At 58.5% G+C, this 99,062-nt stretch carries 106 protein-coding genes and 1 tRNA gene (1 of these 107 cut by a window edge); 70 read left to right on the forward strand and 37 right to left on the reverse strand.

Going from position 1 to position 99,062, the window contains the following annotated elements; all coding sequences use genetic code 11:
- The 5 genes from ACR0I7_RS13735 to ACR0I7_RS13755 form a co-directional block, all read right to left on the reverse strand.
- Window positions 1-153 carry the beginning of a flagellin gene (locus tag ACR0I7_RS13735; RefSeq protein ID WP_480511937.1) on the reverse strand. It extends 855 nt beyond the left edge of the window, so only the first 153 of its 1,008 coding nucleotides appear in the window; its start codon is at window positions 151-153; its stop codon lies beyond the left edge, outside the window.
- A gap of 2 nt (window positions 154-155) precedes the next feature.
- Window positions 156-1,607, reverse strand: a complete 1,452-nt coding sequence (flgK, locus tag ACR0I7_RS13740) for a flagellar hook-associated protein FlgK (protein WP_480511938.1) — start codon at window positions 1,605-1,607, stop codon at window positions 156-158.
- A gap of 33 nt (window positions 1,608-1,640) precedes the next feature.
- Window positions 1,641-2,936, reverse strand: coding sequence for a flagellar hook protein FlgE (locus ACR0I7_RS13745; RefSeq protein WP_480511940.1), 1,296 nt, complete (start codon window positions 2,934-2,936; stop codon window positions 1,641-1,643).
- A gap of 99 nt (window positions 2,937-3,035) precedes the next feature.
- Entirely contained in the window at window positions 3,036-3,872 is an 837-nt protein-coding gene (locus tag ACR0I7_RS13750; RefSeq protein WP_480511942.1) for a flagellar motor protein MotB, read from the reverse strand.
- A 96-nt stretch (window positions 3,873-3,968) separates the two neighbouring features.
- Entirely contained in the window at window positions 3,969-5,288 is a 1,320-nt protein-coding gene (locus tag ACR0I7_RS13755; protein WP_480512133.1) for a FliI/YscN family ATPase, read from the reverse strand.
- A gap of 105 nt (window positions 5,289-5,393) precedes the next feature.
- Between ACR0I7_RS13755 and ACR0I7_RS13760 the strand changes: the two genes are divergently transcribed.
- Genes ACR0I7_RS13760 through ACR0I7_RS13800 form a run of 9 tightly spaced genes read left to right on the forward strand, consistent with a single transcriptional unit; the run spans window position 5,394 to window position 9,973 of the window.
- On the forward strand, window positions 5,394-5,783 hold the full coding sequence (locus tag ACR0I7_RS13760; RefSeq protein WP_480512135.1) for a FlgB family protein: 390 nt from the start codon (window positions 5,394-5,396) through the stop codon (window positions 5,781-5,783).
- Between the two features lie 14 nt (window positions 5,784-5,797).
- On the forward strand, window positions 5,798-6,184 hold the full coding sequence (gene flgC / locus ACR0I7_RS13765; RefSeq protein WP_480511944.1) for a flagellar basal body rod protein FlgC: 387 nt from the start codon (window positions 5,798-5,800) through the stop codon (window positions 6,182-6,184).
- A 12-nt stretch (window positions 6,185-6,196) separates the two neighbouring features.
- Window positions 6,197-6,487, forward strand: a complete 291-nt coding sequence (gene fliE, locus ACR0I7_RS13770; RefSeq protein ID WP_480511946.1) for a flagellar hook-basal body complex protein FliE — start codon at window positions 6,197-6,199, stop codon at window positions 6,485-6,487.
- 3 nt (window positions 6,488-6,490) lie between these two features.
- The gene (locus ACR0I7_RS13775; protein WP_480511948.1) at window positions 6,491-6,763 is read left to right on the forward strand and encodes a flagellar biosynthetic protein FliQ; all 273 of its coding nucleotides are present in this window, start codon (window positions 6,491-6,493) and stop codon (window positions 6,761-6,763) included.
- Window positions 6,763-7,473 carry a flagellar hook-basal body complex protein gene (locus tag ACR0I7_RS13780; protein ID WP_480511950.1) on the forward strand — a complete coding sequence of 237 codons (711 nt, stop codon included), beginning with the start codon at window positions 6,763-6,765 and terminating at the stop codon, window positions 7,471-7,473. The genes ACR0I7_RS13775 and ACR0I7_RS13780 overlap by 1 nt, the downstream gene beginning before the upstream one ends.
- Window positions 7,474-7,497: 24 nt before the next feature.
- On the forward strand, window positions 7,498-8,283 hold the full coding sequence (flgG, locus tag ACR0I7_RS13785; RefSeq protein WP_480511952.1) for a flagellar basal-body rod protein FlgG: 786 nt from the start codon (window positions 7,498-7,500) through the stop codon (window positions 8,281-8,283).
- Entirely contained in the window at window positions 8,283-8,699 is a 417-nt protein-coding gene (flgA, locus tag ACR0I7_RS13790; RefSeq protein WP_480511953.1) for a flagellar basal body P-ring formation chaperone FlgA, read from the forward strand. The genes flgG and flgA overlap by 1 nt, the downstream gene beginning before the upstream one ends.
- A 2-nt stretch (window positions 8,700-8,701) precedes the next feature.
- Complete coding sequence (gene flgH, locus ACR0I7_RS13795) at window positions 8,702-9,430, forward strand: flagellar basal body L-ring protein FlgH (RefSeq protein WP_480511955.1); 729 nt, start codon at window positions 8,702-8,704, stop codon at window positions 9,428-9,430.
- A gap of 9 nt (window positions 9,431-9,439) precedes the next feature.
- Window positions 9,440-9,973 (forward strand): flagellar basal body-associated FliL family protein, encoded by a 534-nt coding sequence (locus tag ACR0I7_RS13800; RefSeq protein WP_480511957.1) that lies wholly within the window; start codon window positions 9,440-9,442, stop codon window positions 9,971-9,973.
- 18 nt (window positions 9,974-9,991) lie between these two features.
- On the opposite strand, the gene ACR0I7_RS13805 is transcribed toward ACR0I7_RS13800, so the two are convergent.
- The 7 genes from ACR0I7_RS13805 to ACR0I7_RS13835 all read right to left on the reverse strand — a co-directional run bounded on the left by ACR0I7_RS13805 (window position 9,992) and on the right by ACR0I7_RS13835 (window position 16,884).
- Entirely contained in the window at window positions 9,992-10,366 is a 375-nt protein-coding gene (locus tag ACR0I7_RS13805; RefSeq protein ID WP_480511959.1) for a hypothetical protein, read from the reverse strand.
- Window positions 10,363-11,448: a flagellar type III secretion system protein FlhB gene (flhB, locus tag ACR0I7_RS13810; RefSeq protein ID WP_480511961.1), complete on the reverse strand. Its 1,086-nt coding sequence runs from the start codon at window positions 11,446-11,448 to the stop codon at window positions 10,363-10,365. Before flhB ends, ACR0I7_RS13805 begins: the two co-directional genes overlap by 4 nt.
- The gene (locus tag ACR0I7_RS13815; protein ID WP_480511963.1) at window positions 11,445-12,218 is read right to left on the reverse strand and encodes a flagellar biosynthetic protein FliR; all 774 of its coding nucleotides are present in this window, start codon (window positions 12,216-12,218) and stop codon (window positions 11,445-11,447) included. Before ACR0I7_RS13815 ends, flhB begins: the two co-directional genes overlap by 4 nt.
- A complete protein-coding gene (flhA, locus tag ACR0I7_RS13820; protein ID WP_480511965.1) occupies window positions 12,215-14,302 on the reverse strand; it encodes a flagellar biosynthesis protein FlhA in 2,088 nt (695 codons plus the stop codon). Before flhA ends, ACR0I7_RS13815 begins: the two co-directional genes overlap by 4 nt.
- A gap of 9 nt (window positions 14,303-14,311) precedes the next feature.
- Complete coding sequence (locus ACR0I7_RS13825; protein WP_480511967.1) at window positions 14,312-15,007, reverse strand: transglycosylase SLT domain-containing protein; 696 nt, start codon at window positions 15,005-15,007, stop codon at window positions 14,312-14,314.
- Between the two features lie 73 nt (window positions 15,008-15,080).
- Entirely contained in the window at window positions 15,081-15,509 is a 429-nt protein-coding gene (locus ACR0I7_RS13830) for an Lrp/AsnC family transcriptional regulator (RefSeq protein ID WP_480511969.1), read from the reverse strand.
- 55 nt (window positions 15,510-15,564) lie between these two features.
- A complete protein-coding gene (locus ACR0I7_RS13835) occupies window positions 15,565-16,884 on the reverse strand; it encodes an MFS transporter (RefSeq protein ID WP_480511971.1) in 1,320 nt (439 codons plus the stop codon).
- A gap of 152 nt (window positions 16,885-17,036) precedes the next feature.
- Between ACR0I7_RS13835 and ACR0I7_RS13840 the strand changes: the two genes are divergently transcribed.
- The 7 genes from ACR0I7_RS13840 to ACR0I7_RS13870 all read left to right on the forward strand — a co-directional run bounded on the left by ACR0I7_RS13840 (window position 17,037) and on the right by ACR0I7_RS13870 (window position 21,817).
- Window positions 17,037-17,651, forward strand: coding sequence for a ribonuclease D (locus ACR0I7_RS13840; protein ID WP_480511973.1), 615 nt, complete (start codon window positions 17,037-17,039; stop codon window positions 17,649-17,651).
- Window positions 17,648-18,616, forward strand: a complete 969-nt coding sequence (locus ACR0I7_RS13845) for a KpsF/GutQ family sugar-phosphate isomerase (RefSeq protein WP_480511974.1) — start codon at window positions 17,648-17,650, stop codon at window positions 18,614-18,616. The genes ACR0I7_RS13840 and ACR0I7_RS13845 overlap by 4 nt, the downstream gene beginning before the upstream one ends.
- Window positions 18,617-18,628: 12 nt before the next feature.
- A complete protein-coding gene (gene lptC, locus ACR0I7_RS13850; RefSeq protein ID WP_480511976.1) occupies window positions 18,629-19,228 on the forward strand; it encodes an LPS export ABC transporter periplasmic protein LptC in 600 nt (199 codons plus the stop codon).
- 42 nt (window positions 19,229-19,270) lie between these two features.
- A complete protein-coding gene (locus tag ACR0I7_RS13855; RefSeq protein ID WP_480511978.1) occupies window positions 19,271-19,723 on the forward strand; it encodes an LptA/OstA family protein in 453 nt (150 codons plus the stop codon).
- Window positions 19,723-20,481 (forward strand): LPS export ABC transporter ATP-binding protein, encoded by a 759-nt coding sequence (gene lptB / locus ACR0I7_RS13860; protein ID WP_480511980.1) that lies wholly within the window; start codon window positions 19,723-19,725, stop codon window positions 20,479-20,481. Before ACR0I7_RS13855 ends, lptB begins: the two co-directional genes overlap by 1 nt.
- 250 nt (window positions 20,482-20,731) lie before the next feature.
- Window positions 20,732-21,295: a ribosome hibernation-promoting factor, HPF/YfiA family gene (hpf, locus tag ACR0I7_RS13865; RefSeq protein WP_480511982.1), complete on the forward strand. Its 564-nt coding sequence runs from the start codon at window positions 20,732-20,734 to the stop codon at window positions 21,293-21,295.
- 57 nt (window positions 21,296-21,352) lie between these two features.
- Window positions 21,353-21,817 (forward strand): PTS sugar transporter subunit IIA, encoded by a 465-nt coding sequence (locus tag ACR0I7_RS13870; RefSeq protein WP_480511984.1) that lies wholly within the window; start codon window positions 21,353-21,355, stop codon window positions 21,815-21,817.
- 64 nt (window positions 21,818-21,881) lie between these two features.
- On the opposite strand, the gene dalA is transcribed toward ACR0I7_RS13870, so the two are convergent.
- Window positions 21,882-22,397, reverse strand: coding sequence for a divisome-associated lipoprotein DalA (gene dalA, locus ACR0I7_RS13875; protein WP_480511986.1), 516 nt, complete (start codon window positions 22,395-22,397; stop codon window positions 21,882-21,884).
- 169 nt (window positions 22,398-22,566) lie between these two features.
- Between dalA and ACR0I7_RS13880 the strand changes: the two genes are divergently transcribed.
- Entirely contained in the window at window positions 22,567-23,166 is a 600-nt protein-coding gene (locus ACR0I7_RS13880; protein WP_480511988.1) for a L,D-transpeptidase, read from the forward strand.
- A 139-nt stretch (window positions 23,167-23,305) separates the two neighbouring features.
- Window positions 23,306-23,488: a hypothetical protein gene (locus ACR0I7_RS13885; RefSeq protein WP_120631809.1), complete on the forward strand. Its 183-nt coding sequence runs from the start codon at window positions 23,306-23,308 to the stop codon at window positions 23,486-23,488.
- A gap of 73 nt (window positions 23,489-23,561) precedes the next feature.
- Here ACR0I7_RS13885 and hemH read toward each other — a convergent pair whose 3' ends face one another.
- Both hemH and ACR0I7_RS13895 read right to left on the reverse strand, forming a co-directional pair.
- Window positions 23,562-24,611, reverse strand: a complete 1,050-nt coding sequence (gene hemH / locus ACR0I7_RS13890; protein ID WP_480511990.1) for a ferrochelatase — start codon at window positions 24,609-24,611, stop codon at window positions 23,562-23,564.
- Between the two features lie 54 nt (window positions 24,612-24,665).
- Window positions 24,666-25,496, reverse strand: a complete 831-nt coding sequence (locus ACR0I7_RS13895; RefSeq protein WP_480511992.1) for a methyltransferase domain-containing protein — start codon at window positions 25,494-25,496, stop codon at window positions 24,666-24,668.
- 46 nt (window positions 25,497-25,542) lie between these two features.
- Between ACR0I7_RS13895 and ACR0I7_RS13900 the strand changes: the two genes are divergently transcribed.
- The 4 genes from ACR0I7_RS13900 to ACR0I7_RS13915 are packed head-to-tail and all read left to right on the forward strand — an operon-like array spanning window position 25,543 to window position 27,820.
- Complete coding sequence (locus ACR0I7_RS13900; RefSeq protein ID WP_480511994.1) at window positions 25,543-26,241, forward strand: double zinc ribbon domain-containing protein; 699 nt, start codon at window positions 25,543-25,545, stop codon at window positions 26,239-26,241.
- A 36-nt stretch (window positions 26,242-26,277) separates the two neighbouring features.
- On the forward strand, window positions 26,278-26,535 hold the full coding sequence (gene grxC, locus ACR0I7_RS13905; protein ID WP_480511996.1) for a glutaredoxin 3: 258 nt from the start codon (window positions 26,278-26,280) through the stop codon (window positions 26,533-26,535).
- Window positions 26,535-27,365: a carbon-nitrogen hydrolase family protein gene (locus tag ACR0I7_RS13910; RefSeq protein ID WP_480511998.1), complete on the forward strand. Its 831-nt coding sequence runs from the start codon at window positions 26,535-26,537 to the stop codon at window positions 27,363-27,365. Before grxC ends, ACR0I7_RS13910 begins: the two co-directional genes overlap by 1 nt.
- 14 nt (window positions 27,366-27,379) lie before the next feature.
- Window positions 27,380-27,820, forward strand: a complete 441-nt coding sequence (locus ACR0I7_RS13915) for a MarR family winged helix-turn-helix transcriptional regulator (protein ID WP_480512000.1) — start codon at window positions 27,380-27,382, stop codon at window positions 27,818-27,820.
- Window positions 27,821-27,920: 100 nt separating this feature from the next.
- On the opposite strand, the gene ACR0I7_RS13920 is transcribed toward ACR0I7_RS13915, so the two are convergent.
- Both ACR0I7_RS13920 and ubiG read right to left on the reverse strand, forming a co-directional pair.
- Window positions 27,921-28,511: a hypothetical protein gene (locus ACR0I7_RS13920; RefSeq protein WP_480512002.1), complete on the reverse strand. Its 591-nt coding sequence runs from the start codon at window positions 28,509-28,511 to the stop codon at window positions 27,921-27,923.
- A gap of 10 nt (window positions 28,512-28,521) precedes the next feature.
- Window positions 28,522-29,268, reverse strand: a complete 747-nt coding sequence (gene ubiG, locus ACR0I7_RS13925) for a bifunctional 2-polyprenyl-6-hydroxyphenol methylase/3-demethylubiquinol 3-O-methyltransferase UbiG (protein ID WP_480512004.1) — start codon at window positions 29,266-29,268, stop codon at window positions 28,522-28,524.
- 48 nt (window positions 29,269-29,316) lie between these two features.
- Between ubiG and pip the strand changes: the two genes are divergently transcribed.
- The 6 genes from pip to infB all read left to right on the forward strand — a co-directional run bounded on the left by pip (window position 29,317) and on the right by infB (window position 36,626).
- Window positions 29,317-30,294, forward strand: coding sequence for a prolyl aminopeptidase (pip, locus tag ACR0I7_RS13930; protein WP_480512006.1), 978 nt, complete (start codon window positions 29,317-29,319; stop codon window positions 30,292-30,294).
- On the forward strand, window positions 30,291-31,112 hold the full coding sequence (locus ACR0I7_RS13935) for an ABC transporter substrate-binding protein (RefSeq protein WP_480512008.1): 822 nt from the start codon (window positions 30,291-30,293) through the stop codon (window positions 31,110-31,112). Before pip ends, ACR0I7_RS13935 begins: the two co-directional genes overlap by 4 nt.
- A 181-nt stretch (window positions 31,113-31,293) precedes the next feature.
- Window positions 31,294-31,884, forward strand: a complete 591-nt coding sequence (gene rimP / locus ACR0I7_RS13940) for a ribosome maturation factor RimP (RefSeq protein WP_480512010.1) — start codon at window positions 31,294-31,296, stop codon at window positions 31,882-31,884.
- Window positions 31,884-33,497 carry a transcription termination factor NusA gene (gene nusA / locus ACR0I7_RS13945; protein ID WP_480512012.1) on the forward strand — a complete coding sequence of 538 codons (1,614 nt, stop codon included), beginning with the start codon at window positions 31,884-31,886 and terminating at the stop codon, window positions 33,495-33,497. Before rimP ends, nusA begins: the two co-directional genes overlap by 1 nt.
- A 22-nt stretch (window positions 33,498-33,519) precedes the next feature.
- Window positions 33,520-34,143, forward strand: a complete 624-nt coding sequence (locus ACR0I7_RS13950; RefSeq protein ID WP_480512013.1) for an RNA-binding protein — start codon at window positions 33,520-33,522, stop codon at window positions 34,141-34,143.
- 8 nt (window positions 34,144-34,151) lie between these two features.
- Complete coding sequence (gene infB, locus ACR0I7_RS13955; RefSeq protein WP_480512015.1) at window positions 34,152-36,626, forward strand: translation initiation factor IF-2; 2,475 nt, start codon at window positions 34,152-34,154, stop codon at window positions 36,624-36,626.
- 66 nt (window positions 36,627-36,692) lie between these two features.
- On the opposite strand, the gene ACR0I7_RS13960 is transcribed toward infB, so the two are convergent.
- From ACR0I7_RS13960 to ACR0I7_RS13975, 4 genes are all read right to left on the reverse strand, one after another.
- Window positions 36,693-37,514: an alpha/beta hydrolase gene (locus tag ACR0I7_RS13960; protein ID WP_480512017.1), complete on the reverse strand. Its 822-nt coding sequence runs from the start codon at window positions 37,512-37,514 to the stop codon at window positions 36,693-36,695.
- 46 nt (window positions 37,515-37,560) lie between these two features.
- Window positions 37,561-38,589: an L-threonine 3-dehydrogenase gene (gene tdh / locus ACR0I7_RS13965; RefSeq protein ID WP_480512136.1), complete on the reverse strand. Its 1,029-nt coding sequence runs from the start codon at window positions 38,587-38,589 to the stop codon at window positions 37,561-37,563.
- Between the two features lie 14 nt (window positions 38,590-38,603).
- Window positions 38,604-39,788 (reverse strand): glycine C-acetyltransferase, encoded by a 1,185-nt coding sequence (locus ACR0I7_RS13970; protein WP_480512019.1) that lies wholly within the window; start codon window positions 39,786-39,788, stop codon window positions 38,604-38,606.
- A 110-nt stretch (window positions 39,789-39,898) separates the two neighbouring features.
- On the reverse strand, window positions 39,899-40,465 hold the full coding sequence (locus ACR0I7_RS13975; protein ID WP_480512021.1) for a helix-turn-helix domain-containing protein: 567 nt from the start codon (window positions 40,463-40,465) through the stop codon (window positions 39,899-39,901).
- A 117-nt stretch (window positions 40,466-40,582) separates the two neighbouring features.
- Here ACR0I7_RS13975 and ACR0I7_RS13980 point away from each other — a divergent pair, with 117 nt between their 5' ends.
- Window positions 40,583-41,758 carry an acetyl-CoA C-acyltransferase family protein gene (locus ACR0I7_RS13980; RefSeq protein WP_480512022.1) on the forward strand — a complete coding sequence of 392 codons (1,176 nt, stop codon included), beginning with the start codon at window positions 40,583-40,585 and terminating at the stop codon, window positions 41,756-41,758.
- Window positions 41,759-41,818: 60 nt separating this feature from the next.
- On the opposite strand, the gene ubiB is transcribed toward ACR0I7_RS13980, so the two are convergent.
- Window positions 41,819-43,348 (reverse strand): 2-polyprenylphenol 6-hydroxylase, encoded by a 1,530-nt coding sequence (gene ubiB, locus ACR0I7_RS13985; protein WP_480512024.1) that lies wholly within the window; start codon window positions 43,346-43,348, stop codon window positions 41,819-41,821.
- Between the two features lie 3 nt (window positions 43,349-43,351).
- The gene (gene ubiE, locus ACR0I7_RS13990) at window positions 43,352-44,104 is read right to left on the reverse strand and encodes a bifunctional demethylmenaquinone methyltransferase/2-methoxy-6-polyprenyl-1,4-benzoquinol methylase UbiE (RefSeq protein ID WP_480512026.1); all 753 of its coding nucleotides are present in this window, start codon (window positions 44,102-44,104) and stop codon (window positions 43,352-43,354) included.
- 159 nt (window positions 44,105-44,263) lie between these two features.
- Between ubiE and ACR0I7_RS13995 the strand changes: the two genes are divergently transcribed.
- The 7 genes from ACR0I7_RS13995 (at window position 44,264) to recF (ending at window position 51,517) form a co-directional block, all read left to right on the forward strand.
- Window positions 44,264-44,950 (forward strand): hypothetical protein, encoded by a 687-nt coding sequence (locus tag ACR0I7_RS13995; RefSeq protein ID WP_480512028.1) that lies wholly within the window; start codon window positions 44,264-44,266, stop codon window positions 44,948-44,950.
- On the forward strand, window positions 44,908-45,759 hold the full coding sequence (mutM, locus tag ACR0I7_RS14000; RefSeq protein ID WP_480512030.1) for a bifunctional DNA-formamidopyrimidine glycosylase/DNA-(apurinic or apyrimidinic site) lyase: 852 nt from the start codon (window positions 44,908-44,910) through the stop codon (window positions 45,757-45,759). Before ACR0I7_RS13995 ends, mutM begins: the two co-directional genes overlap by 43 nt.
- Window positions 45,760-45,825: 66 nt before the next feature.
- Entirely contained in the window at window positions 45,826-46,602 is a 777-nt protein-coding gene (locus ACR0I7_RS14005; protein ID WP_480512032.1) for an enoyl-CoA hydratase, read from the forward strand.
- A 223-nt stretch (window positions 46,603-46,825) separates the two neighbouring features.
- On the forward strand, window positions 46,826-47,089 hold the full coding sequence (gene rpsT / locus ACR0I7_RS14010) for a 30S ribosomal protein S20 (RefSeq protein ID WP_480512034.1): 264 nt from the start codon (window positions 46,826-46,828) through the stop codon (window positions 47,087-47,089).
- A gap of 542 nt (window positions 47,090-47,631) precedes the next feature.
- Window positions 47,632-49,029, forward strand: coding sequence for a chromosomal replication initiator protein DnaA (gene dnaA, locus ACR0I7_RS14015; protein WP_480512036.1), 1,398 nt, complete (start codon window positions 47,632-47,634; stop codon window positions 49,027-49,029).
- A 229-nt stretch (window positions 49,030-49,258) separates the two neighbouring features.
- A complete protein-coding gene (gene dnaN / locus ACR0I7_RS14020; protein ID WP_480512038.1) occupies window positions 49,259-50,380 on the forward strand; it encodes a DNA polymerase III subunit beta in 1,122 nt (373 codons plus the stop codon).
- A 39-nt stretch (window positions 50,381-50,419) separates the two neighbouring features.
- Window positions 50,420-51,517, forward strand: a complete 1,098-nt coding sequence (recF, locus tag ACR0I7_RS14025; protein WP_480512039.1) for a DNA replication/repair protein RecF — start codon at window positions 50,420-50,422, stop codon at window positions 51,515-51,517.
- Here recF and ACR0I7_RS14030 read toward each other — a convergent pair.
- Window positions 51,514-52,080, reverse strand: coding sequence for a carboxymuconolactone decarboxylase family protein (locus ACR0I7_RS14030; protein ID WP_480512041.1), 567 nt, complete (start codon window positions 52,078-52,080; stop codon window positions 51,514-51,516). The two genes, recF and ACR0I7_RS14030, sit on opposite strands and share 4 nt — an antisense overlap.
- A 99-nt stretch (window positions 52,081-52,179) precedes the next feature.
- Here ACR0I7_RS14030 and ACR0I7_RS14035 point away from each other — a divergent pair, with 99 nt between their 5' ends.
- Both ACR0I7_RS14035 and gyrB read left to right on the forward strand, forming a co-directional pair.
- Window positions 52,180-52,752 carry a TetR/AcrR family transcriptional regulator gene (locus tag ACR0I7_RS14035; protein WP_480512043.1) on the forward strand — a complete coding sequence of 191 codons (573 nt, stop codon included), beginning with the start codon at window positions 52,180-52,182 and terminating at the stop codon, window positions 52,750-52,752.
- Between the two features lie 102 nt (window positions 52,753-52,854).
- The gene (gene gyrB, locus ACR0I7_RS14040; RefSeq protein ID WP_480512044.1) at window positions 52,855-55,272 is read left to right on the forward strand and encodes a DNA topoisomerase (ATP-hydrolyzing) subunit B; all 2,418 of its coding nucleotides are present in this window, start codon (window positions 52,855-52,857) and stop codon (window positions 55,270-55,272) included.
- Window positions 55,273-55,413: 141 nt separating this feature from the next.
- Here the strand turns inward: gyrB and ACR0I7_RS14045 are convergent, their stop codons facing one another.
- Genes ACR0I7_RS14045 through ACR0I7_RS14055 form a run of 3 tightly spaced genes read right to left on the reverse strand, consistent with a single transcriptional unit; the run spans window position 55,414 to window position 58,204 of the window.
- Window positions 55,414-56,091 carry a GntR family transcriptional regulator gene (locus ACR0I7_RS14045; RefSeq protein ID WP_480512046.1) on the reverse strand — a complete coding sequence of 226 codons (678 nt, stop codon included), beginning with the start codon at window positions 56,089-56,091 and terminating at the stop codon, window positions 55,414-55,416.
- Window positions 56,088-57,119, reverse strand: coding sequence for a Gfo/Idh/MocA family protein (locus ACR0I7_RS14050; RefSeq protein WP_480512048.1), 1,032 nt, complete (start codon window positions 57,117-57,119; stop codon window positions 56,088-56,090). Before ACR0I7_RS14050 ends, ACR0I7_RS14045 begins: the two co-directional genes overlap by 4 nt.
- Window positions 57,116-58,204, reverse strand: a complete 1,089-nt coding sequence (locus tag ACR0I7_RS14055; RefSeq protein ID WP_480512050.1) for an isocitrate/isopropylmalate dehydrogenase family protein — start codon at window positions 58,202-58,204, stop codon at window positions 57,116-57,118. The genes ACR0I7_RS14050 and ACR0I7_RS14055 overlap by 4 nt, the downstream gene beginning before the upstream one ends.
- 136 nt (window positions 58,205-58,340) lie before the next feature.
- On the opposite strand from ACR0I7_RS14055, the gene ACR0I7_RS14060 reads away from it, so the two are divergent.
- From ACR0I7_RS14060 to otnC, 7 genes are read left to right on the forward strand one after another with little or no spacing between them, the layout of a single operon-like run.
- Window positions 58,341-59,348 carry a Bug family tripartite tricarboxylate transporter substrate binding protein gene (locus ACR0I7_RS14060; RefSeq protein WP_480512052.1) on the forward strand — a complete coding sequence of 336 codons (1,008 nt, stop codon included), beginning with the start codon at window positions 58,341-58,343 and terminating at the stop codon, window positions 59,346-59,348.
- A 59-nt stretch (window positions 59,349-59,407) separates the two neighbouring features.
- On the forward strand, window positions 59,408-60,157 hold the full coding sequence (locus ACR0I7_RS14065; RefSeq protein ID WP_480512054.1) for a hypothetical protein: 750 nt from the start codon (window positions 59,408-59,410) through the stop codon (window positions 60,155-60,157).
- A 4-nt stretch (window positions 60,158-60,161) separates the two neighbouring features.
- Window positions 60,162-61,673, forward strand: a complete 1,512-nt coding sequence (locus tag ACR0I7_RS14070; RefSeq protein ID WP_480512056.1) for a tripartite tricarboxylate transporter permease — start codon at window positions 60,162-60,164, stop codon at window positions 61,671-61,673.
- Window positions 61,673-61,960, forward strand: a complete 288-nt coding sequence (locus ACR0I7_RS14075) for a putative quinol monooxygenase (RefSeq protein WP_480512058.1) — start codon at window positions 61,673-61,675, stop codon at window positions 61,958-61,960. Before ACR0I7_RS14070 ends, ACR0I7_RS14075 begins: the two co-directional genes overlap by 1 nt.
- A complete protein-coding gene (locus ACR0I7_RS14080; protein WP_480512060.1) occupies window positions 61,957-62,754 on the forward strand; it encodes an N-acyl homoserine lactonase family protein in 798 nt (265 codons plus the stop codon). Before ACR0I7_RS14075 ends, ACR0I7_RS14080 begins: the two co-directional genes overlap by 4 nt.
- Window positions 62,751-64,028 carry a 3-oxo-tetronate kinase gene (gene otnK, locus ACR0I7_RS14085; RefSeq protein ID WP_480512062.1) on the forward strand — a complete coding sequence of 426 codons (1,278 nt, stop codon included), beginning with the start codon at window positions 62,751-62,753 and terminating at the stop codon, window positions 64,026-64,028. The genes ACR0I7_RS14080 and otnK overlap by 4 nt, the downstream gene beginning before the upstream one ends.
- The gene (otnC, locus tag ACR0I7_RS14090) at window positions 64,025-64,666 is read left to right on the forward strand and encodes a 3-oxo-tetronate 4-phosphate decarboxylase (RefSeq protein ID WP_480512064.1); all 642 of its coding nucleotides are present in this window, start codon (window positions 64,025-64,027) and stop codon (window positions 64,664-64,666) included. The genes otnK and otnC overlap by 4 nt, the downstream gene beginning before the upstream one ends.
- Before the next feature lie 111 nt (window positions 64,667-64,777).
- Here otnC and ACR0I7_RS14095 read toward each other — a convergent pair.
- Window positions 64,778-64,867, reverse strand: a tRNA-Ser gene (locus ACR0I7_RS14095).
- 342 nt (window positions 64,868-65,209) lie between these two features.
- Between ACR0I7_RS14095 and ACR0I7_RS14100 the strand changes: the two genes are divergently transcribed.
- Entirely contained in the window at window positions 65,210-66,148 is a 939-nt protein-coding gene (locus tag ACR0I7_RS14100) for a FecR family protein (protein ID WP_480512066.1), read from the forward strand.
- A gap of 48 nt (window positions 66,149-66,196) precedes the next feature.
- Window positions 66,197-68,428, forward strand: a complete 2,232-nt coding sequence (locus tag ACR0I7_RS14105) for a CHASE2 domain-containing protein (protein ID WP_480512068.1) — start codon at window positions 66,197-66,199, stop codon at window positions 68,426-68,428.
- 234 nt (window positions 68,429-68,662) lie between these two features.
- On the opposite strand, the gene hemC is transcribed toward ACR0I7_RS14105, so the two are convergent.
- Window positions 68,663-69,622, reverse strand: coding sequence for a hydroxymethylbilane synthase (hemC, locus tag ACR0I7_RS14110; RefSeq protein ID WP_480512070.1), 960 nt, complete (start codon window positions 69,620-69,622; stop codon window positions 68,663-68,665).
- A 107-nt stretch (window positions 69,623-69,729) separates the two neighbouring features.
- Here hemC and hemE point away from each other — a divergent pair, with 107 nt between their 5' ends.
- Window positions 69,730-70,764, forward strand: coding sequence for a uroporphyrinogen decarboxylase (gene hemE, locus ACR0I7_RS14115; protein WP_480512072.1), 1,035 nt, complete (start codon window positions 69,730-69,732; stop codon window positions 70,762-70,764).
- An 18-nt stretch (window positions 70,765-70,782) separates the two neighbouring features.
- On the opposite strand, the gene ACR0I7_RS14120 is transcribed toward hemE, so the two are convergent.
- Window positions 70,783-71,877, reverse strand: coding sequence for a CaiB/BaiF CoA transferase family protein (locus ACR0I7_RS14120; protein WP_480512074.1), 1,095 nt, complete (start codon window positions 71,875-71,877; stop codon window positions 70,783-70,785).
- Window positions 71,878-72,015: 138 nt separating this feature from the next.
- Between ACR0I7_RS14120 and ACR0I7_RS14125 the strand changes: the two genes are divergently transcribed.
- Window positions 72,016-73,305 (forward strand): TAXI family TRAP transporter solute-binding subunit, encoded by a 1,290-nt coding sequence (locus tag ACR0I7_RS14125; protein ID WP_480512076.1) that lies wholly within the window; start codon window positions 72,016-72,018, stop codon window positions 73,303-73,305.
- Here ACR0I7_RS14125 and ACR0I7_RS14130 read toward each other — a convergent pair.
- Window positions 73,289-74,269, reverse strand: a complete 981-nt coding sequence (locus ACR0I7_RS14130) for a DMT family transporter (protein ID WP_480512078.1) — start codon at window positions 74,267-74,269, stop codon at window positions 73,289-73,291. The two genes, ACR0I7_RS14125 and ACR0I7_RS14130, sit on opposite strands and share 17 nt — an antisense overlap.
- A 153-nt stretch (window positions 74,270-74,422) precedes the next feature.
- On the opposite strand from ACR0I7_RS14130, the gene ACR0I7_RS14135 reads away from it, so the two are divergent.
- From ACR0I7_RS14135 to uvrC, 7 genes are all read left to right on the forward strand, one after another.
- On the forward strand, window positions 74,423-74,941 hold the full coding sequence (locus tag ACR0I7_RS14135) for an SRPBCC family protein (RefSeq protein ID WP_480512080.1): 519 nt from the start codon (window positions 74,423-74,425) through the stop codon (window positions 74,939-74,941).
- Between the two features lie 78 nt (window positions 74,942-75,019).
- Window positions 75,020-75,949, forward strand: a complete 930-nt coding sequence (locus ACR0I7_RS14140) for an ABC transporter ATP-binding protein (protein WP_480512082.1) — start codon at window positions 75,020-75,022, stop codon at window positions 75,947-75,949.
- A complete protein-coding gene (locus tag ACR0I7_RS14145) occupies window positions 75,946-76,707 on the forward strand; it encodes an ABC transporter permease (RefSeq protein WP_480512084.1) in 762 nt (253 codons plus the stop codon). The genes ACR0I7_RS14140 and ACR0I7_RS14145 overlap by 4 nt, the downstream gene beginning before the upstream one ends.
- A 117-nt stretch (window positions 76,708-76,824) precedes the next feature.
- Window positions 76,825-77,622 carry a S49 family peptidase gene (locus ACR0I7_RS14150; protein WP_480512086.1) on the forward strand — a complete coding sequence of 266 codons (798 nt, stop codon included), beginning with the start codon at window positions 76,825-76,827 and terminating at the stop codon, window positions 77,620-77,622.
- A 168-nt stretch (window positions 77,623-77,790) separates the two neighbouring features.
- Window positions 77,791-78,753: a calcium/sodium antiporter gene (locus ACR0I7_RS14155; RefSeq protein ID WP_480512088.1), complete on the forward strand. Its 963-nt coding sequence runs from the start codon at window positions 77,791-77,793 to the stop codon at window positions 78,751-78,753.
- Between the two features lie 22 nt (window positions 78,754-78,775).
- Window positions 78,776-79,555, forward strand: a complete 780-nt coding sequence (locus ACR0I7_RS14160) for an SDR family oxidoreductase (protein WP_480512090.1) — start codon at window positions 78,776-78,778, stop codon at window positions 79,553-79,555.
- A 290-nt stretch (window positions 79,556-79,845) separates the two neighbouring features.
- Window positions 79,846-81,720, forward strand: coding sequence for an excinuclease ABC subunit UvrC (gene uvrC, locus ACR0I7_RS14165; protein ID WP_480512092.1), 1,875 nt, complete (start codon window positions 79,846-79,848; stop codon window positions 81,718-81,720).
- On the opposite strand, the gene ACR0I7_RS14170 is transcribed toward uvrC, so the two are convergent.
- Both ACR0I7_RS14170 and ACR0I7_RS14175 read right to left on the reverse strand, forming a co-directional pair.
- On the reverse strand, window positions 81,717-82,607 hold the full coding sequence (locus ACR0I7_RS14170; RefSeq protein WP_480512094.1) for a DMT family transporter: 891 nt from the start codon (window positions 82,605-82,607) through the stop codon (window positions 81,717-81,719). The two genes, uvrC and ACR0I7_RS14170, sit on opposite strands and share 4 nt — an antisense overlap.
- 50 nt (window positions 82,608-82,657) lie before the next feature.
- Entirely contained in the window at window positions 82,658-82,813 is a 156-nt protein-coding gene (locus ACR0I7_RS14175; protein WP_480512095.1) for a hypothetical protein, read from the reverse strand.
- Between ACR0I7_RS14175 and pgsA the strand changes: the two genes are divergently transcribed.
- The 3 genes from pgsA to ACR0I7_RS14190 are packed head-to-tail and all read left to right on the forward strand — an operon-like array spanning window position 82,812 to window position 84,176.
- Window positions 82,812-83,480 (forward strand): CDP-diacylglycerol--glycerol-3-phosphate 3-phosphatidyltransferase, encoded by a 669-nt coding sequence (gene pgsA, locus ACR0I7_RS14180; protein WP_480512097.1) that lies wholly within the window; start codon window positions 82,812-82,814, stop codon window positions 83,478-83,480. The two genes, ACR0I7_RS14175 and pgsA, sit on opposite strands and share 2 nt — an antisense overlap.
- A 2-nt stretch (window positions 83,481-83,482) precedes the next feature.
- Window positions 83,483-83,728: a molybdopterin converting factor subunit 1 gene (gene moaD / locus ACR0I7_RS14185; protein ID WP_480512099.1), complete on the forward strand. Its 246-nt coding sequence runs from the start codon at window positions 83,483-83,485 to the stop codon at window positions 83,726-83,728.
- A gap of 4 nt (window positions 83,729-83,732) precedes the next feature.
- Window positions 83,733-84,176 carry a molybdenum cofactor biosynthesis protein MoaE gene (locus ACR0I7_RS14190; RefSeq protein WP_480512101.1) on the forward strand — a complete coding sequence of 148 codons (444 nt, stop codon included), beginning with the start codon at window positions 83,733-83,735 and terminating at the stop codon, window positions 84,174-84,176.
- Window positions 84,177-84,180: 4 nt separating this feature from the next.
- Here the strand turns inward: ACR0I7_RS14190 and ACR0I7_RS14195 are convergent, their stop codons facing one another.
- From ACR0I7_RS14195 to ubiA, 3 genes are all read right to left on the reverse strand, one after another.
- Entirely contained in the window at window positions 84,181-84,501 is a 321-nt protein-coding gene (locus ACR0I7_RS14195; protein WP_480512103.1) for a hypothetical protein, read from the reverse strand.
- A 1-nt stretch (window position 84,502) separates the two neighbouring features.
- Window positions 84,503-86,434, reverse strand: coding sequence for an OmpA family protein (locus ACR0I7_RS14200; RefSeq protein WP_480512104.1), 1,932 nt, complete (start codon window positions 86,432-86,434; stop codon window positions 84,503-84,505).
- Between the two features lie 65 nt (window positions 86,435-86,499).
- A complete protein-coding gene (gene ubiA, locus ACR0I7_RS14205) occupies window positions 86,500-87,462 on the reverse strand; it encodes a 4-hydroxybenzoate octaprenyltransferase (protein WP_480512106.1) in 963 nt (320 codons plus the stop codon).
- Window positions 87,463-87,474: 12 nt separating this feature from the next.
- On the opposite strand from ubiA, the gene ACR0I7_RS14210 reads away from it, so the two are divergent.
- The 10 genes from ACR0I7_RS14210 (at window position 87,475) to ACR0I7_RS14255 (ending at window position 97,201) form a co-directional block, all read left to right on the forward strand.
- Window positions 87,475-88,200, forward strand: coding sequence for a 16S rRNA (uracil(1498)-N(3))-methyltransferase (locus ACR0I7_RS14210; protein ID WP_480512108.1), 726 nt, complete (start codon window positions 87,475-87,477; stop codon window positions 88,198-88,200).
- On the forward strand, window positions 88,197-89,042 hold the full coding sequence (locus ACR0I7_RS14215; protein WP_480512110.1) for a GNAT family N-acetyltransferase: 846 nt from the start codon (window positions 88,197-88,199) through the stop codon (window positions 89,040-89,042). The genes ACR0I7_RS14210 and ACR0I7_RS14215 overlap by 4 nt, the downstream gene beginning before the upstream one ends.
- Window positions 89,039-89,566: a hypothetical protein gene (locus ACR0I7_RS14220; protein ID WP_480512112.1), complete on the forward strand. Its 528-nt coding sequence runs from the start codon at window positions 89,039-89,041 to the stop codon at window positions 89,564-89,566. Before ACR0I7_RS14215 ends, ACR0I7_RS14220 begins: the two co-directional genes overlap by 4 nt.
- A 64-nt stretch (window positions 89,567-89,630) precedes the next feature.
- Window positions 89,631-91,001 carry a glutamate--cysteine ligase gene (locus ACR0I7_RS14225; protein WP_480512114.1) on the forward strand — a complete coding sequence of 457 codons (1,371 nt, stop codon included), beginning with the start codon at window positions 89,631-89,633 and terminating at the stop codon, window positions 90,999-91,001.
- A gap of 70 nt (window positions 91,002-91,071) precedes the next feature.
- Window positions 91,072-92,145 (forward strand): phenylalanine--tRNA ligase subunit alpha, encoded by a 1,074-nt coding sequence (gene pheS / locus ACR0I7_RS14230; protein WP_480512116.1) that lies wholly within the window; start codon window positions 91,072-91,074, stop codon window positions 92,143-92,145.
- Complete coding sequence (locus ACR0I7_RS14235; RefSeq protein WP_480512119.1) at window positions 92,142-92,633, forward strand: hypothetical protein; 492 nt, start codon at window positions 92,142-92,144, stop codon at window positions 92,631-92,633. The genes pheS and ACR0I7_RS14235 overlap by 4 nt, the downstream gene beginning before the upstream one ends.
- 303 nt (window positions 92,634-92,936) lie before the next feature.
- Window positions 92,937-93,731: a CE1 family esterase gene (locus ACR0I7_RS14240; protein ID WP_480512121.1), complete on the forward strand. Its 795-nt coding sequence runs from the start codon at window positions 92,937-92,939 to the stop codon at window positions 93,729-93,731.
- A gap of 61 nt (window positions 93,732-93,792) precedes the next feature.
- Complete coding sequence (locus tag ACR0I7_RS14245; RefSeq protein ID WP_480512123.1) at window positions 93,793-94,200, forward strand: cupin domain-containing protein; 408 nt, start codon at window positions 93,793-93,795, stop codon at window positions 94,198-94,200.
- An 86-nt stretch (window positions 94,201-94,286) separates the two neighbouring features.
- Window positions 94,287-96,683, forward strand: coding sequence for a phenylalanine--tRNA ligase subunit beta (gene pheT / locus ACR0I7_RS14250; protein WP_480512125.1), 2,397 nt, complete (start codon window positions 94,287-94,289; stop codon window positions 96,681-96,683).
- A 71-nt stretch (window positions 96,684-96,754) separates the two neighbouring features.
- Window positions 96,755-97,201: a YtoQ family protein gene (locus tag ACR0I7_RS14255; protein WP_480512127.1), complete on the forward strand. Its 447-nt coding sequence runs from the start codon at window positions 96,755-96,757 to the stop codon at window positions 97,199-97,201.
- 70 nt (window positions 97,202-97,271) lie between these two features.
- Here ACR0I7_RS14255 and ACR0I7_RS14260 read toward each other — a convergent pair whose 3' ends face one another.
- Window positions 97,272-97,970: a glutathione S-transferase family protein gene (locus tag ACR0I7_RS14260; RefSeq protein ID WP_480512137.1), complete on the reverse strand. Its 699-nt coding sequence runs from the start codon at window positions 97,968-97,970 to the stop codon at window positions 97,272-97,274.
- 259 nt (window positions 97,971-98,229) lie between these two features.
- Between ACR0I7_RS14260 and ACR0I7_RS14265 the strand changes: the two genes are divergently transcribed.
- A complete protein-coding gene (locus ACR0I7_RS14265) occupies window positions 98,230-98,991 on the forward strand; it encodes a mechanosensitive ion channel family protein (protein WP_480512129.1) in 762 nt (253 codons plus the stop codon).
- Window positions 98,992-99,062 lie beyond the last annotated feature (71 nt).

Consider the following 99,062-nt stretch of genomic DNA (forward strand, 5'->3'; position numbering starts at 1 on the left):
ATAGGAGTAATCCCCGCCAAGGCGGCCCGAGACATCCTGTACCTTGCCGGTGGACATCTCATAAGAAAGTGTCTCGATCTGGGTTTTGATTTCCGTGCTGCGGGCCCGCAATGTCAGGCCACGCGCCAGATCACCGATTGCATTCAATGTCATTGTTAGATCCTCAGCAGTGTTTCCATCAGCTCATCCACGACGGAAAGGATCCGCGCGTTTGCCGCGTAGATTTGCTCGATCTGCATCATCCGCTGCAACTCGGTGTCGCTGTCCACGCCTTGTTCGGCGACCAGTTTCTCCATCTCGAGCTGGGCACTTGCGGCGAAGACGCGGCGTTCTTCGGCCACATGTGCATCGGCCCCCACCTTTGACTGCAGCGCCTCAGTGATTTCGGCGGCGCGCAGATTGCCGGTTCCGAATATGGTGCCCGAGAGCGGTCGGGCATCGGCCAGAACCGCACCAAATGCCCGAAGCTGTGTAGCGTCCCCGGGCGCGCCCGGTGTCGCGGCACCAAGCCCCGCGCGCAGTCGCCAGCTGTCGCCGCCCGCATCGGGGTCGACAGCTGTGTTCACACTGATGCGTGAGGCAAGACCAGCAGGGGCCGTCGCGTCAAACCGATTGCCGGCATCCGTAAAGAGCCCCGGATCGGTTGCCATAGCCGTGGGATCAAGACCGGGCGTTTCGAACCGTTCGATGAGATCGCGGGCAACAGCATCCAGATTTACCTGTGCTTCGACCGAGAGTTCGTCGCGGATTTCGAACTGAGCCATCAGCGCTCCGCCGCGAATTTGCGCCGTATCGCCCTGCGTCGTCACCGGGTTTCCGTTGACCTGCAGACCGGACAATAACCCATTCGCAACCGTCATATGAGGTTTGGTGTCGCCCGTGGTCGAAAAGGTAAACTCGGCGGCCGTCCCTTCGAGCAGGATCAGCCCGCCATCCGAATAGAGCGAGATGCGATCATTTTCGCGGGCGACTGCGTTGACCGGGACCAGTTCATTCACCTGATCTATCAGTATTTGCCGTTGATCGAGCAATGCCCCAATATCACCGCCAGAATTCCGTATCGCAGGTATCCGGGCATTCAGCGCCTCGATATCTTTCAGGGTCTGATTCAGCGTTTTGACCTGCCTGCCGATTGTCCGATCAGCGTCAGATCGTATCTGGCGCAAACCCTCAGAGGCCGTGTTCAGCTGGGTGGCCAAATCGCGCCCGGCGCGCGCTGCCTGATCAAGGCGTTCGGCCGATTCCGGCAGGCTGGCAGCCGTAATCAGGCTCCCGTCAAAGGCGGCCAGCTGCGCCGAGATGGAAGTGGGGTCATCCGGAGTGCCGACCAGTCTTTCAAACCCGGTGTGAAACGTCGCAACCGTAGAGTTCAGCGCCAGTTCAGCGTCAGTGGCGCGTCGGTTCGCAATCAGGACAGGATCCTGATGCCGGGTAACGCCAGCGACGCGCACCCCGTTGCCTGATATCTGGCTGGTCGACAGCTCAAGCGATCTGCGTGCGTAACCGGGCGTCAGCGCATTTGCGATGTTCCCGGATACAACCGCTGCGCCACGACTGGCGGCGCTCAATCCACCCAGCGCGTTGTTAAATGCTGTTGACATGCTCATGACGCGATCCCCTCTCTCTCATCAAGCGCTGGATTAGCGTTTGATATTTGTTGTTTCCTGCAGCATTTCATCCACCGTCTGGATCACCTTGGCGCTTGAGGAATAGGCGCGCTGCGTCTGGATCATCGATGTCAGTTCGGTCGCGACGTCCGTTGTGGATTCCTCGCGCGCGAAGGAAATCAGGTCGCCGGTCGGCCCTTCGCCCGCGTTCCACAGAAAAAATGTGCCGCTATCGCGTGAGGGGGCGTAGGTTTGGCTGTCTAGCGCGGTCAAGCCGTTTGGATTAGGAACATCCGCCAGTGGGATCTGAAACATCCGACGGCTGACGCCGGTGTCATAAAACGCATAGACATATCCGCTTTCATCAACCTGGATGCTTGTCATCGTTCCGACGGCGGATCCGTCACGGGTGATTGAGACCGGCGCAAATGTGTCGGACAGCTGCGTGATCCCGTTTGCATCACCGATTTGGCCAATGTTGATTTCCATCGGCCCGCCCGCAACGTTGACAACCACACTGCCGGTGGCCGGATCATATGCACCACCCGACACGGCTGCTACACTGGCCAGCGTTCCGCCGGCCGTCCGGCTGTCCGTGAAGGTAAGGGTGTATTCCCCAACCACGGCGCCGCCCGAGGCCGAGTCACGCAAAATCATTGTCCATTCATTGCTGCTGCCGGTCGCCGGAACCGTTGGCACCAGTTCGATATCTAGGCTTTCTGATTTGCCGAGGTTGTCGAAGTATTCAACAGACAGGGGCTGCGAATCGCCCGGTGCCCCGGCGTCGGTGGCTGTGGCGGGCAGGTTCATACGCAGGTTCATTTCTGTTGTCGGCGCTCCGGACAGCTGATTGATGCTGAGCTGTACGGGTTGCAATGCAGCAGGGGTGTCGCGGGGGACGCTGGGGATCGATCCGTCGGCCGCAGCCGGCCAACCCAGAAGCACCAGACCCGATTCGGTGACAAGATACCCCTCGGAATTGGCGCGAAATGATCCTGTGGTGGTCAGCAGCATTTCTGTCGAGCCCGACCCGATTTGCGAACTGGGCATGACCGGCAACATCCCGCGTCCACGTACGGCCAGATCGGTCGAGTTGTTCGTTGTCACCAGCGATCCGCGCTGATCAATCAGCCGCTGACTGGTGGTCCTGACGCCGCCGGCGGAATAAGCTCCGCCCTGGCCCGACGTGACCATCGAATGAAAATCCGTCTCGACCCGCTTATACCCAAAGGTCGACGAGTTGGCGATGTTATCGGAGATTGTCGCCAACCTGTTGGCATTTGCCTTCAGCGCAGCCACACCGGCATTCAACGAAGAGGAAATTGTCATCAGCACGCCCTTCTGTTGCGTAGTTCGTTGCAGCAACAGCTAACGTGCAGGCCCTTAACAGCGGGCTAACATCTAAAATGCGTTCTATCCAATCAGACGCTATTGACGCAGAAAGATGACCTCGATCCGGTTGTTTCGGACCGCCATGGGATTGTCCGTGGACAGTTTGCGGTCTGCATGCCCGGCGATGCGCTCGAGTCGCTGCCCTTCAACCCCCTTCATCTGCAACAGCCTGCGCGCCGCATGTGCGCGGGACGTGGACAGATCCCAGGAGGGATTGCGGGCCTGCACGATGGGCGATGCACGAACATGCCCGTCAACGGCAATCGCGTTGGTCACGAGGTCCGATGAGCGGGCCACCAGCCCTGCAAGCGCCATCATGACTGCGGTTGGCTTGTCGCTTCCTGTCTTGAACAGCGGTTGATCTTCTGTGTCGAACAACTCGACCACCAAACCCTCATCGGTGACACGCGTGACAATATGTTTGAGAACCTCGTCCGAGACCATGCTTTCGCCCGTTCGTCCGAGCAGATGTGCCTCGAGCGATGAAAAATCTTCGAACGCACCTTTGCCGCGCCCGAGCGAATCGACGCCTGTCGACCCACGCGCCTGCCGCGCCTTGGTTGGAGTGCGGTCGCTTGCACCCAGCCCATCCGACACCCGGGTTTCTTCGGTCAGCATATTGGTGCCGCCAAAAGCACCATCGCCCCCTCCGGAAACCGGGTTCATCGGGATTGTCGGCGAGAAGTAATCCGCCAACCCCTTGCGTTGTTTTTCCGTCGTTGCATTCAGCAGCCACATCAACATGAAGAACGCCATCATGGCCGTGACAAAGTCGGCATATGCGACCTTCCACGCGCCGCCGTGGTGACCATCACCACCTGACACACGCTTCTTCTTGATGATGATTGGCGCCGCATTGGATTGCGCACCCATCTCCACCACCTTTTCTCACCCGTCTAAAAGGGGTAGCAGCGCAGGTCTTAAAGCGGGCTTAACACTTAAAACTGTTATGAAATCCGTTGTCACCGATCAGCGGGGCAAACCGGCTGAGGCCCGGCGGAGGATCAGCGACAGCCGGTTAAAGCTGTCTTCGATTCCGGTTGCATCAGTTCTGGCAAAGAAACTGTCCAGCTCGGCGTGAACCCGCACTGCCTGATCCAGCACCGGGTCTGAGCCTTCGGCATAAAGGCCTGCCTTGATCATGACCTCGGATTGCTCATAGCTGCCGACCAGTTTCCGCGTCTCGGAAATCAATTGATTCTCGTCTTCTGTGGCGGCGCCCGGCAGGCTGCGGGATACGGATCGGCTGAGGTCGATGGCGGGATAGCGTCCGCGTTCCGCAATGTCGCGGCTGAGAACGACGTGACCATCCAGAACGCCGCGCAGAATATCGGCAACCGGCTCATCCATATCCGATCCGGCGACCAGCACGCTGAAGACGGCGGTAATGTCACCCTGGTCGGCCCGCCCCGGCCCCGCCCGTTCGCAAAGATTGGCAATAAGGGGTGTCACCGACGGAGGAAACCCGCGCAGCGAGAGCGATTCGCCCATAGCTACGGCGATTTCACGATGTGCTTCGGCAAATCGCGTGACTGAATCTGCGAGGAACAGAACATTCAGCCCCTGATCGCGCAGAAACTCGGCAACAGACATTGCCGACCAAGCGCAGCGCCGACGCGCCAGCGCGGATTGGTCCGACGTTGCCGCGACAACGACGGTACGCTTCATTGCATCCGGACCCAGGGCCGTTTGCACAAACTCGTTCACCTCGCGCCCACGTTCGCCAATCAGGGCCACGACAACCGCGTCAGCCTGCATTGAACGGGCGAGCGTGGCCAGAAGGCTCGATTTTCCGACACCGGATCCGGCGAACAGCCCGACGCGCTGGCCTTGAACAATCGGCAGCAGCGTGTTGAGAATGGCCAGCCCGGTTGCCATGCGCGCGCCCAAAGGCTTGCGGGCCACGGCGGGCGGTGGTGCCTGCATAATGTCGCGGGGCGCTTCTCCGGCCAAAAGTGGTTTGCCGTCGAGTGGCTTGCCAAAAGGATCGATGATTCGGCCCAGCCAGTGCATCCCTGGCGCAAATGCGGGCGATTGCTCAAGATAAATCCGGTCGCCAAGGCTGACCCCGTCGGGCGCCGCCGCTGGCAGCATATGAGTGTGACCGGACCCCACGTGCAGCACCTCACCGGCAAGATCGGGTCCCGTGCGGCGTTCGAGCGTCAGGTGATCCCCGATCCGCGCCTGTTCCGTCAGGCCGCTCACCTCAATCACTCCGTCTGCGACACCCATGACAAGGCCGATATGCCGAATGGCCGACTGCCGGTCGAATTCGTGTTTCAGAAGCATCGGCTCAAGAACGGGCATGATGGGACTCCTCGATAGTTTCTGAAAACGGTTTTTAAAGGAATCGGGGTTAAGCCTTGATTGAAATTGATCGAGGGAGAAGCCCCGATGTTCTCTGACCTGAACGTCTTTAAGACAGCGTACGCAATGGCAACCCACGCCGGACAACGGCAGGCTGTTATTTCGCGCAACATGGCCAATGCTGATACGCCCGGATACCAGCCGCGCGATATTGAGGCCTTTCAAACAGTTTTCGAAAACGCGGATCGTCAGACGACAATGGCGGCAACCCGAGCGGGTCACCTGCATGGGAGCGCGACCTCTGGACACAGCTGGGCCGAGCATAATGCAAATGCGTCCTCTGACCCGAATGGCAACGGTGTGTCGCTGGAGGAAGAAATGCTGAAAGCAGTTGAGGTCAAACGACAGCATGACCGCGCGCTGGCCATCTACCGGTCGTCGATCGGCATTCTGCGCACCAGTCTTGGCCGCGCCTGAGCGAGGGGAGCGATATGAGCGATTTTTCTCACTCCCTCAGTGCCTCGGCCAGTGCGCTGCGTGCGCAGGCGGCCAGATTGCGGCATGTATCCGAAAACATCTCGAACGCGGACACGCCCGGCTATCGGCGCAAGACAGTGCCGTTCGAAACGATCGAGCAGGATGGCCGGCAGATGGTGCAGACCGGTCGGGTCAAGCTGGACCGGCGCGAGCTGAGCCGCATCTACGATCCCAGTCATCCAATGGCGGATGATACGGGTCATTTTCGCGGATCGAATGTCGACCTGATGATCGAGATCGCTGACGCGCGCGAGGCGCAGCGCAGCTATGAGGCAAACCTCAAAATGTTCGACCAGACGCGACAGATGTCGTCGTCTCTCATGGAATTGTTACGCAAATAAAGGAACGCCAGAATGGATGTCCAATCAATAAACGCCGCCCAGAGCTATGCTTTTGCACGCCCGGCAACGCAAGCCGATCCCGATCACGGCGGCGCGGCACAGGGGTTGCGCGCAACCTTTCAGGATTTTGCCGCGACGCTGAAGCACAGCGAACAGATGGCCGGGGCCTCGATGGTGGGTCAGGCAGATCCGCACGCGCTGGTACAGGCTCTGGCGCAGACCGAGCTTGCCGTCGAAACGGCCGTAATCGTACGCAACAAGGTGGTCGAGGCCTATCAGGAAATCCTGCGGATGCCGGTCTGAGCGATGCTGAGCGAAGGTCTGTTCTATGACATCGTGCGCCAGGCCTTGTGGGTCGCGGTTATCACCTCGGTTCCGATCCTGGCGGTTGCACTGGTTTCAGGGTTGGTTGTGGGTCTGTTTCAGGCGCTAACCTCGGTGCAGGAGATGACGCTGACCTTCGTTCCCAAGCTGATCGCAATTGTGATCGTGTTCTGGATTTCCATGGGCTTCATGACCCAGACCCTGGTTACGTTTTTTACCTCAACAATCGTTCCGCTTATTGCAGGAGGGCGCTGATGGATACCGCTTACGTCACCTTGTCCCGTCAATCCGGTCTTATCAATGAGATGCGGTTGGTGGCCAACAATATCGCCAATGCGAATACGACAGGCTATCGGCAGCAGGGTTTGGTGTTTTCCGAATTTGTGCAGCACATGGCCGATAATCCGTCTCTGTCCATGAGCCGGGCCGAGGCGCGCAATACATCGTTCCAGCAGGGCTTGTTGACCGAAACCGGCGGGCAGTTTGACTTTGCGATCGAAGGTGATGGTTTTTTTATGATCGAAACGCCCGACGGCAACCGTCTGTCGCGCGCAGGCAGCTTCTCCCCTAACGCCGAAGGGGATCTGGTGACGATGGATGGGTTTCGGGTTCTCGACAGCAATGGCGCCCCGGTTTTCATCCCTCCGGATGCAGCCTCAATTGATGTGGGCGGGGATGGTACGCTGAGCGTGAATGGCCAGTTGTTGGGTCAGATCGGTGTCTATAACGTGGCAGACCCCAAAGAGCTTGTGCGCGAGGGCGGCACATTTTTCCGCTCTGAGGGAGCGATTGACCCGGTCGAGCAACCTGTTGTTTTGCATCGTTTTCTTGAAGGGTCGAACGTCAACGCCATAGATCAGGTCACGCGACTGGTCGAGATTCAGCGCGCTTATGAGCTGGGGCAGAGTTTTTTGGAATCCGAAGATGAACGGGTGCGTGGCGCGCTTAAGGCGCTGATGCGTTGATCCGACTAGGAAGGAGTATTTGACATGCGGGCTTTGAAAATTGCGGCAACAGGTATGACGGCGCAGCAGATGCGAGTCGAGACGATCTCGAACAACCTCGCGAATATGAGTACCACGGGCTATAACGCACGGCGCGCGGAATTTGCGGATTTGCATTATCAGCAGATGTCGCGTGCCGGGACCGTGAATGCCAATGACGGGACTGTCCTGCCAACAGGTATCCAGCTTGGGCTGGGCGTCCGGCCGGCGGCTGTGACCGTGCAACTGGCGCAAGGGGCGTTGTCGGCCACTGGTAATGATCTGGACGTTGCCATCGAGGGGCGCGGATATCTTGAGGTCACCCTGCCCAGCGGGCAGTCTGGCTATACGCGCGATGGCAGCCTGAAGCGTTCAGCCGAAGGTCTCATCGTGACGTCGGACGGATATGCCGTCGCGCCTGAGATCACGATTCCTGATGACGCGCGATCCATATCGATTAATGCCTCGGGTGAGGTTTACGCCTATTTCGATGACACGGCAGAGGGGCAGTTGCTGGGCGAACTGACGCTTGCGAGTTTCTCGAATGCCAAGGGGCTGGAGGCCGTCGGCAGTAACCTGTTCAAGGAAACCGAAGCCTCCGGCGCGCCCGTCGTCGGCACGCCGGGCGAAGACGGCATGGGCACGTTGCGACAGGGGTACCTGGAGGACAGCTCGGTCGATGCCGTACGCGAACTGACTGAGCTGATCGAGGCGCAGCGCGGCTATGAAATGAACTCCAAGGTCATCTCAGCCGTCGACCAGATGATGGGCGCCACGACGCAGGTCCGATGATGCGAGTTCTGACCCTGATCATAGCCTTGTCAGGCCCCTTGTCTGCGCAGGCTGACATCGTTGTCTCGGCCCGAACCATCCGCGCCAAAGAAGTGATTGCCGCCTCGGATCTTGAGATCAAAGCGCTTGATGTCGACGGGGCAGTGTCCGATCCGGATGTTCTGATCGGACAAGAGGCTCGGGTTGCTCTGTATCCCGGTCGACCCATCCGGGCTGCGGATGTGGGGCCGCCGGCCATCATTGACCGCAATGATTTGGTGACCCTGGTCTTTGGCGGGGCGGCCTTGTCCATCAGCACCGAGGGGCGGGCTCTGGGGCGCGGTGCTGTCGGGGACCGAATCCGCGTTATGAATCTTTCCTCCCGAACCACAGTGACTGGCCGCATCCGGCTGGACGGGCAAATCGAGGTGAACTGATCATGCGTATTTTAACATCTCTCACACTGGCCGTTCTGGCCGTTTCGGCCTGTGGCCGTATGGATCATCTGGGCAAGCCTCCCAGCTTGACACCAAATACCGATTCACCTGAACACGTGGCGATGTTGTGGCCCGGATTACCCCTGCATACTCAGTCGCAGCGCGCCGTAGACGGGTCGTCACTCTGGAGTGGCGGCCAGAACTCGTTGCTGGGCGATCAGCGGGCCATGAAAAAAGGGGATATAATGACAGTGGTGATCGAGCTGGACGAAAAGGCCGAGATCACCAATGATACCAATCGGTCCCGCGCCGGGTCCGAGAGCCTTGCTGTTCCCAACTTGTTTGGCCTGCCACAGCGGGTCGGGGATCAATTGCCCGATGGTGCGTCTTTAGATGAAGCGGTGTCGATTGATTCCGCTTCTGTCAGCAAAGGCAAGGGATCGGTCAAACGCAAGGAGAAGTTGACCCTGCGGGTTGCCGCAACGGTGATCGACGTGCTGCCCAATGGTGTCCTGTCAATATCGGGTACGCAGGAACTGCGCGTGAATTTCGAACTTCGGGAATTGCTTGTCTCGGGCTATGTGCGGCCCGAAGACATCTCGCGCCAGAACGAGATCACCTATGACAAGATTGCCTCGGCGCGGGTTTCCTATGGCGGTCGCGGGCAGATCACCGACGTGCAGCAGCCCCGCTATGGGCAGCAGATTCTTGATACATTGCTGCCGTTCTGAGGTGCCGGGATGATTGGTAAACTATTGCCTGTGGGTTTGCTTGTGGCGGGTGTCGGCGCAGGCGTGGGGGTTGGAATCGTCTTGTCGTCAAAAAACGACGTCAAGCCTGATGACGAGATGGCATCAACCGATGAAAAATCCTCATATGACCAGAAAGAGGCGGGCGAAAAACAGGCAGAGGTCGAAGATAAAGAAACCGCCAAAAACGATAAGTCAGAGGCGTTTGAGTATCTGAAGATGACCAAGCATTTTATCGTCCCCGTGGTCGGAGAGGATGAAATATCTGCGCTTGTGACGATGAATGTGAGCCTGGAAACGCGCCCCGGTATATCCGATGCATTTTATGCCATCGAACCAAAGCTACGCGACAGCTTCCTTCAGGTGTTGTTTGATCATGCGAATATGGGGGGGTTCGACGGAAATTTCACCCATTCCGATAACCTTGCAGCGTTGCGCCAGGCGTTGCTGGAAGTTGCGCGACAGGATCTAGGCGATGATGTGTCGCGTGTTCTGATAATGAGTGTCGGCCGGCAGGATACCTGACGAAACTGCGGGGCTTGATCACTCCCGCAGCTTCAGGTGTTGCCGGTGCCGCAGTTCGCGCTGCTGAGTCTTTTCAAGATCGCAAACCGCCTGTTTCTTGCCGAACGCGCGTTTGAGATCCTCCATGGCGGCGATCTTTTGCGCCCGTACGCGTGCCAGTTCGATGTTGAGCTGGCGGCGGGCTGCCGACTCCCACCCGCGCCATAAAACGTCGGAGCCGGTCACCCGGTACCCTTCCGTTTGATGGCAATCCGCCCGAACCTCGGAAACCTGCGTGTCCAGCTTAGCAAGCTGGTGGAGAATGCGGGCTTCGGTATCCAATACGGGGCGCAGTTTTTGGTACTCGCGCTGAAATACGGCCTCGGTGACGGCGGACAGCTTGCTCAACTTCATCCGATTTGACCCTTTGCGCGCTTTCGCATCGCTTCGGCGAACCGAATTGCCGCCGCGACGGGACGATAGTGTTCTTCTGCAATCTCCTGCCCGATCTCGACCGTCGCATGCAGCGCGCGGGCGGTGGGCGGGTCAGAATGAAGCGGCACGCCAGCCTCGATGGCCGCCTTGCGAATTGAGGCTGCGACCTCGTCCACGCCCTTGGCCACACAGACCGGAGCGGTCCCGGAGGCGCGCGACCATTTCAGAGCCACAGCGTAATGCGTTGGATTGACAATCACGACGTCCGCCTTGGGCACATCGGCCATCATTTGATTGGTGGCGATATCCTGCGCCCGCTGGCGGCGCTGTTGCTTTACATGGGGATCCCCCTCGGCATCTTTGGTTTCGTCCTGAATTTCTTTGCGCGACATCCGGTTCTTGCGCAGGTGTTCGAAGTATTGCCAGGTGTAGTCGACGACCCCGATGGTCAATCCGATGGCGATGACGATGAACAGAAACCGCATCAGCAGGGTCATCATCGAAAGAATGGATATCCGACCGGGCGCAGCCGATGCAGAAACGATTTCGGCCAGGTTGGCGTGCAGGAACAGCGCCAGACAGATGCTGTATATCAACAGCTTGACGAAGCTTTTTGCGAATTCGAACAGACCGCCCCGCCCGAACTTGTTCTTTGCGTTGAACGGAATTGAGATTCGCGAGGCACGCGGTTTGAGCTTGCTGGGCGCAAAAACCAGCGCGCGCTGGGCCAGCAGGCTGAGCAGTACCGATGCTGCGGGTACGGCAAACAGAATTGCGATCGGTGCCAGGGCAGTCAGCAGCCCGGCAACAGGCGCCGCTGCCGGCCCGGTCGTCAGCAGGGGCGATATCTGATGGGACTGATCAATCAGAACCACAAACAACGTGCCGAGCCGTTCGGCGGCATATGGTCCTGCAGTGACCATTGCGATCAGCAACCCGGTATAGGCGGCCACCACGGATATGTCGTTGGACTTGGCAATTTCGCCTTTCTCGCGCGCCTTTTGCAGCTTTTGCGGCGTCGGTTCGAATGACTTGTCGCTGTCGTCGTCCTGACTGCTCATCGGAGGCCACCAATTGGGTTTCGCAGGAAATCGAGTAACGCGTCAGACCACACGGACAGTATTAACGGGGTTCCGGCAAAAAGCAGAAACAGGCCCGCAAAGGTGATCGCGGGGGCGCCGACAAAAGCGACCATGAGCTGCGGCATGGCGCGGTTGATGACGCCAAGCGCCAGATTATAGATCAACGATGCGATGACAAACGGCATGGCCAACGCAAAGGCCAGGCCAAAGCTCTGCGCGATTTGCATGACGCCCCAGTGCGACAGATCCGGTGCGCCCGGGACCGTGCCCGCTGGAAAAAGCGTGTAGCTGTGGATCATGAACTGCGCCACCCGGATATGCAGCCCCATCACGGTCGCCAGCGCCAACCCTGCAATGGTCAGCAGGTATCCCATGGCCGGGACGGGCTCGGCCGCCGCTCCGCCGAGGATCTGGGACAGGGACGTGGCTTGTGCGGCAATAGACCCTGCCGTCTGAAGCGCCAGAACAAAAAGCCGCAGCCCCATGCCCAGACCCAACCCGATCAGTAACTCAGTACCGATCAGAGTCACCATGCGCCAGAATTCGGGTATTGCATGTGAGGAGGGCAACGCCGGGGCCACAATCAGGGTAAATGCCACCGCGACCCCAAGTTTTACACGTACCGGGATGCTGCGTTCCCCAAAGGCCGGCAATAGGGAAACCATCGCAGAAACCCGCAAGAAAATCGCGAATACATGCCACAGACTTTCCTCCAGTTGCGGCAGTAGGTCTGGTGGGAGATTGATCATGCAGGTACCGTGCCGACCAGCGCTGGGCGGGCCTCGAGCCCGATCTCTTCGAAAGAGAGTACCGGATTGGAAATTCCCCGCGCATGCATGATTGTGCGCAGCAACCTGCGCCGTTGGGTCGATGTGACCACGGCAGGGAACATCCCGTTATCGGCAGATTGTGCAACCGTGCTGACGACACCATCGGCGAGCTTGTTGAACAGGTTTGGCGGCAGCGCGACATCTGGTCCGGCGGCCGGCGCGTCGATTTGATAGGTTGCAAATGTGTCTTCCCATTCAGGCGCCAGCTGGATCAGGGGGATCGAGCCATCTTCACGCTTCATCTCAGCGACCAGCTGAAAGCCCAGTCGCTGTCGGACAAGCTCGCAGATTGCCTCGGGCTGGGTCGCCGTCAACCTTGCTTCGGCGACGCTTTCCAGGATCAGCGCCATGTTTCGGATCGAGACCCGCTCATCCAAAAGCAGACGCAGCACCGCGTGCAGCGTGTCGATCGGCACTTTGTCGGGGATCAGTTCGTCCAGCAGTTTGCGATTGGCCTCGGCCCGCACGGGATCGCTGAGGCGGGTCATTTCCGACAGCAACTTGCGCAGAGATTTCAACGTTAGCAGGCGCGAGAAATTCTGTTTGATGATCTCAAGCAGATGGGTCGCCAGAATTTCGGGCGGTGTGACAATGGTGGCGCCGCTCATCGCGGCGGCCTCTTGATCCTTGGGCAGGATCCAGCGAGCAGGCGCGCCGTAGACCGGTTCAGTCACGTCGTTGCCATCCGGCAGCAGGTCAGGCCCGTCCTGTACCAGCGCCAGAACCAGATCGGGGTTCAGAACGCCGCGCGCCTGCTCTACGCCTTGCACGCGGATCACATAGGTGCCCATTGGCAGATCGGCGCGGTCGGTGAGGCGTATTTCCGGCAGGATGAGGCCAAAGCTTGATGCAACATAGGTGCGCATGTTTGCGATCCGCGCATCCAGCCCGGTACCGGGGTTCAGAACCATGCTGACCAGATCCGGAGCAAACTCGAGATGCACATCATCAAGGTCCAGAATGTCGCCAATGGCCTGAGATGCGGGCGTATCGGACTCGGCGGTTGGCATTTCCGCTGCTTCCTGTTCTGCCTGTTGTTTTTTGTAGACCGTGAACGCGGTGTAGCCGAGCACAGTGGCCCCAAGAATAAAGGGCAAGAACGGCAAGCCGGGAACCAGGGCAAATAGAACCATCAGAACGGCAACCGTGCTCAGCGCGGCGGGGTGTTTGCCAAGTTGCGAAAAGATTGCGTTGTCGGTTGCACCCTGTGTGCCGCCACGAGCCAGTAACAGAGCGGATGCGATCGAGATAATCACCGCTGGGATTTGCGACACCAGACCGTCGCCCACCGTTAGAATTGCATAGGTTTCAAAGGCGGCCGCGACCGGCATTCCATGGACGATGACCCCCATGATCAGGCCCATCACCAGATTGAGCAATGTGATCAGCAACCCTGCGACGGCGTCGCCTTTGACAAATTTCGATGCGCCGTCCAGCGAGCCAAAAAATGTCGTCTCTTGCTGTTCGCGCTCGCGCCGTTCCTTGGCTTGTTGATGGTCGATTGCGCCTGCGGACATATCGCTGTCAATCGCCAGCTGTTTGCCGGGCATCCCGTCCAGCGCAAACCGGGCGCCAACCTCAGCCATCCGGGCGGCACCTTTGGTGATGACCATGAAATTCACAATCAGCAGTACGCCAAACACCACCAGTCCCAGGAAAACACTGCCGCCCATGACGAATTGGGCAAAGCCCTCGATCACGTCACCGGCCGCGCTTGGCCCCGTATGACCCTGTCCGATGATCAGCTTTGTGGATGAGACATTCAGCGACAGGCGCAGCATCAGCGAGGCCAGCAGGATCGTCGGAAAGGAGGAAAAATCCAGAGGCCGCTCGATAAACAGCGTCAGGGTAAAGATCAGGATGGCAAGGGCAAATGATGCGGCAAGACCCACATCCAGAACCCAGGCTGGCATGGGCAGGATCATCATGACGATGATCGTCATCAGCGCCAGCGCCAGCAGCACCGTCGGGGAAAACAGGGTTCGCGCGTCGATACGGGGCAAAGGCAGCTCCTACTTAAAGGTGATAAAGGCGGTGGCCGTGCCGGCAGCAGGGACCAGCGATCCCAGCACGCTTTGTCGGGGTTGGCTGTCCAGCGGGATCAACGGGCGCGCTGCATCCATGAACCGGTCACGTTCAGCGCCCGCGATCTGTCTTGTATCGCCGCCCTCGATCCGGGCCAGCATAAGCTGGAAGCGTTCCGAGTATCTGTCTGCGAGTGCCTGAGTGCGCGAGTGATAGGCACCGGCTGCTGCAGGCCATGATCCAAGTTCGGCATAAAGCTGGTTCAGGAACCGCGCGGCATAGGTTGCATTTTCGGTCGGGTTGAACATGGCATCAATCGACCGGAACGCTTTGCCATGCCAACGATAGTTGATCTGAAAACAGCCGACATCAAAGCTGCGTTTGCCCGATTTGAAGATGTCGAAAACGTAAGACTTGGCCTCGATCTCTGAGTTGAACCAATATCCCTGACCTTCCAGATTGACGGTCCAGGGCCAGGGCTCCAGCGCGCCGTTTCGGGTGCGGCCGGTTTCAACCCGGGCAATCGCTCTGAGCACGTCAAGTGGCACCCCTTCGGCGCGCGCGGCCTGTCGGGCCGCACGGTCACAGATGCCATCGGCATGCGTGTCAGGCATGGCCAGAACAGCCTGCGCCGCAACGGCGGGCGCAAGCAAAACGAGGATCGATGTTTTGAAATCTGGCATTCTGCCGGTCCGGGATTCTGATCAGTTCCGGTCAAGCTAGCCAGGTTTCGGTTTACAGAGCGTTATCGCGCGCTCAGCTTCTGTCGATCCGGCGACCGAACACAACGCTGGTATTGGTGCGCAGGACGCCGGGGATTTTGGCCAGCTCATCGACGAGAATGTCCAGATCGTCGATCCGGGGCGCCTCGGCAGACAGCAACAGATCGAAGTCCCCATTGATGGACAGGCACAGCTTGACCTCGGGGTAAGCTTCGAGCCGTTGGATGATGCGCTTGGTTTCCTTTTGCTGCACCTCAAGCAGAACGATCACCTGAACCTTTGGTGTGTCTTCGGCCTGATGCAAGATCACGGAATAGCCTGCTATCACGCCCCGCTCTTCCATGCGGCTGATGCGTTCATGGACGGTGGTTCGGGCAACACCCAGAGTTGCTGCAATTAGGGTCGTAGAAGCGCGGGCATTGTGCTGCAGGGCGGCGATGATGCGACGGTCTAGCTGATCCATGAAATCTCCGGGTTGTGTGGGGCTCTGCCGGTGTAGGGCAGTTCCGGGTCGAAGCTCAAGATTTATGCGGATAGCGCGGGTGCAGATCATCGACGACGATTGGATGGGCATGTGGCAAGGCACCCGCAAGATGAGGATGATCCGGAGGAAGATCGGGATGGTCATGCGCAATCGGCGTCTCATCGTCGCGGGGCCAGAGGGACATCGCAACAAGAATGCCGGGAACCGCCAAAAGTGCCATGCTTGTCAGGCTTACGCTGGCTCCAAAACGAGTCATCAGCCAGCCCGCCAAAGGGTACAACACCAGCCAGCAGGCATGAGACAGCGTGAATTGTGCCGCGAACACCGCCGGGCGATCTTCGGCATGGGCTGAGCGGGTGAGCAGGCGACCCGAGGGTGTCAGAGTGGCGGAGTATCCGAAACCTACACAGCCCCAGATCAAGGTCAGCGTCATCAGCGACATAAGGCCGGATATCACTAGTGCGGCAGCGGAAGCCATAGCTGCTGTTGCCAGTGTTGCGCCTGCCAGCATGACCTGACGCGCGGTGATCCGGTCCAGGAGTCGCGGTAGGGCAAAGGCCGCCAGCATCGAGCCTCCGCCGAACCCTGCAAGGGCTATTGCAACGGCGCTTTCGGATAATCCCAGATCCGTGCGGACAATCACAACCGTATTTACGATTACCATCGAACTGAGCGCGGCAGCCGCCCAGCTCAGCGCCAGCAGGCCACGTAGGCGCGGGGTCCTAAGGTAGATGCGCAGTCCGCGCGTTGTGCTGTCATATATCCCCCGCTGTATGGTTGGTTTGGGTGAGGGCAAGGCGACTGATACCACCAAAACGGCTGAGGCAACAAAACCCAGGCTCGTGCCCAGAAACAGGCTGTCGAAACTGACCAGCAAAAGTAGCGCGGCGGCCAGCATAGGGCTGAGCAGGCTTTCCATATCATATGCTAAGCGCGACAGAGACAGCGCCTTGGTATAGTCTTGCTCATCGGTCAGGACATCGGGGATGGTGGCCTGAAATGCTGGAGTAAACCCAGCCGATGCGGATTGTAGGACAAAGATCAGAACATAGACCTGCCAGACCTCAGTCACAAAAGGCAGGCACAGGGCAACGACGGCGCGCACCAGATCCAGCGCCACCAGCATCCTGCGCCGGTCCAGACGCGCCGCAAACGCGGCAGCGATCGGAGCGATGGTGACATACGCGATCATCTTGATGGTCAGCGCCGTGCCCAGAACCAACCCGGCGGCGTCTCCGGCCAGATCATAGGCCAGCAGCCCCAGCGCAATTGTGGCCAGACCGGTTCCGGTAAGCGCCACGACCTGCGCCGCAAGTAGGTGGCGATAGGTGCGATTTTTCAGAATGCTCAGCATGGGTCACAACTGCATTGCGATGGCTTATTCCTATCCCTCCCGATGCGGCGCAGTCAATTTTCGCTGGTCTATCGGCGGGTTGACACCGAGAGCGTTGAGTTTAGAGGCTAAACCTCCTATCTCGGGGTCGATATCGCACAAAGGAAGTTTCTGTGGCCAATCACCTGTATAAGAACGATCTGCCGGATGGGCTGGATCTGGGCCCCATCGTTGCCATCGATTGTGAAACCATGGGGCTGAACCCCCATCGCGACCGCCTCTGCGTCATTCAGATGTCAGGTGGCGATGGCAACAGCCACATTGTTCAGGTGGAAAAGGGACAGGACGCAGCGCCAAACCTGTGCGCGATGCTGGAGAACCCGGATGTGCTGAAGCTGTTCCATTTTGGCCGCTTTGATATTGCCGCGATGTATCATGCCTTTGGCGCTCTGGCCGCCCCTGTCTATTGCACAAAGATCGCCAGCCGCCTGGTGCGCACCTATACCGACCGGCACGGGCTGAAAAACCTGTGTCAGGAGCTGATCGGCATCGATATTTCCAAACAACAACAGATGAGCGATTGGGGTGCAGAGACCCTGACTGACGCGCAGCTGGATTATGCTGCATCCGATGTTCTCTATCTGCATCGTCTGCGCGATGAGCTGAACAAACGCCTGGAACGGGAAGGCCGGACCGAGATGGCGCAGGCCTGTTTTGATTTCCTGCCGATGCGTGCGAAGCTTGACCTCGCAGGCTGGCCCGAAACGGATATTTTTGCGCACTCATGACCGACAACGAATCCTTTCTCAAAACAGCAAGGCAAGTCGTGACCGACGAGGCCCGCGCGCTGGATGTGCTGGCCGAAAGCCTTGGTGAGGATTTTGCCGAAGCCGTTCAGATGATCCTGAAGGCCCCGGGCCGGATCATCATCAGCGGTATCGGCAAATCAGGCCATATCGGTCACAAGATCGCGGCGACACTGGCCAGCACCGGGACGCCCGCATATTTTGTGCACCCGGCCGAGGCCAGCCACGGTGATCTGGGCATGGTGTCCAAAGGGGATGTGGTTCTGGCCATCTCAAACTCGGGTGAGGCGCCGGAACTGGCCAACCTGCTGGCCTTTACGCGACGGTTTGCGATCCCGCTGATTGGCCTGTCCAGCAAGCCCGAAAGCACGTTGATGAAACAGGCCGATGTGCATCTGCTGATCCCGGCGCTGGGCGAGGCTTGTGGTTTTGGTATGGTTCCGTCCATCTCGACGACGTTGACGCTGGCGATGGGCGATGCGCTGGCAATCGCGCTGATGAAGTATCGTGATTTCAAACCCGAAGATTTCAGAGCCTTTCATCCCGGCGGCAAACTGGGGGCCAGGCTCAGCACCGTGCGGGATCTGATGCATTCCGGTGACGCACTGCCTATCGTGTCTGAAGAAACCGCAATGGGCGATGCGCTGATCGAAATCAGCCAGAAGGGGTTTGGCGTTGCCGGGGTGACCGATGCTCAGGGCCATCTGTCCGGCATCATCACCGATGGCGACCTGCGGCGACATATGGACGGGTTGCTGAACCATTCCGCTGCGCATGTCATGACAGCCAGCCCTACAACTATCGCTCCAGATGCGCTGGCCGAAGAGGCGGTGGCGATCATGAACCAGCGTAAGATCACCTCGCTCTTTGTGGTTGATCCGGCTGATCCCGGCAAGGTGTTGGGCGTGTTGCACATCCATGATTGTCTGCGGGTTGGACTAGGCTGACGGGAGGCTGAGGTGGACCGCTATTCGCGCATGGTGCAGCTTTTTAAGGTTTTGCTGCCTTTGGCAGCGATCCTTTTGCTGTCCGCTGTGTTTCTGTTGTCGCGAAGTATCGAGACTAATGTTTCGGTTCCGTTTTCGCAGCAGGATATCGATGCGCGTCTCGCTGATCAGTTGGTGACCCGTCCCCATTACCGGGGCACGACCCGCAAAGGAGAGGATGTGCAGATTGACGCCTATCAGGCCGCTCAGGGCACAAACGGCGATCTCCCGACCGCGAGCGAGTTCAGAGGACGTTTTGGATTGCTGAATGGTGGGGTGATTACGCTGGACTCAAACTCGGGATCGATCAGGCCCGATCAAGGCACCGCAACCTTCGTTGGGGATGTGGTCATCACAACAACCGACGGCATGCGGGTCACAACTGATCTGCTGAACACATCGATTGACGAGATTCGCGGCGGCACGCCTGGTCAGGTCGACGGAACGGGGGCGATCGGGAATTTTACCGCCGGGCGCATGACATTCGGAACAGAAAAAAAAGACGGCCCCGTCCATATTCTTTTTACAGATGGTGTTAAGCTGGTGTATGAGCCGGAAAAAGCAGAAAGATAACCTGTGTTTGATTTTCGTGTAATTCCTTTTTTCATTGCGCTGATGTTTGGCGCGCTGTCGGCTGCAGCGCAGGAAACACAGGTTGCGTTTGGATCAGTCAAGGCCGACCCCACGCTGCCGGTCGAGGTGACTTCTGAAACGCTGAACGTGAACCAAGAGGATGGATCGGCCGAGTTCACCGGCAACGTCATCGTCGTTCAGGGCGAGATGCGGCTGACCGCTGAACGCGTACTTGTGATCTACAACGAAGATCGATCTGCGATTGAGCGAATGGAAGCCACCGAAGATGTAGTTCTCGTCAGCCCTCCCGATGCGGCGGAGGGAGACCAGGCAGAATACACTATCGACTCAGGTGTGATCGTGATGAAGGGCAATGTGCTGCTGACCCAGGGACCCAGCACGATCAGCGGCGATGAGATGGTGGCAAACCTGACATCGGGAACCGCAACCATGACCGGTCGAGTCAAAACGATCCTGCAGCCGGGTGGAAATTGATGAGCCAGCCGAAACTGTCTGTAGCCCAGGGATCATCCGGTCTGCGCATCGAAAAGCTGCGGAAATCGTACCGTAAGAAAACCGTGATCCGGGATGTGACAATGACCCTGGATCGTTCCGAGGTGGTCGCACTGCTGGGACCAAATGGCTCGGGCAAGACAACAACGTTTTATTCCGTCGCTGGTCTGGTTTTCCCCGAAGCTGGAACCGTCACGCTGGACGGACAGAATGTCACAACCCTGCCGATGTATCGCCGGGCGCGCAAGGGGATCGGATATCTTCCGCAAGAGATGTCGATCTTTCGTGGCATGAGTGTCGAAGACAACATTTCTGCGGTGCTCGACATTACGGTGAAGCATGCGCATCGGCGGAAAGAGCGGCTCGAAGAGCTGCTGTCCGATTTCTCAATTGAGCATTTGCGTCGGGCTCCGGCGCTTGCGTTGTCGGGTGGCGAGCGTCGCCGCGTTGAGATTGCGCGCTGCCTTGCCGCTGATCCAAAATACCTGCTTTTGGACGAGCCTTTTGCAGGTGTTGATCCAATCAGCGTTGGCGATATCCGGCATTTGGTGGCCGATCTCAAGAAACGCGGTATAGGTGTGTTGATCACCGATCATAACGTGCGGGAAACGCTGGAGATTGTCGACCGGGCTTATATTCTGCACGATGGTCAGGTTCTAATGTCCGGCACGCCTGATGAGGTGGTCGAAAACGAGAATGTGCGCCGGGTCTATTTGGGCGAAAATTTCCGGATTTCATAGGCTTGCGCGGAATTGCGCCGGCCACGTGGCGGAAATCGCGTATATACACACCTGTTTCGATTGACTCTTCCCTCACCTCTTGGCTCAATTAGCCTATGGCATTTCTTCGGTTCCAGGCTGGATCTCGATGTCCCTTCTTTGAGGGGTCAGATCAAAGACAACCGCAGAACATGCTGATACCCCCCACCCAATAACAACAATTTCGTCGCGTAACGTGACGTCAGAATGGGTGAATTGCGAAGGAGACCACATGCGTTACCAAATCAGCGGAAAACAGATCGACATCGGTGCGGCGCTGCAGACCCACGTGCAGACCGAACTGGGCGAGGTCGTGGGCAAATATGCTCAGCGGCCAACGGACGCCAACGTCGTCTTTTCCCGTTCAGCGCATGAATATGTATGCGAAACTACCGTACATCTGTCCACGGGCCTGACCGCTCAGGCCAAGGCCCATGCGACCGAAATCTATGCAGCGTTCGAAGGCTGCTGCGACAAGATGGAAACGCAGTTGCGTCGCTATAAGCGTCGCCTGAAAGACCACCACAAGGATCGCTCCGAGCCTGTTGAACTCTTTGGAGCCTCGTCTTATATCCTCGCCTCTGACGAATCGGACACTGCGGACGAACCCGAATCCCTTCAACCGATGATCGTGGCAGAGATGGAGACGAAGATTCCATCGCTGAGTGTTGGTGAAGCTGTTATGCAGATGGAACTTGCGGGTGCCCCGGTGCTTGTGTTCCGAAATGAGAACAAGGATGGATTGAATGTCGTGTACCGTCGCGAAGACGGGAATATAGGCTGGATCGATCCTTAACAGGCAAGGATAACAGGTGACCCCCGTGAACACGTGGGGTCGCCGTGGAGCATTATCATGGAGCTGTCGAGCATACTAAAGCCGGAAGCCGTACGTGTTTTGTCGGCCGCTTCCAGCAAGAAGCGGCTGTTTCAGGAGATTGGCGACGTTGCTGCAAGCACGCTTGGGCTTGAGGCTCAGGAAGTTGTGGACAATCTGTTGGAACGTGAAAGCCTAGGCCCGACAGGTGTAGGACACGGTGTGGCCCTTCCGCATGCACGGCTTTCAGCACTTGAGTCGGTGGCTGGCGTATTTATTATGCTGGAAAAACCCTTCGATTTCGGATCGGTGGATCGTCAACCGGTTGATTTAGCGTTTTCGCTTTTTGCACCCGAGGACGCGGGTGTGGATCATCTCAAGGCTCTTGCGCTGGTGTCGCGCACCTTGCGAGATTCATCTGTCTGCGCCAAGCTCAGAGCCAACCCTGATCCGGTCAAACTTTATGCCATTCTGACGGCCGCGCAGTCTATGCAGGCGGCTTAAGGGCGACCTAAAGAAAAAAGCCTCCGATCATCGGAGGCTTTTTGATTCTGGATATGGGCTTGGTTCAGCCACCCGCCCCCATCTCTAGGGTCCACCAGATTTTGCCGCCGCTTTCCTGATGCCAGGCAAAGCCCATCTGGGTGGCTTCGGGGTCCATGATCACAGCCCGCGGTCCCTGTTCTTGCATCCAGGCTGCGAGCGTTTCGGTCTCGGTCTCGTAGGTTTCAGAAATAGCTTCGCCCAGAAACGTCCCGAAATATCCGGCGCGTGTCGCGCGGTCGATGGGCGACGATCCGTCGGACCCAAAATGCCAGGGTCGGTTTTGACGTGACATATCCTTAGCATGAGTGGCCGCTGCGGCGTTGAGCTGAGCATTCAACTGAACCGACTGCAGTCCCGACGCCTGACGTAGCGCGTTGACCGAGTCGAGCATGCGGAATTGCAATTTATCCGGATTGCCACGGATCTTGTACACGGTAGGCAAAGGCCGCCCGTCGGCACCCAGCGCAGTGGTGCCGGTGTCGGTACATGCCGCCAGTGCGACTAAGCAAATCAGCAATAGAGAGGTAATACGCGTCATGATTGGCCTGATAATTGTTTCGACAAGGGGAATAGCCTGCCTTATCGTCCGGAGCAAATGCGCAGTGGCTAAATCCTGCGTGATTCTGCCGGTTTGATTTGCGACTGAAGCATTCTGGCAATAAAATGGACCAGATTTTTGCATTTGCCGATAAGAAGGACCGTCTGCCATGGTCAGGAAAACTATTAAATCGACAACTCGCCGCGGGTTTCTGACCGGCGCCTCTGCCGTTCTGGCGACACCTGCCATAGCTCAGTATATCCCCGGAGATCCCTTGCGGCCGGCCCCGGAGCAAGAACCAGCCGTTCGCCGCAATGTCTCGGGTTTCAGGGCGCTGGATTGGCAACCCTATTTTTCGAACACCAAGAACGGCGCAATTCTGGTCGATACGGTTTCGCGCGCTTTGCATTACTGGTCTGAAGATCAATCCACCTACAAGCTTTACCCTTCTTCGGTGCCTCTGACCGAAGATTTAACGCGTCGTGGGCGTACCAGCGTGATCCGAAAGGTTGAGGGCCCAAGCTGGGCGCCGACTCCATCGATGAAGAAACGAAATCCTGAGTGGCCGGACTACATTCCACCCGGTCCGGATAACCCATTGGGAACACACGCTTTATATCTCAGCTGGAAGTATTACCGTATCCATGGGACGCATGATACGCGCAAAATCGGTCGTCGATCGTCGAATGGCTGCATTGGCCTCTTTAATGAAGATATTGCAGAGCTGTTTTCCATTGCCAAGGTTGGCACGCAAGTGTTGCTAATTTGACGACATTTTCGCGCTCCAAGCCGCTTCCGGCTCAAGTTGCAATTGCATTCCCGCCCTTTAGCTGATTAGAAAAAACCACGAGGTAAGTCTTGGATGTGCGGTTCCGATAGTTGGAATCGCGCAAATTCTGGAGGTTAATATGAAGAAACTCGTTCTCGCTGCTGCATTGACTGCCGCTGCTTCGACCGCATTTGCAGGCAACCTGGAAGAGCCGGTTGTAGAGGCACCTGTTGTTGTAGAAGAAACTCAGGGTTCGTCGCAGGGTATCCTGCTGCCGCTGATCCTGCTGGTCGTTGTTGCTGCTGCTGTTGCTGCTGGCTAACTCGACGAGAGTTATCAAAAGAAAAGGCGGTGGATTATCCACCGCCTTTTTTTGTGTCTGATTGTCGGGCTGCCTAGTCCAGCCAGCCGCGCAAGTTATCTTCGATCGTTTTGCTCAGGGCAGTGATATGGGTGTCCTCGTCGTTCAGACAGGGGATATAGGTAAAGGTTTCACCGCCGGCCTCTTCGAAGCTCTCTTTGATCTCTTCATTAATCTCTTCAAGCGTTTCAATGCAGTCAGCGGAGAAGGCAGGGGCAATGACGGCGATGTTCTTCTTACCTTGCTGCGCCAGTTCAGCCACATGGTCAACCGTGTAGGGCTTCAGCCACTCTTCGGGGCCGAATCGGGACTGAAAGGTTGAAACAAGCTGCGCATCAGACCAGCCAAGACGCTCTTTGAGTAGTCGTGAGGTTTTGACGCATTGGCAGTGATAGGGGTCACCCTGCATCAGATAACGTTCTGGCATCCCGTGATAAGAACAGACAAGGATGTCAGGCTGGCTTTCCATGTTGGCATAGGTCGTTTCGACCGATTGCGCCAAGGCGTCGATATAAGCCGGTTCATCGAAATATGCCGGCACCGTGCGGCTGGCGGGTTGCCAGGTCTCTTCCATCAACGCGCGAAAGAACTGATCGTTAGCGGTTGCGGTGGTTGCCCCGGCATATTGGGGATAGAGCGGGAAAAACAAAATGCGGTCACATCCCTCGGCCACCATCTGGCGCACCTTGGATTTTGTGGAAGGGTTGCCGTAACGCATACAAAAATCGACAAGAACCTTATCGCCATACCGCTCGTGCAGCGCATTTTGCAGCTTGGCAGTCTGATCCTTGGTGATGGTCATCAGCGGGCTCTCGCCCTTATCGTGATTCCAGATCGATTTGTAGGCTTCACCCGAACTGAAGGGGCGTTTCGACAGAATGATCCCCTGCAGAATGGGCTGCCATTTCCAGGCGGGATAGTCGATCACCCGCTGGTCCGACAGAAACTCATTCAGGTATCGCCGCATCGGCCAATAGCTATAGTCGTCAGGCGTTCCCAGATTCGCCAGCAAGACGCCAACACGGCCCATTTTGACCTTGGGATGATCTGCATTGGCATGTGTTGGACGAGTGGCGTCGAGCATAAGAGACTTCCTGAGTTTGTGTTCGTTTCTGACATAAATGGAAATGGTGGGTCGTCAATCCGACAGTTTGCCCTCGTCTGTGCCCAATGCCTCAGCCAGCCGCATCTGGGCTGATCCAGGACGCAGAGGTTTTGGTTGGCTGTCATCGGGTGACCAGCCGGTCAGGCAGATTAGCTCGAACGTCGCCACAAGCCCGTTGTCTGGCGCGCGGAAATGAGAGGCATAAATCTGCTGTGCCCGGTCAAAGACCGAACGTCTTGTGGGATGCTTAATGCGGGCCGAAAGCGCATTGGTTTCACCCATGGCGCGAAGATCCTGCATCAAGTGCCAGATGTCGCGGTATTGCGCCGTGAGCGGTATTCTGTCAGCAACCGGCAGTGACAGGTCGGCGCGTTGCAGCAACCCGCCAAGGTCGCGCAGCTCGGCCATGGGCGCGATGCGTGGGCTCAATCCGCCCGTCACCTCGGCTTCGGCCTGTCCCAGCGCCACCCGCAGTTCCTGCAGGGTTTCGCCGCCCAGGCAGACCACCAGGGTCAACCCATCGGGTCGCAATGCCCTGCGACACTGGATCAGTTGTCCAACGGGATCGTTCGCCCAGTGCAGCGCCATGGCATGGATCACCAGATCATGCGCACCGGGTGCAAGATCGAGAACCTCGTCGTCCCCGACGATCCGGGCACCGGGCAGCACATCCCGCCAAATCTCAGGGAAAGGGCAGACAATTGCCGGTTCCGTAAAGGTCTTGTTAACCATCAAAAGGCGATCTTTGACCTCATCAATGGCGGAATGGTGCAGGAACAGGGCGTCGCATTCGACCCGTGCGCGATGCGCTGTCAGGCTTTTACGATCAAAGAGAGGGGCCGTATTGGACGCGGGCAGTTTCATAAACCGCAAGTATCGCATCTGGCAGAGAATTCAAACCGCTGCCGAGATGATCTATCCGCCACGATGTCTTGGATGCGGTGCCCTGACCGAGTCGGATTTCGGGCTGTGCGGATCGTGCTGGCGCGAGACGCCCTTTATCGGTGGGGCGGTCTGCGAAAGCTGTGGGGCGCCCGTGCCCGGGCAGGTCGACGGTTATCGGATCGAATGCGACAGTTGCATGGCGTCGCCCCCGCCGTGGCAGGATGCTCGCGCGGCATTGCTCTATGAGGGGCGGGCGCGGTCGATGGTTCTGGCCCTGAAACACGGGGATCGCCCGGAATTGGCGCGCCCAGCGGCCCAATGGATGGCGCGCGCAGGGCAAGAGCTTTTCAGACCGGGGATGCTGATTGTGCCGGTCCCTCTTCACTGGTCCCGTCTGATCAAGCGGCGTTATAACCAATCGGCGCTGCTGGCCCGGCAGTTGACTGGCGCAACCGGGTTGGAAAATTGCCCCGACTTTCTGATGCGCAAGGTGCGAACCCCGGTCCTGGATGGGAAAACCGCTGCGCAACGGGCCGATATTCTGTCAGAGGCGATCGCGGCCCATCCGAAACGCGCATCCCGGGCGGTTGGGCGCGATATTTTACTGGTTGATGATGTCATGACATCTGGCTCAACGCTTGCGGCCTGTACGCGTGCCTGTATGGCCGCGGGGGCAAATCATATTTTCGTGTTGGTACTGGCGCGCGTTGCCAAGGATGCCTAATTCGCTCAGGATTGCGCGAAACCAAGGGAACGGAATATGAAACCGGTAGAAATCTACACCTCGCCGCTTTGCGGGTTTTGTCACGCGGCAAAGCGTCTGCTCAAGCAGAAGGGTGTGACCTTCAAAGAGATCGACGTGCTGATACATCCGAAACGCAAGTCAGAAATGATCAAGCGGGCCGGGGGCAAGCGCACGGTTCCGCAGATTTTTGTGGGTGAAACGCATGTCGGCGGCTGCGACGACCTGTATGATCTGGATCGTCAGGGCAAGCTGGACGGCCTGTTGGCGGCCTGATGAAAACCGCGCTGCTGCAGATTACCTCGTCGGATGATCCGTCAGAAAACCTTGAAACGGTGCGCACCATGATGGCCGAGGCAGCCGCTCAAGGTGTGCGTTTTATTCTGACGCCTGAGGTCACGAACTGCGTTTCGACAAGCGCGACGCGGCAGCGCGCGGTTCTGCAGCACGAAGACGATGACGACACGTTGGCGGGCCTGCGTACGCAGGCCGCAGCGCTAGACGTCTGGCTGTTGATCGGCTCTCTTGCGGTGAAAACCCATGATCCGGATGGACGGTTTGCAAACCGGTCTTTCATGATCAACTCACAAGGCGACATCGTCGCTCGGTATGATAAGATTCATATGTTCGATGTGCAGGTCACGGAAGCAGAGACCTTTCGCGAATCGGCGGGCTATCGCCCGGGAACCCGCGCGGTTATTGCCGATACGGATTTCGGCAAGGTTGGCATGACAATCTGCTACGATATCCGCTTTGCGCATCTCTATGCTGCGCTGGCACAGGCGGGCGCGCGTATTCTGACGGTTCCGGCGGCGTTTTCACCGGTCACGGGTGCGGCCCATTGGGAATCACTGCTGCGCACCAGGGCCATAGAAAACGGGTGCTGGGTGATTGCACCGGCACAAACCGGCGAACACCCCAAAACGCGCGGAAAGACGCGATATACCCATGGCCACAGCATGGTTGTCGCCCCATGGGGAGAGGTGCTGATCGACGCAGGCACCGATCCGGGCATTCACTTTTTTGATCTGGATGATAGTTCTGTGACAGAGGCGCGCCGTCGCGTGCCCTCGTTGACGCACGTTCGGCCTTTCGACGGGCCCTGACACAGAACCGGATTATGACGGACGACACCAATGCCCTTGCGGTCACGCTGTTCAGCGAGATCCTGACCGCCGATCAGCTATTGCGCAACCGGCTGAGCCGGGTGCTGCCCAAGGGCATGGAAATCTCGCATTTCTCGGTTTTGAACCATCTGGTCTTTGTGGGCGATGAGCGCACCCCTGCGCAACTGGCCAACACGTTCCACGTGACCCGAGGCGCGATGACCAACACCTTGGCCAAGCTGGAATGGGCCGGATACATTCACATCCGCCCCGACTGGGACGACGCCCGCCGCAAGATGGTCGCCATCAGCCCCGCCGGTCGCCGCGCGCGCGATCAGGCGATCTCGTCTATTGCCCCGCTGATCAACCGCGTGGTCGGAGAACTGGGGCTGGAGCGCGTGCGCAGCACGCTGCCCGTGCTGCGGGATTTGCGGTTGCAGTTGGAGGGGGAGTAGGGATCAGCGGACCGTTGTCCCAAGGTGGGTCGAGGACTGGTGCGGTCGGGCGCTGGCAGACTTGATGCTCATGCAATGTACCGCGGTCTAAATGACCGCTTCATTCTAAGAGCATTCTGTCCAGAAGCTGCCGTAAATCACGCGGATCCAAAGCTGGAATATCAGCCAACCAAATTCCAGCCGAAGCCGCCGCCGCGAAAAGAAGGCAGGATTCTATTCCTTCTTTGCCCTCATATGGGCCACCATGAACAAGCCATACCAAATAATCTCCTTTTTCTTCTTCATTCGTGGCGAATATTCTTCCTACATTGTATCCTTCGTTAGAGAGTTCGTGTTTAGCAATTGGTTCTGTCATCTCCTCCGTCAGCTCTAAATCGACGGGTTTCACAAACTTGCCTTCCGAAACTATCTCGGGGTCAATAAAAACAACAAAAGAAATCGCCCTTACCAGATCATAGCTGTTTGAATTCGAACCCAAGTAGCGGTCCATAATTTCCTGAGCCGCTTCAGAAACTTTGGGATCGCTTATGTAACCATACAGCGGAACGCCTTCATGCTCGTAAACGACCACGCCTTGCGCATTTACTAGTTCTTGTGCTGCGACATGCGGGCTGTTGAATAAGGTAGAAGCGGCGATTGCCGTGCCATAAATTGCTGCACGCCAAAGCGTAAAATCAAAAAATCGAACCAAAAGAATCACCTTATCCCGGCTTCACACTCGCCGTCACATAATTCACGCTCAAATCCCGGTCCGAGATCGACCAACTCCACAGGATCGGGTTGAAGACGAACCCTTTGCGGTCCACCGGCTCCAATCCGGCCTGGCGCAGCAGGTCGAACAGCTCGTCGGGGGTGATAAACTTGTTCCACTCATGCGTACCGCGGGGCAGCCAGCGCATGACGACCTCGGCCCCGAAAATGGCCATCGCATAGGATTTCGGGTTGCGGTTGATGGTCGAACAAATCTCTAACCCGCCGGGTTTCAGTAGTTGCTGCGTCGCGGTCATGTAGCTCAGCGGGTCGGCGACGTGTTCGACCACTTCCATGTTCAGAACCACGTCGAACTGTTCCCCTGCGGCGGCCATATCCTCGGCCGTGGTGTGGCGATAGTCGATCTGCAGGCCCGATTGTTCGGCATGGATGCGGGCAACGGGCAGGTTGCCCTCGGCGGCGTCGGCTCCCACGACCTCGGCCCCCAAGCGAGCCATGGGTTCGCTCAGCAACCCGCCGCCGCAGCCGATATCCAGCAGGCGCAGGCCCTCGAAAGGATTCGCCGCCGTCAGGTCACGGTCGAACTCACCCGCGATTTGCTGTGTGATATAGTCCAGACGGCACGGATTCAGCATGTGCAGCGGCTTGAATTTCCCATGCGGATCCCACCATTCGGCGGCCATGGCCTCGAATTTTGCGATCTCGGATGGGTCGACCGTGTTCGGATGCGCTTGCATTCCTGTCTCCGTGTGCTCTTTTACGCTTAAGGACTATATAGGGCCATAATGGACAAGTACCCGGACCAAAAGCGCGCAGTTCAATATCTGTATCCGCCGAGCGACCCGTTCGACCAGCGGATGGTCGATGTGGGCGATGGGCATCGTATTTATGTGGAACAATGCGGCAATCCCAATGGGATACCTGTTGTGGTATTGCATGGCGGCCCTGGCGGCGGATGCAGCCCCGCAATGCGGCGGTATTTTGATCCGGCCGTGTTCCGGGTGATTCTGTTTGATCAGCGCGGGTGCGGCCGGTCACGCCCCACAGCCTCGGTGCAGGACAACACGACCTGGCATCTGGTTGAGGATATCGAGCGTCTGCGCACATTGTTCGATGTTGATGAATGGATTGTTTTCGGCGGCAGCTGGGGCGCGACGCTGGCGCTGATCTATGCGCAGACGCACCCGGATCGGGTCAGCCGTCTGGTTCTGCGCGGCGTGTTCCTGATGACGCAGAGCGAGTTGGATTGGTTCTATGGCGGAGGGGCCGGGAAATTCTGGCCCGAACAGTGGTCGAAATTCACCTCGTTGCTGCCGCAAAACGAGCTTTCCGATACGATTGGGGCATATCACAAACGGCTGTTTTCGGGCGATCGCGCCACCGAGATTATGTATGCGCGGGCTTGGTCGCATTGGGAAAACGCGCTGGCCTCGATCCATAGCAACGGTTCGGTCGGCGAAAGCCCGGGCGAATACGCGCGGACCTTTGCACGGTTGGAGAATCACTACTTCATAAATGGCGGTTTTCTGGAGTTTGACGGCCAGATTCTGGCGCAGATGGAGCGTATTGCGCATATCCCCGGTCATATCGTTCAGGGGCGCTATGATATGATTTGCCCGCCGCAGGCAGCCTGGACTCTGGCCGAGCGCTGGCCGAATGCCGAGCTTAAGATGGTGCGGCAGGCCGGGCACGCCCTGTCGGAACCGGCCGTCAGTGCCGAGCTGATTCGGATCATGGACCGTGTGGCGGAGGGGCTGTCATGACACGTATCGACCGTCGAGCATTGTTTGCTTCAGGTGCCGCCGCTGCGCTGTTGGCTGCAACGGGCGCGTCTTTGGCGGATACGCCGAAATCCGGCGGGGTGCTGCGGCTGGCAGTTCCGCGTGATGACAGCCTTGAGCGGATCGCGCGCGGGGCGGTATTCGACACCCTCACGGAAATCGCACCGGACGGAACCCTTCAGGCAGAGCTGGCAACCAGATGGCGTACCGATGCGCAGGCGCGGGTCTGGACCTTTGATCTGCGCGAGGATGCGGTCTTTCATGATGGCGGGGCGCTGGCCGCGCAGGATGTACTGTCTGTTCTGGCGCAGGTCGGGCGGGCCGAGCAACTGGCCCCAAATCAAGTGCGCCTTGAGTTGGCAGGCACCAATCCCGGCCTGCCGTTCCTGCTTGCCGACAGCCGTTTCGCAATCACCCGCGATGGCCAGGACGTAACACCGCTGAGCGCTGCGAACGGCACCGGGTGCTACCGCGTGGAACGGGCCGAGGATGGACGGCATCTTTTGGGTCGCCGGACTGCAGGCCACTATAAGGATGGCCGGGCAGGATGGCTGGATGCGGTTGAGGTCATCGTGATCCCGGATGCCGGTGTCCGGGCCGAGGCGCTGCGGGACGGCTATGTTGATGCGGCGGCACTGCCTGACGCGGATGGCATGCGTGGTATTCGCGGTCTGAGGTTCCACCCGTCGGAAACCAATCTGCAACTTGCGGTTGGATCTGGCGTCGGAATGCCGCGCCAGATTGGTTGCCAGGTCCCGCTGGACGATGGTCGTATCGCTGAACGCTGGTGGATGACCTGAAATAGGCGAAAATCAGACGTCACCAGTACAGCCTGCGGCGACAGGGGTTGCAGACTCGGGAAACCCTGCGTATATGCATGAGCAACAGCGGCGCGTTGGACATTCGATCTAAGGCTCCACCGGAAAATTCGACGGGCCGCGCGCCCGTTTTTTTGTGCCCGATGACAGGGTAGAGTACCAGATGACAAACGACCTGATAGCCAAAGCGGCCATTGATCGGCGACTGGCCGAGATCATCACCCCCGTGATCGAGGATCTGGGGTATGAGCTGGTGCGCATTCGCCTGATGAGCGGTAAGCAGACCACGCTGCAGATCATGGCCGACAAGCCTGATGGCGGCATCGAAGTGGATGACTGCGCCGAAATCTCCAACGCGGTCAGCGCCACGCTGGATGTTGAGGACCCGATTTTGGATGCTTATACGCTGGAAGTGTCCAGCCCCGGTATCGATCGCCCGCTGACCCGCCTCAAGGATTTTGAGATGTTCGAGGGGTATGAGGCCAAGATCGAAACCGCCGAACTGATCGACGGTCGTCGCCGGTTCAAGGGTGAGTTGGCCGGGATCGAAGGGGATGAGGTTTTGATCAACATCCCCGAAGGGTCCGAGACGATCACCATCGGTCTGCAATTCGACTGGCTGAGCGATGCCAAGCTGGTCCTGACTGATGACCTGATTAAAGAAATGCTGCGCCAGCGCAAAGACGCTGGTTCCTTAAACGAAAACGCTTTCGACGAGATTGAGACCGAAGGGTCCGAAGAGGAGACGAACTGATGGCAATCACCTCAGCCAACCAGCTGGAGCTGCTGCAGACCGCCGAGGCAGTGGCCCGCGAAAAGATGATCGACCCGGGTCTGGTTGTCGAAGCGATGGAAGAATCGCTCGCCCGTGCCGCCAAAAGCCGCTACGGCGCTGAGATGGACATCCGCGTCAGCATCGATCGCAAGACCGGCAAGGCGACATTCACGCGCGTCCGCACCGTGGTCGAGGATGAAGAGCTTGAGAACTATCAGGCCGAGATGACCGTCGAACAGGCCAAACAGTATATGGAAGCGCCTGAGGTTGGTGATGTCTTCGTAGAAGAAGTGCCGCCGGTAGAAATGGGCCGTATCGCCGCGCAATCCGCCAAGCAGGTGATCCTGCAAAAGGTGCGCGAAGCGGAGCGTGACCGTCAGTACGAAGAATTCAAGGATCGCGCAGGCACCATCATCAACGGTGCTGTAAAACGCGAAGAGTTCGGCAATGTCATCGTCGATCTCGGCGGAGCCGAGGCGGTTCTGCGCCGCAATGACAAGATCGGCCGCGAAAGCTATCGCCCTAACGATCGTGTGCGCGCGTATATCAAAGAGGTTCGCCGCGAGGTCCGTGGCCACCAGATATTCCTGTCGCGTACTGCGCCGGAATTTATGGCCGAGTTGTTCAAGATGGAAGTACCGGAAATCTATGACGGCATTATCGAGGTCAAAGCCGTGGCCCGTGACCCCGGTTCGCGCGCCAAGATCGCCGTGATCTCGTATGACGGTTCGATTGATCCCGTCGGGGCCTGCGTTGGTATGCGCGGCAGCCGCGTGCAGGCCGTTGTGAACGAGCTGCAGGGCGAAAAGATCGACATCATCCCGTGGAACGAAGATCAGCCGACCTTCCTTGTGAACGCGCTGCAACCTGCCGAGGTTTCCAAGGTGGTTCTGGACGAAGAAGCGGGTAAGATCGAAGTCGTTGTTCCCGAAGAGCAGCTGAGCCTTGCCATTGGTCGCCGCGGTCAGAACGTGCGTCTGGCCAGCCAGCTGACCAATTTGGACATCGACATCATGACCGAAGCCGAAGAATCGGCGCGCCGTCAGAAGGAGTTTGAAGCCCGGACCCAGCTGTTCATGGAAACACTCGATCTGGATGAATTCTTTGCGCAGTTGCTGGTCTCGGAAGGGTTTACCAACCTGGAAGAGGTCGCCTACGTCGAAATCGAGGAACTGCTGGTCATCGACGGCGTTGACGAAGGCACGGCGCAGGAACTGCAGACCCGCGCGCGTGAATTCCTTGAGGCACAGGCCAAGGCTGCTCTGGATGCGGCCCGTGCGCTGGGTGCCGAGGACAGCCTTATTGAATTCGAGGGGCTCACCCCCCAGATGGTAGAAGCGCTGTCCAAGGACGATGTGAAGACATTGGAAGACTTCGCAACCTGCGCCGACTGGGAACTGGCCGGTGGCTGGACCACGGTCGACGGTGAGCGCATCAAGGATGATGGCGTTCTTGAGCCGTTCGGCGTATCGCTGGAGGAAGCACAGGACTTGGTCATGACGGCCCGTATCATGCTGGGTTGGGTTGACCCTGCCGAACTGGAGCAGGCCGAAGAAGACGGCGAAGCAGTAGAAGAGGAGGCCGAGGCCTGATCTCAGGCCTCGGGGGTCGCACATGGGTCGCGGTGGCGTCCAAAAGGATCGGTCGGACGGGCCTGAGCGGAAATGCCTCGCTACGGGTGAGGTTCAGCCTAAATATGGGCTGATCCGCTTTGTGACGGACCCCGATGGTCAGGTCTATCCCGATGTCGCGGCAAAACTGCCGGGGCGCGGGGTCTATGTGGCCGCAGAGCGCGCCGCGCTGGACAAGGCGGTGGACAAGAAACTGTTCGCCCGTGGGTTCAAGGCGCAGGTAACCGCGCCAAAGGACCTGACGGACGAGGTTGAACGTCAGATCTCGCGGCGTGTGGTCGAATTGCTGAGCCTTGCGCGCAAGTCTGGTGATGCTGTTGCGGGCTATGAAAAGGTCAAGACGTGGCTGGACCGGGACGAGGCCCAGGTGCTGTTGCAGGCCTCTGATGGATCCGGACGCGGCAAGTCCAAGCTGAGCACGCCGCACTTTGGAAAATACATCGGATGGCTGACCGCAGATGAATTAGGGCAGGCTTTTGGGCGCCAAACCGTGATTCATGCGGCCTTGGCCTCTGGCGGACTCGCCAAACGTGTTGTAGAGGAAGCGCAGCGCCTGCGTGGCTTGCGCGAAACGGATGACGGCGGCAGGGGCCGCGCGGAAGGGTAAGAAGCTTTATGAGCGATAATGACGGCAAAAAGACATTAGGTCTTCGTGGCGGGGCACGCCCCGGAAATGTGAAACAGAGTTTCAGCCACGGACGTACCAAAAATGTCGTGGTGGAAACCAAACGCAAGCGCGTGGTGGTTCCCAAGCCGGGCGCCAGCAAACCGGGTGGCGGTGCAACGCCATCGGGTGATCCGTCGCGTCGTCCTGCTGGAATTTCTGATGCTGAAATGGCGCGCCGTATGAAGGCGCTGCAGGCTGCCAAAGCCCGCGAGGTCGAAGAGGCCGCGGCGCGTGAAGCAGCAGAGAAGGCGCGTGAAGAAGAACGTGCCCGCCGCCGCGCCGAGCAAGAGGCCAAGGAACGCGAACAGCGTGAAGCCGAAGAGAAAGCCCGCGCCAAAGCCGAAGAGGAAGAGCGCAAGCGCAAAGAGGCAGAAGAAGCTGCCAAACGCGCAGCAGCTGCCCCGGCCCCTGAAGAGCCAAAAGCCGCGCGTGCGCCTGCCAGCAAACCCGCACCGTCGGCCACCCCGCGCAAACAGGATCGTGAACGCGAACAGCGCGGTCGCGGCAAAGGTCGTGACGACAACCGCCGTTCCGGCAAACTGACACTGGGTCAGGCCACGGGTGGCGAAGGCAACCGTCAACGCTCGATGGCAGCGATGAAGCGCAAGCAAGAGCGTGCGCGCCAGAAAGCCATGGGCGGCACGGTCGAGCGGGAAAAGGTTATCCGCGACGTGCAGCTGCCCGAGGCGATCATGGTCTCGGAACTGGCCAACCGTATGGCCGAGCGAGTGGCAGATGTTGTCAAATCGCTGATGCAGATGGGCATGATGGTTACGCAGAATCAGACCATCGACGCCGACACTGCTGAGCTGATCATCGAAGAGTTTGGCCACAAGGTCACCCGTGTCTCTGATTCGGACGTTGAAGACGTCATCAAAGAGGTCGAGGACGAGGACGCTGATCTGCAGCCGCGCCCGCCGGTCATCACCATCATGGGTCACGTTGACCACGGCAAAACCTCGCTTCTGGATGCGATCCGCGACGCGCGCGTTGTGGCAGGCGAGGCCGGTGGCATTACACAGCATATTGGTGCATATCAGGTGAAAACCGACGGTGGCACCACGCTGACCTTCCTGGATACGCCGGGCCACGCAGCCTTTACCTCGATGCGCTCGCGCGGAGCTCAGGTCACGGATATCGTGGTCTTGGTGGTTGCTGCGGATGACGCGGTGATGCCGCAAACGATTGAGGCGATTAACCACGCCAAAGCTGCCGGAGTGCCGATGATCGTGGCGATCAACAAGGTCGACAAACCGGACGCAAACCCGGACAAGGTGCGCACCGATCTGCTGCAACACGAAGTCATCGTTGAGAAAATGTCGGGTGAGGTTCAGGACGTCGAAGTTTCCGCCATCACTGGACAGGGTCTGGACGAGTTGCTGGAAGCGATTGCGCTGCAAGCCGAGATTCTGGAACTGAAAGCCAACCCCGACCGCGCCGCCCAAGGTGCCGTGATCGAGGCGCAGCTGGATGTGGGCCGCGGCCCCGTCGCCACCGTTCTGGTTCAGAACGGTACCCTGCGTCAGGGCGATATCTTTGTTGTGGGTGAGCAGTACGGTAAGGTCCGCGCGCTGATCAACGACAAGGGCGACCGCGTCAAAGAGGCCGGTCCATCGGTTCCGGTCGAGGTTCTGGGTCTCAACGGTACGCCCGAAGCGGGCGACGTTCTGAACGTGACCGAGACCGAAGCGCAGGCGCGTGAGATCGCCGCCTACCGTGAGCAAGCCGCCAAGGACAAACGCGCTGCCGCTGGTGCCGCGACCACCCTTGAGCAGCTGATGCAGAAGGCCAAGGAAGACGAAAACGTCACCGAGCTGCCGATTCTGATGAAAGCGGACGTACAAGGTTCGGCCGAGGCCATCGTTCAGGCGATGGAAAAAATCGGTAACGACGAAGTGCGCGTGCGCGTGCTGCATTCCGGTGTCGGCGCGATCACCGAGACCGATGTTGGTCTGGCCGAGGCGTCAGGCGCGCCGGTCTTTGGCTTTAACGTTCGTGCCAATGCATCAGCACGGAACACCGCGAACCAGAAGGGTGTCGAGATTCGCTATTACTCGGTGATCTATGATCTGGTCGACGACGTGAAGGCGGCCGCTTCGGGTTTGCTGAGCGCCGAGATTCGCGAAAAGTTCATCGGTTACGCCGAGATCCGCGAAGTCTTCAAGGTCACGGGTGTTGGCAAGGTTGCCGGCTGTCTAGTTACCGAAGGCGTTGCGCGTCGTTCGGCAGGCGTCCGTCTGCTGCGTGACAACGTGGTGATCCACGAAGGCACGCTGAAAACCCTGAAGCGCTTCAAGGACGAAGTGGCCGAGGTTCAATCGGGTCAGGAATGCGGTATGGCGTTCGAGAACTACGACGATATCCGCGCTGGCGACGTGATCGAAATCTTCGAGCGCGAAGAAGTCACGCGGACGCTCGACTGATCGCAAGCGACATAGATACTGAAACAGCGGCTCTTTGGGCCGCTGTTTTCGTTTTGGCGGTTACGTCTATGCGGGCAAGAAGGTGCCGGGGTGCAGGATGATGTCAAAGTGATGCTGACCCTGTTGCAGCGCAAAACTGACAGAATGCCCCGCTTTGCGCAGCGCTTCAGCATAGTCGCGGCTTTGTCGGATGAACTCTGGCGTATCACGTTCAGCGACGAGCACCCGATATCGTGGACCGGGGGCCGGAAGATGCAGGATCGGTGACAGATCGTGAATTTCCACCGGGCTCAGCTGCAGCGGATCGTTCACGGACGTCAGGCTGATGGGTTCCAGATCAAAAACGCCGCTGATCAGGATCACGTCGCGTATCCGTAACCCCGTGCGTGCGAAATGATCGGCGGAGGTGGCCATCACCATCGCGGCCAGATGCGCACCTGCGCTGTGGCCGGACAGGGTGATCCGGCTTGCATCTATGCCAAGCGCGGACGCGTTTTTTGCCAACCAAAGCAGCGCATTTCGGCATTCAGAGATCATCTGAGACAGGCGTGCTTCCGGCGCGAGCGTATAGTTCAGCGTGGCGAATGCCTGACCGGATGCGACGATTGTCGGGGCCATCATCGCCGATTCGCGTTGGCTGAGCGTCTGCCAGTACCCGCCATGGATGAAGACATGCAGTGGTGCATTGGCCTTGGGCGCCGGAAAGAAATCCAGAACCTGCGTTGGTGCCTCGCCATAGCGCAGGTTTTCGCGGGCGGACTGCTCGGTCCGGGCCTGCGCGCTGAGCGCTGTGTAACTGGCAAGGTACGGGGACAGATCGCCGCCGATCATCGAGCTTGGGGAATAGGCTTGCTCAAGCTCGTCCTGCGAAAATCCACGATACAGCATGTGTTGGTTCCGGCCCCCGCTGGAGTGTCCTGAGTATGCCACGCTCTTAGGTCCAGTCGAGAACAACCTTTCCGGATTGGCCGGATTTCATCGCGGCGAAACCCTGGGCAAAGTTATCCACCGCAAAGCGATGGGTGATGACGCGGCTGACATCCAGGCCGTTTTGCAGCATGGCGATCATCTTGTACCAGGTCTCAAACATTTCGCGCCCATAGACGCCCTTGATGGTGATGGCCTTAAAGACGATGCGGCTCCAATCGACCGGGGATTTGCCAGGGGGTATCCCCAGCAGAGCAATCTTGCCGCCCATCACCAACGCCTCGACCATCTGATCCAGAGCGATTTGTGAGCCCGACATCTCAAGCCCGACATCAAAGCCCTGAGACATGCCAAGCTCAGTGATGACATCGGACAACTCTTCCCGGCCAACGTCGACAGCGCGCAGATTCGGGACGACGTGTTCGGCCAGTTTCAGGCGATCTGGGTTGATATCAGTGATCACCACATGCCGCGCCCCTGCGTGGCGTGCCACGGCAGCGGCCATGATGCCGATGGGGCCGGCACCCGTGATCAGCACGTCCTCACCCAGCAGATCAAAGCTGAGCGCCGTATGAACCGCGTTGCCCAGCGGGTCGAGAATGGCACCGATCTCATCCGGGACATCATCCGGCAGGGGCACTACGTTGAAGGCGGGCAGCTTGAGGTATTGTGCAAACGCCCCCTGTTCATTCACGCCAATCCCGCGTGTTCCGGGGTCAAGGTGGAACTTGCCCGCGCGGCTTTGGCGGCTGTCGGTGGTGATCAGATGCCCCTCGCCCGAGCAGCGTTGGCCGATCTCCAGACCGGTCACATTACGCCCGGTTTCGACGATTTCGCCCGCGAATTCGTGACCGGTGATCATCGGGATGGGCACGGTGGCGGCTGCCCAGTCATCCCAGTTCCAGATATGGATGTCGGTGCCGCAGATGCCCGTTTTGTTGACCCGGATCAGAACCTCATCAGGGCCGATCTCAGGCACTGGTGCCTGCACCATCCACAGCCCTTCTTCGGGCTTGGATTTCTCAAGCGCTTTCATTGTGTTGGGGCGCATCAAATCACCCCCAGTTCCGTGCCGACCTTGCCAAATGCGGTGAGCGCCCGGTCGAGTTCATCCCTGGTCAGCGCTGCGTTCATTTGGGTCCTGATCCGCGCCTGACCGCGCGGCACAACCGGAAAGAAAAAGCCCGAGACATAGACGCCCTGCTCAAACAGCCGCGTCGCGAAGTCCTGTGCCAACGTCGCCTCACCCAGCATGACCGGGATGATCGGATGCTCACCCGGCAGCAGGTCAAAACCCAGTTTCTCAAGCCCTGCGCGCCAGTATTTCGCGTTGCCGAACAGTTGCGCCCGCAGTATGTCACCCTCTTCCACGAGCCGAAGCGCTTCGAGCCCGGCCGCAACGATGGACGGGGGCAGTGAGTTTGAAAACAGATAAGGCCGCGCCCGTTGCCGCAGCAGATCAACTACGGGTTGCGGCCCCGCGATATAGCCGCCAATGGCCCCGCCCAGCGCCTTGCCCAGCGTCCCCGTCAGAATGTCGACATCGACGCCGAAATGATCCGGCGTGCCAGCCCCGTTTGGCCCCATGAAACCGGTGGCGTGACAATCATCCACCATGACCATGGCGTCATGCGCATCTGCCAGCGCGCGGATGTCCGGCAGGTTGGCCAGATAGCCATCCATCGAAAACACGCCATCGGTCGCGATCATGATATGCCGTGCCCCATCCGCGCGCGCCTGTTTCAGCATAGCTTCGAGGTCGTTCATATCGTTGTTCTTGTAACGATAGCGCTTGGCTTTACACAGCCGCGCCCCATCGATGATCGAGGCGTGGTTCAGGCTGTCCGAGATGATCGCGTCCTCGGGCCCGAGCAGAGGTTCGAACAGGCCGCCATTGGCATCGAAACAGGCGGCAAACAGGATGGCGTCATCCTTGCTCAGAAACTGTGCCAGCTTCTGCTCCAACTCCCGGTGAATATCCTGCGTGCCACAGATGAACCGGACCGAGGCCATGCCGAACCCTTTGGGCTGCATCGCCTGTGTTGCGGCCTCGATCAGGGCCGGGTGATCGGCCAGACCCAGATAGTTATTGGCGCAAAGGTTGATGACGGTCCGGTCGCCCACGACAATCTCGCCCCCTTGCGGCGATGTGATCATGCGTTCGCGCTTGTACAGCCCTTCGGCCTGGATCTGCGCAAGGGTGTCTGTGATGTGGGACAGGAAGGCGTCTGCCATGGTGATCTCCGTTCATTTGAGTCGGATATCTAACATAACGGATGCATTTCCCAAATAGGGGATATGCGAAATGGTGGAAAAATTTCCGTGAAGGCGGAATTCTGCCGAGGTCAGGCGTTTTTGACGATCAGAAAAACACGCGCCGGGCCGTCTGCCGCAGCGATCGCGTGGACGACATCGGCCGCATAACGCGCCGTGTCCCCTTGTCTCAGTTCCATGCTGGCGCTGCCCGATGTTACTTGCACCGATCCATCGAGCACGGTCAGCTGCTCTTGCGCGCCTCTGGTATGAGGTTGGCTGTCCAACCTTCCGCCCGGTTCGAAATGCATGTCATAAACCTCGTGGCCGCCTGCCTCTTCGGGAGGGGACAGGATGCGGATGCGACAGCCTTGGCCCATATTGTCGATGCTGGGCACCTCGGACTGCCGCAGCACCTCGATCTGATCGGCGCCGCCGGGGTCTTCCAACAATCCGGCGAAATCGACCTGCAAAGCGCGTGTAAGGTTCCAGAGCGTTGAAATCGTCGGGCTGCTTTCGCCGCGTTCGATCTGACTGACCATTGAGCGCGAGACTCCGCTGAGATTGGCCACAGCTTCCAGCGACAAGCCCTTGGCCCGGCGGGCCTCTTTCAGGCGGGCGGGCAGGCGTGTCAGGATATCGTTCGAGTTTTCCGTCATGACGGAATTTCATGCGCGCTTGGCCACGTCTTGTCAATTCCGGTGATGACGGAACGTTCCGTGGGACAGGCGTAGGCGACGGGTGCATACTGCGGCCAAATCCCAAAGGAGAAAGACATGACCGACATCGTGATACTGGATGGGGCCAGAACGGCGATTGGAACATTTGGCGGTGCGCTTGCGTCGACCGCTCCGATTGACCTGGCAACGGTGGTAACCGAGGAAGCCCTGGCGCGGTCAGGAGTCGACGGTGGTCAGATCGGCCATGTGGTGTTTGGCAACGTGATCGCGACCGAGCCACGCGACATGTACCTGTCGCGTGTCGCTGCGATGCAGGCGGGCATACCCGAGAGCACCCCGGCGATGAATGTAAACCGGTTGTGCGGCTCAGGCGTGCAGGCGGTTGTGTCGGCGGTTCAGTCTTTGAGCTTGGGTGACGCTGAATTTGCCGTTGCCGGCGGCGCCGAGAGCATGTCGCGCAGCCCCTACATCGTCCCGCAGGCGCGGTGGGGGGCAAAGATGGGCGATGTGCAATCCCTGGACATGATGCTGGGCGCGTTGAACTGTCCGTTCGGGACCGGGCATATGGGGGTGACGGCTGAAAACGTTGCGGACGAACACCAGATCACACGCGCGCAGATGGATGAGTTTGCGCTGGCCAGCCAAACCCGCGCCGCAGCTGCGATTGAGGCCGGGCATTTTAGCAGCCAGATCGCGCCGGTGCAGGTCAAAGTCAAACGCGACATGGTCGACTTCAAAGTTGATGAACACCCGAAAGCCACCACAGCCGAGGCGCTGGCCGGATTGCGGCCGGTGTTCCAAAAGGACGGTCGCGTCACCGCGGGCAACGCATCGGGCATCAACGATGGTGCAGCAGCAATGGTACTGGCCACTGCCGCGGCAGCCGAGCGCGCGGGGCTCAAGCCCAAGGCGCGGATTCTGGGATACGGCCATGCGGGTGTGCGGCCCGAGGTGATGGGCATAGGACCGGTGCCAGCCGTGCGAAACCTGATGGAAAAAACCGGACTGTCCGTCGAAGACTTCGATGTGATCGAAAGCAACGAGGCCTTTGCGTCGCAGGCTTTGGCCGTCAATCATGAGCTGGGGCTGGACGCGGCAAAGGTGAACCCGAACGGGGGCGCGATTGCTCTGGGTCATCCGGTCGGCGCAACGGGTGCGATTATCACCCTGAAGGCGCTCTATGAGTTAGAACGCACGGGGGGCTCGAAGGCCTTGATCACCATGTGTATTGGTGGCGGGCAAGGGATTGCCATCGCGATCGAACGGCTTTGATGTCGGGCGGGGGTTGACTGCCCCCCGATATCTTCATCCAGATAAAGCAGGGGGCGGATCTTAGCCGAATGCGGCCAGTAACAGGGTCACAGCAACGCCCGCAGCGGCCCCGAGGATGGCGGGAAGCATCTTGGAGGCCAAGCTGAATCCTTGCGGCTCATCCCTTTGGGTCTGGGCGATAAGCGCATTTTCAACCAGCGCGGGCAGGCGCGGGCCGAACCGGGCAAGCACAAGTGCGGTTTTGCCAAAGTCCCGCAGCGCGGCGCGCGGGCCGATTGACTTTTTGATGTAATCTTCGACAACCGGGCGCGCGACCTCCCAGATATTGATATGCGGGTCTAGCGACCGGGCGACGCCTTCGACCACCACCATTGTGCGCTGCAGCAGGATCAGTTCGGTGCGGGTTTCCATGCCAAACCGTTCGGTGACTTCGAACAGGTAGTTCAGCAGGCGGCCCATTGAAATATGGGTGGCGTCCATGCCGAAAATCGGCTCGCCCACGGCGCGCAGCGCGCGGGCGAATTCGTCGACATCCTGATTGGCGGGAACATAGCCTGCCTCGAAATGCACCTCGGCAACGCGTTTGTAGTCGCGGCGGATAAAACCAAAGAGGATCTCGGCATAGACGCGGCGGGTGTATTCGTCGATATGGCCCATGATGCCAAAGTCATAGGCGATGATATCGCCGTTGGTGGCCACCTTCAGATTGCCCTGATGCATGTCGGCGTGGAAATAGCCATCGCGCAGGGCGTGCATCAGGAACAGGCGCAGGACGCGTTGCGCCAGCGCATGGCGATCATGACGGGCGGCGTCCAGCGCGTCATTGTCGCCCAATGGTATACCGTCTGCCCAGCTGAGGGTCATGACACGGCGGGCCGAAAGGGGCCAGACGACCGGCGGCAGCCAGAACCCTTCGTCATCCTTGGTGTTGGCGTCGTATTCCGAGGCAGCAGCGCTTTCCAGGCGCAGGTCCAGTTCGCCCCGCACCACCCCGTCGAAGTGCTCAATGACCTCCATAGGGCGCAGACGACGAGCGCCGGGGGCAAATAGCTGGACAATGCGGGCCGCGAAATAGAACGCGTCGACATCCTTGCGAAACGCGCGTTCGATGTTTGGGCGCAGGACTTTGACGGCCACATCTTCGCCAGTGGTGGCGCGTTTGGCCTTGTGGACCTGCGCGATTGAGGCTGCCGCTATAGGCTCGCTGAATTCGGTAAAGAGTTCATCGACTGGCTGGCCCAGCTCTTTTTCCACCTCGGCCATCGCCTCGGCGCGCGAAAAGGGGGGCAGCCTGTCCTGCAGAACGCGCAGTTGCCGGGCCAAGTCCTCTCCGACCACGTCCGGGCGCGTCGACAGGACCTGACCGAATTTGATGTAGGCCGGTCCCAGCGCGGTCAGCGCGCGCGTGGCAGGCGGCATATCGGGATCGCCCTTGTAACCGAGCCATTGAAACGGTTTGCCCAGCGCATGGGCCACGATCCGAAGGGCGCGCGGGGCTTCGAACGCGTCTAGTACGACGTTCATGGCACCGGTGCGCTCGAAGGTGGCGCCTGTTCGGATCAGGCGGATGATATTATGGGGTCCGCGCATATGTCAGATTTTCCAGCCGGAATGCAGGGCTGCGATGCCCATGGTGAAATTGCGGTACTTCGCGTTCTCGAATCCTGCGCTGCGTATCATGGTCAGGAATGTCTCTTGATCGGGAAAGTTCCTGATCGACTCCACCAGATATTGATAGCTGTCGCTGTCGTTTACGATGAGCTTTCCCATACGGGGAATGACGTTAAAGCTATAGAGGTCATACAGTTTTTGCAGCCCGTCATTCGGCAATTGGCTGAATTCCAGAACCATCAGACGGCCGCCGGGTTTCAGAACACGATACGCCTCGGCCAGCGCGTCCTGAGGGCGGGTCACGTTGCGGATGCCGAACGAGATTGTGTAGACGTCGAACGTGTTGTCCTCGAAAGGCAGGGACATTGCGTCCCCCACCACCCAATCCAGACTGTCGGACATCTGGTCGGCTTCGGCGCGTTGGCGGCCTTCGACCAGCATTGGCTCGGTCAGGTCCAGAACCGTGGCGTGGCCGTGACCTGCACGTTTGAGAAAGCGGAACGAGATATCTCCGGTGCCGCCTGCCACGTCCAGCAGGCGCTGACCCGGGCGCGGGGCCAGCCAATCCATCATCGCGTCTTTCCAGATGCGGTGAATGCCCATCGACATGACGTCGTTCATGACATCGTACTTCGATGCGACCGAGTTGAACACGCCTTGGACGCGACCGGCCTTGTCAGCCTCGCGCACGGTTTCGAACCCGAAATGAGTGGTCTTGTCGTTGGTGTCGGACATGAAAGCGATGCCTTTGTCTGTTTGATCATCCTTATAGGCCCCGCAACAGGGAAGACAATCGCGCGAAAAGGTAGCAGGGTCAGCGATCTGCCGGATGCGCCACAGATTCTCCTTAGTCAGCAGGTAGGAGCAGGGGGCACGAGAAGATGAAAGACTGAAATGCCGGATCTTACGATTTTTGCTGTTGTGGTAGGCGTCCTCCTGTCATTTGCTTTCATAATCTGGCGGGTGCGTGCGGTTTTACGCACGATCCTGCGTGTTCACCGTGCTCAGGGGATCGGGGATAAGCTGGACGCAGCCGCGCGGCACTTTCCCAAAGACATTGTCGAAGAATCGATGCTGCGCGCTGGCAGTGACCGACCAGCGCAACAGTCTCTGACGCGCCTGACGTTTCGCACAACGCCCGGTGTGATCATCGTGACCGCGCTGATCCTGGTCGTCCTGTTCTATATCGGCTTCGTCGATCCCGATTTGGCTCCGAACGAAGAATTCTTTCCTGGTCAGGACGCGGAAACGGCGGTTCTGATCAAGCTGGGCCTTCTGGCGCTGGTGATCTACACCCTGATCTATCACCTCGCCAATTCCGTCTCGATCGATGGCGATGAGCTGGTCACGATGAGCCCGCTGTTTCAATGGCGCCATTATGATCTGAAAAAGCTCAGTCAGATCAAACTCAGGCATAACGGGACCTATGTTCTGCGTTTTTCCGATGGGAAGACGGCGCGGATTCTGAAATATGTGACCGGACATGAAGAGATGGTGCAGGCGCTCAACAGTGTCCTTGCGGCAAATCAGGAGAATACATGCCGGAACTTCCCGAGGTTGAAACGGTCCGCCGCGGGCTGAGCCCCGCGATGGAAGGGGTTGTGATCGAACGGGCCGAGGTCAATCGCCCCGATCTGCGCTGGCCCTTTCCCGATCAAATGGCCGACCGGCTGAGCGGTCGGCGCGTCCTGCGCCTCTGGCGGCGATCCAAATACATTCTGGCCGATCTGGACAGTGGTGAGACATTATTGGTGCATCTGGGAATGTCGGGCCGCATGACGGTGTCGGGCGACCCGTTGGGGCAGTTCGTGCATACCCATCCTGCGCCCGCAAAACATGACCATGTGGTCTTTCACATGGCAAATGGTGCGCAGATCACTTTCAATGATCCGCGCCGGTTTGGTGCCATGGATCTGCTGGAAACCGAGACGGCGCATGAGCATAAACTGCTTTCGGTCCTGGGGCCGGAACCCCTTGGGAATGACTTTCACGAAGCGCATCTGATCGAGGCATTCCGGGGCAGGAATACACCGGTGAAATCGGCCCTTCTGGATCAGAGAATCGTTGCTGGTCTGGGCAATATCTACGTTTGCGAGGTGCTTTATCGCGGCAGAGTGTCGCCACGTCGCAAAGCAGGCCAGATTGCCGAGACACGTGTGGCGGCGCTGGTGCCAATTGTCCGTCAGGTCCTCACCGAGGCCATCGACGCCGGAGGGTCGTCTTTGCGCGATTTCCGTCAAGCCGATGGAGAACTTGGATATTTTCAGCACAGTTTTGACGTGTACGGGCGCGAGGATGCGCCGTGCAAAACCCAGGGTTGCGACGGCAGGATCAAGAGAATCACTCAGTCCGGTCGCTCATCCTTCTACTGTGCGCAATGCCAAAGATAGCTTGATCCAAGTTTTTCGCGTGATAATGAATCGTACCTGAACGGAACAACCGAAAGCTCGCACCTCATGGCTTTTGAGACGATCATCGTCGAAATCGAAGACCACGTCGCCCTTATCAAGCTGAACAGACCAGATGCGATGAACGCGCTGAACACCCAACTTCTGGGTGAGCTGTGCGACGCGTTGGAGGATGCTGATCGCAACGACAAGGTGCGCTGCATTATCATCACCGGTTCGGACAAGGCCTTTGCTGCCGGTGCGGATATCAAAGAGATGTCCGAAAAAACCTATGTCGAGGTTTTTAATGAGAACCTGTTTGCTGACGCCAATGATCGGGTCACGGCCATTCGCAAGCCGATTATAGCCGCCGTTGCGGGCTACGCGCTGGGCGGTGGTTGCGAGCTTGCGATGATGTGTGATTTTATCATTGCGGCAGAGACGGCCAAGTTCGGTCAGCCCGAGATCAATCTGGGTGTGATCGCGGGTATGGGCGGCAGCCAGCGCCTGACGCGCTTTGTCGGTAAGTCCAAGTCGATGGACATGAACCTGACCGGGCGCTTCATGGACGCAGAAGAGGCCGAGCGGTCCGGGCTGGTCAGCCGCGTGGTTCCGGCCAAGAAGCTGGTTGAAGAGGCGATCGGTGCGGCGCAGAAGATCGCAGAGAAATCCCAGCTGTCCGTTATGGCCGCCAAAGAGGCCGTCAACCGCAGCTATGAATTGCCGCTGAGTGAAGGCATGCTGTTCGAGCGCCGCGTTTTCCACTCGATGTTTGCGAGCGAAGATCAAAAGGAAGGCATGGCAGCTTTCCTTGAAAAGCGCGCCGCGCAGTTTCGCGACAAGTAACGTTTGGAACTGACTGGGTAGGATTTGCCGCCTGGGCTCGAACTGCTGGCCGTGTCAGAAGATTCGGCTTGGCAAACTCCGCAAAGTTGGATAAGCAGCGCCGCTATACATGCGCGTGCGGCCCGCTTGGCCAGAATCACACTCGTGATCCCTGATCCGGTACGGAGATATCCGTGGCGCGCAACCCTGAGATAACCGAACCGAACAAAGGTCAGAGATACACATGGCAAATTCGCCCCAAGCAAAGAAGCGCGCGCGTCAGAACGAAAAGCGTTTCGCAATCAACAAAGCACGCCGTTCGCGCATCCGCACCTTCCTGCGCAAGGTCGAGGAAGCAATCGCATCCGGTGACAAAGAAGCAGCAACCGCAGCTCTGCGCGCCGCACAGCCCGAGCTGATGCGCGGCGTCACCAAAGGCGTTTTCCACAAGAACACCGCAGCGCGTAAAATGTCGCGCCTGTCGTCCCGCGTGAAAGCGCTCGGCTGACCCAGAGTTAACAGCTGTTAACCGATCTGCTATCAAGGGCGTCGCAGCTTGCGGCGCCTTTTCTATTGTTGCCTGAATGCCGCGCCTTCACAAAACTGAGAGATTCTTTCGGCCAAAGAGCCGAGTCAATATCAGAGTTTCGTTGCCGCGACCGGGTGCCTCTTGTTACGACTATTTCAGCGATTCACTCGCTTGGGGGGACAGGCTGTCCTTGTGATTCTACTGACGGGCATCAGGAGGTTGCAGGGGCGAATGTCGGCAACCGGCTCAGGCCGGATTGACGATCTGCTTCGGGTCTCGGGTACACCGATGATCTTGGCCCTGTCGAAAAATTGAAAGGTAATGTGCAGTCCGGTTTCCGGATGGCCTCCTCTTTATTGAGGTGTCGGGGATCTGATCGTGCAAGCCAAACATTGTTACCCGCCAGGTTATACAGCCTGGCGACACTATAGCTGTGTGTGAGTGACTGCCGGAGTGCCGGGATACCGGGCTGAGTAATAAGGCTGAAAAGCCAATAAATAATGGGATGCGTGAGGCGCTTAATGACACAAGAGAAATGGGGACAACTGCGTAGCAAGTTGCTGAAGTCAATCGGCCGGAACAATTTCACCACCTGGATTGAACCTCTTGAGTTCCAAGAGCTGCAGGATGGTGTGGCGTTCTTTTCGGTACCGACGAATTTTATGGGGAACTATGTCAGTCAGAACTTTGCTGATCTCATTCTCTATGAACTGAACTCGTCCGGTGAAACGGTCAAACGGCTGGCGTTTCGGGTTGCGGCAAATTCGCCGACCCGCCCGACCCCTGTGGCTGAGCCAGAGGTGCCATCAATTTCCGCGCCTCAAGACATTGCAGAAACATCTCATCAGTCAGACGCAACGCATGATGCGCTTGAGTCCCTGCAGGCCGCGCCGCTGGATTCCCGTTTCACCTTTGACAGTTTTGTGGTCGGGAAACCCAACGAGCTGGCCCATGCCGCTGCACGGCGCGTGTCCGAGGGCGGCCCTGTCACCTTTAATCCGCTGGTCCTCTATGGTGGCGTTGGTCTGGGTAAAACCCACCTGATGCACGCCATCGCGTGGGAGCTGAAGACCAAGCATCCTGAGCTGAACGTCCTGTACTTGTCCGCCGAGCAATTCATGTATCGCTTCGTGCAGGCCCTGCGCGAACGTCGGATGATGGATTTCAAACATCTCTTCCGCTCGGTTGATGTGCTGATGGTGGATGATGTGCAGTTCATTGCGGGCAAGGACTCCACCCAGGAAGAGTTTTTCCACACGTTCAACGCGCTGGTGGACCAGAATAAACAGATCATCATTTCCGCTGACCGCGCCCCGGGTGAGATCAAGGATCTGGAAGATCGTGTAAAGTCGCGCCTGCAATGTGGTCTGGTTGTTGACCTGCATCCTACCGATTACGAACTGCGTCTGGGCATTCTGCAAACTAAAGTACAGCAATACAGCAGCACTTATCCTGATCTCAGCATCGCAGATGGTGTGCTTGAATTCCTGGCGCACCGCATTTCAACCAATGTGCGTGTGCTGGAAGGCGCCCTGACCCGTCTGTTTGCCTTCGCCTCGCTGGTCGGCCGCGAGATCGATATGGAGCTGACGCAGGATTGTCTGGCTGATGTGCTGCGCGCCTCCGAACGTAAGATCACTGTCGAAGAGATTCAGCGCAAGGTATCCGATTATTATAACATCCGCTTGTCTGACATTATCGGCCCTAAGCGCCTGCGATCCTACGCTCGTCCGCGTCAGGTTGCGATGTATCTTTGCAAGCAGTTAACCAGTCGCTCGCTGCCCGAAATTGGCCGCCGTTTTGGCGGGCGCGATCACACCACAGTCATGCACGGCGTTAAGCGTATCGAAGAGCTGAAACTGACCGACGGTCAGATCGCAGAAGATGTGGAAATGCTGCGCCGGTCGCTGGAAGCTTGAGGCTTTCCCCCTACCACCCATGAAGCGCTCTGGAATTTTAGATCCGGGGCGTTTTCTTGTGCGCAATTGCCCACGGTTCGCGGGGAACTGTGTCCGATGCACCACGCGCCCCTTGACGCATTGTGCATTCCAACTCAGAAATCCGTAAAAAATCCTTGTGCCTCAGGGCGGAGCCGCTAACGTGCCAGTCCCGCCCATTTTCGGCACGCCAGTCAGAGGAATTGAGGGTATGAAGATCAGCATCGAACGCGGCACCCTTCTCAAGGCCGTCTCGCAGGCCCAATCCGTTGTTGAACGCCGCAACACCATTCCCATACTTGCCAATGTGCTGATCGAGGCGGAAGGGGACCAGGTTCAGTTCCGTGCCACCGATTTGGATATCGAAGTGGTCGACAAAGCAGTTGCACAGGTTGAAAAAGCCGGTTCGACTACGGTTGCTGCGACAACCCTGCATGAGATTGTGCGCAAGCTGCCGGATGGTGCGCTGGTGACACTGACTGCCGACAGCGCAGCGGGCCGGTTGACGGTTGAGGCGGGGCGCTCGAATTTTTCGCTGGCCACCCTGCCGAAAGAGGATTTCCCGGTGATGGCCTCTTCGGAGTATGCGTCGAATTTCACCGCGTCCGCCGCATTGCTGCGCCGGTTGTTCGACAAATCCAAATTTGCCATTTCGACCGAAGAGACTCGGTATTATCTGAACGGCGTCTACATGCATGTCGCCGATGGGTTCGAGGGCGGCAAAGTGCTGCGCTGCGTAGCAACCGATGGGCACCGGCTGGCGCGTATCGATGCGGATTTGCCCGACGGCGCCGCAGACATGCCGGGCGTGATTGTGCCGCGCAAGACGGTTGGCGAATTGCGCAAACTTCTGGAAGACGATGAAATGGACATCGCTGTCTCCGTCAGCGAAACCAAAATCCGCTTTGCCACACCTAACATCACGCTGACTTCAAAGGTGATCGACGGCACCTTCCCCGACTACACCCGCGTCATTCCGCAGGGCAACACTCGCAAGCTCGAGGTTGATGCTGCGGAATTTGCTCAGGCCGTGGACCGGGTTGCCACCGTCTCGTCCGAGCGGTCCCGCGCGGTCAAGCTGCAGCTGGATGCTGACAAGCTGGTGTTGTCAGTGAATGCACCCGACAGCGGTGCCGCCGAAGAGGAGCTGGCCGTCGCTTATGGCGATGAGCGGCTGGAAATCGGGTTCAACGCCAAGTATTTGTTGGAAATCGCCTCGCAGGTCGATCGCGAGAACGCGGTATTCATGTTCAACTCAGCCGGTGATCCGACATTGATGCGTGAAGGCAACGACCAGAGCGCTGTCTATGTCGTTATGCCGATGCGTGTCTGATCGGCGCTTAGGGGCAGGTCTTAACGAAAGGGAGGGGTCATGGGATTGGCCCTGACCGAGCTTACGGTCTCGCATTTTCGGTCTCACAAGCTGGTGCGGCTGTCGCTGGACGGGCGACCCGTGGCCATTCATGGGCCGAATGGTGCAGGTAAGACCAATATTCTCGAAGCGGTGTCTCTGTTTTCGCCCGGTCGCGGGATGCGGCGGGCCAGCGCGGCTGAGATGACTCGGCGGCCCGAGGCGCTGGGCTGGAAGCTGTCGGGATTGCTGAACGCGCAGGGTCAGAATTACGAGATCGAGACCTGGTCCGAAGGGGGTGCCGCGCGGCAGGTTCGGATTGACGATAAAACCTCCAGCCAAATTGAACTGGGCAAACTGGCCCGCGTGGTCTGGTTGATCCCGTCGATGGATCGCTTGTGGATTGAAGGCGCAGACGGGCGCCGACGGTTTCTGGACCGGATTGCTCTTAGCTTTGATCCGGCGCATGCCGAGGCGTCCTTGACCTATGAAAAAGCGATGCGCGAACGCAACCGTCTGCTGAAAGAGCAGATGCGGGACGCCCATTGGTATGCAGCCTTAGAGGGGCAAATGGCTGAGATGGGTCACCGCATACACCAGGCGCGTCTTGCGGCATTAGATCATTTGCGGTCGGCGCAGGATCAGGCGGAAACGGCATTTCCGTCGGCAGAACTGGACCTGGTGCAAAGCGAAGGGTCCATGCCCGAAACTGCGGATGATCTGCGCGAGGCGCTGGAAGAAAGCCGGTTTCGGGATTTGGCTGCCGGGCGCACCCTTGTCGGGCCGCACCGGTCGGATGTGTATGGTGTCTTTGCCGCTAAAGGGGTTCCCGCCAAGGATTGCTCGACAGGTGAGCAAAAGGCGTTGTTGGTCTCGTTGATCCTGTCGAATGCGCGCGCGCTGGCAGGAATGCTGGGTGCCCCCCCGATTGTCCTGTTGGACGAGGTGGCCGCGCATCTGGATGCGGGGCGACGGGCTGCGCTGTATGATGAGATTTGCGCGTTGGGCGCGCAGGCCTGGATGACGGGCACCGGGCCTGAGCTGTTTGCAGAATTGGGGGATCGGGCCCAAACGCTGATCGTAACCGAAGGCGATGAGGGCTCGATCGTAACCTCTTAGGCTGGTTCGCCGACTTTGCGCTCCCACAAGAAGCCGCGCATCACCTCATCCACTGGTGTTTTGGCCATGTGATTGACGTAGTTCGACATGGTTTTCTGCGCCAGTCCCAGAACAACGTCCAATACTGCACGATGCGAATAGCCAGCATCGAAGAAGGCTTGCAGTTGGTCTTCGGTCGGGTTGCCACGCGTTTCCATCACTTGCAGGGTGAAGGTCCGCAGTGCTTCCAGCTTGGCGTTGGGCAGCGGAGTTTCATTGCGTAGGGCCTCGGTGATCTCGTCAGATACCTTCATCATCTTGGCGATGCCAGTATGGGCGGGTACGCAATAGTGGCATTCGTTTTCCACGTTGATCGTCTGCCAGACAACGGTTTTCTCGTCATTGTCGAAGGCGGTTTGCAGGAACAGACCATGCAGCGCCTGATACCCTTCCAGATGTTGTGGGCTTTCGGCCATCACTTTGTGCAGGCCGGGTAGGCGGCCAAAGGCGGCTTGCGACTTTTCCAGTAACGGCTTGGACTCTTCTGGGGCGGTTTCGAGATCGTGAGAGGGGAAATTGGCCATATCAAAACTCCTGCTTCTGGCGCGATAAGGCATGTTTAGGGTTTCTTGAGTGATCACTCAAGTATATATTTGAGCGAACGTTCAAGATTGGGAAGCCCCATGCCTCGCAAACCCTCATATGACCGGGACGCGCTGATCCTGCAGGCGCGTGATATTTTCTGGCGTCACGGCTGGGCCGGGACGTCACTGAAGGATCTGGAGCATGCGCTGAAGCTGAAGCCGGGAAGCTTTTACGCGGCCTTTGGGTCAAAAGATGCGCTTTATGCTCTGGCGCTTGAGCGGTATGCCGAAGATGGCGTCACCAGCATCGCGGCATTGGCCGAGCGGTTGGGGCCGCTTGCGGCCCTCAAGGCTCATCTGCGTCGCGTGATCGACCCGTCGGAGTTTCCGACGAGGGCCTGCATGCTGGCCAAGACCTATGCCGAACTACAGCACAAGGACCACGAGCTGGCTGATCGGGCGTGGGCGCATATGGTCACGATGAAGCTCTGCTTTGCTGATCTGTTTAGCCGGGCGCAGCAGGCGGGCGAGATTGGTGCGGATCATAATCCCGACCGTCTGGCGGCGCGGTATCAATCCGACCTTTTGGGGCTGCGTTTGTCTGCTGAACGGGACGATGTGAACGCCACAGAAATTGCCGAGGATATCGCCGCAGACCTCGAACGGCTGTGATCGGCAAATAAAGCGGCCAGGTGCCACAAAATCCTGGGGGATCGCGTGACATTCCCCACCAGAAAACGTATAAGTTACCAAAATAATATAGGTACTAACGGCATGTCCGAAGACGCACAGGCACCACAAGAATACGGCGCTGATTCCATTAAAGTTCTCAAAGGCTTAGAGGCGGTACGCAAGCGTCCCGGTATGTATATCGGTGACACGGATGACGGCTCGGGTCTGCACCATATGGTGTATGAGGTTGTCGACAACGGAATTGACGAGGCGCTGGCCGGTCATGCCGACCATGTCACCGTGAAAATTCACGCGGATTCCAGTGTTTCGGTCAGCGATAACGGGCGCGGCATTCCGGTGGATATTCACCCGGAAGAGGGCGTTTCCGCCGCTGAGGTCATCATGACCCAATTGCACGCAGGCGGTAAGTTCGACAGCAACTCGTATAAGGTTTCGGGTGGTCTGCATGGCGTCGGCGTTTCCGTGGTGAACGCGCTGTCGGATTGGCTGGAATTGCGCATCTGGCGCAAAGGCAAAGAGCACGTCGCGCGTTTTGAGGGCGGCGAGACCGCAGAGCATCTGAAAGTTGTTGGTGACTGTGGCGACCGCACCGGGACCGAGGTGCGGTTTCTGGCCTCGACCGACACGTTCTCGAACCTGGAATACTCGTTTGAAACGCTGGAAAAGCGCCTGCGTGAGCTGGCCTTCCTGAATTCGGGCGTGCGGATCATCCTGATCGACGAACGTCCGGCTGAACGGCTGGAAACCGAGCTGTTCTATGAGGGTGGCGTCAAGGAGTTCGTCAAATACCTCGATCGGTCCAAAACCCCGGCCATGCCCGAGCCGATCTATATCAAGGGTGAGCGCGACGATATCGGCGTTGAAATCGCGATGTGGTGGAATGACAGCTATCACGAGACGGTTTTGCCCTTCACCAACAACATCCCGCAGCGCGATGGCGGAACACATGTGGCCGGGTTCCGGGGCGCGCTGACACGGACGATCAACAATTACGCGCAGTCCAGCGGGATCGCGAAGAAGGAAAAGGTCAGCTTTACCGGCGACGATGCTCGCGAAGGCCTGACCTGCGTGCTATCGGTCAAAGTACCCGATCCGAAATTCTCCTCGCAGACCAAGGATAAGCTGGTCAGTTCCGAGGTGCGTCCGGCCGTTGAGGGGTTGATGAATGAAAAGCTGGCCGAGTGGTTTGAGGAAAACCCCAATGAGGCCAAGGGTATTGTCGGTAAGATCATCGAGGCCGCTCTGGCGCGCGAGGCTGCACGCAAGGCGCGCGAACTGACCCGTCGCAAGACAGCGATGGATGTGAACTATCTTGCCGGGAAGCTGAAAGACTGTTCCGAGAAAGACCCATCCAAGACCGAAGTCTTCCTTGTCGAGGGTGACTCGGCCGGTGGCTCGGCTCAGACGGGTCGGGACAGGTTGACCCAAGCGGTTCTGCCCCTGCGCGGTAAGATTCTGAACGTCGAACGCGCTCGGTTTGACCGGATGCTGTCGAGCCAGGAGATTGGCAACCTCGTGATGGCGCTGGGCACCGGCATTGGCCGCGACGAGTTCAACATCGAAAAGCTACGCTACCACAAGATCGTCATAATGACCGATGCGGACGTCGATGGTGCGCATATCCGTACCCTGCTGCTGACCTTCTTCTACCGGCAGATGCCGGAACTGATCGAAGGTGGATACCTCTATATCGCACAGCCGCCGCTCTATAAGGTTTCGCGTGGTAAATCAGAGGTTTATCTGAAAGACCAGGCCGCGCTGGACGACTATCTGATCAATCAGGGCGTCGAAGGTGCCGTGCTGAAACTTGGCTCGGGTGAGGAAATCATCGGCCAGGACCTGACCCGTGTGGTCGATGAGGCGCGTCAGCTCAAGCGCGTGCTGGATGCCTTCCCGACCCATTACCCGCGCCACATTCTCGAACAGGCCGCCGTGGCTGGTGCATTTGTCCCCGGTGCGGTGGACGCTGATCTGCAAGGCGTCGCTGACAAGGTTGCCGCGCGTCTGGACTTGATCGCGTTGGAATATGAGCGCGGCTGGCAAGGTCGGATCACCCAGGACCACGGCATCCGTCTGGCCCGTATCCTGCGCGGCGTCGAAGAGGTTCGCACATTGGACGGCCCCATGCTGCGCTCGGGTGAAGCCCGCAAAACCGGCAGTTTCACGCAAAGCCTGCAAGAGGTATACAACACACCCGCCACCCTGATCCGCCGGGATCGCTCGCAGCTTATCCATGGTCCGCTGGACCTTCTGCGGGCGATTTTGGAAGAAGGTGAAAAGGGTCTGTCGCTGCAGCGCTATAAGGGTCTGGGAGAAATGAACCCCGATCAGTTGTGGGAAACCACGCTGGACCCTGATGCACGTACGCTGCTGCAGGTGCGTGTCGACGACATGGTCGAGGCTGATGATCTGTTCACAAAGCTGATGGGCGATGTCGTCGAACCACGGCGCGAGTTCATTCAGAAAAACGCATTAAGCGTCGAAAACCTGGACTTCTAGCGGTAGTAGGTATTTGCAAACCGCACCTCTAGCTTATTGCGATTAGCCCCGCTTGGTCGGGGCTGAAGCGCCAGTGTTTTTCGTGTATGATCGGGCCTTTCTAAGGCGGATTCTTTGCTTTCTTGAGAAGCCGCTTGCGGATCAAAGGTTGTTAAGCCGATGTCTTTCCAGCAGTGCGCAGAGCATCGCCTTTGCCTGAAGACGGTGTTCTCGGTGCCGATCACGCGCTTCTTCCGGCCGACCCTCGCAAATGGCCTGAAGAACCGAGCGATGGTCTTCGTTGGATTTGACCGGTAGTGGCCTGATGAACAGCGTAGTTGCGCGCGCGCGGCGCACCTGATCGCTCATCATCGCGACGATTGCTTCTACACGTTTGTTTCCACCCAGGCGTACGAGTTCCTGATGGAACAGCTCATCGGCCTCGGCCCAGGCCTCAAGGTCCTGAGTGTCGATCGCATGGTCCATCTGTTCGATTGACCCGGTCAATACTGCAAGATCTTCGTCCGAATACCCGGCTTCCGCTGCGCGTTGTGCGGCAAGGCTCTCGAGTTCGGTCAGGATGTCATAGATCTCTCGCATATCTTCTGATGAGACGGGCAGGATACGTACCCCTTTGCGGGGTCTCATCTCCAACAAGCCTTTGCTCTCCAGCATCAATGCGGCCTCGCGAACCGGCGTACGCGACATGCCAAGTGTTTCAGCAAGCTCCGATTCCAAATGATCCGTCCCGGCGGCAAGCTCGCCAGACAGGATCATTCGGCGTAGGTCGCGAACAGCGCGTTGTGTGTTGGAAAGGGTCTTGTTGTCCTGATCCTTCACGGCGTCTCCAGGTTGATTTTTCGACCCTCTGCAGTCGAACGATAGATGCTTTCTTCAATGCGGACCACGTCCAGATAGTCCTGGGCCGTATTCTCCAGCGGCGTGCCTGTTAAAAGGCCCGAAATGACGTGGCTTTGCAAGGCATGTACGCAATCTCCGCCGAACCCGTCATGTGTGCAGGGTGATAGAATCTGCTGTTGCACGCGCTCCCCGAACTTGCGGAGGTCTACTGAGCCGTCACCATACAGGGTCAGCGATCCCTCGGTCCCCTCGATCAGCGCTTCGCCCATCGTCTGGCGGAGGTTTTCGGCGCTGTGGTCTAGGCATCTGTTGCCATCGAACAGGGCTTTAAGCCCGCCGGCGTGATCAAACAGGATATGGCCCGCGTCTTCGCCCGCGATAACCGGATTGATTTGGCGCAGGTCCGCATAGACAGACTTGGGCGCGCCAAACAAAAACCGAAACGTATCGACCCAGTGAACTGCGGTTTCATGAACCAGAAAGCGCGGCATGTCCTGAAAATAGGGCTGCCGGTCAAGATAGGCGCGCGGTCCCTGCCCGTCGCCGGGTCGCAGCCGGAATGTCGCCTGAAGCGGCGTTCCAATACGACCCTCTGCCAGCGCCTCTTTGATGGCGCGATACCACGGCTGAAAGCGGAAATTCTCATGCACAATTATAGTGGATCCAGCGTCTGCTGCCTCTGCAACAATCTGTTTCGCTTCGTCCAGCGACTGGCAAAATGGTTTTTGACAGATCAGCCACTTGATCCCCGCGCGCAGTGCGGTTCGGATGGCCTCAGCTTGCGCCACGGGCGGCAAGATGATATCAACGAGGTCCGGGTTTTCAGCCTCCAGCATTCGCCACAGATCATCATAGGGCGTCAGTCCGGTTGCTTTCGCCTTGCTGATGTCGCGATTGCATGAGGCGACCGGAGTGGCGCCGGGCATGCGCGACCAGCTCTCGTAGTGGAATCTGCTGAAGTATCCTGCGCCTACACAGGCAACCTTTATGTTTCGCTGAGTGCTCATGCGTGCAAGGCTTCCACAACGGAGGCGGCGGCGTCTTTTGTTCTGGCCGTGCCCCCCAAATCCCGAGTCAGGTTGTGACCGTTTGCCGTTACTTTTTCGACTGCATCGCGCAGCCGGATGCCGTCGTTGGACAGGTCCGGGTTATCGTGGTTCAAACCAAGCCATTCAAGCATCATCGCCGCGGACAGGATCATCGCAAAGGGGTTGGCGATACCCTGACCGGCAATATCCGGAGCGGAGCCGTGGCAAGGTTGAAAGACGGCATGTTTCAATCCGATATCCGCGGACGGGGCGAGCCCCAAACCGCCCATAAGCCCTGCACCAAGGTCGGAAAGGATGTCGCCGAACATGTTTTCAGTTACCAGAACATCAAAATCCCAGGGCTTTTGTACCATCCAAAGAGCGGTGGCATCGACATAGGCGTGGTCCGCCTGCAATTCGGGATGGCGGGTGGCTTCGGCATCGAACAGTGATCTGAAGAATGCGAAGGCACGGAACACATTGGCCTTGTCGACACATGTCACCCGCCCTGGGCCACGTCCTGATACCTTACGGTTCTCGGCAAGTTCAAAGGCAAAGCGGAACAGCTTTTCGGATACGTCACGCGTAATCCGCAAGGTTTCGCGTGCTTCGTGTTCCGTGACCTCACCGGTGCCTTGGGTAAAGAACAGCCCTTCGGTACTTTCGCGTATCAGGACAAAGTCGATCTCTTTCCCATGCGGGAGGGACAAGGGGGTCATCTGTCCGCTGCTTACTTTTACTGGTCGTACGCCGGCAAAAAGGTCTAGCTGTTTCCGAAGGTCAATCTGTGGTGAAATCTCGGTCCCGTCAGGGTACCGTACATCGGGTAGGCCCATCGCTGACAGCAGTATCGCATCGGACTTGCGCGCGATGTCCAGCGAGGCATCCGGAAAAGATTCGCCGGTTGCCGCGTAATGAGAGGCACCTGCCGGGGCGTCGGTAAACGCCAGCGTATAGCCGGGGTTAGCCTCGGAAAGCTGGTGCAAGATCTCAAGCGTAGGGCCCATGATTTCAGGCCCGATCCCGTCCCCATGAAACACTGCAACATCGTATTTCGTTTTCATCTCAGCCCGCTTCCTTCCCGTTTCGCATTCATAACGCGATCGCAGCCTTAACCACAGTCCGTTGACAATGCATTCTTTAATGTATACGCAAATAAATGCAATAACAAACGCGAAGTTGTTTTGGGAGGACTTGGAGATGAAACTGAAGTTAGGGCGGCTGGCGGCCGCGGCCGTAGTGGCGACCGGGATTGCAGGGGCAGTGGCTGCGCAGGACTACCCCTACCGTGATATCACAACTGCAGTGGTCTGGGGGGCCGGTGGCGGCACGGACACGATCAATCGCATGATCATGGCTGAGATGGAAAAGCACCTTCCGGTTTCGATCAACGTGATCAATCAGACTGGTGGGGTCGCGGGTTCTAACGGTATGGTCTATGTGATGAATCAGCCAGACGATGGCTACACATTGGTTGGCCTGTCCGAGTCGAACGTAACCGCAGCCGTGCAGGGGGGCTGGGACAAGAAATTTGATTTCTGGTATCCGTTTATCGTTGGTGGCTCGCCTGATCTGATCTCGGTGCCCGCAGACAGTCCTTACAATACGTTGCAAGAGCTGGTTGACGCTGCAAAGGCCGCTCCGGGTACTATTCCGGCTGCCGCTTCTGGCGCGGGTTCAATCCACCATCTGAACCTGCTTGCGATCGAGAAAGGGTCCGGGTCCGAATTCAAGTTTGTCCCTTACAAGGGCTCGGCCCCAGGGCAGGAAGCGGCCATTGCGGGCGAGGTTGCACTGGTTGTAACTTCTTTGGCCGAGCAGGCTCCGCTGATCGAAGGCGGCCAGCTTAAGCCGCTTGCGATGCTGACGCCCGAAGACGCTCAAATTGCGGGAACAACAGTGCCGTCTGCTTTTGGTATCTATGACGGTCTTGATCAGTACCTGCCGCTCAAGCAGGCGATTGGGTTTGCCGTGCATAACTCGGCCGGAGATGACGTCAAGACAGCGCTGAGTGATGCGTTTGAAAAGGCAATTGCGTCGGATACGGTCGCGGAATGGGCTGCTGCAAACAACTATGACGTTGGTGGCCAGCACGGGGCAGAGGCGCAGGAACTGTTTGCAAATCTTGAGGCCACTTTTGCTTATACCCTGCAGGACCTGGGTGCTGCGACGGTTGATCCTGCCTCACTGGGTATCGAAAAACCCTAAGTCAGAAGGTTGGGAAAGGGCGTGTTTAAACACGCCCTTTCACGCGCAGGAGGCAGGAAATGGACAATGTCGACGAAACACTGGTCATGCGCACGCGTGACTTTTGGGCATCGATAGTTCTGATCGCAGTATCACTCTTTTTTCTTTGGAAGACATCGGACATCCCGCTTTGGGGGGAAAACCGCGCGGGCGTAAGTGGATCAGACTGGTACAATTCGGCCGCGATTGTGCCGTTGTTTATCTTTGGCGGGATGCTTGTCCTGTCTTTCGTATTGCTGGCCATTTCGATCCGGTCGGGTGGGGCTCGGCACGCGCTCAGCGCGGTGGGGATCGGGTGGAGCGGGGTTGAAGTCTATCGCGTTACGACAATTGGCCTGATCCTGCTGGCATATGTCGTGGGTCTAGTTCCCAGAGTGGACTTTGTTTTGTGTTCGGGTTTGCTGATTACAGCGCTCATTTTCGGCTTCTATGGCGGCCACGCGCAGCGGGCCCTCATTGCTTGTGTCACGGTTGTTGCGGCCGGGCTGTTCGCGCTTGTCGTTTTTCCTGCTCAGGCCAATTGGAACGCGCATGGCGATGATTGGATGACGCTGGTTCTTTGGGTCGCGCTGACCCTCTTGGTGCTGCGCAAGGCGCGCGCTGAGCGCATTCTGCGGGTTGTTCCGTTTGTCGCAATACTGGCGCCCCTGATCCTTGTTTGTGCGATGGCTTTTGTGTTCCGCCAAAACGTTCCGGCGCGTGGGGGTCTTATCTTCAAGCAGATTGAATATCATTACTACGTGACGCTTCGTCCGTTATGGAAAGACTGATCGGATGGACTTTATCCTTTCGCAACTGGCAGGATTTGGGGCCGCATTTGTCAGCCTGACGGTTGATCCGCTGACCTATCTGTATCTGATCGCATCCGTATTCCTCGGCATCACATTCGGTGCCTTGCCCGGACTGACGGCAACGCTGGCCGTGACGATCCTGACCGGGTTCTTCGGCAACAAGATACCGCTGGACTATTCGCTGATCGCATTGCTTGGCGCGTATGTCGGCGCGATTTACGGCGGCTCTTACCCGTCAATCCTGCTCAACATTCCCGGCACAGCCGCCAGCGCGGCAACAGCCATGGACGGCTACCCTCTTGCCAAGGCGGGACGCGGCGGCGAAGCGCTTGGGCTGACCACAACGGCAAGCTTTATCGGCACGGTAATCGGGACCCTGACGCTTTTGATTTTTGTCTGGGCGCTGCTTTTGGTCTCAAAGAACATCGCAAGCCCGGAGAAAGCGCTGCTTGCCCTTTTCGGCATACTGCTTTCTGGCACTTTGATGAGCGAAGACCTGGTGATTAAGGGATGGATCGCCGGTCTAATCGGGCTTGCGATGTCCATGGTCGGGCTTGACCCCCTGTTGTCTGAGCCGCGCTATACCTTCGGATGGTCTTATCTGATGAGTGGGTTTCAGGTTGTTCCGGTGCTGATGGGGGCCTTTGCCATTCCGCAAATCATCGATGGTTTGCGGCACATTGAGGCGGGAAAGGTTCTGGCTCTGAAAGGTCGCATTCTTCCCAATCTTAGCTCAATCCGACGCTATCTGCCGACCATTGGCCGATCTGGTGTGATCGGAACCGGGGTCGGTGCGCTTCCTGGTGTGGGCGAGGATGTCGCCGGCTGGGTCAGCTATGGAGTTGGCAAAACAGTATCAGCCGAGGGCGACAAGTTCGGCCGGGGGTCTTTAGAAGGCCTGTTGTGTTCGGAAACAGCAAACAACGCCTGCATTGGCGGCGCGCTGATCCCTCTTTTGGTGTTGGGTATTCCCGGTTCTCCACCTGCTGCGGCTTTGATGGGGGCTTTCAAGATCAACAACGTGATCCCCGGTCCGACGATCGACCCCGAGATCATTCTGCGTGTGGTTGCGATTCTTGTACTGGCCTCCCTGACCATGTTCCTGATGGGGCTGTTCACCGCTCGGGTCTTTATCAAGATACTTGCCATCCCGCAGACGATCTTCTTGCCGGTTGTGATGGTGCTGACGACAATCGGATCATTCAGCGTTGGTGGTGGGATCAATGATCTTTATCTCATGCTGGGTGTGGGCGCGGTGGCTTATTTCATGAACCTCATGAAATATCCAATCGCCCCGCTGGTCATTGGGGTCATTCTGGGTGGCCTGTTTGACGAAACCTTCCGCCGCTCACTGTTTTTGTCAGATGGGGATTTGTCGGTCTTCTTTTCGCGACCCGGCGCGGCGATTTTGCTGATACTGAACATTGGCCTAATCCTCAGCCAATTGCCCGTCGCCAAACGCGTTTTCTTACGCCTAAAAGGATCTTCTGCCTGATGTTTGCGGTTACTGTCACCTTCACGCTCAAGCCCGGTAGGCGAGAGACATTTTTGCCCCTGATGGTCGAAAATGCGGCGACGTCTTTGTGCGACGAACCCGGCTGTCAGCAGTTCGACGTCTGCCTGGGAGAAGACCCCGAAACGGTGTTCCTCTATGAGGTTTATGATGACAGCGCGGCCTTTACCGCCCACCTTGAAAGCGCACATTTCAAGTTCTTTGACGCAGCTGTGGCTGGTATGATTGCCTCAAAGGTGGTTCATCAGTTTTCCGAGGTCATTCGATGAGCGATTGGGAAGTCCATGCCGTGAAGTACGCGGATCGCAATGCACGAACGCGACGCGACAGCTTTATCTTCGATGACAATCACGACGTGCCCCACGCGATGGACTATTTCATTTGGGTTTTGAAGCGCGGTCGCGCAGTCATTCTGGTCGATACCGGATACGATATCGACGAAGCCTCAGCCCGGGGCCGCCCCATCGCGATGGATCCCCGCGAGGCTCTGCGCCCGTTGGACATCACGCCGGACGCAGTAACCGATGTTATTGTGACCCATCTTCACTATGATCACGCGGGAGGGCTGCATCTGTTCCCGAACGCAAAACTGCACATGCAATCAGCGGAAATGGCATTCGCCACCGGGCCCTGTATGTGCCACGATCATCTGCGCGCGCCGTTTACGGCAGGGCATGTTTGCGAGGCAATAAAACGTCTCTACTCAGGCAAGGTCGTGTTCTATGACGGCGAGGCCGAGATTGCCGATGGGGTGACAGTACACTGTATCGGCGGGCATTCACGCGGGCTGCAATGCGTGCGCGTGCGAACTGCCGCGGGATGGATGGTTCTAGCCTCGGATGCGTCTCACTATTATGAGAATTTCATGGCGCGCAAAGCCTTCCCCATTGTGGTCGATTTGCAGGATATGATGGATGGATTCACGACCCTGGAACGGCTCGCCTCGAATCCTCGGCTGATCGTGCCGGGCCATGATCCACTCGTGCGCGAGGTCTTCCCGACCGGTGCTGCACCACATATCCACCGTCTGGACGTAGGGCCCGTGGGGGATATCAAAATATGAAGATTGGTGTGATTGCAGATGATTTTACCGGCGCCAGCGATATTGCGAACACCTTGGCAAAAGGTGTGGCACCGGAAGGTGGGCTGAGCACTGCGCAGTTTCCGGGTATTCCGACTGACCCGGCAGATAAAGAGATCGAAGCGGGTGTGATCTCGCTCAAAAGCCGCACAGCACCGGTCGGCGAAGCCGTCGCGGACAGTCTACGCGCGCTGCGGTGGCTGGTGGCCCAAGGATGCCAGCAGTTCGTTTTCAAGTACTGCTCGACCTTTGATTCCACGCGTGACGGAAATATCGGCCCCGTCGCTGAGGCGCTCGCCAATGAGCTTGGGGCGCAAAAGGTGATTTTCTGCCCAGCCTTTCCCACAACTGGTCGCACGGTCTATCAGGGTCATCTCTTTGTGCTTGGCCAGCTTTTACATGAGTCGGGGATGGAAAATCATCCGCTGACGCCGATGACGGATTCTGACATCAGGCGCTGGCTACAACATCAAACCGCAGAAACGGTCGGATTGGTGCCAAGTGACATTGTCAGGCAGGGGGCAGGGGCGATTGCCGGTGCTGTACGAGACGCCGACGCGCGATTTTTGATTGGTGACGCGATTTCGGACGAGGATCTGTTGGCGTGGGGGGCGGCGTTAAAGGATGCCAAGCTCATCACCGGGGGCTCGGGCATCGCGTTGGGTCTCGCCAGAAACATCCTGAGCCAGGCCTCGTCCAAAGCTGCAGGCAGCGCATTCACAGGTGTGGTCGGACGGGCAGCAATCCTTGCTGGCTCCTGTTCGGGGGCGACCCGCAGGCAGATCGAGACGCATGCGCGGTCGCATCCAACCCTAGCTATTGATGTTCCAGGTGTGATGGCGGGGAACGTCAATACAGGCACGCTTGTTGACTTCTTCGAGGCGCATCCCGACAAGGCGCCACTCGCTTACTCATCAGGAAATCCCGAGGATGTGCGTGCAATCCAAAACCGGTTCGGGCAAGAGGCCGTTGCGGCCCGGTTAGACAACCTGTTCGCTGAAACCGCCCGCGCGCTTGTCCTGACCGGGTACAAGCGCTTGGTTGTGGCCGGCGGAGAGACGTCGGGGGCTGTGTCCCAGACCGTGTCCGAGGCCTTGGGCGCGCCAGCCATGTCCATTGGGCCAGAGATTGATCCGGGCGTGCCCATTCTGAGCATCGGAAAATCTGAACCCATTGCGCTGGCCCTCAAGTCCGGAAACTTTGGTGCACCCGACTTTTTCGCAAAAGCGCTTAGGATGATGGAGAACGGCCAATGAGCTCTGATGAATTGGCGCTGCGGCAGCAGATGTCGGACCTCTGCGCGTCGCTCTTTGCAAGGGGGTTTTCCGTTGGCACTGCGGGCAATGTTTCCGCGCGCCTGCACGACGGAATCCTTATGACGCCAACCAACTCTACGTTGGGAGACATTGACCCCGAACGCATTGCCAAGATCGACCTGAATGGCAACCATGTCTCAGGGGATAAGCCGACCAAGGAAGTTTTCCTCCATCAGGCCTTCTATGAGACGAGACCTCAGACAGGTGCTGTCGTGCATTTGCATTCGACCTGGGCAACTGCGTTGTCCTGCCTCAAAGACACTGACCCCGAGGACTGCATTCCACCGCTGACGCCTTATGTGGTGATGCGTGTCGGTCGGGTGAAGTTGGTTCCTTATGTTAAGCCGGGCGACCCCAAATCCGGTGATCTGATCCGGGACCTGGGCGGAGAATACGGCGCCGTTTTGTTGGCCAATCACGGCCCCGTTGTTTCCGGCAACGATCTATTCGCGGCAGTATGTGCAGCAGAAGAGCTTGAAGAAACGGCGAAGCTATTGCTGGCGCTGCGCGGCCTGCCAACCCGTTTTCTGGACCCCGCGCAAGTTTCAGAGCTCAAAGAGACATTTGGTGGGATATAAGCCACCACGCAATGGCAGGTTATGCAGCTCTATGCACAAGCGCCGCGCAGGCGCAGGCCAACTTCCTAAAATCTTGCTGAGTGATTTTTCCCGATCATTTTGACCGGTGTATGGCGGAGACGAAGGGATTCGAACCCTCGAGACGGTTTCCCGCCTACTCCCTTAGCAGGGGAGCGCCTTCGACCACTCGGCCACGTCTCCGCTGGCCGGTATATCCCCGGCAGTTACCCAGATACAAGGCGATTTTCCTGACCTCTGTCATTTTTCTGAAACGGGCGGAGTTTGCACCACCAGATGCTAGCACAGACTGCAGGAATGCGATGGCCTGGGCGGCTTTTGGCCAGCTTCGCGGTGCCGGTGTCACAGTTGATCACCCGGGGCATCCTGCGGTGATTAAACGAAAAACTTGTCATTTGCATGCGTTTTAAGGCATATTTGTATGTATTCTGTTTTCAATTGACCAAATAAATAGAAGTTGAGGAGACAACCGGGCAGCAGGTGCAACGCATCTGACAGGAACCTTTTTGGGGGAAGGGACTGGATTTGACCTGGTTAAAAGTGCTCGTTGTTCTGTGTGTTATCTCAATCCTGCCGGTGCCGTCTGCAGCGTCTATCGGTACGGTTCTCAAGGTAAAGCAAGGGGCCCAAATCACGCGTGCAGGGAACACCCTGCAGGTCCTTGAAGGGATGGTGGTTGAAACCGGGGATGCGATATCGACCGATGGGAAAGGTGTTGTTCAGCTTGTTTTTGTTGATGAAACAAAGATAGCGATTGGCCCGAATGCGCGCATGGTTCTGGATGTGACCATGCTGCGGGGCAATCGCAAAGCAAAGACATTTGCAGTGCAGGCGCTGGGCGGCAGTTTCCGTTTCATTTCAGGAAAAAGCAGAAAGCGCGCCTATTCTATCAAAACGCCGACCGCGACCATGGCGGTGCGCGGGACAACATTTGATATGTGGATCGTGCCGGGCAGCCAAAGTGCCATGCTGGTTCTTGAAGGAACGGTGCGGATGTGCGGCTTGCGGGGCGGCAGCTGCCGGTCAACCGGGCGCCAGTGTAGCCTTTTTGCAACCAGCCAGCGGGGCGGTGTAGGCAAGCCGGTTGATCAGGAAAACTATGACAAAGCGTTGCGGGAAGGGTTCCCGTTTATCAGTTCTCAAGAGAGACTGGTGCCCCCGCTTCAGGTGGCGATCGAGGGGTGTTCCGGGGATCGTGCGCCTCGTGTACGTCCTCAGCGGGACCGGCGCGAGGAACAGATCGAAAGCGTGCGGGCGGCAACGCCGACGCCAGCCGCAGCCCCAGAACCCCCGACCCCGCAAGCTGAGCCAACCGGGCATCCCGATCCGGGAGCAGACATGTCACCTGAGCAGCCCGACCCGCCAGCCGAACAACCATCGTCAGGCCAGCAGGCGGGTGCCCGAGAGCAGAGCGCCGTTGACGCAGGCGCAGAGGTAGGGTTCGGACAGGGTGCCGACAATTAGAGGTTTTTCAAACATCGGTATCCTGCAGTTTTGGCAATGGAGATCGGCGTGACCCGCAAGAAAAAGGAAAAAAATGGTCGCCGGCTGGCCTTTGGTCTCATCGGTTTTGGGCTTATCCTTCTGGGTTGTTTTGTTCGCGTGCTGGATCCCTATCCGGTTCGAATGTCCCGACTGATATATTTTGACGTTCTGCAGCGGTTGTCCCCGCGCGAATACAATCCTGAATTGCCCGTTCGTGTTGTGGACATTGATGAGGCCTCGCTGGCCGCCTGGGGGCAATGGCCTTGGCCGCGAACCCTGATGGCGGATATGGTCGAACGCCTGGGCGAATACGGTGCGGCGGCCATTGCCTTCGATATGCTTTTTGTAGAGCCCGACCGGTATTCTCCGTCCCGGTTGATGCAGGATCCGGGTTTGAAGAACCTGTTCCGAAATGATCGTGCAAACCAGCAATTGGACAATGACGTCATGTTCGGGGCTGAGATGGCCAATTGGCCTGTTGTGCTGGGTGTTGCTGCCCGTGCATCCGGTGCGGACAGGCCGGTCGCCTCGAAGGCCGGGATCATCGAAATCGGCGAGATGCCGACGACGGGCCTGATTGCGGTGCCGTACTGGACGCCGCCCGCGCCGCCGCTGGATCAGGACGCTGCCGGGATTGGCGGTGTCAACGTCTCGCCCTTGGGCGGGACGGGTGTTGTAAGACGGGTTCCGGCGCTCTGGCGTGGCCCGGATGGCGTGCTGCCCAGCCTTTGGGCTGAAACGTTACGGATCGCGATGGGTGAGTCCATTCTGATTGCCGAAGGTGCCCCGGATGAGGCCGGAATTATGGTCGCGGTCGAGATTGGTGGGTTTCAGCTACCCACAACTGAAAACGGCGAGGTTTGGGTCAGATACAGACGGGATGCGCCGGACTTGTATCTTTCGGCGAATGAAGTCCTGCAAACACCCGATGATCCGGCGCTGCGTGCGGAAATTGAAGGCCGTATCATCCTTGTGGGCACCTCTGCGGCGGGTCTGTTTGACATGCGGCAGACGTCTCTTGGCGAATCCGTGCCGGGCGTGTCGATCCACGCGCAGATCATCGAACAAATTCTGACAGACGAAATGCTGAGCAGATCAGACGTAACCGCCGCGCTTGAACTTTTGGCGTTCATTATTCTGGGGTTGATCGTCATTCTGGTGATGTCGAGCTTTGGTGCGGTGGCGTCGTTTCTTGCGGGAGGTATTTCTGCGGCGGTTGTATTGGGGGTCAGCTGGTTGGCGTTTCAGAACCAGTTGGTGCTGTTCGACGTCACCTTTCCGCTAATGGGAGGAATGGCCAATTTCGGGTTGCTGGCGGGCTATCTGTTTATTTCGACCGAGCGCGAGAAACGCGTGATCCGCCAGATATTTTCCCACTACGTGGCACCTGAAATTCTCGATGAGATGGATGCCAAAGGCCATCAGCTTGAACTGGGTGGCGAGACTCAGGAGATTACCGTGATGTTTTCAGATATTCGCGGATTCACGCCTTTGTCTGAGTCGGTTTCGGCCTCTGATCTGGTTGCGCTTCTGAATGATCTGTTTTCCGAGGTCGGAGATCAGATTCTGGCCGAACGCGGAACCATAGATAAGTTCATCGGCGATGCGGTGATGGCCTTCTGGAATGCTCCCGTTCCGGTCGAGGATCACCAGCTTCGTGCGGCGCAGGCAGCGTTGCTGATGCGGCAGGCTTTGACGAAGTTCAATGCCTCTGAGGTGATGCGGGATCGGGCCCCGATCGCGCTGGCCACCGGATGCGCTGCCGGTCGGGCTTGTGTGGGTAACATCGGGTCGCGGAGGCGATTCAACTATACCGTCATCGGCGATGTGGTGAATGTTGCGGCACGTGTCGAGCAGACCTGCAGGCACGTCGATTATGACATCCTTGTCTCGGATACCGTGTTCGAGGTCGCAGGACGGCAGCTGGCCATGCTTGAGGCCGGGTTTGTCGATCTCAAGGGAAAAAGCAAACCCGCGCCTGTGTTCATTCTCGTCGGGGATCAGGCGATGGCGGCCAGCCGACGGTTCAAAGACCTCGAAGTGGCCCATTCGTCTGTGGTCGCAGCCATTCGTGACCGGCAGCCGCATGTCCGGATTGAAACAATGTGTGCTGAGTGCGCCGAGCAGGCTGCGGATCTTGAAGCCGGTCTTGCTGGATTCTATCGCAAGCTGCCGGGGCGGGCTGCAGATTTTCGACTCGAGTCCCGGTCAGATCAGGTGATTTTCAGCCATCAGGGGCGGGCGCAAAAGATATCCTGAGTTTTTGGGGGGCTGACCTAGGGGTACATCACAAAGAAGACAGGCCGCTGTTTCAAACAGCGGCCCGCTCCGATCAGATAGGGTATTCAGCCTCGCCCCCTCGAATACCATATAAAACAAAACAATCTAAACTTTTCGATATATTCGAGACTGAACCTCAATCTGATCTGTAACACCTTAATGCATGAACGCGCGACACGAGACAGTGATGCAGTTCACACTTGGTAAATTTAGTTACTCGCGCCAGTCAAAGAAACCTTTGCCGGCTTGTTTCAGCAGCTTTGCCGCCATGGCCTGCCCCATTTCGGTGGCGTCCTCAATCGCGCCAGTCTGGTTGTCAGAAATGGCCTCGGACCCATCGGGGCGCAGAACCTCGCCGCGCAATCGCAGTCTTTGACCATCCATTTCGGCCAACCCAGCAATCGGGGTTTCACAGGATCCGTCCAGCGCCGCCAAAAGCGCGCGCTCTGCGGCAAGGCGGCTACCGCTTTCTGCGTGGTGGATGGCTTCCAGCATTTCTGCCGCGCGCGTGTCGTCGTTGCGCCGTTCGATCCCGATCGTACCTTGCGCGATGGCGGGCAGCATGTCATCGGGTGATATTGCGGTTGCGGGAATGTCGTCCATTTGCAGGCGCCGAATGCCCGCCATAGCTAGAAAAGTACACTCGGCGACACCCTCTGAGAGTTTCCTGAGCCGGGTCTGCACATTGCCACGGAATTCGGTCACCCGCAGATCGGGGCGGCGATGCAGCAGTTGCGCGCGGCGGCGCAGCGATGAGGTGCCGACAACTGCGCCTTCGGGCAGGTCATGAATCGAACTCAGGCTGGGTGAGATAAATGCATCCCGCACGTCCTCACGGGGTAGGAACGTGTCCAGAACTAGCCCGTCGGGTTGTTCGACCGGCATGTCCTTGGTCGAATGCACGGCGATATCGATCTCGCCCTTCAGCATCGCATCTTCGATTTCTTTGGTGAACAAACCCTTGTTCCCGATCTCTTTCAGCGGTCGGTCCGCATCGATCATCGCCCGGTTGTCGCCGGTGGTTTTGATCACAACGATCTCGAATGCATCCTGCAACAGGTCGAACGCGTCGGCCAGTCTTTGACGGGTCTCATAGGCTTGCGCCAAAGCCAGAGGCGAGCCGCGGGTGCCAATCCGAAGCGGGGATGCGGGGGTGGGCAGGTTCAAAGTCATGGGCCCAGCTTTAGTCGCGTCACATTGCCCTGACAATGGGGGCTGGGCTTGACATTTTGTCGCCGAAGACGGACCGGTTGCTCCAAACCGGAAGATTGAGGACCAAGATGGCCGAGACGAAAAAGCTGCTGCGGGCGTTGGCGGGCGAGGTGCAGGATGTGCCGCCGATCTGGATGATGCGTCAGGCCGGGCGGTATCTGCCCGAATATCGTGCCACCCGCGCGCAGGCCGGTGATTTTCTGTCGCTGTGCTATAATCCCGAACTGGCCGCCGAGGTGACGTTGCAACCCATTCGCCGATACGGGTTCGACGCGGCAATCCTTTTTGCCGACATCCTTTTGGTGCCTCAGGCGCTGGGCGCGGATTTGTGGTTTGTCACTGGTGAAGGTCCCCGCCTGTCGACAATCACGCAGCAGTCGGAATTTGATGCGTTGAAGCCTGTCGAGGATATCCATGATACGTTGTCGCCGGTCTATGAGACAGTGCGCATCCTGTCCCACGAACTGCCCACCGAGACGACGCTGATCGGCTTTGCAGGCGCACCCTGGACAGTCGCAACCTATATGATCGCAGGGCGCGGAACGCCGGATCAGGGCCCGGCCCATGCGTTGCGCGAAGAAAACACCGCCCTGTTCGAGGCTTTGCTGGAACGTATCACCGCAGCGACCATTGAATACCTATCCATGCAGATCGAGGCTGGCGCTGAAGTGGTCAAGATTTTCGACAGCTGGGCGGGCTCGCTCAAGGCGGATGCATTCCAGAAATACGCAGTCGAGCCCTGCCGTGTTATCACCCAAGCCATTAAAGGGCGCCATCCGGGTATCCCTGTGATCGGTTTCCCGCGCGAGGCGGGAGAGGGGTATGTCGGTTTTGCCAAGGCAACGGGCGTTGATTGCGTGGCACTGGACAATTCGGTGTCTCCGGACTGGGCCGCGCGCAATGTTCAGGTTGATGGATGCGTTCAGGGCAACCTGGCCTCATCCCATATGGTGACAGGTGGTCAGGCTTTGGTGGATGAAACCCGGCAGATCGTTCAGGCGTTCTCGAAAGGGCCACATATTTTCAACCTTGGGCATGGGATCACGCCTGATGCTGATCCCGAGAATGTGCAGTTGATGATCGACACCGTCCGGGGCGGCTGATCCTGCCCAGCGCGACATTCAGTGTTCGGCGTCGATTCCAAGTTCGCGCATGATCTCATCTGTATGTTCACCGCGTACAGGGATGGGCTGTGCTCGCCACGCGTGGGTTGAGAACCGTGGTGCGGCGGCGGCTTGCAGCGTGCCCTCGACTTCTTGCCAGACATCGCGGGCCTTGTTCATCGGATGATCGCGCGCTTCCTGCAGGGAGAGGACGGGTGCGACACAGGCATCAGTCCCTTCAAACAGTTCGGCCCAATAGTCGCCCGGTTTGTCGGCGAACAGGTCTATAAGGCGGTGGGTCAGGCGGGGCCAAAGCTCTGCGTTATATTGCTGTTCGAATTCGGCATCACCGCTCAACCCCATCAGGTCCAGAAACTGCGCATAGAATTTGGGCTCAAGACATTGCACAGAGAGAAAACCGCCATCAGCGCAGGCATATGTGCGGCTCCAATGTGGGCCGTCCAGCAGGCTTTGCCCGCGCTTGTCTGACAACTGCCCGGTCTGGCGCATGCTCATCAGCAGATTCATCATATGGGCGGAACCGTCATACATGGCGGCATCGACGATTGTGCCCTGATCTGATCTCTGCGCGTTCAGCAGGCCGGCCAGAATGCCTGTCACAAGATACATCGCGCCGCCGCCGATATCGCCGACCAGAGTGGCAGGTGTCAGCGGCGCCTCGCCCGGTGGAGACGCGTACCAAAGCGCGCCCGAAAGCGCGATATAGTTGAGATCATGCCCGGCGGTCTGCGACAGCGGGCTGTCCTGACCCCAACCCGTCACGCGACCATAGACTAGCTGTGGATTCAACTCGCCACAGATATCCGGACCCAGACCGAGTTTTTCCATCACGCCGGGTCGGAATCCCTCGATCAACGCATCTGCCGAAGCAATCAGCCTTTTGGCGGTTTGCAGATCGCTGGGGGTTTTGAGATCCAGCGCGATGGATCGTTTGCCCCGATCCAACACGGATTGCTCGGGCATGCCGGGTGTGGTGGATCCACCTTTGCGATGGATGGTGATGACGGTCGCACCCAAATCCGCCAGCAGCATCGCTGCAAACGGGCCGGGGCCCAGCCCTTCGATCTCTACAATTCGGATTCCGTTCAGCATGCCACCCTCCGTCCCCGCACCGTCCAGATGTAGCGCCGCAATTGCAAGGAAAACGAGACATCGACCCGGGATCAGGGCGCTTGTCACAGCCGCCTGCTGCGCTTAGCGTCCTGAGTTGAATGGAGATATGAGAATACGATGCGTTTTTGGGTTCTGATAAGCGTCGCCCTGGTGTTGTCGATCCTGGCTGTCATAGTTGTGCAACTGCACCCGCCCGGCAGCCTGCGGCTGGCCTCGGGCCCGGATGGCGGCGCTTATGTCGAGGTCGCGCGGGCCTATGCTGATGTATTGGCGCGGGATGATGTCGAGGTTGAGATTTTCAACTCGGCGGGCTCGGTCGAGAATGTGGGGTTGCTGGAGCAGGGCGAAGTTGACGCGGCTTTTTTGCAAGGGGGCGTTAGCATCGACAAACATCAGGTCGAAGCGCTGGGCACTGTCTTCTTTGAACCGTTGATTTTCCTTACCCGCGCAGATGCCACGATTCCGACGAACCCGGCACATTGGCGCGGGCTTCGGATCAACAGCGGGACCAGCGAGTCCGGGACGGCCGCCGCGTTCCGGGATTTCGAACAGGCGGTGGGGCTTGCGCTAGCCGACAATACCCATCTCTCGATCCCTTACGGGGATGCGGCTGCGGCGTTGCTGGATGGGCAGTTGGACATCGCTGTTTATGTCGCCCCGATCCAGGCACCTTATCTGCGGGCGGCGTATCACCAACCCGATTTGCGCGTGCTTGAACTGGATCACGTCGAAGCCATCTCGCGCCGGTTGTCCCATGCCACCGTGGTCACGGTGCCCGCGGGTGGCATGTCGCTTGAGCCGGTTCTGCCACCGCGCCCGGTTGATCTGATCGCGCTTGAGGCGCGTCTGGTGGTGCGCCCTGATCTGCATCCGGCTCTGGTCAATCGCTTGACAATGGCTGCGATTGAGCTGCATCATCAACAGGGGATCATCACCGATCCAGGGGATTTTCCCAATATCGACCGCACTGGCCTGACCGTGAACAACACGGCCCGGCAACTGATTCTCGAGGGCCCGTCGACCTGGCATAACTGGCTGCCCTATTGGATTGCGGCCCAGATCAATCGCGTACTGCTGCTGTTTTTGCCGTTTTTCTTCATCGTGGTCCCGCTTATGCGCCTGCTGCCCATGGCCTATGCCTATGTCATGCGTTGGCGGGTCTGGCAGCATTATCCCGAAATCCGCGAAATCGAGCAGGAGTTGGGCAATGACCCAAACCCGCAGCAGCTGCGCGAGATGCAGGCCCATCTGAGCGAGTTGGATGAGCGGTTCGCAGGGTTGCGGCTGCCTGCAGCCTATCGTCAGGGGCAATACGATGCCCGTCTGCATTTGGAGCTGGTGCAGAAGCGGATTTCCGAGCTGCAACGCCTCACGTCTGAGGGTGAGCCGATCAGTAGCGCCCCTTGACCTCGATGCGGGCGACCTGACGTGCTTTTTTCTGTTCACGGAAAAAGACGAACAGGCCCGAGCCCATGATCAACAGGATGCCCAGCCAGACCACCGGATCGGGAAGCTCGCCCCAGATCAGCCACCCCCACAAGATCGCCATCGGAAGGCCGGTGTACTCGAACGGGGCAACCGTCGCGGCATCTGCCATGCGATAGGCCTGCGCCAGGCAATATCCAACGATGCCCGAGTTCAAGCCAAGCGCGATCATATAGGTCCAGTCGCCGTCAGCAGGCCAAGTCCAGGCGCGCAGCAGGAAGATCAGGCTGGGATCAGAGGCCTGTGTCGCAAACCGCCCGTCGCCCGCGACGACAAAGAAAACTGCAGAGACCAGAATGAACATGGCCTGAATATAGATCGCCAGCGCCGACGCTTTGGTTGTGGCACCCAGCTTGCGAGTCAGAATCTGGTTGGCGGCATAGGTCAACGCCGACAACACCGGCAGCAGCAAGACCATGCGATTGACGGCCTCGGTTTCTCCGCCTTCCCACGGCCTTTGCATGATGACGACACCGGCAAAGCCTGCAGCAACGGCGGCGATGCGCAATGGCCCCACCTTTTCGCCTAGAAACGGGATCGACAGGACGGTGATGAACAGCGGCGCAGCAAAGAACAGCGCCGTCACCTCGGCCAGCGGTGCAGCGGCCAGGGCAACAAAAAAGGTCATGTTCGACAGCACGATCATCAGGCAGCGGGTGATATGCAGCCACGGGTGGCGTGTTTTCAAAAGGCTCAGCCCGCCTTCGAAATGCAGCAGCGCAAAAGACAGCACGATGCCGATGGAGGACCGCATGAACACCATCTGGTGCAGCGGATAGCCCGACGAAAGCTGCTTGATCAGCATGTCGTTGACCGAGATCGCAACCATCCCCGCCACGATAAAGGCGATGCCGGCTGTGGCGTTATTTGGCGGAGCACTGGCCATAAAAATCCCCTGCGGCGCGCCTCATCTTATGCGTCCGATCGCTATCACATTCGGGTGGGAAGTCTATTGCCGAATTCAATTGGGTTGCTTGAACCCGGTGATCGGCGCTAGGATTCTGGTGTTCTGACACAGGATGAAAAAGGGGCATTCTCTATGCAGATGAGTGATACTCGGCAGATTCAGGCCTCTCCCGCCGAAGTCTATGCGGCATTGCTGGACCCCGAAGTCCTGAAGGTCTGCGTGGCCGGAACGCAAGAGATATCGGGCAATCCTGCCGACGGCTACCAGGCCACCGTGGTGCAGAAGGTCGGGCCGGTAAAGGCCACGTTCAAGGGCACGGTGACGATGTCGGATATGGTCGAAGGCGAACGCCTTACCATCGCGGGCGAGGGCAAGGGCGGCGCGGCAGGGTTTGCCAAAGGAAACGCCCAGGTGACGCTCAGCCCCGGCGAAGATGGCGGAACGGTGCTGGCCTATGATGTGGACGCTAAGGTCGGTGGCAAGCTCGCCCAGCTGGGCAGCAGGTTGATCGATGGCTTTGCCAAGAAAATGGCCGATCAGTTCTTTACCAACCTTCAGCAGCATTTCGAAGGCCCGCCCCAAGACGCCGAGAATGGGTCAGAGCCAGAAGAGAAAAAGGGCTGGTTGGGGCGTTTGACAGGTCGCGACTGACCGCACGGGATTTGTGCGAGTTTGCCCTGTTCTGTCGTGATGTGGCGCGATAGGGTCGCCGGTAGAACGGGGAAGCGTATGTCAACAATTCTGTCGATCAAGAACCTCCACAAATCTTATGCGGGGGGCTTTCAGGCGCTGAAAGGCGTCTCTCTGGATATTGAAGAGGGTGAGATTCTGGCGCTGCTCGGGCCGAATGGTGCCGGTAAAACAACCATGATTTCAACGGTTTGCGGTATCACGACCCCAACCTCTGGTACTGTCACGGTGGGCGGCCATGACATTCAGGATGAATTTCGCGCCGCCCGACGTATGATCGGTCTGGTCCCCCAAGAGATTGCACTGGAACCCTTTGAAAAGGTCTGGAACACGGTGCAGTTCTCGCGCGGGTTGTTTGGCCATGGCCGCGACAGCGCCCGAATCGAAGAGATTTTGCGCAAGCTCTCATTGTGGGAAAAGCGCAAGAACGCGATCAAGGAATTGTCGGGTGGGATGAAGCGCCGCGTGCTGATTGCCAAGGCGCTGGCCCATGAACCCCGCGTCCTGTTTCTGGATGAGCCGACCGCCGGGGTTGATGTCGAGCTGCGCAAAGACATGTGGGATATCGTGGCCGAGCTGAAGGCCAGCGGCGTCACCATCATTCTGACAACCCACTACATCGAAGAGGCCGAGGCCATCGCGGACCGTGTCGGCGTCATAGATAAGGGTGAGCTGTTGCTGGTTCAGGAAAAGGACAAGCTGATGGCGCAGATGGGCAAAAAGCAGATCGAGGTGATGCTGACCGAACCGATCTCGGCCATTCCCGACGGCTTGTCTCAGCATAACCTGACCCTGAACGGGCAGGGCGACGTGCTGATCTATACCTATGACACCAATGCCGAGCGTACCGGTATCACCACATTGCTGAATGATGTGGCGCAGGCCGGGCTGGTTCTGCGAGATGTGCAGACAAGGCAATCAAGCCTCGAAGAGATATTCGTAAATCTGGTCTCGGGAGAAGCCGCATGAACTGGACCGCGATTGCAGCCATCTACCGGTTCGAAATGGCCCGATTCTTCCGCACGCTGGGGCAGAGTTTTCTGTCGCCCGTCCTGTCGACCTCATTGTATTTCGTGGTGTTTGGCACAGCCATCGGCAGCCGCATCCAAGAGGTCGACGGCGTCTCTTACGGCGCCTTCATCGTTCCCGGGCTGATCATTCTGTCGGTGGTGATGCTGGCCATTTCGAACGCGTCGTTCGGGATCTACTTTCCCAAATTTCTGGGTACGATCTATGAATTGCTGTCCGCGCCGGTGAACTTTATCGAGATCGTGATCGGATATGTCGGGGCCGCGGCCACCAAGGCACTTTTTGTGGGTCTTGTCATCCTGATCACCTCGACCTTTTTCGTCGATATACGTATCGAGCATCCCATTGCCATGGCCGCGTTCCTGATCCTGACCTGTCTCAGCTTTTCTTTGCTGGGGTTCATTATCGGGATCTGGGCCAGCAATTTTGAACAAATGTCGCTGGTGCCGCAGCTGATCGTAACGCCGCTGATCTTTCTTGGCGGGACGTTTTATTCGATCTCGATGCTGCCGCCGCTTTGGCAAACCATCACGCTGTTCAACCCGGTGGTCTACCTGATCTCAGGCTTTCGGTGGTCGTTTTTCGGACTGTCCGATGTGCCGATCGGGCTGAGTCTGCTGGCCATTCTGGCCTTTACTGGTATCTGTCTCGCGATCGTTGGCTGGATATTCAAAACCGGCTGGCGCATCCGAAGCTAGAGAGGCCCGATGAGGCGTTGCATTTTTGCCCATCGACTGTGGGAAATTGGTTCACGTCGTGTTTATGCGCGGGTCAATCCCTTGTTTGCGGGTTTCCGGCGCTCTACATCGGCACCCATGAAACTCAGCCTTCCGTTCATTAAGAAACAGCCGACCGTGGCCGTGGTCCGCCTGTCCGGTGCCATCGGCATGGCGGGACGTGGATCCTTGAATGACACCACACTGGCCCCCGTTCTGGAAAAGGCGTTCCGCAAAGGGAAACCCGACGCCGTGGCGCTTGAGATCAACTCGCCAGGAGGATCGCCAGTTCAAAGCTCGCTCATTGGGGCCCGGATCCGTCGGCTGGCCGCAGAGCTGGACATCCCCGTCATTGCCTTCGTCGAAGATGTGGCGGCTTCGGGTGGCTATTGGTTGGCGGCGTCAGCGGATGAGATTTGGGCCGATGACAGTTCGGTTCTGGGGTCCATCGGCGTGATCTCATCGGGATTTGGCGCCCATGTCTTTCTGGCCCGCCAGGGATTTGAACGACGGGTGCATACGGCGGGCCAGTCGAAATCTATGCTCGACCCGTTTGCCCCAGAAAAAAAGGAAGATGTCGCACGGCTGAAAGGGCTGCTTGGCGATATCCACGAAAACTTCATTACTTATGTCAAAGAACGGCGCGGCAGTAAGCTGGACGATACAGCCGACCTGTTTAACGGAGAGGTCTGGCTGGCGCGTCGCGCTACAGAGCTTGGCTTGATCGACGGCGTCGCGCATCTGAAGCCAAAGATTCAGGAACGTTTTGGCGATAAGGTCAAATTTCGCCGCTATGGCTTGCGCAAGCCCATCTGGTCGCGATTTGGCGCCGCGCTCGCGCAGGATGCGATCACCGGGATAGAGGAGCGGGCGGCCTACGCGCGTTTCGGTTTGTGACGTGATTATCAAGGTTGTCACTCTGTTCCTTGTCGCCATGGGTGTATTGGCGATGTTCGGCAAGCTGCGCTTTCCCGGACAGCGGCGGCTGAGTTCGGCGAAATGCCCGCGTTGCGGGCGATACAGGATCGGCAAAGGCCCGTGCGCCTGCGAAAAAGGAGGCCGCACATGACCGCGTGGCTGCTTTCTGGCCTGGGTTTGCTGATCCTATTGCTGGCGGGCGACGCGCTGGTGCGCGGCGCGGTCAACCTCAGCCTGAGGCTGGGTGTGCCAGCGCTGATCGTCAGCCTGACGATTGTGGCGTTTGGAACCTCTGCACCCGAGTTGTTGATCGCCATCAGCGCCGTACAGGAAAATGCGCCGGGTATTGCCCTGGGGAATGTGGTCGGGTCGAATACGGCCAATATCCTGCTGGTGCTTGGCTTGCCTGCGCTTCTGGCGACGCTGCATACCAGTGAGTGCAACAGCCGTAAGAACTATGTCTTCATGCTGCTGGCGTCGGTTTTGTTTATTGGTCTTGCATTTTGTGGTGTCTTCAATCTGGTCAGCGGTGCGATATTGCTGGCCGCACTCGCTCTGGTTCTGCTCAATGCCTTTCGCGAGGCGCATGCCCACCGCAAAGCTTGCGGCGAGGCCTGCGCAGATGATGAAGGTCTTGAGGGGCTGGAAGAGGCGGACCCCGATATGCCGTACTGGAAGGTGTCGGTCTATCTGATCCTTGGCCTGATCGGTTTGCCAATGGGTGCGCATCTGCTGGTTGATAACGCGACCGTCATTGCGCGAACATACGGCGTCAGCGAAACGGTGATCGGCCTGACGTTGATAGCCGTCGGAACGTCTCTACCCGAACTCGCAACGACCGTTATGGCGGCCCTGCGGCGGCAGGCCGATGTGGCGCTGGGCAATGTCATAGGTTCGAACATGTTCAACCTGCTGGCCATTGTGGGCATCGCCACCTTGTTCGGACGCATCCCGGTTGATCCGGAATTCCTGCGTTTTGACCTGTGGGTCATGCTTGGGGCCTCATTGCTTTTGATCCCCTTTGTGTTTTTCAAGCAGGATATCAACCGCGGATGGGGCCTGCTGCTAACTGTGCTCTATGTCATCTATATCGTCAGCCTGCTGGTATGACCTGACAAAGGAGAGCTGAGCCATGACCCGAGCACTTGTGACCGGCGCGGGAATTCGCTTGGGTCGCGCCATGGCGCTGTATCTGGCGCGGCGCGGAATGGATGTTGCGATTCACTACGCGACCTCTGAACAAGCGGCGCTTGCGACCGTGGCGGACATTCAGGCGCTGGGGCGGACCGCGGTCGCATTGCCGGCTGATCTGCTGAACGAGGCTGAGGTGACGGATTTACTGCCGCGCGCCTCAGAGGCCCTAGGCGGCCCTATCACCTGTCTGGTGAACAACGCGTCAATCTTTGAATATGACAATATCCATTCCGCAACACGGCAAAGCTGGGATCGTCATCTCGACAGCAATCTGCGTGCGCCGTTTGTTTTGACACAGGCGATGGCGGAGCAGGGGCTTGAGCCTGAGCCGGATGAAAACGGTGAGCCGCAGGCAACCGGGCTGATCGTGAACATGGTTGATATGCGTGTGCGCAAGCTGACGCCTGAATTCATGTCTTACACGATTGCAAAGATGGGGCTGTGGGCGCTGACTCGTACTGCCGCCCAGGCACTGACGCCCGCGATCCGCGTAAATGCAATCGGTCCCGGCCCAACGATGCAGGGGCACCGCCAGAGCGAAGATCACTTTAGAGCGCAACGGGAAAATACGATTCTCGAACGCGGGGCAAACCCCTCGGATATCACAGCCGCGCTGGGATATTTTCTGGACGCGCATGCCGTAACCGGGCAGTTGCTTTGTGTCGATGGCGGGCAGCATCTGGGCTGGCAAACACCGGACGTGCTGGGCGTAGAATAAGTATATCCGGCGCAAGTTTTGCACCGCTCCCAATTCCGTTATCTACGCGTTACAAAAATGTCTTTTTTTTCATATACTTGTTGATTGAAATAAAAAATTCTAAATAAAAACAATGCTTTGAGTTATTGCCTAATTTTTGTGCAATCCAACAAAAACCCAAGGATTCAAGGGCCTTTCGGCATGTCTGGAAAGTTATCTGCATAGTTATCCACAGATTCCGTGGATTTGTTTTCTCTTGATCTGCGGCAAACAAGAGTGCAGCCAAGGTCGGAGAATCATATCTGAGTTCTATGACCGCAAACAATGACCCCGTTCCGGCTTCGCAGCCCACCGGCTATGCCTGCATCCAGCGCTATGTGAAGACGCTGGACAGCTCGCCCGGTGTCTACCGGATGCTTGATGCCGAAAGCCGCGTTCTTTATGTCGGCAAGGCCCGAAACCTGCGCGCACGTGTATCGAACTATGCCCGTCCGGGGCATTCGGGCCGGATCGAGCGGATGATTGCGGCAACCGCCTCGATGATGTTCCTGACGACAAGGACCGAGACCGAGGCGCTGCTGCTAGAGCAGAACCTGATCAAACAGCTTAAGCCCAAGTACAACGTGCTGCTGCGTGACGACAAAAGCTTTCCCAATATTCTGGTGGCCAAGGATCATCCGTTTCCGCAGATCAAGAAACATCGCGGGGCAAAAAAGGAAAAGGGCGCGTATTTCGGCCCGTTCGCCAGTGCCGGTGCGGTGAACCGGACGCTGAACCAGCTGCAAAAAGCGTTCTTGTTGCGAAACTGCTCGGATTCAATGTTCGACAGCCGCACGCGCCCCTGTCTGCTGTATCAGATCAAACGCTGTTCGGGTCCCTGTGTCGGCCTCATCTCTGATGCCGACTACGGTGAAAGTGTCAAAGACGCCGAACTTTTCCTGTCGGGCCGGTCAACCAAGGTGCAGGAAGAGCTGGCCGAACAGATGATGGCCGCGTCCGAGGCGATGGAGTTCGAGCGCGCGGCTGGGTTGCGGGATCGTATCCGAGCGTTGACGCAGGTGCAGACCTCGCAAGGTATCAACCCGCGCAGCGTCACCGAGGCGGATGTGATCGGCCTTTACATGGACAGCGGACAAGCCTGTGTTCAAGTCTTTTTCATTCGGGCAAACCAAAACTGGGGCAACAAGGATTTCTATCCGCGTGTCGGGCCGGATGTGTCCCCCGCCGAAGTGATGGAGGCGTTTCTGGGTCAGTTCTACGACAACAAGGAACCGCCCCGGCAACTGATCCTGTCGGATGCCATCGAAAACGCGGACCTGATGCAGGAGGCGCTGACCGAGAAGGCCGGGCGGAAGGTTGAGATATTGGTGCCTCAGCGCGGTGAAAAGCAGGAGTTGGTTGCCGGTGCCCTGCGCAACGCGCGCGAGTCGTTGGCGCGGCGCATGTCGGAAAGTGCAACACAGGCCAAATTGCTGCGCGGTATCGCCGAGGCGTTTGACCTCGACGGGCCTCCGGTTCGGATCGAGGTCTACGACAACTCTCACATTCAGGGCACCAATGCCGTGGGCGGTATGATCGTGGCTGGCCCCGAAGGGTTCATGAAAAACGCCTATCGCAAGTTCAACATCCGTGGTGACGATCTGACGCCGGGCGATGATTTCGGAATGATGAAAGAAGTTCTGACCCGTCGTTTCACGCGGCTGCAAAAGGAAGACCCTGACCGGGACAAAGGGCTTTGGCCGGACCTGCTGCTGATTGACGGCGGCGCTGGGCAAGTGAGCGCGGTCCACGAAATCATGCAGACCCATGGTGTGGAAGACATCGCAATGATTGGTGTCGCCAAGGGTGTTGATCGCGATCACGGCAAAGAAGAATTTCACCGCATCGGCCAGCGCCCCTTTGCCCTGAAACGCAATGACCCGGTGCTCTATTTCATTCAGCGTCTGCGGGATGAGGCGCACCGGTTCGCCATCGGCACGCACCGCGCCAAGCGGGCCAAGGCGATTGGTGCCACACCCCTGGACGAAATTCCGGGCGTGGGGGCGGCGCGCAAACGGGCCCTGCTGACCCATTTTGGCAGCGCCAAGGCCGTCAGCCGTGCCAATCTCGCCGACCTTAAGGCGGTTGAAGGTATCTCAGCGGGTCTGGCGCAGAAGGTCTATGATTTCTTTCACGACAAGGGTTAGGGCTGCACCTGCCTGCCGCGCCAGAGGATATAAAGGCCCGAGGCCACGATCAGCGCGCTGCCCAGCCACATGGTTCGGTCCAGTTGTTCGTTGAACATGAACACGCCTAGACCGATCCCAAACAGCAGCCGCGCATAGCGGAACGGGGTCACGGCAGAGACTTCTCCGGTGCGCATGGCCTTCATCAATGAACTGTATGCCAGCGTGCCAAACAGCACGGCCCCTACCAGATATGGTGCTGCCCCGGTTGGGATTGGCGCCCAAGGGGTGGCCTCCCAAAACCGATAGATCACACCGGCAAGGATGATCGACAGAAATCCATAAAAGCCCAGCACCGCGGTGCTTAGCGTTGCCGGGGCGGCCCGGCTGGCCAGATCACGTCCGGCAAAGCCAAACATCCCCAGCACGGCCAGGATGGACAGCAGCGAAAAGCTGTCGCCCGTTGGCTGAAGGATGATCAGTACACCGATCATGCCAATCCCAATGGCACTCCAGCGCCGCCACCCAACGGTTTCGCCAAAGACAAGGGCGGCCCCTGCGACCACAACCAGCGGGGTAGCCTGAAGGATCACGGTTGCCGATGACAAAGGAGTCAGTGCGATGGCAAGCAAGTAGAAGAGGCGGCCCAGCACCTCGAACAAGACGCGGACTCGCATTGGCCGGGACATCACATCCCGCTGGATCAGCGACGTACCATGCAGAACCGCAGCCGCTGCAAAGACCATGGTGCCACCAAGCCCGAACAGGATAAGCACCTGCCAGATGGGCAAGGTGGCGGACGCTGCTTTCAGAAAGGCGTCTTCGATGGCAAAGCCCGCCATCGCGGCGATCATCCAGAGGCTGCCGATCAGGTTGGCCTTGGGGTCGGTTTGGATATGTGGGGTCATGCAGCTGGGCGCCTCGAATCGCACGGTATGGGGGCGTTGTCACATGGCAGCTACGGGTCCAGCAACCCGACTGCCGGATAAACTGAATGTATGACCTGTTGGGATTGCGTCACATTGACCAGAATGCTCTCAAGCATCTGTGATCGGACCAGTTTTTCGCTGCCCTGTCTTTTCTGTGCCGAACCGGCGATGTAGGGTCTGCCCATGAACTGGAACCTGCCGAATATCCTGACCGTCCTGCGTCTGATCGCGGCCCCCGGACTGGCCGTGATGTTTCTGTACTTCACCCGTCCCTATGCCGATTGGTTTGCGCTGATCCTGTTTCTGACCGCTGCCATTACCGATTGGTTCGACGGGTATCTGGCCCGCGCCTGGAAACAGGAAACCAAAATCGGTGCAATGCTGGACCCAATCGCCGACAAGGCGATGGTTGTGATCGCTTTGATGATCCTGGTTGGTTACTCGACCGAGCACTGGACCCCATGGCTGGTCCTACCCGCCACCGTGATCCTGTTCCGCGAAGTGTTTGTGTCAGGTTTGCGCGAGTATCTGGGGGATGTGGCAGGCACGCTCAAGGTCACGAAACTGGCCAAGTGGAAGACGACGGCCCAGATGATCGCGATCGCTGTTCTGTTCTCGCAGGGGATTTTTGAACACTACCTGGTTATGTCGACCTATGGCATGGACCCGGTACTGGTCGAACAAATCCTGAGCGGTCAGGTCGAGGATGTGAACGGGTTGGCGTGGAAACTGCAGGGCATGTATTGGTCCGGCCAGATCGGCCTGTGGCTGCTGGGGGTTGCCGCCCTGCTGACATTGATCACCGGCTTTGACTACTTACGTAAAGCCATGCCTCATCTGAAGGAGAGTTAAGGATGGATGTTCTGTATTTCGCCTGGGTGCGCGAACGGATCGGCATCCCGAAAGAGCGGCTTGAGACAAGCGCCGCCACCGTGTCTGAGCTGGTGGCCGAGCTGAGCGCACGCGAAGACCGCTATGCTGCCGCCTTTGCCGATCTTTCTGCGCTGCGCGTGGCGCTTGATCAGGAATTGTCCGATTTTGACTCCTCACTACAGGGCGTGCGCGAGGTGGCGTTCTTCCCGCCGATGACCGGGGGCTGAACGCATGCGGATCGCAGTCCAGCAGGAAGAGTTTGATCTGGGTGCAGAGGCCAATGCCTTTGCCGCACGGGACACCGCCAATGGTGCCATCGTGACATTCACCGGTGTTGTGCGCGATCTGGCGGAGGGCGATCTGGATGTGATGGAGATCGAACACTATCCGGGCATGACCGAACGGGCGATTGCAAAGATTGCCGAAGAGGCAAAACAGCGCTGGTCGTTGGGGGATGTGCTGGTCATTCACCGACACGGACGTCTGGCGCCGGGCGACCGGATCATGATGGTTGCAACCGCAGCGCCCCATCGCAAGGATGCGTTTGAGGCTGCGGAATACCTGATGGATTACCTCAAATCCCGCGCGCCGTTCTGGAAGAAAGAGATAACCGCTGCCGGATCAGATTGGGTTGCTGCAAAGGACGAAGACGAAGACGCGCTGACGCGCTGGTGATGCCTTAGTCGGCGTTGTTGATCCGCCCGCGCATCTCTTCGGCTTCCTGTCGGGCCGCTCTGAGCCCGTCCATGGCGGCGGCCAGTTCCGCCTCGGTCTGCGTCAGCTGATTGGTCAACTCTGCTTCACGCTGTTGCAGATAGGTGATCGCCTGATCGCGGGTTTCCTCGGCCTCGTGCAATTCCTGGCTCATCCGATCCAGATCGGCCACGTCGCTTTGGCGCACGCGCGATAGGCGATGGGCCAGCCAGTTAGCAAACCAGCCCATGCAAAAGGCCGCAAACAGGATGATGGCGGTGGCGATGACGAATTCTGTTCTGTTCAACTCACTGGTCCTCTGCATCCGTGTCCGAGCTGCTTTCTTCGGGATGCTCAGTCTCGGTCTCTGTTTCGGTCTGCTCTGCGGATGTTTCCATCGCCTCTAGCCCGGTGGGCGTGTTGGTCACCGGCTCGGGGCGGATCAGGCGGAATTCGATGCGGCGGTTTTCTTCGCGGCCTTCTTCGCTGCCATTGTCCGCGATGGGCTGGGTCTCACCATATCCCACGGCGGAATAGCTTGAAGTCGGAATCCGCCGGCCACGCAGTTCGTTCAGAATGGATTGCGCGCGCGCCTGGCTGAGCTGTTGGTTCATCTCTTCACGGCCCTGACTGTCGGTGTGGCCTTGAATCTCCAACCTGATCGGTCCGCATTCGCGCAAAACCTCGGCGATCTGGGTCACGGTATCCCGCGATGCGGCAGCCACAGTGGCGGAGCCGGGCTCAAAGGCGATTTTGTTGCCTGCCTGAATATCTGCGATTTGCGCTTCACAATGCTCGGGGTCTGGCAGAGCATCTTCGGGTTCGGGAGGCTCCTGATAGGTGATCGACAGGTCAAAATCCTGCGCCTCGCCCAGCTTATCGGACAGCAGCCCCGCGATCCGGGCCCGCGCATCCTTGTCATGGCTGACACCAGAGACAGAAACCGATTCTACGGTGACGATCAGCGCCCCGTTGTGCAGCTGTGCCAGCGCCTCGAGCCCCGCCAATACGCGGACTGACCAGTCTGCCGGAAGATCGTCAACAATCCGGGTGGCCGTATGGACTACCTCGGACCCAAAGGCTGCGCGGGCATAGCTGTCGACCATGTCGCGCGTCGCCTCGTCCCGTAGACGACCGCGCATTTGCACCAGCCCTTCGGGGCTGCGGGTCGCTGAAAACTCGATGGGACCGTTTTGGTCTTGGGTTTCCGGTTCCGGTAGGACCGCGTGCAGGGCAAAAACCTCGGGCAAGGCATTTTCTAGCTCGCCAACAACACGATCGAACAGCACCGGGTTTGTTCCTTGTGCCGCAATCAGCGTGATATCCGCGTCGGATAAGGTGACGGATCCCTGCCCGATCTCGGCCAGTGCCTGAATGCTGAGCGTCGCTGCCGAGTCCCAATTGGGAGACGGTACGCCCAGCCCGATGGTGCAGGTATAAGAGCCTGCCAGCCCGGCAGCCTGTGCCGCCGCGCCGATGCTGTCGCGCGCGTCTTCGTCCTGTGCCGAGCAGGCATCAAAGCGCCCGCCCTGTTCATCCATCAAATAGCGCAGCGTGAAGGGCGTGATCACTGGCCGCGGTGCCGAGATGGACAGACCGATGCGCAGGCTGGGCGGCGCTGCGCGTGTTAACTCCTGTTCCAGTCGTTCCTTTTCCTGCTGGCTGTCCGCAATGGCCGTGATCTTGACCAATCCGGGGCTGGCCGAGATCTTGGCGCGCGGCAGCCGCGACAAGGACTCAATCGCATAGGTCAGCGCGTCATCCCAACTCGGCGGCGTAGGATAATCAGCAGTTTCCATCAGGTCAGAAACCGCAGCTGTTTGATCAAGACGCTGCAAACGCGCGACCAGGGCTTCCCGGTCTTGGCTGGTTGGGATCAGGCCGATGACCGAGATGCCGGTGTCATTGCGCAGAATCTCAGTCGAAAATCGCGGCGGGGTCAGATCAGCGGTTGGTGTCACCTGCATCTCATCAATGACCCTAGAGGTATCGACCTCTGTTCCGGCCGCAGTCAGCGCGCCAAACCGGGTCGCCTCGTCCGGCGCAGTTCCTGTCAGAACAACGCGCAGCCCATCGGATTCCACTTCGGCCCAGTCATGTCCTTCAAGATTCAAGGCCCGGCGCACGGCAAATTCCGAGCTTTCTTCGATCTTCGTCACAGCAAAACCTGCCCCCAGCAGGCATAGTCCAGCCGATACGACAAATATCGCGGAGACGACGGAAAAATAGGGCAGGCGCATAGGTGGCTTCGAAACTCCTCAACCGGTCGATGGCACTCTTAACAGACCCCCGCGCCAAGGTGCAATCAGAGCAGCAGCGCTACGCACAGGAAGATCAGCGGAATAAGGCCGGTGTCGCGGTTCGAGCGAAACAACTGCAACAGCTTGGCATTGTCCTCAAGGTCCAGCCCGCGCAGCTGCCAAGCCATATGCCACCCCATCGCCCAAGGTCCCGCAATCGCAACCACTACCGCCAGGATTGAGGCATCTGGAACGGCGGCATCGATGATCGCCAGACCCATCAGTGACACCGTGGCGACCAGAAAGTATTTCAGCCATTTTTCGGTATTGGTGCCGAACAGACGGGCGGTGGATTTAATCCCGGCCAGTTCGTCATCTTCGGCATCCTGATGTGCATAGATCGTGTCATAAAACAGCGTCCAGGCAATGCCCGACAGATACAGCAGTATCGCAGGCCAGCCGATGCTGCCGGTGTGGGCGGCCCAGGCAAGAAGCGCGCCCCAGTTAAAGGCAAGCCCCAGAAACGCCTGTGGCCACCATGTAAAGCGCTTGGCAAACGGATAAACAGCCACCGGCAGCAGCGACAAAACCCCCATCGCAATCGCCGCGCGGTTGAAGGTCAGCAGAATCGCCAGCGACAGCAGGCATTGCACAACCATCCAGATCGCCGCCTGTTTGACGGTAACCTGCCCCGAGGGGATCGGGCGGGATCGTGTCCGCTCGACCTGTGCGTCAAAGTCGCGATCGGTTATGTCGTTCCAGGTACACCCCGCGCCACGCATCAGGAACGCCCCAAGCGCGCACCCGACCGCGATCCACAGATCACTCAGCCTTGCGTTGCCATCGCTGAGAATGGCCAGTACCAGCCCCCACCAGCACGGGATAAGCAACAGCCATGTCCCGATTGGCCGGTCCGCCCGCGACAGACGCAGGTAGGGGCGAGCAAACATCGGCGCATAAGTGTCGACCCAGTTGCCTTCGACCGCATCGGCGATCTGACCATCTGGTGTTGGGGCATTGCCTTGCATATGTAAGGTCCCATGAGCGCAAAGATCAGACTGTATGTAGAGCACCCGCTGGGTCAGGGGCAATCCGTTCAATTGACGCGCGAGCAGGCCCATTACCTGTTCGGTGTCATGCGTCTGTCCGTTGGCGGTCAGGTTGCGCTGTTCAATAGTCAGCATGGGGAATGGCTGGCCGAGGTTGTGCAGGCCAGCAAGCGGGGCGGCGAGCTCTCTTGCATCGAGCTGTCTAAGCCTTTGCAAATGCCCCCCGACCTGTGGCTACTGTTTGCGCCGATCAAAAAGGCGCGCACGGATTTCATTGTTGAGAAAGCAACCGAAATGGGTGCGGCACGTATTCTGCCGGTTCAGACCGAGTTCACCAATTCCGAACGCATCCGGCAGGACCGTCTGCAAGCGCACGCCGTAGAAGCGGCCGAGCAATGTGGCGGAACATATGTGCCCCAGGTCGCCGAGTTGCAGCGGCTGGACCGCGCGCTGGACAGCTGGCCCGAGGATCGCCGACTGATGTTCTGTGACGAGGCCGAAGTCGGGTCCGCCTTGCATCTTGCCGAGAATGAAAAGGGCCGCCCCTGGGCAATCCTGATCGGCCCCGAGGGCGGATTTTCCGAGCCTGAACGCGAGCGGCTTGCCACTTTGCCTTATACCCATATCGTCAGTCTGGGTCCGCGCATCCTGCGTGCCGACACGGCTGCGGTGGCAGCGATGACGATGTGGCAGCAATCCCTGGGCGATTGGACATGATCCGCGAGGCAAACCCATCCGATGCCGCCTGTCTGGAGCGCTTTCTTGCGCAACATGCAGACACATCCATGTTCCTGCGCAGCAATCTGCGCGCACATGGTGTTGGTTTGGGCCCATCTGAACATTCGACGCGTTACTTTGTTTGGGGAAATCGGGATATCCGCGGCGTATTTGGATTGACCCAAAAGGGATATCTGATGGCTCAACTTCCGGATTGTGAGACAGAGGCTGCCGATGCCTTTGCACAGATGATTGCTGGCCAGACGGTGTTGGGTATGACGGGCGATGTGCCTCAGGTCGAAGTAACGTTACAGGCGCTTGGGTTTGGAAATGCCCGATATCGCCTCCACCATGATGAACCGCTTTATAGGTTTGATCTCGGAACGCTCAACGCCCCGAGAGTTTCTTATAGGGCGTTGTGCGAAACAGATCGTCCAGTGCTTGAGAGCTGGTTTGCCGACTATCTGGTGGATACGGGTCAAGCCAACGAAGAAGAAGCGCGGGATATGGCTGCTGACCGCATTGCTCGCGAGCTGCAGGAAAGACGTACAATTGTCTTGCTGGAAGAGGACGCGCCCGCAGCGATGGCGTCGGTCAATGCGTCAGTAGACGATCAGATACAGGTCGGTGGTGTGTTCGTTCCCAGATCTCACCGGAATCGGGGGTTGGGCCGCAAGGTGACTATCGCTTTGATGCAAAAGGCCAAATCAGAAGGCGCTTGTCAGGCCATTCTATTTGCCAACAATCCGTCCGCAGCCCGGGCTTATGAAGCGATTGGATTTCAACAGGTAGGCTGGTATCGCATCGCACTGCTACAAGACCCACAAAAGGTGATGACATGAGTTTCATCCGACCCGAAGCCAAACTGGCTCTGTGGCGCTGGCGCGAGGTGCTGGTGGCGGGGTTTGTCCTGATCCTCGGGCTCAGTTGGATCAGCGGGCCGGGTGGGTTGCTGGGCTGGATCGGCTGGATTTTGATTGTGGTTGCGGCGGCTCTGGCGGTGATTGGCGTTCAGCGGGCGCGTTTTCGCACGGGTGCGGGTGGCCCCGGGGTTGTGACGGTCGACGAGGGCCAGATCACCTATCTGGGCCCGCTGGATGGCGGCATCGTCGCCGCTCGCGAGATTGAGCGTCTGGCGCTGGATCCGACCTCGGACCCGGCGCATTGGGTGCTGGACCAACCGGGGCAGTCTGCGGTTCACATTCCTGTGAATGCCGAAGGGGCAGAGGCGCTGTTTGATGTGTTTTCGAACCTTCCGGGGCTGAAAACCGAACAAATGCTGGCGGAACTGAACGGTGGCGCGTTACTTCCGGTGGTGATCTGGGAACGCAACCCGATGCGTCCTACCCACGTTCGGCTGCATTGACACTGGCGTGGTTTGCGCTCAGGACTGACCGGCAGACAGACACATCAGGATCGGAGCACGATTCATGTCCATCCCCCAGTCCGGCGGCGGACCGATTGAGCGCCACGAGCAACTTGCCGAATATCTGGAATCGGGCTGCAAGCCCAAGCAGGATTGGCGCATCGGCACCGAGCATGAAAAGTTCGGCTATTGCAAGGACACGCTGAAACCGCTGCCTTATGAGGGCAAGCGCTCGATCCTGGCGGTTCTGCAAGGTCTGCGCGATCTGCATGGGTGGGAGCCTCTGGAAGAAGGCGGCAAACTGATCGGCCTGCAGAAAGATGGGGCCAACGTCTCGCTGGAGCCCGGCGGGCAGCTGGAGCTGTCAGGCGCGCCTTTGGAAACCATTCATGAGACCTGCGACGAGGTGAATGCTCACCTGCGCGACGTGAAAGACATCTCGGACAAGATCGGCGTGGGTTTCATCGGTCTGGGCGCCGCCCCGATCTGGACCCATGAGGACATGCCGCTGATGCCCAAAGGGCGCTATGTGCTGATGAACGACTATATGGAAAAAGTCGGCACCATGGGGCGCTCGATGATGCGCCGCACTTGCACCGTTCAGGTCAATATCGACTTCGGGTCCGAGGCCGACATGGTGCAGAAACTGCGCGTGGCATTGGCGCTGCAGCCGGTGGCAACCGCTCTGTTTGCCAACTCGCCGTTCTTTGAAGGCAAGCCCAACGGCCAGAAAAGCTGGCGCAGTTATATCTGGCGGCATCTGGACGATGCCCGCACCGGAATGCTGCCCTTTGTGTTCGAAGACGGGTTCGGGTTTGAACGCTGGGTCGACTACGCTTTGGACGTGCCAATGTACTTCGTCTATCGCGACGGTCAGTACATCGACGCGCTGGGCCAGTCCTTCCGTGATTTCCTGCAGGGCAAACTGCCCGCGCTGCCCGGTGAAACGCCGACACTATCGGACTGGGCCGACCACCTGACCACCGCCTTCCCCGAAGCGCGGATCAAGAAATTCATGGAAATGCGCGGAGCCGATGGCGGCCCATGGCGGCGCTTGTGCGCACTGCCTGCCTTCTGGGTGGGTCTGACCTACGACCAAGGCGCGCTGGATGCGGCCTGGGATCTGGTCAAAGGCTGGGATGCCGAAACCCGCGAGGGGCTGCGCGTTGCCGCCGCGCAGGACGGTTTGCAGGCGCAGGTTGGGGATATCAACATGCACGATCTCGCGCGCGAGGTGGTCGCGATCTCCGAGGCCGGTCTGAAATCCCGCGCCTTCCCCGGTGCGGGTGGCCTGGTCCCGGATGAGACCCATTTCCTCAACGCGCTGAAAGACAGTGTCGAGACCGGCAAGGTTCCGGCGGATGAGTTGCTGGATGACTACAATGGCGACTGGAATGGCGACCTGAGCCGGGTTTATCCCGCATACAGCTATTGATCCGCGCCGTCCGGCTTGCAATCGCAAGCGTTGGCCGATAGCAGGTTGTCGACCAATTTCAGAGGGCGTCATGGACGATCTTAAGGCAAAATATCTGGGGCAGATCGCCGACGCAGGCGACGAAAACGCGCTTGAGGCGATCCGTGTCGCCGCCGTGGGTAAAAAAGGCGAGGTTGCGCTGAAAATGCGCGAGCTTGGCAAAATGACCCCCGAAGAGCGTCAGGTCGCAGGCCCCGCACTGAACGCCCTGAAGGACGAGATCAACTCGGCACTGACTGCCAAGAAAGCCGCCCTTGCCGATGCAGCACTGGATGAGCGTCTGCGCACCGAATGGCTGGATGTCACGCTGCCGACCCGTGCCCGCCGTCAGGGCTCGATCCATCCGGTCAGCCAGGCGACCGAGGAACTGACCGCGATCTTCGCCGAACTGGGCTTTTCGGTGGCCGAAGGGCCGCGGATCGAGGATGACTGGTACAACTTTGACGCCCTGAACATCCCCGGCCACCACCCCGCGCGGGCCGAGATGGATACGTTCTACATGCACCGGGCTGAGGGCGACAATCGCCCGCCACACGTACTGCGCACCCATACCTCTCCGGTGCAGATCCGCTCGATGGAAAAACAGGGCGCGCCGATCCGCGTGATCTGTCCGGGCGGCGTCTATCGCGCTGACTATGACCAGACCCACACGCCGATGTTCCATCAGGTCGAGGGGCTGGCCATCGACACCGATATCTCGATGGCGAACCTGAAATGGGTTCTGGAAGAGTTCGTGAAAGCGTTCTTTGAGGTCGACGATGTCGAACTGCGCTTCCGTGCCTCGCACTTCCCCTTCACCGAGCCGTCGGCCGAGGTCGATATCCGCTGTTCGTGGGATAACGGGCAGTTAAAGATCGGCGAGGGCGACGACTGGATGGAAATTCTGGGGTCCGGCATGGTTCACCCTAAGGTGATCGCCGCCGGCGGCATCGACCCCGAGGTCTATCAGGGCTTTGCCTTTGGCATCGGCATCGACCGTCTGGCGATGCTGAAGTATGGCATTCCCGATTTGCGGGCGTTCTTTGACAGCGATCTGCGCTGGCTGCGCCACTACGGGTTCGCGGCGCTGGATATGCCGAACCTGCATGGTGGTTTGTCGCGTTGAGCGACTTGGATGTGATTACGGCATGCGAAAATTTGTGCCGTGATTTTTCTTGGCTGCCAGACTTGATTGCTGATTTGGCACCCATGATCGCTCTCGCTGGCGCTATTGTACTTTTTTTCTTACAGCGCCGCACTGATCGGAAGGCCGCAAAAGATGCTAATCGTCTTCAAGCATACAGTAACTTCTTAGCGGTTTGCGAAAAGCACTTCATACTCTATCGGCACGGAAGTGACAGCGAAGACAACGAGCGTCTCGCTGACATATACGCGCGAGAAGCCCAACTAGAGTTATTAGGACCTAAACCAGTAGCTGAGCGGTGTGCTTCTGCAACTGCTGCTTTGGTTGATTTATTGATGGCTGACGAACATCGAACTACGACGATTTCTAGTGACGGGCAAACGCGCACAATCATGCAAAACTATTTCTTTGAGATGCGTAAGCTCAAAGAAGTCATGAATAAAGAAGTAAATGGTTGGTCTAGCGTATGAGGCGCGGAGCAAAGGCCGATAGGCCGCCGCGCTATCGCCAGACCGCCGGCACGGGCTGGCGATTTGTCTCCGCCAGCGCTCCGTTCGCAAGTCACACGGACTTGGCTGACATAAAGTGCCCACCACAGAGCTTGGTTCGCCATCCCGCGGTCTGGCGACAGCGCGGCTTGGGTTTTTAATCGGATGTAGGGTGGGCTTTAGCCCACTATGTTTCGGGTGCCGGGCTGAAGCCCGGCCTACGCGCGTCCGGTTTACACCGATATGTTATGTGACAGCGGGGAAAGTCTCGTTAGGGTCGGGCGCATGATGTATCGACTGCTCTGCCTATTCCTGCTGACCGCCACCCAAGCCGCCGCCGCCCCGAGTTGCCATGGCGACACCGCTTGTGAGGTCGGCGACCGCTCGTATCACGTGCTGGAGCCCGAAGGTTGGGATGGTGAGACACCTCTGCCGGTGTTGCTGCATTTCCATGGCTGGGCGCGGCAGGGGACTGTCGTGGTGAACCATCAGCGCATCGCAGGTGCGACCAAGCTGCGGGGCGTGCTGCTGGTGGCCCCGAACGGGCGCGGCAAAAGTTGGGATTTCTGGACGTCCGATACGCGCGATGTGCCCTTTGCCGATGCGGTGCTGGAGGATGTCGCCAAGCGCTATCCGATTGATCGCGAACGTATTTACGTCTCGGGCTATTCCTTCGGCGGCGCGATGGCGTGGCGCTATGTCTGTCAGTCGGGCGACGATATCGCCGCGCTGCTGGCGGTTGCAGGCAGTATTCGCCAGACCGAGGACTGCGCTCAGGCCCCAAAGCAGGCGCGTCATGTGCATGGTCTGGATGATACCGTGATGGATTTCCCTTTTGGTCCGGGCGGCGACACGACCTATCCGGTGGCGCTGTGGCGCGAGAAATACCGCTGCAACGGTGCCACCCCACGTGGCGATTGGAGCGTGGTGCCGATCCTGACCCTCACCCGCGTGGAATGGACCGATTGCGCGAAAGGACAGGTGGTACTGGACACACATCCGGGTGGGCATTTCATCCCCCATGGCTGGATCGGGCGGCAGTTGGATGAACTTTTGGGCCGCCCTCCGAGCTATCCTTGAGCGTTGACATCGCATTTTGGTCGCGGTCCCTTGACGGCCAGAAAACAAAAGGACCCGATCCATGAAACCAATTCTGCTGTACGTCCTGCTGGGGTTCGCCACTCCGGGTTTAGCCCGCGACACCTATCCGCCGGTCGAGCTGTTGTTGCAGACTGATACATCCGTGATCGGAGAGCCGCTGGAATACCCCGCTGGACAGGCTCAGATCACCATGGCCATTGTCACCATGCAGCCAGGACAAGATACCGGCGCACATCACCATGATGCGCCCCTTGCGGCCTATGTGCTGGAAGGTGAAATCACCGTCGATTACGGCGCGGCGGGTCAGCGGGTCTACAAAACCGGGGACGCTTTTGTCGAAGCCTTCCGTTCCACGCATTCGGGCGTCAATACCGGCGAGGGGATTGCCCGGATACTCGCCGTCTTTGCCGGTTCGGATAGCGTATCGAACACGGTCACCGAAGAGTAGCTGCGCGCGGCCACGCGGCCTCTTTCCCCTGTGTGCAATATCCGCTACACGCGGTCTGACCCAAGATGACTGGCGGATGACGACCGATGAAATTCACCCTTTCCTGGCTCAAGGATCACCTCGACACCGATGCGACGGTGGAAGAGATCACTGACGCGCTCACCGACCTCGGACTTGAGGTCGAAGAGATCGTGAACCCGGCGGACCGTCTGGCGGGCTTTACGCTGGGCCATGTGAAACATGCCGAGAAACATCCCGACGCTGACAAGCTGCGTGTGTGTACGGTTGAAACCGATGAGGGTGATCTGCAGATCATCTGCGGCGCGCCCAATGCGCGCGAAGGCATCACCGTCGTGGTCTGCAAGCCGGGCATGTATATCCCCGGTCTGGATATCACCATCAGCGTCGGCAAGATCCGCGGCGTTGAAAGCTTTGGCATGATGGCGTCCGAGCGTGAACTGGAGCTGTCGGACGAGCATGACGGCATTATCGAGCTGCCCTCGGGCGAGGTCGGAGACAGTTTCGTTGATTGGCTGGCCGAAAACGACCCGTCCAAGGTCGATCCGATGATCGAGATCGCCATTACCCCGAACCGTCCCGATGCGCTGGGTGTTGCGGGGATTGCCCGCGATCTGGCCGCGCGCGGTGTGGGTACGCTGAAACAGCGCGACTATGCGCCGGTGCCGGGTGATTTCGACAGCCTGGTCAAGGTGACCATCGACGACGACACACTGGACGGTTGCCCGCATTTCACCGGGCGTCTGATCAAGGGCGTCAGGAACGGCCCCAGCCCGCAATGGCTGCAGGATCAGCTGAAGGCGATTGGCCTGCGTCCGATCTCGGCGCTGGTGGATATCACCAACTATATGACCTTCGATCAGAACCGCCCGCTGCACGTCTTTGACGCCGACAAGGTGCAGGGCAACCTGCGCGTTCATCGCGCCAAGGGTGGTGAAACGCTGGTGGCGCTGGACGAAAAGGAATACACCCTGCAGCCCGGCATGATGGTGATTTCCGACGATAAAGGCCCTGAATCCATTGCTGGCATCATGGGTGGCGCGGAAACGGGCTGTACCGAGGACACGGTGAACGTGTTCCTCGAAAGCGCGTTCTGGGATCATGTGCAGATCGCCTTGGCGGGTCGTGCGCTGAAAATCAATTCGGACGCCCGCTATCGCTTTGAACGCGGGGTCGACCCGGCCTACACGCTGGAGGGTCTGGAGCAGGCCACGCAGATGATCCTGGATATCTGCGGCGGTGAGGTGTCCAAGGTGGTTGAGGCCGGAAAGGCCCCGAACCACGCGCGCGCTTACAAGCTGGATGCGGAACGGGTACAGTCGCTGGTCGGCATGGACATTCCCGAAAGCGAGCAGCGCCAGACCCTGACGCGTCTGGGTTTCCGTCTTGAGGGTGAGATGGCGCATGTGCCCAGCTGGCGCCCCGATGTCATGGGCGAGGCCGACCTGGTGGAAGAGGTTGCACGGATTGCCTCGCTGACAAAGCTGCAGGGCCGGCCATTGCCGCATGTGACCGATGGCATCCCGAAACCGGTGATGACACCGGCACAGCGCCGCCAATCCATGGCGCGGCGCACCTGCGCAGCGCTGGGTTACAACGAATGTGTGAGCTATACGTTCATCGATCAAGCCTCGGCCGCTCTGTTTGGCGGCGGCGATGAGGCGACGCAGCTGGAAAACCCAATCTCATCTGAGATGAGCCATATGCGCCCGGACCTGTTGCCGGGGCTGTTGCAGGCCGCGACGCGCAATCAGGCGCGCGGCTATGCCGATCTGGCGTTGTTTGAGGTGGGCCCGGTCTTCCACGGTGGTGAACCCGGCGCGCAGCAAACCCAGATCACCGGCCTGTTGGTTGGGCGCAATGGTCCCAAGGATGTACATGGCGCTTCGCGCCCGGTGGATCTGTACGACGCCAAGGCTGACGCTGAGGCCGTGCTGGCCGCCATCGGCGCACCTGCAAAGGTTCAGATCCTGCGTGGTGGCGATGCCTGGTGGCATCCGGGCCGTCACGGTAAAATCTGTCTTGGGCCCAAGAAAGTTCTGGGCGTCTTTGGCGAGCTGCACCCGCGCGTGCTGCAGGCCATGGATATCAAAGGTCCGGCGATGGTGTTCACCATCTGGCCGGATCAGGTGCCGATGCCACGTAAAACCGGGGCAACCCGTTCAGCGCTTGCGCTGCGCGATCTGCAGGCGGTCGAGCGCGATTTCGCTTTTGTGGTTGATGAGGATGTCGAGGCCCTGACACTGGTCAACGCAGCGACCGGTGCGGATAAGGCGTTGATCGAAGATGTGCGTGTCTTTGACGAATTCATCGGCGGCAGCGTTGGCGAAGGAAAGAAATCCCTTGCGATTACCGTGCGCCTGCAGCCCACCGATGCGACACTGAAAGAAAAAGACATTGAGGCCGTCAGCGCCAAGATTATCGAGAAGGTTGCGAAAGCCACGGGCGGCACTTTGCGCGGCTAACGCGGGGTCGCAGTGGCACGTCAAACGGAAGGGGCGACGGCGCCCTTTCCTTGTTTTGGGAGGAGCAAAAGATGCTGAACGTTTATCTCTCCGGGGAAATCCACACCGACTGGCGTGAGCAGATCATCGAAGGCGGGCAGGGTCTGGACGTGTCATTCAACAGCCCGGTGACCGATCACGGCGCAAGCGATGATTGCGGCGTGGCCATTCTGGGGACGGAACCGAACAAGTATTGGCATGATCACAAGGGCGCGATGGTCAACGCGATCCGCACGCGCAAGGGGATTTCGGACGCTGATATCGTGGTTGTTCGGTTCGGCGACAAGTACAAACAATGGAATGCCGCCTTCGACGCCGGCTATGCGGCGGCTCTGGGCAAGTCGATCATCGTCTTGCACGGTCCAGATCATCAACACGCTTTGAAAGAGGTCGACGCTGCCGCGCTGGCCGTGGCCGAAGAGCCGCGGCAGGTTGTTGAGATTCTGAAGTATGTGCTCTCGGGCGCATTGCCGGGCTGAAGCCGGCAAAATGCTGTTGGTGGATGCAAGCCCTTTGCCGATTGCATTCACCTGTTTCAGTCAGCGCTGATCAGCTGCGGGCAGGTGTCACCAGACCCTTTTGAACCGCAGGTCGATCGAGAAAGCGATCGAAATAGGCGACAACGTTTTTGTGGCTGTCCCACTCCAGCAGCTGTTTGGTGCCATAGAAATCCAGCCCGCGCAGCCACGGAGCGATGGCCATATCGGCAATCGAATACGCACCCGCGATCCAGTCCTGACCCTCGAGCTGGGTGTTCAACACATTCAACAGCCGCTTTGACTCGTTAATGTATCGCTCGCGGGCGCGCGGATCTTCGATTTCGCTGCCGGCAAATTTGTGGAAATAGCCCAATTGTCCAAACATCGGGCCAAGGCCGCCCATCTGGAACATCAGCCATTGCTGCACCCGGTGCTTGTCGGCGCTGCTGTCGCCCAGAAAACGGCCCGTTTTTTCGGCGAGATAGATCAGGATCGCGCCACTTTCAAACAGGCCCAGCGGTTCTCCGTCAGGGCCATCGGGGTCAATAATGGCAGGGATTTTGTTGTTGGGATTCAGCGACAGGAATTCTGGGCTTTTAACATCCGCATCCGCGAGCGTGACCAGATGGGGTTCATAAGGCAGCTCGGTCTCTTCAAGCATGATCGAGACTTTGACGCCATTTGGCGTGGGATAGGAGTAGAGTTGGATCTTCTCCGGCGATTTTGCAGGCCAGCGGGCCGTGATCGGGTGGGCGGCAATGTCCAGCATGAAGCGTTCCTTGTCGGGCTGTTCACATAATGTGGACAGCATGCGCCACTCTTGCCACCTTCTGCAATGTGCGGTGCCGGTCAGAGCATGTGTGCGAGCTAACAGCGGGGAAAACCTTGACAACACGCCCCTAGACCCTCGGCCGCCGCTGCTGCAGAATTGGCGAGGCTTGCGCATTTTGCGCCGGTCGCTTGCAATATGAAAGGAACTGCGCGTGGATGAGGTCGTAACACAGGTGGGAGCTTTCGCCCCACTGATCATGAGCGCTGTTAAGGCACTGATCGTTCTGATCCTGGGTTGGATCGTTGCGGGGGCAATTGCCGGTCTGGTCCGCCGCCGGATCAATGCGACGCCCCATATTGACCCGACGCTTGGCAATTTTGTTGCCAGCCTTGTTAAATGGGCAATCCTGGCGATGGTGCTGGTTGCCGTTCTGGGCATCTTCGGGATCGAAGCCACAAGTATCGTGGCCGTGCTGGGTGCTGCGTCTCTGGCGATTGGTCTGGCGCTGCAGGGCACGCTCAGCGATCTGGCCGCTGGTGTGATGTTGGTAATTTTCCGACCCTATAAGCTGGGCCAATATGTCGATATTGGTGGTACAGCGGGTACGGTAAAGGATCTGAACCTATTCACGACCGAGTTGGTGACGCCGGATAATGTACAGATCATTGTACCCAACGGACAGGCTTGGGGGTCCATTATCACCAACTATTCCGCGCACGATACACGCCGTGTCGACCTGGTTTTTGGAATTGACTACGGTGACAATGCCGATGAGGCAATGAAGATCATTTTGGATGTCGCGAAGTCGGACAGTCGTATCCACAGTGACCCCGAACCATGGGTGCGCGTGACCAATCTAGGTGACAGCTCTGTCGATCTGACGGCGCGTCTGTGGTGTGCTGCTGCCGATTATTGGGATGTCAGGTTTGAAACCACCAAAGCTGTCAAAGAAGCCTTCGACGCGAAAGGCGTATCGATCCCGTATCCGCATTCGGTCGAGATTCAAAAACAGGGGTGAATGCTTCTGCCCGTCGAGCGGGCAATAAAAAGCCTTCTTCCGGTTGGGCCGGGCGCCGCGCCACGCGCGGC

The sequence above is a fragment of the Ruegeria sp. AM1 genome (genome assembly GCF_056540745.1).

Coding starts and splice junctions, on each gene's coding strand:
- flgK (WP_480511938.1), bottom strand. CDS start 1,607: ATGAGCATGTCAACAGCATTTAACAACGCGCTGGGTGGATTGAGCGCC.
- ACR0I7_RS13745 (WP_480511940.1), bottom strand. CDS start 2,936: ATGACAATTTCCTCTTCGTTGAATGCCGGTGTGGCTGCGCTGAAGGCA.
- ACR0I7_RS13750 (WP_480511942.1), bottom strand. CDS start 3,872: ATGGGTGCGCAATCCAATGCGGCGCCAATCATCATCAAGAAGAAGCGT.
- ACR0I7_RS13755 (WP_480512133.1), bottom strand. CDS start 5,288: ATGCTTCTGAAACACGAATTCGACCGGCAGTCGGCCATTCGGCATATC.
- ACR0I7_RS13760 (WP_480512135.1), top strand. CDS start 5,394: ATGTTCTCTGACCTGAACGTCTTTAAGACAGCGTACGCAATGGCAACC.
- flgC (WP_480511944.1), top strand. CDS start 5,798: ATGAGCGATTTTTCTCACTCCCTCAGTGCCTCGGCCAGTGCGCTGCGT.
- fliE (WP_480511946.1), top strand. CDS start 6,197: ATGGATGTCCAATCAATAAACGCCGCCCAGAGCTATGCTTTTGCACGC.
- ACR0I7_RS13775 (WP_480511948.1), top strand. CDS start 6,491: ATGCTGAGCGAAGGTCTGTTCTATGACATCGTGCGCCAGGCCTTGTGG.
- ACR0I7_RS13780 (WP_480511950.1), top strand. CDS start 6,763: ATGGATACCGCTTACGTCACCTTGTCCCGTCAATCCGGTCTTATCAAT.
- flgG (WP_480511952.1), top strand. CDS start 7,498: ATGCGGGCTTTGAAAATTGCGGCAACAGGTATGACGGCGCAGCAGATG.
- flgA (WP_480511953.1), top strand. CDS start 8,283: ATGCGAGTTCTGACCCTGATCATAGCCTTGTCAGGCCCCTTGTCTGCG.
- flgH (WP_480511955.1), top strand. CDS start 8,702: ATGCGTATTTTAACATCTCTCACACTGGCCGTTCTGGCCGTTTCGGCC.
- ACR0I7_RS13800 (WP_480511957.1), top strand. CDS start 9,440: ATGATTGGTAAACTATTGCCTGTGGGTTTGCTTGTGGCGGGTGTCGGC.
- ACR0I7_RS13805 (WP_480511959.1), bottom strand. CDS start 10,366: ATGAAGTTGAGCAAGCTGTCCGCCGTCACCGAGGCCGTATTTCAGCGC.
- flhB (WP_480511961.1), bottom strand. CDS start 11,448: ATGAGCAGTCAGGACGACGACAGCGACAAGTCATTCGAACCGACGCCG.
- ACR0I7_RS13815 (WP_480511963.1), bottom strand. CDS start 12,218: ATGATCAATCTCCCACCAGACCTACTGCCGCAACTGGAGGAAAGTCTG.
- ACR0I7_RS13825 (WP_480511967.1), bottom strand. CDS start 15,007: ATGCCAGATTTCAAAACATCGATCCTCGTTTTGCTTGCGCCCGCCGTT.
- ACR0I7_RS13830 (WP_480511969.1), bottom strand. CDS start 15,509: ATGGATCAGCTAGACCGTCGCATCATCGCCGCCCTGCAGCACAATGCC.
- ACR0I7_RS13835 (WP_480511971.1), bottom strand. CDS start 16,884: ATGCTGAGCATTCTGAAAAATCGCACCTATCGCCACCTACTTGCGGCG.
- ACR0I7_RS13845 (WP_480511974.1), top strand. CDS start 17,648: ATGACCGACAACGAATCCTTTCTCAAAACAGCAAGGCAAGTCGTGACC.
- ACR0I7_RS13855 (WP_480511978.1), top strand. CDS start 19,271: ATGTTTGGCGCGCTGTCGGCTGCAGCGCAGGAAACACAGGTTGCGTTT.
- lptB (WP_480511980.1), top strand. CDS start 19,723: ATGAGCCAGCCGAAACTGTCTGTAGCCCAGGGATCATCCGGTCTGCGC.
- hpf (WP_480511982.1), top strand. CDS start 20,732: ATGCGTTACCAAATCAGCGGAAAACAGATCGACATCGGTGCGGCGCTG.
- ACR0I7_RS13870 (WP_480511984.1), top strand. CDS start 21,353: ATGGAGCTGTCGAGCATACTAAAGCCGGAAGCCGTACGTGTTTTGTCG.
- dalA (WP_480511986.1), bottom strand. CDS start 22,397: ATGACGCGTATTACCTCTCTATTGCTGATTTGCTTAGTCGCACTGGCG.
- ACR0I7_RS13880 (WP_480511988.1), top strand. CDS start 22,567: ATGGTCAGGAAAACTATTAAATCGACAACTCGCCGCGGGTTTCTGACC.
- ACR0I7_RS13885 (WP_120631809.1), top strand. CDS start 23,306: ATGAAGAAACTCGTTCTCGCTGCTGCATTGACTGCCGCTGCTTCGACC.
- hemH (WP_480511990.1), bottom strand. CDS start 24,611: ATGCTCGACGCCACTCGTCCAACACATGCCAATGCAGATCATCCCAAG.
- ACR0I7_RS13895 (WP_480511992.1), bottom strand. CDS start 25,496: ATGAAACTGCCCGCGTCCAATACGGCCCCTCTCTTTGATCGTAAAAGC.
- ACR0I7_RS13900 (WP_480511994.1), top strand. CDS start 25,543: ATGATCTATCCGCCACGATGTCTTGGATGCGGTGCCCTGACCGAGTCG.
- grxC (WP_480511996.1), top strand. CDS start 26,278: ATGAAACCGGTAGAAATCTACACCTCGCCGCTTTGCGGGTTTTGTCAC.
- ACR0I7_RS13910 (WP_480511998.1), top strand. CDS start 26,535: ATGAAAACCGCGCTGCTGCAGATTACCTCGTCGGATGATCCGTCAGAA.
- ACR0I7_RS13915 (WP_480512000.1), top strand. CDS start 27,380: ATGACGGACGACACCAATGCCCTTGCGGTCACGCTGTTCAGCGAGATC.
- ubiG (WP_480512004.1), bottom strand. CDS start 29,268: ATGCAAGCGCATCCGAACACGGTCGACCCATCCGAGATCGCAAAATTC.
- pip (WP_480512006.1), top strand. CDS start 29,317: ATGGACAAGTACCCGGACCAAAAGCGCGCAGTTCAATATCTGTATCCG.
- ACR0I7_RS13935 (WP_480512008.1), top strand. CDS start 30,291: ATGACACGTATCGACCGTCGAGCATTGTTTGCTTCAGGTGCCGCCGCT.
- rimP (WP_480512010.1), top strand. CDS start 31,294: ATGACAAACGACCTGATAGCCAAAGCGGCCATTGATCGGCGACTGGCC.
- nusA (WP_480512012.1), top strand. CDS start 31,884: ATGGCAATCACCTCAGCCAACCAGCTGGAGCTGCTGCAGACCGCCGAG.
- ACR0I7_RS13950 (WP_480512013.1), top strand. CDS start 33,520: ATGGGTCGCGGTGGCGTCCAAAAGGATCGGTCGGACGGGCCTGAGCGG.
- infB (WP_480512015.1), top strand. CDS start 34,152: ATGAGCGATAATGACGGCAAAAAGACATTAGGTCTTCGTGGCGGGGCA.
- ACR0I7_RS13960 (WP_480512017.1), bottom strand. CDS start 37,514: ATGCTGTATCGTGGATTTTCGCAGGACGAGCTTGAGCAAGCCTATTCC.
- tdh (WP_480512136.1), bottom strand. CDS start 38,589: ATGAAAGCGCTTGAGAAATCCAAGCCCGAAGAAGGGCTGTGGATGGTG.
- ACR0I7_RS13970 (WP_480512019.1), bottom strand. CDS start 39,788: ATGGCAGACGCCTTCCTGTCCCACATCACAGACACCCTTGCGCAGATC.
- ACR0I7_RS13975 (WP_480512021.1), bottom strand. CDS start 40,465: ATGACGGAAAACTCGAACGATATCCTGACACGCCTGCCCGCCCGCCTG.
- ACR0I7_RS13980 (WP_480512022.1), top strand. CDS start 40,583: ATGACCGACATCGTGATACTGGATGGGGCCAGAACGGCGATTGGAACA.
- ubiB (WP_480512024.1), bottom strand. CDS start 43,348: ATGCGCGGACCCCATAATATCATCCGCCTGATCCGAACAGGCGCCACC.
- ubiE (WP_480512026.1), bottom strand. CDS start 44,104: ATGTCCGACACCAACGACAAGACCACTCATTTCGGGTTCGAAACCGTG.
- ACR0I7_RS13995 (WP_480512028.1), top strand. CDS start 44,264: ATGCCGGATCTTACGATTTTTGCTGTTGTGGTAGGCGTCCTCCTGTCA.
- mutM (WP_480512030.1), top strand. CDS start 44,908: ATGCCGGAACTTCCCGAGGTTGAAACGGTCCGCCGCGGGCTGAGCCCC.
- ACR0I7_RS14005 (WP_480512032.1), top strand. CDS start 45,826: ATGGCTTTTGAGACGATCATCGTCGAAATCGAAGACCACGTCGCCCTT.
- rpsT (WP_480512034.1), top strand. CDS start 46,826: ATGGCAAATTCGCCCCAAGCAAAGAAGCGCGCGCGTCAGAACGAAAAG.
- dnaA (WP_480512036.1), top strand. CDS start 47,632: ATGACACAAGAGAAATGGGGACAACTGCGTAGCAAGTTGCTGAAGTCA.
- dnaN (WP_480512038.1), top strand. CDS start 49,259: ATGAAGATCAGCATCGAACGCGGCACCCTTCTCAAGGCCGTCTCGCAG.
- recF (WP_480512039.1), top strand. CDS start 50,420: ATGGGATTGGCCCTGACCGAGCTTACGGTCTCGCATTTTCGGTCTCAC.
- ACR0I7_RS14030 (WP_480512041.1), bottom strand. CDS start 52,080: ATGGCCAATTTCCCCTCTCACGATCTCGAAACCGCCCCAGAAGAGTCC.
- ACR0I7_RS14035 (WP_480512043.1), top strand. CDS start 52,180: ATGCCTCGCAAACCCTCATATGACCGGGACGCGCTGATCCTGCAGGCG.
- gyrB (WP_480512044.1), top strand. CDS start 52,855: ATGTCCGAAGACGCACAGGCACCACAAGAATACGGCGCTGATTCCATT.
- ACR0I7_RS14050 (WP_480512048.1), bottom strand. CDS start 57,119: ATGAGCACTCAGCGAAACATAAAGGTTGCCTGTGTAGGCGCAGGATAC.
- ACR0I7_RS14055 (WP_480512050.1), bottom strand. CDS start 58,204: ATGAAAACGAAATACGATGTTGCAGTGTTTCATGGGGACGGGATCGGG.
- ACR0I7_RS14060 (WP_480512052.1), top strand. CDS start 58,341: ATGAAACTGAAGTTAGGGCGGCTGGCGGCCGCGGCCGTAGTGGCGACC.
- ACR0I7_RS14065 (WP_480512054.1), top strand. CDS start 59,408: ATGGACAATGTCGACGAAACACTGGTCATGCGCACGCGTGACTTTTGG.
- ACR0I7_RS14070 (WP_480512056.1), top strand. CDS start 60,162: ATGGACTTTATCCTTTCGCAACTGGCAGGATTTGGGGCCGCATTTGTC.
- ACR0I7_RS14075 (WP_480512058.1), top strand. CDS start 61,673: ATGTTTGCGGTTACTGTCACCTTCACGCTCAAGCCCGGTAGGCGAGAG.
- ACR0I7_RS14080 (WP_480512060.1), top strand. CDS start 61,957: ATGAGCGATTGGGAAGTCCATGCCGTGAAGTACGCGGATCGCAATGCA.
- otnK (WP_480512062.1), top strand. CDS start 62,751: ATGAAGATTGGTGTGATTGCAGATGATTTTACCGGCGCCAGCGATATT.
- otnC (WP_480512064.1), top strand. CDS start 64,025: ATGAGCTCTGATGAATTGGCGCTGCGGCAGCAGATGTCGGACCTCTGC.
- hemC (WP_480512070.1), bottom strand. CDS start 69,622: ATGACTTTGAACCTGCCCACCCCCGCATCCCCGCTTCGGATTGGCACC.
- hemE (WP_480512072.1), top strand. CDS start 69,730: ATGGCCGAGACGAAAAAGCTGCTGCGGGCGTTGGCGGGCGAGGTGCAG.
- ACR0I7_RS14120 (WP_480512074.1), bottom strand. CDS start 71,877: ATGCTGAACGGAATCCGAATTGTAGAGATCGAAGGGCTGGGCCCCGGC.
- ACR0I7_RS14125 (WP_480512076.1), top strand. CDS start 72,016: ATGCGTTTTTGGGTTCTGATAAGCGTCGCCCTGGTGTTGTCGATCCTG.
- ACR0I7_RS14130 (WP_480512078.1), bottom strand. CDS start 74,269: ATGGCCAGTGCTCCGCCAAATAACGCCACAGCCGGCATCGCCTTTATC.
- ACR0I7_RS14135 (WP_480512080.1), top strand. CDS start 74,423: ATGCAGATGAGTGATACTCGGCAGATTCAGGCCTCTCCCGCCGAAGTC.
- ACR0I7_RS14140 (WP_480512082.1), top strand. CDS start 75,020: ATGTCAACAATTCTGTCGATCAAGAACCTCCACAAATCTTATGCGGGG.
- ACR0I7_RS14145 (WP_480512084.1), top strand. CDS start 75,946: ATGAACTGGACCGCGATTGCAGCCATCTACCGGTTCGAAATGGCCCGA.
- ACR0I7_RS14150 (WP_480512086.1), top strand. CDS start 76,825: ATGAAACTCAGCCTTCCGTTCATTAAGAAACAGCCGACCGTGGCCGTG.
- ACR0I7_RS14155 (WP_480512088.1), top strand. CDS start 77,791: ATGACCGCGTGGCTGCTTTCTGGCCTGGGTTTGCTGATCCTATTGCTG.
- ACR0I7_RS14160 (WP_480512090.1), top strand. CDS start 78,776: ATGACCCGAGCACTTGTGACCGGCGCGGGAATTCGCTTGGGTCGCGCC.
- uvrC (WP_480512092.1), top strand. CDS start 79,846: ATGACCGCAAACAATGACCCCGTTCCGGCTTCGCAGCCCACCGGCTAT.
- ACR0I7_RS14170 (WP_480512094.1), bottom strand. CDS start 82,607: ATGACCCCACATATCCAAACCGACCCCAAGGCCAACCTGATCGGCAGC.
- pgsA (WP_480512097.1), top strand. CDS start 82,812: ATGAACTGGAACCTGCCGAATATCCTGACCGTCCTGCGTCTGATCGCG.
- ACR0I7_RS14175 (WP_480512095.1), bottom strand. CDS start 82,813: ATGGGCAGACCCTACATCGCCGGTTCGGCACAGAAAAGACAGGGCAGC.
- moaD (WP_480512099.1), top strand. CDS start 83,483: ATGGATGTTCTGTATTTCGCCTGGGTGCGCGAACGGATCGGCATCCCG.
- ACR0I7_RS14190 (WP_480512101.1), top strand. CDS start 83,733: ATGCGGATCGCAGTCCAGCAGGAAGAGTTTGATCTGGGTGCAGAGGCC.
- ACR0I7_RS14200 (WP_480512104.1), bottom strand. CDS start 86,434: ATGCGCCTGCCCTATTTTTCCGTCGTCTCCGCGATATTTGTCGTATCG.
- ubiA (WP_480512106.1), bottom strand. CDS start 87,462: ATGCAAGGCAATGCCCCAACACCAGATGGTCAGATCGCCGATGCGGTC.
- ACR0I7_RS14210 (WP_480512108.1), top strand. CDS start 87,475: ATGAGCGCAAAGATCAGACTGTATGTAGAGCACCCGCTGGGTCAGGGG.
- ACR0I7_RS14215 (WP_480512110.1), top strand. CDS start 88,197: ATGATCCGCGAGGCAAACCCATCCGATGCCGCCTGTCTGGAGCGCTTT.
- ACR0I7_RS14220 (WP_480512112.1), top strand. CDS start 89,039: ATGAGTTTCATCCGACCCGAAGCCAAACTGGCTCTGTGGCGCTGGCGC.
- ACR0I7_RS14225 (WP_480512114.1), top strand. CDS start 89,631: ATGTCCATCCCCCAGTCCGGCGGCGGACCGATTGAGCGCCACGAGCAA.
- pheS (WP_480512116.1), top strand. CDS start 91,072: ATGGACGATCTTAAGGCAAAATATCTGGGGCAGATCGCCGACGCAGGC.
- ACR0I7_RS14240 (WP_480512121.1), top strand. CDS start 92,937: ATGATGTATCGACTGCTCTGCCTATTCCTGCTGACCGCCACCCAAGCC.
- ACR0I7_RS14245 (WP_480512123.1), top strand. CDS start 93,793: ATGAAACCAATTCTGCTGTACGTCCTGCTGGGGTTCGCCACTCCGGGT.
- pheT (WP_480512125.1), top strand. CDS start 94,287: ATGAAATTCACCCTTTCCTGGCTCAAGGATCACCTCGACACCGATGCG.
- ACR0I7_RS14255 (WP_480512127.1), top strand. CDS start 96,755: ATGCTGAACGTTTATCTCTCCGGGGAAATCCACACCGACTGGCGTGAG.
- ACR0I7_RS14260 (WP_480512137.1), bottom strand. CDS start 97,970: ATGCTGGACATTGCCGCCCACCCGATCACGGCCCGCTGGCCTGCAAAA.
- ACR0I7_RS14265 (WP_480512129.1), top strand. CDS start 98,230: ATGAGCGCTGTTAAGGCACTGATCGTTCTGATCCTGGGTTGGATCGTT.